Genomic DNA, 115,343 nt, shown 5'->3' with positions numbered 1-115,343 from the left:
GCCCAGGTTCGTGAATTTGAGCCGATGTTGCATGCAGGGGACATACGCATGGTCGGCGTATCCAACTACTCGCTTGGAGCATGGCGTCGGACGCAATCAGAGGTTGGCTTCCCGTTGGTGACTAATCAGGTGCATCTTTCGTTATTCTCAAGAGGTCCCGTTCGGGAGATGGTGCCGTGGGCTACAGCGAACGATCGGCTCGTTGTTGCATACTCGCCGCTTGAACAGGGTTTGCTGTCTGGTCGGTACGATATAGACACCAAGCCGACGAATTCGCGCCGATTCAAGCGTCAGTTTAGTGATCGAACGCTAGTGGCGTATGGCCGTGTCCGTGAGGTGATGGATAGAGTGGCACGCAGTCACGACGCGACAGTCTCTCAAGTTGCGTTGGCATGGGTGCTTGCACACGAGTCTGTGATAGCTATCCCGGGTGCCTCTTCGATAGAGCAGCTCCGGTCCAACGTACTTGCGGCTGATCTCGAACTATCTGACGATGAATACCTCGACCTTTCTGAAGTATCGCAACGGATGTGGCCATAAGGGATCATCGCGAGCGGCTTTCAATTTATTAAGTAGGTGTGATCTCTACTAAAACTGGTAGGGGGGCGGTGCAAGGAAGGAACGGTGTTGGGCGAAGAGCAAGCATTTGATGTTGTAGTCTTGGGTGCAGGGCCGGCTGGGTATGCCGCGGCACTATATGGTGCGTCGGCAGGTCTTAAGGTTGGTATCGTGGAGCGCGATCGTGTGGGAGGTACATGTCTCCAGCGCGGTTGCGTGCCTGCCAAGGAGTATCTTGAGACGGCGGCTGTGTATCGCAACATCCGGAGTTCATCTGAATTTGGCATAACGACTGGCGAGCCTGGGCTGGATTTCGCGGTGTCTCAGAAGCGCAAGCAATCAGTGGTTGACAAGCTGACCAGTGGGCTTTCTGGTCTCATGAAGAGTCGCGGTATTGTGACCTTTCTAGGCGACGGTGTTTACCAGGGTAACGGCCGTATAACAGTATCGACTGGTGAAACATTAGTCGGAGATAAGGTTATTATCTCGACTGGATCGCGTCCGCGCAGCATTCCTGGATTTGAGGTGGATGGCAGATATGTGCTCACCTCTGACGAGGTCCTGTTGTTGGAGGAGCTACCAAAGACCGTCGCCATTGTGGGTGGCGGAGTCATTGGTTGTGAGTTTGCTTCTCTGATGGCTGACTTGGGAAGTAAAGTCACCATAGTCGAAGCTTTGCCAAGGTTATTGCCCGGGGTGGATCAGGATCTTGTCGATGTTATGGTGCGGTCCTTCAAGAAGAGAGGGATTGGGATTCGGACTGGAGTAGGTGTTACCGGTCACAGCCCGAACGGTGAAGGGACGACGCTTACGTTAGCAGACGGTAGTTCGCTGGCAGTTGACCAGATTATTGTAGCTATCGGTAGAAGGCCCAATTCGGAGGCTATCTTTGGTGATAAGGCTTCGGTGGTGGTCTCCGATAGGGGTTTTGTCAATGTAGACGTGAACTATGAGACTTCGGAGCCTGGCGTCTATGCGATTGGCGATCTGATCGACACTGCCCAGCTGGCGCACGTCGGCTTCGCGGAAGGAGTAGCGGTTATCAAAACCATACTTGGCGAAGGTTCGTTGCCTGTTGACTATTCACGGGTACCTTGGTGTATCTATACGCATCCTGAGATCGCTTTTGCAGGTTTGACCGAAGAGCAAGCTAGAGACCGTGGATACGACCCGGTCGTGAAGAAAGACCCGCTAGGTGGAAATTCGCGCGCACGCATCATTGGAGAAGTTGACGGTTTCGTGAAGGTAGTAGCCGATAGGAACACTCATCAAATTCTAGGCGTACATATTGTTGGTCCTTGGGCTACTGAATTGCTCTCGCCAGGTTACCTCGCGGTGAACTGGGAAGCAAGTGCCGAGGAACTTGCACAGTTTATTCAACCACATCCGACACTCTCCGAGGCCTTTGGAGAGACAGTTTTCGCACTTACTGGAAGGAGTTTGCACGTTGGCTGATGTAGTTATGCCACAACTAGGGGAGACCGTCACTGAAGGGACCATCACAAAATGGTTGGTTCAGGTGGGTGACACTGTAGAGATCGATCAGCCCTTATTCGAGGTTTCGACAGACAAGGTCGACTCGGAAGTTCCTGCCACTGCTTCTGGTGTTGTTAGCGAATTAGTGGTGCCGGAAGGCGAAACCGTAGCGGTAGGCGTAGTAGTGGCAAGGGTTGGGGATGCCTCATCAGCTCCAGCCCCACAACCGGCCCCAGCTCCAGCCCCACAACCGGCTCCAGCTCCAGCCCCACAACCGGCTCCAGCTCCAGCCCCACAACCGGCTCCAGCTCCAGCAACACCGGCGAGACGAGATGAGAGTCCCGCGTCGTACAGTGGTACTGATATTGAGCCAGGTTCGCGGGATTATGTCGTGCCGTTCACCAATATTCGTCGTCGAACAGCAGAGCACATGATCCACTCAAAGGCGGTATCAGCGCATACGTTGATGTCGATTGAGGTAGATTTCGAACGGGTAGAACGTGTTCGTCGCGCAGCTGGGGCTGAGTTCAAAGCTGAAGAAGGATTCACTCTCACTTATTTGCCGTTCATAGCCCGAGCTGTAGTTGAATCGGTGCGAGCATATCCGAATGTCAATGCGTCGGTGATGGGAGACAGTTTGGTTGTCCATCGTGATATCAATCTGTCAATTGCCGTCGATCTCAATCTTGAAGGATTGATTGCTCCCGTAGTTCATGGCGCGGACGGTAAACGTTTGGCAGGTATCGCTAGGGAAGTGCACGATTTGGCCACTCGAGCGCGCACACGCCGCCTCGCAGCTGACGATATCGCTGGTGGCACCTTTACCATCACGAATCCAGGACCATTCGGAACCTTCATGACTGGTGCCATCATCAATCAGCCGCAGGTCGCGATTCTAGCAACAGATGGAATTGCACGTAAGCCTGTTGTGATAGTCGATGGTGATGGAAATGAATCCATTGGAATACACTCAGTAGGAATGTTGACACTGAACTTCGACCACCGGGCCATTGATGGCGCTTATGCTGCTGCATTTCTAGCGAAGTTGAAACAAGTGCTTGAAACCAGAAATTGGGAGCAGGAGCTGTGATCGCGGAGAAGCGACCTGAATTAGGTGCTCGCTGGCTTGGACGTGTGGGATACGAGGACGCGTTGGTTCTGCAGCAACGCCTTCGCGAAGGCGTATCCTCTCATCTCTTGCTACTTGAACATCCTCATGTCTATACGATGGGAGTAAGGACCGATCCGGCGCATCTGTTGGTCGATCCTGCCACCGTCAATGCCACCGTTTGTTGGACGGATCGAGGGGGAGACATCACCTATCATGGCCCGGGTCAATTGGTGGGTTACCCGATCATAGATGTTCCCGTTGGACCAGATTCCACGCCACGATACGTACATACGCTTGAAGCGTCGTTGATCGCGCTTCTTGCGTCCTATAGGATCGAGGCATACACCTTGGACGACTTTCCAGGGGTGTGGGTTGGACCGCGAGATGCACCTCGCAAGATTGCGGCGATTGGAGTCAAGCTGTCGCGTGGGCGATCTATGCATGGTTTTGCGTTGAACGTACACACCGACCTTTCGATGTTCAGCAATATCGTGCCTTGCGGAATTGCTGACAAGGCGGTTACGTCCATGGAGGCTGAAGGAATTCATGCGTCGGTGGCTGAGGTGGCTCGGAGCTATGCGAAGCATTTTGCGAGTGGATTTGGTTTCGATCAGCTCGATTATCAGGGAGTGGATGACGCTTCCCAAATTGCTGTTAGCACAAGTCGTGAAAAGTCTGAGGATGCTGTCGCATCTCGACTGAACCAGCGTTTGGCCAAGGCAGGATTCTCCTTTGATACTGCCGTTCCGTATGTGTCGCGAAAGCCAGAATGGGTACGGAGTGAGGTCAATCTTGGCGTGGAGTATCGTTCGCTGAAGCATCTTGTGAGAGATTTAAATCTGGTTACTGTGTGCGAAGAGGCGGGTTGCCCGAATATCTATGAGTGCTGGAAAGATGGGACAGCTACATTCATGATCAACGGTGAGCGTTGCACTCGTGCTTGTGGATTCTGTCTCGTCGACACCTCCAAACCCCTACCTCTTGATCCATCGGAGCCCAAACGAGTAGCCGAAGCCGTGGCGGCTTTGAACTTATCATTTGCTGTTGTCACTGCTGTAGCTCGCGACGATCTAGAGGATGGAGGTTCCGAAGCTTTTGCTGCCACCATTCACGAAATACGTGAGTTGAATCCGTCGTGTTCGGTGGAGGTCTTGATACCCGATTTTAAGGGTGACCAAGTTTCTTTAGAGAGGGTCTTGCAGGCACGACCTGATGTTTTGAATCACAACCTGGAGACGGTGTTGCGGCTACACCGCGCTGTTCGTCCATCTGCCAACTATGTACGCTCGTTGACGGTTTTGGCCCGCGCGAAAGAGTTTGGTTTGACGACAAAGTCCGGTCTCATCGTCGGGATGGGTGAGTCTATCCCGGAGCTTAAGTCTGTGATGAGGGACATCCGTTCGGTTGGGGTCGATATCCTAACTGTTGGACAGTATCTGCGACCCACCCGTGATCATCTGCCTGTATCGCGATACTATCATCCAGACGAGTTCGCTGCGTTGCGCGAATACGCCATGAGCATAGGTTTTCGCTACGTCGAGGCCTCTCCCCTAGCCAGATCTTCGTACCATGCGCGCCAAGGGTCTGATGCGGCAGCTGGAGCGATGGCGTGATCGAGCGATCGCAATTCGAGATGGCATATTTGAGTCGACAGGAGCGCGCACGTCAGCGACTCCAGGAGGACGGCGTTGATGCGCTCCTGGTGACTTTGGGGCGCGAATTGCCATGGTTGATTGGCTATGAGGCGATGCCACTCGAACGCATTACATGTCTCTACATGGATGCTAACGGTGCTGTACGCTTGATTATCCCGAAGCTGGAGGCGCCGAGGGTTAGACCGCTGCCCGGGCTCGAACTTGTTCCGTGGACCGACGGTGAGGATCCGTTTGTACTGCTTGGCTCGATGATCAGCGATGCAAAGGTAATTGCTATCGATGACCGTTGTATGGCTGGGTGGCTTCTTCCGCTGATGGGACACGCCACTCGGGCGAGTTTTAGGTCAGGCACATCGTTGCTGAATCCATTGCGGAGACAAAAGGACGCTCTGGAGATCGAGATGCTAGAGCTGGCAGCGAGTGCTGCGGATAGGGTTGCAGAGCGGCTGAATCGTGGAGAGATACCGGTCGCACTCCGTCAGGAGCGCGATGTGGCAAGAGAAATTGGTGAGGCTCTTTGCGAAGAGGGGCACGCCAAGGTGAACTTTACAATCGTCGGAAGTGGTCCAAATTCAGCGTCGCCACATCACGATCCCACCACCCGGATAATCAGTCATGGAGATGCACTGGTTTTGGACTTTGGCGGGACGTATTCTGTTGGCGAGGAGCCAGGATACTGCTCCGACATGACTCGTACCTTTGTCGTTGGCGAAGCTCCAGAGGGTTTTGATGGGCTATACGAAGTCCTCCTTAATGCTCAGACGTACGCCCGTGAGAACATTCGTGTTGGGATGTCTGGTAACGAGGCGGATCAGGTTGCACGCAAAGTGATTGTTGATTCCGGGTTTGGAGAATACTTCGTCCATCGCCTTGGGCATGGGATTGGCTTGGATGAACATGAGGATCCGTACCTTTCCAGTGACAATCCGGCTTTGTTGGAGGCAGGAACCACGTTTTCTATTGAACCAGGAATTTATATTCCAGGGCGTTACGGGGCGCGCATAGAGGACATCGTCTACCTAGACGACGATGGAGTTCGCTCCCTCAATCAGGCGGAGCGAGAGCTCATCGTTCTGTAGAGCCGACAAGAACACTTCACCATCGTGGTAGGCGATGGTGAAGTGTTCAATATTGTTCTTGTCGATCCTGCCCCTCGACTGCTGGCATATGCTGATACGGAGATCCGGAGGAGAGCGAAGACAAGACAAGTTTATATAGGTGTGTATGTATTTTGGATTGGGTAAGTTTTACTGCACCGGCGAGGATGTTCTCCAGGCTGACACTTCAACGCTGTTTTGAACCTGCAACACAGATAGTCTGACCAAGAGATCACTCTCTATACTCCACACAAGGAAGTCCGGTTTATCTTACTAGCGCGTTCTCCGGCGCAACTGAGCGTCAAGGGGCATGAGTTGCAAGAGACCAAAACCTCTTATGAACCGCGTGCCGATCGGCCTAAGGGCTCTGAGTAATTATGCTCAGGTTTTTAGGAGCAGACAGATAGGACTTTGGACCACCTATGAGGACAGTTGCGTGAGGCGAAGTAGCAGGAACGATTAAAAACCAGCGATTTGGTCTCGTCGAGCAGACTAGTTCTGGAATCATCGTCCTGTAATGGGGGAGTTCCTCAAGCAATGAAATACTTCGCCATTGGATGGTGTGCAATGATCGCAGTTGTAGTCTGCTCGGGTTCGAGTTGGAAGTTATCTGTGACTTGGACACCGATTCGTCCCGCCTCCAGAAGGTCGACGAGCTTCTCATTGTCCTCCAGGGAGGGGCATGCAGGGTACCCCCAAGAATAACGCCCTCCACGATAGGCTTGTTTGAAGAGGCCAGCCAAGGTAGGTCCGTCCTCGTCTCCGAACCCCCACTCTTGACGGATTCGAGCATGCCATAACTCTGCTAGCGCTTCGGTCATTTCAACGCCTAGACCGTGCAGATGGAGGTAGTCCTGGTAACGGTTCTCGCGGAAATAGTCTTGGGCCAGTTCGCTCACATGTCTACCCATGGTAGCAACATGAAAGGCTACATAATCCAGCTCCTGGCTGCTTCGAGAGCGATAAAAGTCAGCTATGCATAGATGCGGTGGCTTGGATTGCCGTGGAAACTGAAATCGCGTGAGTTCTCTGGCACTGTCGTTAGGGTCCAGGATGATGAGGTCGTTATTCTCGGAGATGCACGGAAAGTATCCATACACTATCTGTGGGGTAAGTGCCTGACTGGTCTTCGCATGATCAAGTTCGATGGCAAGTTGTGCGCGGATGCGTTCCTTGAATTCTGCATCGGTCTCCCCATTCTGTGGCCGGTAACCCCATTGATGACGAAAGAGTGCTGTCTCGTTCAAGTAGACAGCTATCTCCTCGAGAGCGATACCTTTTACTACTCTGGTGCCTAAGAATGGAGGTATGAAGACAGGATTGTCCATGGGAACGTGTTCAGACCGAGTGGTGCGTTGTTCGGTGTGTTCGTCCAATGCTGTCCGCATGCGTTTTACAGAAGATGCCTTTATTTGGCGACCGAATTCATCGTCAGTAAGTTCCCCATGTGAGATTCGAACTAGCTTATCCAGGACATCTAATCCCTCGAATGCATCCTTTCCGTAGAACACCCGCCCCTGGTAAATTTCACGCAGGTCCCGCTCCACGAAGGATCGCGTGAGCGCGGCTCCTCCTAGGATTACTGGGATGTGGGAAAGACCTCGCTGGTTTAGCTCGAGCAAGTTATCGCGCATCACCAGTGTGGATTTAACCAGGAGGCCGCTCATGCCTATTGCGTCGGCTCGAGTCTCTAATGCTTTGTCAATCAGTTCATTGATCGCGATTTTGATGCCGAGGTTGTGAACGCTAAACCCGTTGTTGGTTAGAATGATGTCTACAAGGTTTTTCCCAATGTCGTGAACATCACCTTTCACGGTTGCGAGAACGATTGTGCCACGGTTACTGGTCTCTGCTCGATCCATGAATGGCTCGAGAAAGGCAACTGCCTGTTTCATCGTCTCGGCTGAAGCTAACACGAAAGGTAGTTGCATCTGTCCCGAACCAAAGAGATCTCCTACCTCGGCCATGGCGGATAGTAGTATATCGTTCACTATCATGAGCGCTGGGGAGCCAGTATCGAGTGCTTCCTGTAGATCGGCTTCCAGGCCAACGCGATTCCCATCGACAATCCTGCGATATAGTCTTGCGTCGACCGGCAGTGATTCCAAGGCGGGACCAGTCTCTTTGAGACTGTCAGATGATTCGAACAGTTCGATGAGGCGGGAGAGTGGGTCGTAATCTCCATTTCTACGATCGTAAATCAGATCAAGACACACCTCTTGGATTTCCTTAGGTATTTTCGTAAGTGGGATAATCTTCGATGGATGGAGTATCGCCATAGTCAGGCCATTAACTCGGCACTCCTCGAGGAATACCGAATTAAGTACCTCGCGAGCTGCTGGTTTGAGACCAAACGAAATGTTGGATAGTCCAATAATGATGTGTGATTCAGGGAAGGCCTCATGGATCAGTCGAATACCTTCGATTGTTGCTTTGGCATCCTGGCGCGACTCTTCCATGCCGGTGGTGATCGGTAGCACAAGCGGATCAAAAATCAAGTCGGCTGGATCTAAGCCATAGCGGGTTGTGGCGATATTAGCGATCGCGGTGGCTGCACTTAGCTTCCATTCTGGTGTCCTAGCTTGCCCTTCTTCGTCGATGCATGTTGCCACTACGGCAGTACCAAAGCGTTCGGCAAGAGTTAGAAACTTGTCAAGCCGCGAGCCGCGAGCGTCACCTTCCTCAAGATTAACGGAGTTGAGGATCGTTCGTCCCCCAAGATGCAGCAATGCAACTTCGATAACTTCGGCCTCTGTTGAGTCGAGCATGATGGGTAGCGTTGATGCAGTAGCCAACCGTGAGGCGAGTTCGCGCATATTCTCTACACCATTTTCGCCCGTGTAGTCCACGCAGAGGTCTATGAGATGGGCTCCGTCTCTGACCTGTTCCTGGGCCATTGCCACACAGGTATCGTAATCGCGGGCGAGCAGCGCCTCACGGAAACGCTTCGAGCCGTTTGCGTTCGTTCGCTCGCCGACGTTGAGAAGTGAGGTCTCTTGACGAAGCGAGACAGAGGAGTAGAGTGATGCAACCTCAGGCTCAAAGTGTGAAGCGCGTGGTTGAGGGCTGAGATCGCGACAGGCGTCTACGACTGCTTGCAGATGGTCTGGAGTTGTGCCACAGCATCCACCGATGACGCTAACGCCGAAGTCTTCAACAAAGCGCTTAAGCGAGGAGGCTAGTTGATCAGGAGTGAGGTCGTAGTGCATCTTACCTTCTTGCACCGATGGCAATCCTGCATTTGGAAGGCAGGATATCGGCAGCGGACTGTGTTCGGCGAGGTAGCGCAGATGTTCACTCATCTCGGTTGGGCCGGTGGCACAGTTGATGCCAAAGACTGTAGGTTTCATCGCCGTCAACGATGCCACAGCTGCTCCGATCTCGGTGCCAGGTAACATCCGACCGGTGAGCTCGATGGTCACCTGCAGCTGTAGCGGTACTGATCTACCCTCACTCCCCATCGCTTGGCGAGCCCCAAGTATTGCGGCTTTTGCCGAGAGAATATCGTACACAGTCTCGATAACCAAGAGATCTACTCCGCCGGCGATGAGTCCCGAAGCCTGGTCGCGGTACGCATCGACCAGCGTAGTGAACTCGATCTGATTGAGGGTGGGGAGTTTTGTTCCTGGCCCCATGCTGCCGGCGACAAAGCGTGGGTGATTGGGGGTCGAGTAATCTCTGGCTACCCCAACGGCAAGTCGAGCAGCAACTTCGTTAAGTGTGCGAGCCTCCGACGCCAGGCCGTATTCGGCTAAGACTGGCGCAAGGGCTCCGAAGGTGTCGGTCTCAATTACGTCGACTCCTACACCCAAAAATGAAGCGTGTAGTTGCTCAATGACCTCTGGCTTCGTACGCACCAGGATTTCGTTGCAACCTTCGAGATGTTCTCCGCCGAAGTCGTCAGCGGTGAGCTCGCGGAGCTGCAGGTTGGTGCCAGTCGCCCCATCAAAGATGACGATCTGTTCTTGGATTAGCCGGGCGTAGTCGAGCATGCTGAATAGGCTAGTAGCTGGTGAACAGCGTTTTCTAGGAGTGATGTTGTGAAGATCTATACAAAGACAGGTGATGGTGGAACAACTGGATTGCTCTATGGCGGTAGGGTTCCAAAGGATTCGGTGCAAGTAGAGCTCAATGGCGCAGTTGACGAGGCACAAGCACATGTTGGAGTCGTGCGTGCACATGCCTCCGGGGAACTTGCAGAGATCTGTCGTGAACTAGAACTTGATCTTTGGATATTGATGGCGGAGGTTGCTACTCAAACTGGGAAACGCGACCATCTCGTACCTGGCAAGACGTTGGTGACTGAGTCGATGGTGGCCCACTTGGAGGAGTTGATCGACCAGTTTTCGGCGCGTTTTGCACCTCCAAAGGAGTTTGTGGTCCCAGGGGAAGAGGTTGCCGCTGCCTTTCTTGATGTCTCTCGAACGGTGGTGAGGAGGGCTGAACGCTGCAGTCTCGGTTTCGTCCGAGAGGCTCCGGATTCATTCGTGCAGGTGTATCTCAATCGATTGTCGGATCTCTTGTGGACGTTGGCTCGTTGGAGTGAGGGCGCTTCATTGACCGCTCGACAGGCAAAGCACGCCTAAGGTGCAAAGTGAAGTAATCGTTGCCAATAGTTAACTCAAGAAGGAGAATAGAGTGACTTTAAAGACTTCGGTATCGACCGCACCTGAGGTGGGCGTTGATGCTACCAGGGTTCGCGTCACCCAGGGAGAACACTCGACCCGCGTTCAAGCGACGCTGATTGACGGTGTTGTAGGTTACGAGTTTGGCATTGCGCCGGAACCGACGACAGAACAACTCCGTAGTCTCGGAGCGGCAGTTGTCGACGAGGCCTCGCGTGCCCATCTTTCTGAAGTGGCAGTCTCGTTGCCGGAGCTTGACGAGGAACAGCTAGAGGAGTTCGTGATTGGGCTATTGCTTGCTGGCTATAGGTTCGACACCTATCGGACGAACGAAGATGCTGATTCCTTTGTGTGCACTCAAGTAGTGTTGCGCGATCAGCAGACCAAGAGCGCAGCGCTTGGGCGCGCACAGATATTGGCTGAAGCGGTAGCGTTGGCTCGGGATCTCATTAATGAGCCGCCATCTAGATTGACACCAACCGATTTTGCACGTATTGCCAGTGATGTGGCAGCACGTTCTGGTCTAGAGATACGGATCTGGGACGAGAACGACTGTGCACATGAACGCCTAGGTGGCCTTTTGGGCGTGGCTCGTGGATCGGTTGAGCCCCCTCGAGCCATCAAACTCACATATCGTCCCCAACACTCGACTACCAAGAAGGTGGGACTCGTAGGCAAAGGTATCACTTTTGACTCAGGCGGACTGTCGTTGAAGTCGGGCGAAGGAATGATGACCATGAAGACCGACATGGGTGGTGCCGCTGCCGTGCTGGCTGCTATGTCGACATTGCGAGCTCTCAACGTCTCCCACGAGGTCAATGGCTATCTCATGATGACAGAGAACATGCCCTCGGGCAGTGCACAAAAGCCGGGCGACGTCCTGATTACTCGCTCTGGTCGCACCATCGAGGTGTTGAACACGGATGCCGAGGGTCGGCTGGTCTTGGCGGATGGCCTTACTCTCGCTCTAGAGGACGGTAATGAGGAGATCGTCGACATCGCGACACTCACCGGGGCCTGCGTCGTTGCTCTTGGTGATGAGGTAGCTGGCGTTATGGGAAACGATGACGACTTGATTTCTGCCCTGCATGCTGCTGGAAGTCAGGCAGTTGAGCCCAATTGGCAGCTTCCTCTTCCGAAGAGTTACGAGAAGTTGATCGCCTCAGAAGTAGCGGACATGAAAAATATTGGGAAGCGCGGTGGGGGCGCGATCACCGCCGCTCTTCTCTTGCAGCGGTTCGTACCGGATGCGCGATGGGCACATCTCGATATCGCGGGCCCGTCGCGTGCCGAAGGTGACCGCGGTTGGATACGTGCTGGTGCTACTGGCTTCGGAGTTTTGACCTTTATCCGCTGGTTGCAGCAGACGAACTCCTAGCCCGGGGAACCGAACCCGGAGCGTAGCCGAGCCGAACGAGTTGATCACAGATCTCGTCGTTGCTTGCGCCCAGATTGGCAAGCGTAGCGGTGAGTTGGTGTAGCCGGCCGTCGCGGTCTGTGATCGTTCGATACTGGCGTAGGTCAGGTCGGTTCGAAGCTAGGGCCTGGAGACTCTCCGGAAGACGCTTGAGCTGTCGGGCGCTGAGGGGTGGTAGCTCGCGTGGGACCTCTATGAGCCCCGGTATGAGCTCTCTGAGGAGATGGAAATCTCGACAACGATCGATGCTCCGATCAAGAAGCGAACCGCGGCTTGGGGTGTGGCCAAGGCCGAGCGAACGCGCTAACTCATGAGCCGGGATGCTGATGCGAGCCGTGCGCCCAATCAGAAGATCGAGGCGCTGAAGCAGAACGATGCTTGATGGACCGAGTATTGGCAACCAGAGAAGCTGGACGTAATCCGAAGCAATTGGCCACCACTGCTCACGGTTGTGCGGAACCTCCCAACGAGAGATAGAGAGTAACTCTGGACGCGAACCTTCCTGAACCATATGAGCCCTCCTTGGCTTTTAGATGGTATCAGTATAGCATAGAAAAGTATAGAATCAAGTAGGTGCGTAGGTACCGAATACGCCGCGAAGGGTGTCAGCGACTTCGCCTAGAGTCGCGCGCGCCGCTAGGGCGCGCTTCATCGGGTAGCAGACGTTATCGGTGCCTTCTGCGGCTGTGCGAAGTTCTGCGAGTGCTAGGTCTACGGAGTGCTGGTCTCGCCGCCGTCTTAACTCCTGTACTCGATCGGCTTGTTGACGTTGCAAGGCTGGGTCGATTGGGAATACCTCTGGGCTGATCTCCTGTTCATCTACGAAGCGGTTTACTCCGACAATGACCTTCTCTCCTGCGTCAACGGCCCTCGTGTAGGCGTAAGCGGCGCGCTCTATCTCCTGTTGAATGAAGCCACGCTCTATGGCTGCGACGGCACCGCCCTGTCCATCAATTTCGTCAAGATAGTGCTGAGCCTTCTCTTCTATTGCGGTTGTGAGGGATTCCACATAGTAGGACCCGGCCAGCGGGTCTACTGTGTCGGTTACACCAGTTTCATAGGCAATAACCTGTTGAGTGCGCAGGGCAAGCCTGGCTGCCTTCTCGGTGGGTAGGCCAAGCGCTTCATCGTAGCCGTTGGTATGGAGCGATTGTGTCCCTCCGAGCGCTGCGGCCAAGGCTTGCACAGATACGCGGACCAGATTTACCTCTGGCTGTTGGGCGGTTAAGGTTGAGCCACCTGTTTGGGTGTGAAAGCGCATGAGTTGTGATCTTGGATCATCGGTATGAAAGCGATCTCTCATAAGATGTGCCCATATTCGACGGGCAGCTCTGAATTTGGCAACCTCTTCGAACAGGTTGTTGTGTGCGTTCCAGAAGAAGCTAAGCCGGGGTGCGAAGTCATCGATGGCAAGTCCAGCCGCGAGCGCAGCCTCGACGTAGGCAATGCCGTTCGCGATGGTGAAAGCGAGCTCTTGGGCGGCGGTCGAACCTGCTTCACGTATGTGATATCCGGAGATTGAGATCGTGTTGAAATGAGGCAACTCTCGTTGGCAATAGGCGAAGATGTCGGTGATAATTCGCATACTGGGACGTGGTGGGTAGATGTAGGTACCGCGAGCGGCGTACTCCTTCAGGATGTCGTTCTGGATGGTTCCACCGATCTTGGATGGGTCGACATTGGTCTCCTCGGCGACTAGTTGGTACAGTAGCAATAGGGTGGCCGCAGTCGCATTGATGGTCATCGAGGTGGTGACTTGGTCGAGCGGAATTCCTTTTAGCAGTCGGTGCATATCTTCAACTGACGAGATTGCAACTCCAACCCGACCCACCTCTCCATCGGCACGTGGATGGTCTGCGTCGTAACCCATCTGCGTCGGAAGATCGAATGCGCATGAGAGGCCAGTTTGACCGTTCGCTAGAAGAAAGTGGAAACGTTCGTTGGTAGACTCGGCGGTCCCGAAGCCTGCGTATTGGCGCATTGTCCAGCTACGCCGACGGTACATCTCTGGGTAGATGCCTCGGGTGAACGGGAAGACGCCTGGATCACCGAGGTCTTTGGCATAGTCGACCGAGGTTGTCTCCGGAGAGTACACGGGTTCGATTGGGATCTCTGAATCGGTTTGTCTTGCGCTCACCCTTGTCATACTACTTGTATTGTGGGAGGTCGCGCTTTTTGCATCCGAACCATGCCTAGAGTGTCGTAGAGGGTCAGGCGGTCCTGGTGTGAGTGTGATCGACGAGGTCGTGTGTCTGAACGCTACAGGTTTCACAGCCGGGGTTGCGTTCAAGGTTATAGGTGCTGAACGACTCGGATAACGCGTCGTAGGTGAGGATGCGTCCAACGAGGGTCTCGCCGATCCCAAGGATTAGCTTTATAGCTTCCATCGCCTGAAGCGAGCCAATAATGCCAGGCAGAACTCCTAAGACTCCAGCTTGCGCACAGGATGGTGCGAGTTCAGGAGGTGGAGGTGCTGGGAGAAAACATCGATAGCATGGTCCCTTGGGCGGGTCAAAGATGGTGACTAGACCTTCAAATCGATATATCGATCCATGGACTACAGGAATACGAGCTGCCGTCGCTGCATCGTTTATGAGGTAGCGAGTGTTGAAGTTGTCGGTGCCATCAACGATAAGATCGAAGTCAGCGATGATCGTGGCCACGTTGGTTTCGTCGAGACGACAATCGTAGGTCAACACATCAACCTCTGGATTTAGTGCGTTAATCGCTGATTTGGCGGAGTCAACTTTGCGTTGACCGACCGCGTCTGTCGAGTGGATGATCTGTCTTTGGAGGTTGGAGAGATCCACTTCGTCCATGTCGAGTATCCCAAGACTGCCTATACCTGCCGCTGCTAGGTAGAGAGCAGCTGGAGAACCGAGTCCACCTGCCCCAAGGAGGAGGACTTTGGAGTTGAGTAACCTGCGTTGCCCCTCCTCGCCGACCTCTGGTAGGAGGAGGTGGCGATGGTAGCGACGGCGTTGATCGTCGCCGAGGCGGTTCGGGACGGACCAGACACCCCCTTGCTCCTTCCAGGCCTCGAAGCCTCCCATTAGTGATGCTACTTGGGTATAACCGAGCTGGCCAAGGGTCGCCGCTGCGAAGGCGCTACGTACACCGGCTGCACAGTAGACCAGGACGGGGGTTTGCTTGTCGGGAATCATGCTCTCGACTTGGAGTTCAAGGTTGCCTCGGGGGAGCAGGACACTGCCGGGGATGGTCCCTTGAGCGAACTCTTCTGGTTCGCGAACATCAAGAAAAACCCAGTCGACATCCGAATGCGCCTGCACCTCGGCGACTTCAAGCTCATTGATTTGTGTCTTTGCGTTCGCAAGCAGATTACGGAAGTTGGACATGAACTTTAAAAGCCTCCCTTCATCATGTTACCAGTGCTCATGGTGGATAAGCGTGGCTGGTCCTCTGCGCTTACGTCGACTCGGCGAACCTGTTGCCAGCGTGCTTGCTGGGTGTCCAATACAGACGATCCCCAAGGGTTCGAGGCCACGAGGCAGAGCCAACAGATCCTGCAGCCGGTCCGCACCATGGTAGATGCCCATGAAGGTAGCACCGAGACCTAGATCGACGACCTTCAGCAGGAGTTGCATCGTAGCGAAGCTAGCGTCCACCGTCCAATACGGCTGTGGCCAGGCATCTTCAAAAGCCATGCCGGTATCGGCTTTATCTGGCTCTCCGTAACGTGCTAGATACGCCGGCTTGTTGACAATTGGGAATATGAGCGCTTGCGTATTGAGGAGACCGCTATGGGTGGGCGAGTTGCGCAGCCAGCCCTCGGTTGTGATGAGTTCGAGTATGTTGCCTATTCGTCCTGGATCCGTGACCACGATAAGCTCGGTACCCTGGGTGAAACCTGCTGATGGTGCCCTAATTGCGGCTTCACAAAGCGCAAGAACCTGTTCGATTTTGACAGGTTCGTCCGTGAACGAACGATGCATGCGCCTGCGGCGCAGGGTCCTATCGAACTCCATTATCAATCTTCGATCGATGAATAGAGGAGATGATCACCTTATCGGCAGGGGCAGGCGATGAGTCGCTGTCGAATCTCATTGTCGGTGGCGGCCACAACCGCAGTCATAGCGAGCGCCATCCCCCCTTCGAACATCGCTCGGTCTGCCTCTGGCGATTTTGCAGCCTCTGTGAACCCTGGTTGATGGTTGACTGCTGGCCAGGAGTTGATGTTGACAAGCGGGTGAATTGTTGCCACCTCTAGTGAGATATTTCCCATGTCGGTAGAGGCTGACAATGGTCGATCATCGACAGGAAAGGTGCGGCCAATATGTGTCGCTTCACGAACATAGATCGCGGCGAGGTCCTCGTCGGTAACAAGTTGGGAATAGATGGGTCCGCGATCACTGATGGTACAGCTAGCGCCCGTTGCTAGTGCTCCTGCCTCGAAACACCGGTCGACGCGCGGTGCGAGATTTTCGAGTTCCGCAAGCGTTGCGGAGCGGGTAAGAAACTCGCCCTCAACTAGCGAGGGGATGATGTTCGGAGCATCCCCTCCCTTGGTTATGATCCCATGGATGCGGTCGTCAGCAAGAATATGTTGACGCAAGAGCCCAATCGAAGTTAGAGAGATCGTCATGGCGTCGAGCGCGTTGACGCCTAGTTGTGGCGCCGCGGCTGCATGCGAGTCCTTCCCCTCAAATGAGACGAGGAAGTGGCGTGCTGCTTGCACATGCATCCTATCAGCCTCCATTGGGGCTGGATGGAGCATCATTGCGACGTTTGTACCGGTGAAGACTCCCTCCTCAAGCAGGATGATTTTTCCACCACCACCCTCTTCTGCTGGAGTTCCGATGACGCGCAGGGTAATGCCAAGCTCATCGACGAGATCGATGAGCGACGCTGCACCGAGCAAGGCACTTGCGGCGATGATGTTGTGACCACATGCATGTCCAACCTTTGGCAGTGCATCGTACTCTGCGCAGAGTGTGACCACTAGTTCACCAGATCCAGCTTCACCGAGCACAGCGGTATCTAGACCCCCAACCCCCTTGGTTGTCGTGAAACCCACCGCCTCGAGCTCACTGGCCAGCCATGTAGCGGCCTTGACCTCTTCAAAAGCGAGTTCAGGATTTGCATGAATCCGATGAGAAAGGTCGTAGGCACGACCATAGTTTCGCTCTGCCGCTGACCGTATTGCCCTCCGTTCTCCATCAACTTGTGGCATCTTTCTCCTTCGGCCCAGTTCTTAGGCGATGACCGCGACGACGTCACCTGTGCCGACCGTGTCGCCTGGTTTGACTCTGATCTCGCTTACTGTACCAGAACGCTCAGCGAGGATGGAGTTCTCCATCTTCATGGCCTCCAATACGATGACGGTGTCGCCAACGCTGACCTCTTGACCTACCTCGACTGAGATCTTGACGACTGTACCTTGCATTGGTACAGTTACGGTTCCTGATCCGGAAGCTGCACTTGGCTTACCCCCTTGGGCCCGTGCGGATCGAGGTGTTGGTACTTCTGAACGTGTTGGATTTGGGCGGGTTGGGGTGACTTGGGTCATCTCGGGAAGATAGAGTTTGACCGCGACTCGTTTCCCATTGACCTCTGCGACAACTTCGGTTGGGACGCTTGGGCTCTCACTTGTTCCAGTAGTTGGCGCGGCTGTCAATGTACTCAGGTCGAGACGATCCTCTACCCATTTGGTCGAGTGTTCAACGGCGTGGAAGTCCGGGTGTTCGAGTATGGCGAGATCTGCCGGGATTGTTGTCGTAACCCCTTCGAGCTTGGTCTCTCGTAGCGCGCGGATCGCCTTAGCGATGGCACGCTCGCGATCAGGTGCCCATACGATGAGTTTTGCAATCAGGTTGTCATAATACTGACTGATAGTGTCACCCGCCTCGTACCCGGCGTCTGTGCGAACTCCAGGGCCGTCAGCGCGGTCGAAGCGCACGATTGGTCCGGGAGACGGTATGAATCGCCCCCCCGAAGGATCTTCGGCATTGAGACGGATCTCTATTGCATGCCCGGTGCGGACAATCTGATCTTGCGAGAGAGGTAGGGGTTCGCCTGCAGCGACACGAAGTTGGAGTTCAACCAGGTCAAGACCGGTTATCGCCTCAGTGATAGGGTGCTCGACCTGGAGACGGGTGTTCATCTCCAAGAAGTAGAACTGTCCATCTTGGTAGAGAAACTCGACTGTCCCGGCGTTGCGGTAGCCACACGCTCGGGCGACTTTGACGGCAGCCTCGCCCATTTGCACTCGTACTTCATCGGGAAAATCTGGAGCAGGAGACTCTTCTATCAGTTTTTGATGTCGCCGCTGACAGGAGCAGTCTCGTTCTCCTAGCCAGAGGAGGTTGTCGTGCGCATCGCCGATGATCTGCATCTCTACATGTCGCGGCCAAGTGAGGTATCGTTCTAGGTAACACTCATCACGACCGAATGATGCAAGTGCTTCTCGTTGAGCCGACGCAAGGGCTTCAGCTGCATCGGCGGCTGAATTTACCACTCGCATGCCGCGTCCCCCTCCGCCATAGGCTGCCTTTATGGCGACTGGCCAGCCGTACTGTTCACCAAAGGCTACGATCTCGTCGGCACTTTGCAGCACCTCAGTAGTACCAGGCACGCCAGCAACGCCGGCTGCAGTTGCCGCGATGCGCGAGGAGATCTTGTCGCCCATCACCTCGATGGCTTCTGGGGGTGGGCCAACAAAGACTACTCCGGTGCTCTCAATAGCTCGGGCAAAGTCTGTGTTCTCGCTGAAGAAGCCGTAACCTGGGTGCACGGCTTGGGTTCCAGTTCGTTCAATGATCTCGAGGATTCGCTCAGTATTGAGATAGCTGCCCCTGGCTGAGGTCCCTGGCAGATTGTAAGCTTCGTCGGCATAACGGACATGCATGGCATCTCGGTCGGCGTCGGAGTATACGGCAATTGTGGTAATACCCATCTCTCGTGCTGTCCGGATCACACGAACCGCAATCTCTCCTCGGTTCGCTACTAGTAGCCGTTCAAACACCTGTGCCGCCTTTCTCGTTTGGTTCGACTCGAATTCTTTATACCCAGCTAAGCCTGGAATAACCTGCCTGTCAAAGATGGCTGGCTCACACCCATCCCCTAGGGTTGCTGAGTGATGGACAGTACTACCCCATGGCGGATAATCCTACTTGATGAGACCGAGTCAACGAATCGTACCATGATAGACCGTTTTGCCAGAATTAGTCTGGAGCGATTGGTGGTTGTTGCTGACCATCAGGTCGCGGGGCGAGGCAGGAGGGGTCGTAGTTTCTACGACATCCCTAGAAGTGGCTTGGCCTGTTCCGTCTTGGTCCATCTTCCAAGACAAGCGGCTATCAACTTGTTGCCACTCGCAGTTGCCAATGCCGCAGTCCTAGCAGTGAGGGCTCTTGGTGCCTCTGGAATCGTACTGAAATGGCCCAATGACCTTATGGTGGGTGGAGGAAAGTTAGGCGGCATTCTCGTCGATGGGAGTTTCGATGGCACGACCTACCAGGGAGTACTCGGACTAGGTCTTAACCTCACTGCAACACCAACACTTGTCGATGGGCGTACTCTTAGCCGTCTCATCGACACGCTTGATGGCTATACCGGCGAGGACTTCTTTTTATTACGTGACACTCTTTTGCTAAACTACCTTAGGGAGCTCAATGACCAGATTCTAAGGCTGCTGGAGGGGCGAACAGAGTCAGTGCTGGCAAGCTATAGAGAGTTCTCCTCAACACTGGGACGCCAAGTGCGGATTCTGCGTCCGGAAGGCGAGGTGATAGGATTGGCGGAGGATGTCGATCAGGAAGGCTGTTTGGTTGTCAAGACCGTCAGTGGTCGAATTGCACTTCATGTTGGTGATGTAGAACATCTTGGCGTAGTGGGTGACCTATAGGATCGCTGTTAACCAACAATCGCTTGATGCGCGAGCTGCTCTAGCGCTATTCACGCGGATATCTATGGAGTAGCCGACAGCAGAAAGGTGCGGATTTGATCGTTGAGTGGTAGTTATAAAGGGGTGTCGCAACACCCTTGTAGCTACCTCTTTGGAATCTATGATTCCGAGGTGATCGATGGCGATGGACACTGGTTGGCCGTGGAGTACTCCCAAACGGCGTAGTTCCGAACAGAAGGTATGTAGCGGGGCGGTTCAGCGGGGCCGCCCCGCAGGTAGTGTAACGATTGAGCGAGGAGGGCAGTATGTCGGTTGAGTTCAGCGAAGAGCATGAAGCACTTCGTAAAGTAGTGGCTGATTTCGTTGGCGCTGAGGTGTTGCCTAACGCTCTTGGATGGGATGAGCGGGGTGAGTTCCCGCTCCCGCAGGTGCTAGAACTCGGTCAACTTGGACTGTTTGGGATGATATTTCCCGAGGCCTACGGAGGGGGTGGTGGTGACTTTACCTCTTTGTGTATTGCAGTCGAGGAGTTGGCCAAGGGCGACTCCTCATTGGCGATAACCTTGTCTGCTGGTGTGGGGCTCGGTGCCAATCCTATCTATCAGTTCGGTAACGAGGAGCAGAAGCAGCGGTGGCTTCCTGATCTTTGTGCCGGTCGCGCGCTTGGTGGTTTTGGGCTGACGGAACCCGATGGAGGTTCCGATGCAGGAGCTACTCGCACCCGGGTGGATCGCCACGGGGAACGCTTCCTCTTGAACGGTACAAAGGCGTACATTACGAACTCTGGAACTCCAATTACGTCACTTGTGACGGTCACCGCGCGAGGAGATGAAGGGGTGTCAAGTTTCATCGTGCCATCAGGTACGCCAGGATTTACCGTGGAGCCAGCGTATAAGAAGTTAGGCTGGCATGCCTCTGACACCCATCCACTCAGTCTCGTTGACGTTGAATTGGGTCAAGAAGCTCTACTTGGTGATCCTGGTAGGGGGTTTGCGCAGTTCCTTGCAATCCTCGATGATGGTCGTATCTCGATTGCAGCACTTGCACTTGGTTTGGCAGAGGCGTGCCTACGCGAGTCACTTGCCTACGCTGCAAATCGGAACGCTTTTGGAGGTCCAATCGCTCGTTATCAGGCGATTTCTTTCAAGTGTGCCGACATGGAGGTTGCTATTCAAGCATCGCGTCTGTTAGTCTATCGGGCAGCTTGGCTGAAAGATCACGGACGTCCATTTAAGAGGGAGGCAGCTGTAGCGAAACTTTATGCGACCGAGGCAGCGGTTTCGATAGCTCGCGACGCAACTCAGATTTTTGGAGGTGCAGGTTTCATTGAAGAGTCTCCAGTTGCGCGCTACTATCGAGACGCCAAGATACTTGAGATTGGCGAGGGGACGTCAGAGGTGCAACGCTTGGTCATTGCACGCTCCCTTGGCCTCCCTACCTCTTAGGAGAACTACATGAAGGCACTTATTCTTGCTGGAGGGTCCGGAACTCGACTTCGCCCGCTGACCCATACTGCATCGAAACAGCTCGTGCCTATTGCGAATAAACCCATTCTTTTTTATGGACTTGAAGCAATTGCTGAGTGCGGGATCACTGAGGTGGGCATTGTGGTCGGGCATACGGCTGTCGAGGTTAAGGCGGCGGTCGGCGACGGTTCGAATTTCGGGCTGAAGGTGACCTACCTCCCCCAGGATGCACCTCGTGGGTTGGCTCACGCCGTGCTGATCGCCAGAGAATTTCTTGGCGATGAGGACTTTGTTATGTATCTCGGCGATAACTTTCTGGTAGGTGGGGTTTCTGATATTGTCCAAGGATTCATCGAGCGTGATGCTTCCACAGCTGCAAGGATTCTTTTGGCACGGGTTCCTGATCCTAGGAAGTTTGGTGTTGCCGAGATCGCAGGTGATGGCTCCGTCCTGCGTCTCGTTGAGAAGCCTGATAACCCTCCGTCTGACTTGGCCTTGGTAGGTGTTTACCTTTTTGACCACCACATCCACGAGGCAGTTGCCGACATCGAGCCATCCGCCAGGGGAGAGCTTGAGATAACCGATGCTATCAGTTGGCTCATCGAGCACGGGTTTGGAGTGAACTCGTCGATGGTCGACGGGTACTGGAAGGATCTTGGAGATCCTGAGGCGTTGCTCGAAGGGAACAGGATTGCGTTAATGGCTATCCGTCCACTGATCATGGGGGAGGTGATCGATTCGCAGGTGGATGGGCCAGTTCTCATAGAGGCCGGTGCGAGGATCGTTGATTCAATCATCCGAGGTCCAGCTGTTATTGGTCGTGATGCTTCGCTGCAGTCGTGTTATGTTGGCCCATTTTCGGCGATCGGCGATCGTTGTTCGATCTCAGCTTCTGAAGTAGTGAATTCGATTATCTTGAGTGACTCTATCGTTGACGATGTAGGTGCGATCGAAGGATCGGTGATTGGGAAATTTGCCACGATTTGCCATCGAAACGAGCGACCCCGAGCTACCAAGCTCGTGGTAGGCGATCATGCTCGGGTAGAGTTGCTATAGTCTGTGCTCGCAATGTTTCGCTAACATGAAAGGCGAGGGCCGTGAAACTACTGGTAACCGGAGGAGCTGGCTTTATTGGCTCGAATTTCACACGGTACTGGTCTAAGACCCATCCTGAAGACGTGGTGGTGGTGTTAGATGCACTTACATACGCGGGCTGCAAGGAATCGCTAGTCGATCTTGATGATCGGATCCGATTTGTCCAGGCGGATATTGGCAACACTGGACATGTTCATGAGGTACTTGACCGTCATTCGATCGATGTTGTCGTTAATTTTGCCGCTGAGTCGCATAACTCCCTGGCCATAATCGATCCGGAACGCTTCTTTCGTACGAATGTGACAGGTACTGTTGGACTTCTTGAGGCTGCTCGGGCCTATGGAGGTTTGACACGATTTCACCATGTTTCGACGTGTGAGGTGTATGGTGATCTTGACCTCGATGCCGATGAGGCCTTCACGGAGACGTCTCCGTATCGACCACGCACTCCGTACAATGCATCGAAGGCAGCAGCCGATCATGCGGTCAGGGCATATTCGCTGACCTACGGACTCCCGATTAGTATTACTAACTGCGCGAACAACTATGGACCGTATCAATTTCCCGAGAAGCTGATTCCGCTTTTCGCCGCCTTGGCCTTACAGGATCAACCCCTTCCGTTGTATGCCTCCAAGGACAACCGCCGAGAGTGGATTCACGTACTTGATCATGCGAGAGCTATTGATCTGGTTATTCATCAGGGGAAAGCTGGCGAAACCTACCATGTGGGCACGGGTTCGGAGTATTCGATCGAAGAGATCGCCGATCGCATACTCGCGGAATTGGGGAAACCGGCAACGCTTAAGACCACGGTTCCTGATCGACCATCGCATGATCGCCGGTACCTCCTGGACTCATCCAAGATTAGGACTGAACTCGGATTCACACCCTCGATAACGTTTGATGAAGGAATGCGCGAGACGATACGCTGGTATCGAGATAACGAGGCGTGGTGGCGGCCGTTGTTAGGTAGGGCGCCGGTTCAGGAATCGGCAGCCTGGCAGCTTCGATCGTGAGCCAGCTTCGGTTCGTCGTTCTGGGAGCTCATGGTCAGCTTGGCCAACGGCTCGCTAGGCGACTCGGTGAACTCGATCTTCCGGTTGAGGTGTTCGCTTTTTCCTCGGAGGACATAGATGTTCGGCAACGTGGTGCCGTCCACGAAGTGATCCGTTCGCTTCGGCCGGATTGGGTAGTCAACGCAGCGGCCTTCACTGCGGTCGATCGGTGCGAACGTGAGCCAGAGCGAGCCTTTTTGGTCAATGCACTTGCTGTGCGATGGATGGTTGAGGCAGCTGAGGCTGTCGGCGGTAGGGTTTGCAACTTCTCCACCGATTATGTCTTCAATGGTGAATCAGCACAGCCCTATCGTGAGTGGGATCCGGTTGACCCTCTGGGAGTCTATGGCCGAAGTAAACTCGGAGGCGAGCAGGAGCTTCGCGTGGGGCGCGATCTCAATATTCGAACCGCATGGTTAATGAGTTCATCAGGTGGAAATATCGCCTCCACGGTCGTGCGTCTAGCCAAGGAGGGTTCGACGCTTAGATTCGTAGGCGACCAGATAGGCTCGCCTACGATTGCTGATGATCTGAGTGAGGCGAGCATCCAGTTGATGTTGAGTAGCTGTAGCGGTTGCTTTCACGTTGTCAACGGCGGTAGTGCGTCCTGGTTCGAGGTGGTTCGTTGGATTCTGACTCTGCTCGGTCGTGATCCTGGGCAGGTAGTAGAGGTTACCGCTGCCTCGGTTGCTGATCGTTATCCGGCACCTCGCCCAAGGCATTCGGTACTCGCCACCTCTGCGTATAGTGCCGCGCTGGGCCGGACTACTGATGATTGGCATGATGCGATAGAGCGAGTCGTGAGAGACTTGGAGCGGCTGTGAACTGTAGTGTTGCTGTGATCATCGTGCAGTATAGGTCCGGACCAATTGAGCAGCTTATTGAGCAGCTCCGACAACAAGGGGTGGACAGGATTGTCGTCATCGACAACGGAGTTGAGGAATCTTACGATCGGACCAGCTGCATAGGTGACGTCGTTGTGCATCAACTCGCCTTTGGAATGAATCTCGGTTACGGAGCAGCGATCAATCGTGGATTGGCAATGGTGCAGGAGTCCATAGTTGTGATCTCGAATCCTGACATTGAGGTTCACCCGGGAGCTATCGATGCTCTTGCGGCCGTTCTGGAGGCAGACGGAAATGTCGGTGCAGTTGGTCCAAAGGTGGTCAATAGCGACGGCAGCCGGTATCCATCCTTTCGGCGTTTTCCCTCGTTGTGGCAGTCGATGTGGCATGGTGCCATTGGGTGGCTTGCTCCGTCCAGCCCAGCGACGCGTTCCTATCGCATGAGCGATGTAGATCCTGAACTTGCTGTCGTCGTTCCGTGGATCTCAGGTGCTTTTCTTGCATGCCCCACTTCAGCGCTACGTCGAGTAGCTGGATTCGATACAAAGTACCGCCTGTATCTAGAGGACGTCGACTTATGTCGCCGACTTACCCTGTTTGGTTACCAGATTGTCTATCAGCCGTTGGCGGTAGTTACCCATTACGGCGGTAGATCAAGTGATCAGCGACGTTCGCGAGCTTTGCTCGAGCACCATAGGTCGATGGCCGTCTACGCTGCAGCGGAGCGACGATCAACTCTTAGCCTGCTTGTTGTCGAGTTTGGTATTGCGCTTCGATGCGGTTTGAGCTTGTTGCGCGCCAGTATTTCGGGTTCAGTTCGCAACTAGGAGAGATGCGCATACCCGGATGGCGACAGTGACGGTCTTTTGCTAATGCAGTTGCCGAGGTCGGACCAATTTTGTTTGGCCGATGACTCCTACATCAACTGGTCGGCATGGGGAGGTTTTCTTCAGGCTTGTCGTGTGCAATCCCCGATAAGGTAAGCCGATTAAGTCCTGCTGTGAATCGATACAACGACTGAACCAGGTAAGTCGCGACCATCCGCCCTAGCGAGCTCAAAAAGACGGTAGCCTTAACCTGTTATGGCAAGTAAAGAGAGCGCTCGTAGAGTCGCAAGGGCACAGGCATCTGGTCGTGGAGCGAAAGTTCGACGGCAGATCCCTTTAGGGTTTTATTCTGCGTTGGCGATCATAGTTGTTGCTGGGGTGGCGGTTATCGGCTACTCGAAGTACGAGATTGATCATCCGACGTCGGCGACCACGGCGGCGGATCAGCCTGTTATCGGTACAACATGGCATACCGCCATCGGCTTTGATGCATGCGGCAAGTACTTGCCGGTTCTCGCGAAGACATCAGCGGTCAAGAGTGGTGTAACCTCTCTGGGCAATGGTGTTCTAGCGGTAGCGCCAAAGTCAAAGTCTGAAGAAGGGGCGAACGCTACACTCGCGTTGGTTCCCAAGGGCATAGCCGGGTTGACTATCACGAAAAATGGATTCACGCTCCCAGGTGGCAAGGCTGTACTTGCCTCAGCAGGCTGTAACGGTAAGCCAGCTAAGTTTGGCATCTATGTGTGGTCTTCGCTTTTGGCAACCAAGCCAACGGTTTACGTCAACCCTTCTCAGGTTCGGCTACAGAATGACCAGATCGTCACTGTGGGTGTCCTGGCTAAAGGTGTGACACCATCACAGCCTCCGACGGCGGCGAATCTTGCTACTGTTGGCTCGACGAGTACGTCAACAGGCACAGCCAAGTCAACAGGCACAGCCAAGTCAACAGGCACAGCCAAGTCAACAGGCACAGCCAAGTCAACAGGCACAGCCAAGTCGAAGAGTAGTACCAAGAAGTAGGAGGGGAGATGCGAGCAGTCGTTCTCGTCGGAGGGGAGGGCACTCGCCTTCGACCGCTGACGTTCCACACTCCAAAGCAGATGCTGAGGGTTATAGGCTTCCCGATGCTTGAGCGAGTTTTGCATCGGTTGAGTGGGTTTGGCGTTGATGAGGTTGTTCTGTCGCTTGGGTATCAGCCGGATGCTTTCCGATTGGCTTACCCTGATGGGGAGGCGGCGGGGGTACGCCTTACCTATGCGATTGAAGAGGAGCCCCTTGATACGGCTGGTGCAATACGCTTTGCAGCGGAGAGCGCCGGTATTAATGAGACTTTTCTGGTGGTAAATGGCGATATTATGACCGATCTTGATGTCAAAGATCTGATGGATTTCCACCTGGACCGTCGAAGCCAAGCCACCATCGGATTAGTTAAGGTTGAGGATCCTAGTCAGTTCGGCGTTGTTGTCAAAGACGACAGAGGACGCGCACTCAGGTTTGTTGAAAAGCCGCCGATTGAGTCTGCTCCGTCCCACGACATCAACGCGGGGATCTACATACTTGAACCCAGTGCTTTGGAGCTGATCCCCCAAGGTGGAAGAATGTCGATTGAGCGCGAGCTGTTTCCACACCTTGTAGAACAAGGGAGCCTCTTTGCGAGGGCTTACGAGTGTTACTGGCTGGATGCAGGTACTCCCAAGAATTATTACCGGGCTATTCGCGACATTCTCTTCGGGGCGCGATTGGGTGAGCTTGTCCCTCCTCGCGCATGGTATCCAGCTCCTAATCAACCTGACGACGACTCCGATGGCCATTGTTACATCGGTGCGTCGGTCGAGCTTAGTTCCGTGTCGAGGGTCATCGGATCGGTGATCGAGGATGGAGTTGAGATCTCTGATGGGGCCACGATTGTCGACTCGATTGTTCTCGAGGGAGCTCGGGTGGGTCCGGGCTCGGTGGTTCGTGGGTCTATCGTTGGTGCGCGGACGGTGATACCTGAGAACGTTCACCTTGACGCTTTGGCTATTGTTGCGGAAAGCACAGAACTACACCCCGGGGATTCGCTAGTTGGGGCTGGACATCCATAGATGACGGCTCCGATTCTGGTAACCGGAGGGGCCGGTTTTATAGGTTCCCACCTGGTTGAAAGATTGATCGATGCTGGCTATGAGGTAGACGTTGTAGATAATCTTTCCGCTGGTTCGCTCGCAAATCTCCGAGTTGCAAGGGGCAAAGGCGATCGGGGGCTGCATTTCCACAAACTTGATATCGTTGATGGCGATCTTTTGGCCTTGATGACCCGCCGCAAGCCTCTGGCTGTAATTCACCTTGCTGCCAAGGTGAATGTCAGGGAATCCATGATCGACCCACTCGGAGATTTATCAGCGAATGTCGTTGGTTCCCTTCGAGTGCTCGAGGCAGCGAGGCATTCAGGGGTCGCGAAGGTGATCTTTGCCACGAGTGCGGGTGTTTACGGCGCAGTGCCGTCGTCCGAGCTTCCCATTCGTGAAGACGTTGCCCACTTGCCGGATTCGTTTTATGGTCTTTCTAAAGATGTAGTGCTGGACTATTTACGCCTCTATCGCAACAACTTTGACCTGGAATATACCGCCCTAGTTTTGGCCAACGTCTACGGACCGAGACAGGGTTTGCTCGGCGAGGGAGGTGTTGTCGCCAAGTTTGCACAGGCGATCGCGGCTGGAGAGCAGGCCACCATCATTGGAGATGGCAGCCAGACTAGAGATCTTGTCTATGTTGAGGATGTCGTCGATGCGTTCTACAGGTCGCTCGACCAGGGTGGAGGGCTAGTGCTAAATATCGCCACTGGTGTCGAGACCTCGATCGATACCCTACATAAGGAGATGTATCGAATCTCAGGCTGCGATTATCGCCAGCCGAACCATAAAGAGGCAATCACCGGGGAGATCCTGCGATCGAGCCTTGATGCAAGGCGAGCAGGATGGTATTTGAGGTGGCACGCTAGCACCACGCTTGAGCGGGGTCTAGAGCAGGTTTTGCAGTGGTATGGTGCCATGCGGAGTGGCACAGTCGCTCGTTAGCGGAAAAGGTCGAACCCGTAGCCACGGACGACGTCTGTGCCGATGCTTCCGAGTCCAAAGTGCGCTGTATCTACTCCCCTTACAAGGACAAATGGTGTACGGCCGTCTTTTCGCTTGATAAGATCTGCTGCAGCCGCTATCTCGTCAGCGATGCACACCTCGGTAGCTTGAAGGGGAACGCCGTTGTGATCACGGGTTCCCCTTAGGTCGGCAATTGGAGTTAGGCCCGCGACCCCTATAGCGACGTCGGTCACACCTGACCTCCATGTTCGGCCAAAGGTATCCGTGATAAGTACCGCGAGCCGAACGCCAGAGCGGTATTGTAGCTGGTGCAAAAGGCGACGAGCACTCCGATCTGGATCTTTTGGAAGAAGAGTGACCGTTCCGGCGTCGGTATTCGATCGATCGATACCGGCATTTGCACAGATGAAGCCGTGATGAGTCTCGGTGATTGCGAGCGTACCCCTCCGACGGAGAATACGACGGCTTTCGGAGCGTACGAGCGCATCGAAGCTCTCCTGGTCATCGTCGACAACCTCTAGCACTTGCCCTTCTGCCTTGGATACGACCTTTTGGGTGACCACCATAATGTCGCCATCGTTTAGGTCAAAGTGATGCAGGATAAGATCGGCCAGATCCGTTCCCACATCGACATCCTCTTCGATTTGGCTCGTGAACAGCTGTAGCCCTGCGCGGTTCATGGGACAGTAACCGCGAAACGGGCAAGTTTGACTGCTGAGTCGAGATCGGTCATAAGAGTCTGTGTCGTTAGAGCGGTGAGGCCCATGTCATTGATCGAGTCGACTAGAGCGACATCTGCGGTATCCACGACAAACTGGCTGGTTACTTCACGATATAGCTCAGCAACGATGCGGGCATCGTGCTGCGTCATAAGAGAGTCCAGTATCTGGGCTAGCGGCCCCTTCACGGCCTCCCCGGCGATGATCGGCGAGATCGCGACTACGTCGCCGTTGGCAGCTCGTTGTCGAAGTTGGTCGCCTACACCTCCCAAGGCGAGGATAGGCCCGATTGAGAGGATCGGGTTGGATGGGGCGATTACGATGCGTCGAGCGTTCAGGAGGGCTTGCTCCACCTCCATCGTTGGGCGCGCGACCTCGATCCCTTGGTAACGAACTCTGATAACCCTCGGTTGGTGGCTGTAGCGCACGAAGTATTCTTGAAAGTCGAGTTCAACTAGCTGGTCACCTTCGTTGTCAGTAGAAGGGATCTGAACAAGCACCTTGGTGCCTACTTCGTCGTTTGTCATCGGCAGTAGGGTAACTGAGAGGTCGAGCTTTTGCGAGATCTTGGCGGTGACCTGAGTCAAGTTCGCACCTTCGGCGAGAAGTTTGGTGCGATACATATGCAGCCCTATGTCACGATCACCAAGGGTGAACCATGGGTCATCTCCTAGGCTCAGCAGAGTCTCGCGTGAGCGATAGGTCTCGTCACGTACACCCCAACCTGTCTTTGGATTTACGAGATCGGCAAGGGTATAGGTGATAGTATCAAGGTCTGGACAGATCTTGAGGCCATACTGTGTCCAGTCGTCGCCCGTGTTGACGATAGCAACTATCTCTTCGTCAAGTCCGGCGTTAGTTAGACCTCGAAGAAATTTGGCCGCTCCAACCCCGCCCGCGAGTACCGCAATCACACTCTTTGGCCTCCCTGTAACTTCCCCAGCGCCTGATGAGCTCGGCGTGCTTGCTTCCAACTCCAGTCTACTCAGGCATCCATGCGCAGGGTTGGCGGGACCCTGGGCCAAGGCGGTGCCGATCGTGCCTGAGGGCACAGACTCCTCCAGCAGCCAACCTTTCGGGGGGCAGCCAGGGGGCGATTTTGCACTGCTCTGGCCTTGAATTTAGAGTGCTGGGAGCGATTCGGATCGGTGATAACCGGGATGTGGTAAAGGCTTACATCGCCGGATCGGCCGGCTCACTCCGCATAGAGAGGTGAAGAAGTTTCATGATGCGAGGTCCCGACGCGCAAATGGCGAGCCGAACATCCTATTGACTAGATGGTTCGGCTGTCGCTCAACGATTAGGGCTTAAGGCCCACTACGACAACCTGGGTTGGATGCGTGAGGAGACAACGCCGACTTGTCGAGTCTCGGTCCATTGGATACAACAAGAGAGAATCAACGCTCGGAGAGCGAAAGAAACAGGAGTCCCCAGGTGTGGCTGGGTATTCTGGAGCGGAGACGAGGCTTTGGTGAATCGACCATAGACAATCTCCGCTAGCGTTGTTGTTCGGTATGACTAGGTTGCGCTGGCGTATCCTTCGGGCTACAGATGCATGGCCGTGTTGGTAGGAGCATGGAGGTAGATCGTCCGAGTAGCAATTGAGCTTACAGCCATAGTCGGACAGCGGAGCGGTGTCGGAGAGTTTGCCTACTGCATGTCGGAGTCAGTTTCGGCACACGTGCGTGCGGCCGGCTTCATGATCTCCCTGCGTGGGCATGCTCAGCTGCATCGAGCGCTGCCGAAGGGAGTTGACTACCTTAACCTGGCTCTGCCGGCACGTCCCCTCCTTGCCTCCTGGCAGCGGTGGTATCAGCCGGATCTTCGTTGGCTCCTCCGTGGGTACGACGTCGTGCATGGTACGAACTTTGTCGTCCCTCCAGTGAAAGGCACCGCAACAGTGGTGACCGTGCATGACTTGACTCCTCTCCTCTACCCTCACTTTTGTCGACCTGAGGTTCTGGGTTTCCCAACATTGGTACGCCACGCCATAAGTGCCGGCGCGATCGTTCATACTCCATCGGAGTTCGTGCGTGCTCAAGTGCTGGACTACTTCGGTATAGAGCCGTCGAGGGTGGTGGCGATCGCGCACGGAGTTACACCACTGGTCTCCAACCCATCTCTACCGGCTATCGCTCGCCAGCTAGATGGGCGACCTTATATCCTTGCGGTGTCAACCCTTGAGCCTCGCAAGGGACTGGTTTATTTGGTTCGTGCCTTTGAACGGATTGCCTCTCGCCATCCTGATGTTCGTCTAGTTCTGACCGGGCAACCTGGGTGGGGGATGGATGAGTTGCTAGCCGAGTTTCGTGGTCCAGCGGTAGCAGAACGTATCCTGTTACCGGGTTACGTCTCTGACCAAGAGCGTTCCTGGCTCCTTCGTAATGCTCACGTCTTTGCCTACCCGAGCCTTTATGAAGGTTTTGGGCTACCACTGTTGGAGGCGATGAGTGTGGGCACGCCAGTGGTAACCACGAATATTGGAGCGATTTGTGAGGTAGTTGCCGAGGCTGCGATGATGGTGCCCCCACGTGCAGTAGAGGAGCTTGCTCAAGCACTTGAGGTCCTGATCGATGAGAGTGAGACTCGTGCTGTGATGATCGAGCGGGGCTACGCTAGAGCCGCCCAGTTCTCCTGGAAGACGAATGGAGAGCAGATGGCAGCTTTGTATGCGCGGGCGGCGCAAGGATGAGGCACGGGTTACTCTTCGTTGATCAGCTTGCTCGGCCAGTACCTGGCGGTATTGGCGTCTATATTGGCGGTATTTTGCAAGGGATCAGCCAGCTACGGTTAGAACTAAACCTAGATCTTCTAACCTCCAAAACGGACGTTTCGATTGTTCCAAGCCGGTGGCAAGGCAGACACGTCCAGGCTCGTTTTGAGCATCGTATACAGCAGCGATTGTGGGATAAGGGGATGCACCTTGCGAGCGGACCTTGGACGTTCTACCATGCGTTTTCGCTTGGCGGGCCTCCGCTCCGCATGGATATTCCGAAGGCAGTAGCGGTCTATGACCTCCTGTTTCGGACTGCTCAGGAGACGTTCCCGTCTCGAGCAAGAAGTTGGCATGAACGTCGCCTTGCTCAGGTAGTCGAGAGCGATTCTCGCATCGTGACCTTGGCGACCGAGACGGTTCCCCAGCTCATGGACGCTGGTATCGCGCCAGAACGAATTGTGGTCATCCCACCCGGGGTAGATCACGTCGCGCCAGCGGATCTCGCAGCCACCAGCAGTTTGCTAGCCAACCTTGGCATAGTAGATAGATATCTAATGGTGTTAGGCACGATAGAGCCACGCAAAAACCTGATACGCATTCTCCAGGCCTACCAGCATTATCGAGCTACCACCTTTGATCCTCTACCCCTTGTGATCGTTGGCCCGAAGGGATGGGGACCAGAGATCACTCCACCTCGGGGGGTCTACATGGTGGGCAAGGTCACGGCTGGAGTTGTTTCAGGCCTGCTTGCACGTGCACAGGCACTCCTGTACGTTCCACTCCAGGAGGGCTTTGGTCTGCCAGTCATCGAGGCGCTTGCCGGGGCGGTCCCTGTGGTGACATCGGCTAACATCCCTGCGGCTCGCTTTGGTGGCCTCAGGGTGGAGCCTACTGATGTGGATGCGATCGCCGAAGCAATTGAACGTATAGTTCATGATGATCCCTTGCGGTCTCGCTTGGTTGCTCATGGTTTGCTCGCTGTTGAGGGGCTAACCTGGATAGAGGCTGCCCGACGACATGTAAAACTATGGGAGGAGCTGACGGAGTGAACCCTGTAGCTATCGATGCAACGTCCATCCCTGGTGACCCCACTGGCGTGGGGCGTTACGCCAAGGAGCTCGTTGCTGCCATCTACCATCTTGAAGATCGTCCTCCAATCTCACTGTTGACGACACGGACATCGCTTCGACTTTTTGCCCTCCCACCGCGGGGAAACTACGAAAATCTTATCGCTGCTCCCAACAGTCGACCGCTTCGACTGCTCTATCAAGAGAGGAGTCTTGGAAGTATCGCCATCAAGGGTGGTGCGCAGGTGTTCCATGGGCTCCACTATCAGGTTCCAGCTGCTCGCCACAGACTTCGGGTCGTCTCAACTATCCACGATCTAACCTTTTTCGATAACCCCGAATGGCATGAACCCGCGAAGGTGCGCTACTTCCAGCGTGCTACCCGATTGGCGGTGAAGCGCTCAGATGCGCTGATTGTGCCCTCGCAGGCAACCGCAGATCGTCTGCGTGAACATTTTCCAGTGACGCCGCCGATACACGTGATCTATCATGGCGTTGATCCCTTGCTCGTCCCAGAGCATGGTGGTGATGAGGATGATGGCGTCGAGCTCTGCTCGCTTGGAACAATCGAACCACGCAAGAACTTGCCTAGGGTTCTACAAGCTTTTGACAAGGTAGCCGATCGACATCCGGATTGGAGGTTGCGGATCATCGGCAAGCGAGGTTGGAAAACCAGCGACTTCGATGACGCTTTGGATGCAATGCACAATCGGGGACGTGTGAGCATCGAGGGCTATCTCAACGAGAAGGAGTTACGGCATGCGCTGCGCCGGGCACGAGCGATGATCTACGTGTCTAACGCGGAGGGATTCGGATTGCCGGTTCTAGAGGCATTAGCCTCGGGTCTGAATGTCGTTACCAGCAATAAGTCGGCTATGGCCGAGGTGGGCGGGGAGTATGCATGGTTGGCAGATCCAGACGATGTGGATTCGATTGCTCAAGGGATTGAGACCGCAGCACTGACTTCGCGTACGCCTGATGAGATTGAACGTCAAGTGCAGTGGGCGAGGAGTTTTACATGGGAGCGCGCCGCACGCGAGACTGTCGTGTTGTATCGGCAGCTCTTAGAGGGATAGGTCTACGTTGCGCGCTCTCGTTACTGGCAGCCATGGATTCGTTGGGAGATGGCTGTGTCGTCACCTTCGTGACCAGGGTGACGAGGTGGTGGAGTTTGGACAGGATCTCAATCTTTGTGATCGTGGATCTCTTGAGCACGCGTTGGGTGTCATGGAGGTCGAGGTCTGTTATCACCTCGCCGCGCTATCTCACGTCGGCACATCATGGTCGGATCCCCCGCTGTACTATCACAACAACGTTGTGAGTACTGCGAACTTGGTGTTGGGGCTCGCAAATCTTCCACGACCACCACGATTTGTGTACGTATCTTCGTCTGAGGTCTACGGGCGAGTCGATCCCAGCCATCTACCCATCTCCGAGTCTCAGCAGCTCTGCCCTGTATCTCCCTATGCCGCTTCAAAGGCCGCCTCTGAGATTGCTGCGTTACAAGGATGGTACGGACACGGTATGCCTGTTGTCGTTGTACGACCGTTCAATCATACCGGGCCGGGTCAGTCGTCCGACTATCTCATACCAGCTCTTGCTGCTCGACTTATCGAGGCGAAAGCGAAACGTCACTTACGTTTAACTGTAGGTAATGTAGCTGCTCGTCGTGATTTTATGGATGTCAGAGACGTTGTACGAGCCTATCGATTGCTTGCCTTGGAGGGCGAGGCCGGTGGTGTCTATAACGTTTGCTCTGGACGGGCTGTTAGTGTGAACGACTTGATCACGATACTGACAGATCTCCTGGACTACCCGATTCAACTAGAGGTAGACCCTCAGCTTTTACGCCCCAACGATGTGGAGCTGGTGGTGGGGGATCCGAGTCGAATGCAGGCGGCAACCGGGTTCCAACCCCAGCTATCGCTCCGTCAGACTCTTGCGAAGGTTGTTGAAGAACTGCTTGGTGATGGTGGACCACACTCGGGCGACTAGCGTGTAGCTTCTGATGCAAGCACCCCCCAAAGTGGCAGTGGTTGTTGTTGCCCACGATCCGGGCGACTACTTCGAGGAGTGTCTGGCGAGTATCTCCTCGCTCGGATACCCCGATCTCGACATCGTAGTAGTTAATGTTGACCAATCTGGTCGGGTTGATGACCTGACCCACCGCCTGCTCCCGAATGCTCAAGTACTTGAGTTACCAGGCAACCCGGGCTTTGGGGCCGCGGTCAACGCAGGCGTCGAACTGGTGAACGACGCTAAGTTCTTTTTGTTCTGTCATGACGATGTTGCACTCGCCCCAAATGCGCTAGCGGCAATGATGGAGGTGGCTTATGCAACCAACTCAGGTCTCGTCACCCCAAAAATTGTCGCCTATGATTCCCCGCGTCAGATTCTCGAACTCGGTAGTGACCTTGATTTTTTGATGGGAACGGCAACAAGGGTTGAGGTTGGTGACCTTGACCAGGGCCAGTATGACGAGATCAACGAGGTGGCCGTTGGTGCCGGTTGTGCCATGCTGGTGCGTGCCGACCTATTCAGTTCGCTCGGAGGCTTTGATGCAAGTTTTGGTAGCGTCTATCAAGAGGTTGATCTGTCTTGTCGAGTTCGGATGGCAGGCGCACGAATCTCAACCGCACCGCATGCGCGCGTGCGCCATAGGTCAGTTTCGACCTCGGGGCGTCGTTCGCCACGATTGCGGGCAGTACGACGCGGAGTTGTTGCTGATGAACGGGTGGCGCTATCTCACGCAGAGCGTATAGAACTCAAGCGTCGTCATCAGGCTCGGTGTATTAGTAAGCTCGAACAGGGTCGGATGCGATCGATTGCGTTGTTGGTGTTCTTCGTAGAGCGAATCGCGGAGGCATTGTTCCTGACGCTCACCGCACGTCCTAGGGTGGCCTGGGGTAGCTTGAAGGCCATTGGGATCATAACCGAGCGTGATGCACTGCGTCGAGAACGGGAGGCGATGCTTGCACGCGGGCTTGACCCACGTCTACTCACGTTTTCAGGTTCCTGGCTCACATTGCGGCGTTTCTTGTCTCACAATCGGACGAGACCGAGTCACGATGCATCTCGAGACGATCCTGATGCAGATTCCCCGACGACTCGAGTTGAGCGAAGTTCACTTGGGCGTTGGGCTCTTTGGGTCTCGATAGCCCTGAGCATTGTGCTCGCGCGCTCAGTGCTCTTCGCACCGACCCCTCTAAAGGGTTCTTTCACACTTTATTCCTCTCCGGTGCAACTGTTGGGCGCGTATTTCTCAGGCCACGGAGCGAGCCACCTCCTCGGGGTCGCTATCTTGCCCACCTCCGACTTGATCATAGGCCTGCTGGGATTTGTGTTGATCGGACATACCGCACTCGGCGTCTGGTTGCTCGTTTTCAGCTCCTTGATAATTGGGCCGATAGGAGCCTATCGAGTCGCTCGCCGCCGACTCCCTGATGGATACGCACGAGCATCAGGGATACTGTATGCACTCTCGCCAATAGTGGCGATAGCGTTGGTAAGAGGCTCAATTTACGCCATATTTGGCTACGCCATTGCCCCATTGTTACTCGCTGCTACCATCGACGCCATCGCTGCGCAACGCAAGTCGCGCCGGGTTATGCGGAGGTCTAACTTGCGGGTAGCCGCGTTGTTTGCCTTGGCTGTGGCATTGGCCCCTCAACTTGCCATCGTATGGCTGCTAGCTGCCGTCGTGCAGGTTCTTGTCTATCTAGTGACCGTTGGCCCCGAGAGGGCACGAAGGCTCTTTGTCGTGGTTTGCTACGCCTCGGTGGTTGGATTCTTAACTAATCTTCCATGGATTGGTGGACTTATTGTTGTCCATCCAGGAGTTGATTACCTCTTTACAGGATTTGTGAACCCGACCAGCTCTGCGATAAGTTCCGCTTTTGGAGCCTCGGTCGTCGGGGGTCTCTCCTCCTGGTTGTTAGCAGCGATGGTGCTAACGCTCGTTGTGGTGGTACTCGGATTTGGTGAGGGTCGCGATTCTTCTCTCCTGGTCGCGACGATCGCAACGGTAAGCTACACAGTCTTCGCAGTGATGGCTGGAAGAGGATTTCTAGGAGGGTCTCCCATTGCTCCGGTCTATCCGACAATCATGGCGACGCTGATTGCTTCGGTGGCTCTTCCCGGTGCGATGCGTCTCATGTTGAGACGGCTGCGTTCGTTCGGTTTAGGAGTCCATCATGTCACTGCTGGGCTGGTGACGCTTGCTTTGGTGGTAGCTGCCCTCGGTTCCGCCTTGGGAGCCATTGGGGGTCAACCTGGCCCCGCAAGTACCACTCGCGATACCCTTCCTCTTGTCGAAGGGCTTGTTCGACATCCTCAATCGGTGCTCTGGGTAGAGCTTGGCACGGGTCCACGCATCGTCACTGGTGAGAAGTTGACTAACGGCGTCTACGTAGGTTTGACCGAAGGAGTCGCGCCGACTGTGCTCACCGCAGGTGCCCCTGCGGTGACTCGAGGCCAGGGTGCCCTAGATCATCTAGTGGCCCTTGCGCTAGCTGGAAGAACGGTTCGGCTTGGTGACGAGCTTGCAGCTGTTGGCGTCGATGAGGTGGTGGTAGTAGGTGCGCCAAGAACCGTGGCTGCTGATGCATTTACAACGGCGTTTGGTCGCCAACTCGATATGGCTCAAATATTCTCTCAAGGTGGTATCTCGGTGTATAGATTAACCGCACGCCCGGCTTCCCTTGCTAGGGCAGCAACGCCGTTCGACCCCTGGTTGACGGTTGGTATCGTAATCCAGTTAGTCATGATGCTAATTTTGCTGCTTGGGTTATTTGGTCGACGTTCTTGGTTGCGAGCTAGAACGAGAGGGCAAACTGTCGGACTAGGCAATGCGCCGGCCTCAGCAGTGCCGGTGCCCGTGGGGCCACGATCTTGATAAAGTGGCCGAAGATAGTTCTGATCTGCCTTGTTGTGGTACTGGTTGCGGCGGTGACGATGACGAACTCGTTTGCAGCCCGCAGGGCGCAGTTTGCGGTGGCCAATGTCCCCTTTGGTATTGGCAGCTTGGCGGTGCCGACTGCTGTACCTACGGCAACGTCAGTGAGTTGGTACTGTGTAGTGCCTCGATTGCTGGGTGCGATCCATTCGGATGGCGTGATTCTGGAAAACCCGACCAGCCATGAGCGAAAATTGCTGATCACCTCCAAGGTTGGTCATCACCGCCAACACCGCGTCATGCTTCCACACTCATCGATGCACTTGCATGTGACGCCAGGTCATGGGCGGGTTATAGTCTCCTCCGGAGGTATGGTTGCGTTTGTGGAGACGCAAACCACGTCGACTGCGTTGCCCCAGATCAGTCCTTGCAGTTCGTCTCCTAGCAGTCACTGGACAGTAGAGGGCCTGTCCACTACCACTGGAACAGGCTCCACTGTTTCGGTCTATAATCCTTTCAAAGTTCAGGCTGTCGTCGATCTGAGTTACTACTCCACGCAAGGGGAGGTGTCGGTTCCGTCCGTGGAGGGCCTAATAGTCCGCCCTGGTGCAGTCATGACTATCAACGCAGAGCGTTTTGCCCCTAATGCTGCTGATATCTCAGCCAGCGTCACTGCCCGTTCGGGAAGTGTAGTTGTGGTCTCAAGCGTAGCTTCACCTAATACTCAAGAAACACTCGGTTATGCCACACCCTCAACGCACCTGTACCTTCCCTATGTTCCAACGGCTGGCACTAAGTCACTGACCCTGGAGCTACTCAACACCTCGTCGAAGCCGGTTCCTGTGGCGATTGAGATGGCCGGTTTCAATGGGACACTTCAGGTGGCAGACATGGGACCCATGCACATCGTCGAACGGGTAACCGTGCCGGCCAACTCTCCACTCCCGGTCGATCTGACCTCAGTAGCTAACACGACCGGCACTCAAGCCGTGGCTGTGAAGGTTATTTCACGTGGTGCACCACTCTTTGGACTTGGTGCGGTGCAATCTTCAAGTCCATCAGTACCTTTTTACCAGTTGACACCGACGTTTTTTCGCGCAGCACAATGGTGGATGAGTTGCATCGCAAATCCGACTACCCATGATCCTGAGGTAGTCTTTAGCCGGAGCAGTCTAATTTCTATCACTGGAGACAGCCTGGCGGGCGGAGTGCTTCCACACTCGACGTCGTCTAACATATTACGGCCTTCTGTCGAACCTATCGGTCTAGCAGCCTCAACTCCATCCTTGTTCAAGCTGCGATTGGCTCATGCTATGACGGTGGCAAGCGTGCCTCTTACTGAGGGTTGCGTCGCCATACCAGCCGCTTGATCGGCGTCTCTTGGCGACGATGGACCAGTTGTAGCCAAACTCTAATGGAGCTCCGAAAACCCTATAGACCAGAGGTGCTCGTAACCCGTCTTGACGATTGCCTTGATGATCATGCCGGCGTCGGCGTCCAGATCCGGGTATTCCACAAGCAGGGCGGTGGCCATGGCGCTTGGAATTGGATAGGTGCCTCCCTGTTCGGCCACGCTCACTAGCAGTTCGGGTAGGTTAACGGCGTCGGCTGCTATTGGGCCATTCGCTCCCCAACACCGGAGGACGGTTTCGATCATTCGATGGCGCGAGAGTCTTCGCATGACCCTGATGGTTGCGCTTCTACGGTTGGGATTGAGTGAGTAGGGTGCACCCAAGTAATTTAGTTGTTCGATCGTGATAGACCCGAGCACCTCCGACAGATGCGTTGATAGATCCAAGAGTGAAGGGCCATCCCCCCACGCAAGTACCTGTTGGTCTGTCTGTACAACCTCGCTCCTGCTGCTGAGGAAGGCTAACGCCTCCTGGTAGGCGCGGTCATAGTCTCGCACGATGCGGCCAAGCTGCATGTGACCATGCTAGCTGGAACGTGATAGGCGAAGGAAGGTTGCCTCTCGAGTGGAGAGGCTAGCGACCGATTTGAAATCCACTGGTGCCGTTAGCGTGTCGGTGACTACCGGTTGAGAGGCGTTTCCAGCAATCAGGTGTCGGATCGTAAGGCAGAACTCATCGACGAGGCTCTGCTCGAGTAGGTCTGACAGCAGTGTCGGTCCGCCTTCGCAGAGGATTCCACCTGGGTGCTGATTATCGATCGCGAGCAATTGCTCCAGTTCACCACGTCGAGGTGTTGCAGGTAAGTTACGATACTCTATTGCAGATGATGATCCACCTCCTGAGGCTGCCCCACTCAGGTGGTTTGGGGTATTCGGCGGTCGGGAGTGTCGCGAGGCGACGACTATGCGTAACGGTCGCACTAGTCCGAGCCGGTGACGAAGTTTGGCCAAGTCTGGATCCAGTTGCGGAGGTTGGTAGTTTTCTATTCGTGCAGTACCAGCGCCTACAAGGATAACTTGTGAGGTCGCACGTAGAAAGTGGAAAATTCTGCGGTCGAGATCGGTGGAGAGACCCTTAGAGCGACCATCAATGGCTATTTTGCCGTCTAACGACATCACCATGTTCGCACGCAACACATTCGGTTCTGATACCGGATAGAGGGCGAGAAGCTGCTCTAGACTTGGATCTTCGTTATCGGTGACGTACACGACCCACCGACAACTGTGCTAGCTCTATTGTTTCGGAGATGTGAGTATGTATCTCTGCACTCTAGTAGGCGCTGCTTTATTTGGGTAGTTCTGTTTAGGTAGTTCTGGTGCTCACTCTCCATCCCTTCCTCATTTTGGCAAGGAGCGGCCCGCCGGTTGTTGCCTCTAGCGTGTTATGCATGGACGAACTTCTCGGACGACCTGCGCTTGTCCCTACGCATGAAGAGCTAATCGCGTCGTTAATACCCCCTCGCAACTTCTGCGAGGCTAGTTTCGAGTCCTACCATCCTGATCCGGAATTCAGCTCCCAGCAGGAGGCCAAGGAGACCTTGATGAGATTTACGCGAGAAGGGCAGCAAGAGCGTTCACGTCGATCTTGGCGGCGGATCAAGCCCAAGCAGCCGATCGGTTGGTATCTAGACGGCGGGTTTGGAGTTGGTAAGACTCATCTCTTGGCTGCAACTTTTTTCGCCTGGCAAGGAGCCAAGTTTTACGCTTCGTTCGCAGGTCTCACCAGCCTTGTTGGAGCGCTCTCGTTTTCTGGAGCTTTGAAGTTATTGCAAGGCGCCAGCTTGCTTGCAATCGATGAGTTTGAACTTGATGATCCCGGAGATACTGTACTTATCAGTCGACTCGCCAACGAGTTGCTCGCCACAGGTACAAACTTGGTGGTGACCTCTAACACCTTGCCAACTCGGCTGGGCGAAGGCCGTTTTGGTGCCCAGGACTTTTTGCGTGAAATTCAAGGGTTGGCCGATGCATTCCAAGTCCTGCCGATAGAGGGAGGAGATTTCCGCCGACGTAGTTTTGTCTTCGATCGAGGAGAGAGCACGTTTGAACCACTGCCAGAGGACGCAGTTCGAATTGAGTTGAAGACGTTGCTCGACCAATTAAATCGGGTTCATCCGATTCGCTATCGGGGAGTGGTGCAGGAGATCTCCGGCGTTGAGATCGATAACGCGTCTTCGATTGAACTCCAAAGCGACGCATTGCGTTTCTGCAGTCTTGTCGATGTACTTTATGATTTCGGAGTACCTGTTAGGGTTCGTGGATGTGATCTCGGAGAGCTATTCCCAGCTGGCTTCTTGAGTGGAGGCTTCCGGCAGAAGTATGGCCGTTGCCTGTCGAGGCTTTACGAACTTGAGACCCTAGAGGATCCGCTATTACAACGGAACGATGAAGGTGGCACGCGACCCTCCTAACGGTCCAGCAGCGATAGAAAATGAGCCGCCGTGATCGGTCGCCTTGGCATGAAGATTTACAATTCCATGACCAATATGAGGATCGTCGCTGATCCCGATTCCGTCATCAACGACCAAGATCTTGAGATTATCTGAGACCTGGATCTCTACCCGAAGTTCATTGGCGTCTGCATGTTTTATGACATTTGTTATGAGCTCTCGCAGTACAGTGAGAGCGAGCGATTTCGTTGAGTTGGTGAGCAGAGTATCGATCGGGCCCGAGAAGACAACGTGCTCCCGGAGGCCGGCAATCATACAGAGACGCGATGTCAGATCTAGGATCTCTGCGCGGGGAGAGTCGCCACGGCTCGCTTCGAGTTCAAAAATCGTGGTTCTGATCTCTCCGATTGCGGCGTCAAGATCCTCGATCGCTTGTCGTACAAATCGTGCACCGTCTGTTCGTTGGAGCGATGGTAGTGCGGCTTGAAGTTGAAGACCAACGGCAAAAAGACGCTGAATTATGTCGTCGTGGAGGTCGCGGGCAATGCGAGTTCGATCATCCTCTACCTGGGCGCGCATGAGCGCCTGACGTAGGAGCAAATTGCCGATTACCGCGGACGCGCCAGTGGCTAAGGTCTCGAGGATGGCTACGTCGATCTGATCGAATGGCTGATCATCGAGCCTATCGGTTACGTAGATATTGCCAAAAACCCTTTCGCCGGTGATGATTGGGACTCCGAGAAAGTGCTTCATGGTGGGGTGATTCGGTGGGAAACCTATGGCTCTCTTGTCGTCGGCGATCGAGTTTGAGATGACGGCACTGCGAGAGGTTATGACCGTGCCGAGCAGACCATCGCCGGAAGGAGGTTTGCCAATGAGTTCGCGTTCCCTGGAGTCGATCCCCGAGGTCACAAAGTCCAAAAGTTGATGCTCGTGCTCAGGGTCGAGCACGCCAATCGCTGCGTAGCGCGAACGCGTGAGGGATCGCGTGTGATCGGCCAAGAGCGTGAGGGTCTCGTCTATGTCGAGCTTGCTCACTACCTCGATAAGCGCCTCGAAAATGTCTTTCAGTCGAGGTTCGTTCACGAGTCGCTCCACCTCGACTAGGTTAGTCCATATGCAAGGGTTCGGGTTCGAGGGGAGAGATCGATGATTTTGTTCCAGGAGCATGAGCTCGAAGCCGAGGTTCCCGATTTTGAGCATGGTGGCTTCAAGCCGGCCCGACTCATCCATCGCGTGGACTCGTTGTTCGGCCACGGTGCGCGCTTGATCGAAGGCGCAAAGCTCACTCATGGTCCGGTCGAGCTAGGCTCCGCAGTCGAGCGTGATGGGTTCTGCCCGTTTTGTATCGATACCATTGGTGATGCAACGTCACCTTTTCCAGAAGAGATAGCTCGGAATGGGAGGATCATTGTTGGGAACTCATGGGTAGTACCCAATGTTATCGCCTACTCTACTGTCTCAGCGGTTGGCATTTACGATGTGAGTCGGCACTTTCTGCCCCTAACGGAGATGACTCGAGAAATTGTATACGATGCGCTGCTGGCGATTCTCCAACATGGGAAAGCCGTACGGGCTCAGCATCCTGACCTGATTTATTCATCGGTCAACGCGAACTATCTACCGCCGTCCGGGAGCTCCTTGATACACCCACATATTCAGTCTTCGCATGACTCTGTTCCGCTAGGCTCGCAGGCGAAGTTGTTGACCGCCTCTAGAGAGCATTTTGCCGCCTACGGTCAGCCATATTTTGAGGAGCTTATCGCGTTAGAGGACGCACAGAGCCAACGCATGGTGGCGCATATGGATCCTTTTGTATGGCTTGTTCCATTTGCTCCTTCTGGTTTCTATGAGGCGTGGGCACTCGCGCCTAGTATCGGTGATCTAGTAGAGTTGAGCGATCCCGACATTTATCAGTTGGCATCGGGTCTAGCGCTGGTCTTGGCTACATATGAGGAGATGGGAATCCAGTCATTCAACTTCTCCTTGATTGGTGCGACTCCAGAAAGCAAAGACTATGGCGCTAGCATGTTGTTTCGCATCGTGGCTCGAGCACCCATGGAGCCATACTACCGAAGTGATGTGACTTATTTCGAGCGTCTCTGTCTAGAGACGATGATCGACTATTCCCCTGAAGAGTGGGCCCAGACGCTCCGAAGTAACTTTGGGACTACCATGACCGGCTGATGATATCGTGGTTGTGGCAAGGTCTACCACGTCTTCATGGAACCCAATGGGAGTAAACCTTCAGAGACCAGGTTGTGCGTCGGCCGACATCGCGCCGACCTTCGAACTCCAGTGGCAGTTGTGGATGATGTCCGTCCTTGGCGATGTCGGAGCGAGCAGAGCTTGATAGGTCCATCTAGAGACAAGGATGAGTCCGCTTCGCTGCTTAGCGATTATTTAGCACGTGTGCAAACTTTGGACTGTTCGAAAGCAGATATACATTTTAAGGCGCCTCGTCTCGCTCTTCAGTCGCGTGTCTCTCTCTCAGTTGTTGGGGACTCCAGAGTTTTGACATCGTGGCATCTGCAGCTGTACGTGCCTGTCTAAGCCAATATTCACTGCAGCGGTCGGTGGTGAGTTTAGCGAGGTATTGAGGTGTACTTGAACTCGTTGAACTCCGGGTAGTTGACCATGGTGTCAAGTACGCGATCGATGGTTGATCGAGCGACCTTGGCATCTCCATTGGGTCGGTGCATGACTCTGACAAAGGCGGCTCGGTCGTTGATCATAAAGGTGGGCACGCCGAAGACATGGTGCTCTTCGACAGAGGCGAGATGCTGCCTCTTGAAGTCGTCGAGGATGCCTTCGGATTCAATGAGCTGCAGTACCTTCTCTGGTTCTAGACCATGACTCTCAAGGATAGACGCCAAAACAGACCAATCGGTGATGTCGAGGGCGCGATCATGTCGGGCCGCAAAGAGCGCGAGGTGAAGTTGTGGGAAACTTTCTGGGAAGAACCGTTGTACCGTCATGCCAGTCATTACTGCTAAAAGCTCGTTATAGCGTGACGGGTTAGACCAGACGTCTGGCTCTCCCTCTTCGACGTGAACTTGGCCGAGAGAGAAGGGTATAAAATCGACTTGATAGTCTCCACCGTCCTCCATCGCAGTGATCAAGTGCTCGTGCATGTTGCGAGCGAATGGACAGCGATAATCCCAGTTAATAGCGAATTCCATACAAAATCTCCTTGTTGGTTGCTTTTACAACCAGTCTAGTGGATCGCTCGGTAAAACTAGTGATTCCGCTGTCTACTCAGCGGTTAAGTCGGCGTACCTTGTCAAGAATTAGCATTCAAGAGATTGAGGGTCTTCGATCATACCGGAGCGCAAGCCTCGTCTGGAAGGGCGGACTCAAGGGGCCGTGTGGAATTACCTGTTCTCGTGGGTCGCTGTTCCGACGCTCGCTATCTATGAAACCTAGCCCTCGAATAACGTGACTCATGGAGACACGAACGATCACAACAGATCAGCTACAAGCTCCAAGCCCATGAACTAACCGAGGTTCGCAAGCAGACATGACTCAAGGAAGGCTCTTCAGCGATTCAACGACGAGCCCTTGGAGACTTAGACAAGGCGTTTTGGAAACTGGTGGAGGAGGCCAGACCACTTTGGACGACCCACTTGGTACGCAGCCGGCATCAATGAGAGTTGCGCTATCCGAGATCTGTCTGGTTAGGAACATCAACCGTATATGAGGCTAGCTGGGTGTAGTTGGCACTAATTCTGCGTCACTCGTGAGCCAGGAGACATAGAGACAGCATCGTCTGCCCGAATCACACTAGAGCATTCAGGTTTGCGAGCTCACCCGGCCAGCTCCGGAGCTAGGACGCAAAGCAACAGGGATCGTTGTAGTTATTGGCATGTTTATCACGCAGACAGCCGCTAGATCTAAGCCCAAGTTTCTCGACGTGCCAGAACTACTCACCAAAGCAGAGCGGCAACCAAAGACGGTTGCAACCCAAACTCACCAGACAGCCCAAAGCCTCTAACCGTTACAGAGCCACTCGACTAGCCAAGTCGTCGGCCAAAGAGCCAGACCTAGTAAGGACTGGATCGACAAAACCATAACCAATCTGGTGCGCAACTACGATCAGATCGCACTAGAGGCTCTTGTCAAGGGAGACAAAGATGGAAACGCTTGACTCATCTGGCCCCAACGAGTCTCTTCTCGAAGCGGGCTCAGGAATATTCGATCAACGGCTTACCGACAGGGCACCAGTGCTACAGCAGCAGTAGAAGTCGCCGCTATCAATCCCGCATAGGCGAGCCTATGTTGTCATCGGCGTGGTTACACCGATTACAAGAACCAGTAAGAACAAAGCTATCCTCTGTTATCTATCGTGTGGCTATACCGATAACGCAGACGTGAGTGTGGTCCAGAACATCAATGCCGTGGGGCTTGCGGTCGGGATGTGTAAAGAAACATCGCAGGTTAGCTCCCACAAGACAGAACGCCGCTGACCTAGTGACGCACCATGACGCCTCAAGTTGCGTGAGCGGCCTAGGAAGCCCCGTCTGTAGACGGGGAGGATGACACCGGCAATAGGTACTTGATGAGCTTGGCGAAACAGAGACCGATGATTGCGCCACCGAGAACGTCCGAGGCATGGTGAATACGCACGTGAATCCGTGATAGGGCGACGAGTGTAGCAAGCGGATACAGGAGCCATCTAAGCCAAGTGCGATCAGATAGTAACGTTGCCGCTGCAAAGGCAGCAGTTGCGTGACCGCTCGGGAAGCTTGATGTCAGAGGATAGCGCAGGTGATGTGGATGTTCATAAGATTGATCTATTGGGCGTTCTCGTGAAAACAGCGACTTCACTATAACATTAATCACAACGGATTCGGCGGCCAGGGCAGCTGCTGCACGCATTGCTAAGGGACGCCTGCGTGGAGAGATCGCGAGCGTGGCTGCCATAAGTTCCCAGAGTAGTGAGTGATCTGCCAGTGCAGAAAGTATATAGAACAGGCGATCGTACATTATCCGACCCCTGAGGGGGGCGAAAGCATGATCAACAGCAGTATCAAAGCGGTCGAGTTGCCTCAAGCCGGTGGCGTCCTTCTGGTTTGGAGCGTATGTGTGCGATCCGACGATGTGAACGATGGGCATTGACACTGATAGGCACAAAAATTGCAGAGCCTCGATGGACGCGGACGGAAGTTGCCTGTTTCGCATGCCATTCGCACAGCTGCCCATATCGCAGCAGTTTTTCCTTCGACTGCCTGTAAACGGTGAGAGGTAGCCTCAGACTCAATTACCATGCGGTCTCGAAGATACATTAACTTGACACTCTTTGGTCTGACCCCAAGAACTCGTTCGACCAAGAGGGCATAGAAGAGCACACCCGCCAGTTTGTCCTGTTCGTGAGTGTGTGAAGGTGGCCGACCAGTCTTGTAATCTACAACCACCAGCTCGCCGTCGGGATCACGATCTAGGCGATCAATAACTCCTCGAGCGAGGACATCGCCTACTTGAAACTCGAGCATCAACTCAGTTCCAAGTACGTTAGTGGTAGTCGGATCTTCAAGGCTGAAGACGTTCATAACCAGCTGCTCGACCTCCTCAGCTAGGCGCACGCGAGCGGCCTCAGACAGGTTCGCTAGAAATGATGCAGCATAGCCCTGGTTCAGTCCATAATTGAGCTCATCCTGGACGATGATACGTGCCTTGTGAGGAGTGCGCTCAAGCGCTGGGATCGTAAAATAGAAGCGTTCGAGGGCGCGGTGAGCTAGAACCCCCTTAACTGTCCAGATAGAAAGAGGCTGAGGTACTTTGTCGATAACTGAAAGCCGGAACGCGTAGGCACAATCCTTGAAGGCGGTGACCTTGGTTGGCGTCAGCGAACAAGGAAGTGGTAACCCCATTCCTTCAGGCTACCACCGTCGCTGGAGTATCTACCGGTTGTTGTGTTGCACAGGTCGACTGTTAGTCGCTCCTGGTGGGCTGGACGGCTGAGAAGGATCTTAGGACGTGGGTAATAAATGCTGAAGATTGGGGTGCACTTTGTCACGGATGAGTACTATTGCAGGAATGAACTCGTTTGTCGACACCTACGTGGTGAGCTACGGTCTGGCGGCCATCCTGGTGTTGATGACCCTCGAGTCGGCTCTAATCCCTATACCCTCTGAGCTAGTTATGACGCTAGCGGGCGTCCTGGCAGCGTCTGGGAAGCTCAGTCTGGTCGGTGCTATAGCTGTTGGCATCCTCGGCAACCTTATTGGTAGCGTGATTTTGTGGGCGATTGGTCGTACGGGCGGCAGAGTGCTGGTGGAACGTTTTGGTCGGTTCGTGCTTGTTAAGCCAAAGGATCTGGACAGGGCGGAGCGCTGGTTCCAGCGCCACGGAGAGGCGGCGGTTATTGTATCCAGGCTTCTTCCCGTTGTGCGTTCGGTCATTAGCCTACCGGCGGGTGTTGCCGAGATGCCTGTTGGCAAGTTTTCGCTGTACACGCTTATAGGCAGCATCCCGTTTGTCGCCCTTTTGACGCTCGCTGGCTATTGGTTGGGCTCGAACTACACCGTGGTAGTGAAAGTAATCCAGGATCTGGGTTACGGTCTTGGTGCGGTTTTGGCGCTACTTATCATCGGTTTTCTTTGGTTTCGTTACCGTCGCCGTTCCAACCTAGAGGCAATTGGCGAATGATCAGCTAAACTCAGCGTGTCGCGGGAAGTGGCGCAGCTTGGTAGCGCACCTGCTTTGGGAGCAGGGGGCCGCGGGTTCAAATCCCGCCTTCCCGACGGGAAGTATTCTTCCTATGCGGGTGTAGCTCAATGGTAGAGCTCCAGCCTTCCAAGCTGGCCATGCGGGTTCGATTCCCGTCACCCGCTCTCTTGTGCAGGGGCAGGGCTAGTCGGTTTTTTAGTCCTGGTGTCTTCGATGGCGAAAATAACATCATCAACATCTTCGCCACATCGTCTTCCGCGTTTTTGATCGGAGAACCCCCTATGGTATTGATGAAAACCATAGCTAGACTGGCGTTGGGGTAGGTGAGAGTGGCTGCGGTCTTTGGTGCCGTGGTTGACAGGGTGCTTTTTCCAGATAGGTGTTGTTCATGCAAAGTATCGATGAGCCGGAGAGGCAGGCAGTTACGGATGTTGTAGACGCCGACGGTAGTCATCCTGATTTGACGCAAGAGGAGGCCGATCTCGATCGTAGACTTTCCAGGATCGAGGGTCAGGTGCGAGGCATCCGGCGCATGGTCGCTGAGGGTCGCGATTGCAAGGAGCTGACTACTCAGTTTGCTGCAGTGGCGAAGGCGCTGGATAGGGCTGCAATAAACTATTTGACGGCCCACCTCATCTACTGTATCGAGAATCCGGAAGTGGCACGCATGGAGGGCACCTCGATCGAAGAAGTGCGTCGTTTGTTGGGCCGACTTCTTTGACACCTTCATGACCTTGTGCCTAGAGCTTGTATGCTTTGGTTGCTATGCGCTCATCTGCTGAACTTCATCAAGAGTCCAATTCTGCCATTGTTACGATCGAACTCCGCGACGAGGAGCTTCGGCCGTATCTTGATCAAGCGGTGCGAAAGCTCCGTTCCCAGGTAAGGATCCCTGGATTTCGAAAGGGTCATGTGCCGACCTCGGTGCTAGTGGCGCGACTGGGCCAGGAGGCCGTTCGCCGTGAAGCGGTCGAGGACGCGGTTCAGGAGAATTACGAGGGGGTGATAGTCGAGAATGGTCTCGATGTTATCCAGTCTCCTAATCTCCGTATCGTGGACGGGGCCGAGGAGGGTGATGTCAAGGTCGAACTTGACGTTGCACTTCGCCCGGTAGTCAAGGTGGAGGGTATCGGGTCCATTGAGATCGAGGTGCCACGCGTCGAGCTCACTAATGCTGATGTTGATACCGTTATCGATAGCATTCGCGAGCAGATGGCTACCCTCAATGAGGTGGAGCGAGCTGCCGAGGAGGGCGATCAGGTTACTTTCAACGTGATCACCGTCGACGGTGAAAGGGAGGATGTAGTCACCCCGTACCTCACTGCGCGACTTGGGAAGGGCGAGGTGTCTTCCGAGTTTGAGGCCGCACTCGTAGGTTCTCAAGTTGGTGACAAGGTTCCTGTAGCGACCACCGGTGAGTCGGAGTCGGCAGAGGACGGAGAGGCTCAACCCGATACCAAGAGCACCGTACTCGAGGTTCTTGCGGTTCGTGAGTTAGTACTACCCGAACTAGATGCCGAATTCGTCGGTCAAGTTTCTGAATTCTCTACCGTCGAAGAGTTGCGGGAAGACGTTCGCTCGAGTATGACCACAAGAAGAGTCACAGAGGCGAGGTCACTTTTCGAGCAGCAGCTGTACCAGAAGGTCCTTGAGCTCACCGAGCCTAAGACTGTCCCTGAGGCACTTTTGAACTCTGCATACCAACAAGAACTGCACGAATTTGGTCACGCTCTCGATGGTTCTGGCATCTCACTTCGCCGCTACTTGGAGATGAGCCAGCAGGATGAGAATGCACTTGCCGGGCAACTTAGCTCGAAAGCAGCTCAGTCAGTTCTTTGGGATTTGGCATTACGAGCGATTGCTATCGACGAGGCTGTCAGCGTTGAACCAGCTGAGGTGCAGGCCGAGATCGAGAGGCTTACTGCATCAGGAGCGATCGAGAGCCGTCCCGGAGGCATCTCGCCACTTCAGGAGTTTCAGGTTCGCACGACGCTGATCAAGCAGAAGGCCTACCAACGGCTCGCAAACGTTGTGACGATCAAGGATGTGGACGGCAACGAAGTGACGCTGTCGCAGCTCGGACTTGACCAGCTCGTGGAGGCTGAAACTGATGTCGACGCTGAGCCCGCTGCGGTTCCAGAACAATAAAAGCGGCAGCGCTACTAGAATGAAACGGTTGCTCGCTTAGGCGCAGGCCGAGGAGCGGATTATGGAGATCGAGAGGTTGCATGCAAGCGTATAATTATCTGGTTCCGACCGTCATTGAGACGTCCTCAAGGGGTGAGCGAGCTTATGATCTTTACTCTCGGCTTCTGCGTGAGCGAATTATCGTACTTGGAACGCCGATCGACGACGCGGTAGCTAATCTCGTCTGTTCTCAGCTGCTCTACTTGGAGTATGAGGATCCGGATCGTGATATCAATCTTTATATCAACTCTCCTGGAGGTGAAATCACTGGCCTGTTTGCCATCTACGACACAATGCGATATATCCGTCCCGATGTCTCTACGCTCTGCTTCGGGCAAGCTGCTTCAGCTGCTGCAGTGGTTTTGTCGGCAGGTGCTAAGGGAAAGCGCTATGCGCTCCCTCATGCTCGGATCCTTTTGCATCAGCCCTATGGTGGGGTAGGCGGGCAGGCCACCGATATCGAGCTTCAGGCTAAGGAGATCCTTCGCATGCGTGATCTTCTCAATCAGATGCTTTCGGAGTCGACCGGTCAAACAGTTGAGAAGATCGCCCATGATACCGATAGGGACTTTATTCTTGAGGCAGATCAGGCACTTGAGTACGGGGTCATCGATGAGGTGTTTTCGTCGCGTGACAACGTTGGAAAATAGGAACTCTCGCTGAAACACGCAATCGTTGCCACGATTGCGATATGGTGGCGGTAGAGGACAAGGAGAGGGTTGGCCATGGCGAAGATTGGTGAAGGCCAAGAGATGGTGAAGTGCAGTTTTTGCGGCATGTCGCAGAAACAGGTGCGTAAACTGATCGCGGGTCCAGGAGTATATATTTGCGATAAGTGTATAGAGCTCTGCAACGACATCATCTCGGAGGAGCTGGGCGCTAAGCCTGAGCCACAGTCTGATGATAAACTTCCGAAGCCTAAAGAGATCATGGAGTTTCTGAATAACTACGTGATTGGCCAGGAGGGGGCTAAGAAGATCCTCTCTGTGGCTGTCTATAACCATTACAAGCGGATTCGTAGCGGCTTGAAGGATGATGTAGAGCTCGCCAAGTCGAATGTCCTCTTGCTTGGGCCTACTGGTTGTGGCAAGACTTTGCTTGCACAGACTCTCGCACGCATGCTTAACGTTCCATTTGCTATAGCTGATGCGACTGCACTGACGGAGGCTGGTTACGTCGGTGAGGATGTGGAGAACATTCTCTTGAAGCTCATTCAAGCTGCAGATTTCGATGTGAAACGCGCGGAGATGGGGATCATTTACATCGATGAGATCGATAAAATCGCACGCAAGAGCGAGAACCCGTCGATCACTCGCGATGTCTCTGGAGAGGGTGTGCAACAGGCACTGCTCAAGATTTTGGAGGGAACTGTAGCTTCAGTTCCTCCACAGGGTGGGAGAAAGCATCCGCATCAAGAGTTCATTCAGATCGACACGACCAATGTGCTCTTTATCTGCGGTGGCGCCTTTGTTGGATTAGAGGAGATAGTCGGGAGTCGTCTAGGCAGACGCGGTATCGGTTTCGCAGGGGCAGTGGCGCAGTCTCGCAGGGAGACTGAAGTACTGCGCGAAGTCCAGCCAGAGGATCTGCTGAAGTTCGGACTCTTGCCTGAGTTTATCGGACGGTTGCCGATCGTTGGCACCATAGACAACCTGGATCGTCCTGCGTTGATTGAGATTTTGACCGAGCCTAAGAATGCGCTCGTCAAGCAGTACAAGAAGGTTCTTGATCTCGATGGAGTTGAACTTGAAATCACCGACAGTGCGCTCGTCGCGATAGCCGATCAGGCGATGCTTCGGGGTACCGGAGCGCGTGGTCTCAAGGCCATTCTCGAAGAGGTACTTCTTGATGTGATGTATGAGGTGCCATCGCGCGATGACATCACCAAGTGTGTCATTGACGAGCAGGTGGTGCTAGAACACGTTGCACCTACGCTGATTCCTTCCGCCCCAGATCAGGATGGATCGACTACCAGGCAAGCATCGTAGTTGCTCGGAATCGAGTGGTTAGAGAGCCTCGCCAATTTCGAGGCTGATCGTTCGGTTGTGCTGTCGTCGCTTGAGTCGGTCAGATCCGCCGCATCAGTTCTCGGAGGAACCGAGTCGGGGCTTAGATTTATCCATGTGGCTGGGACCAACGGGAAGGGAAGCGTTGCAGCTGCGGCTGCAGTCCTCTTGGGTGACATGGGATTCCGGGTCGGGCTTTTCCGATCTCCTCATCTTTGCAGATTGGAGGAACGGGTCATGATCGACGCAGTTCCTGTTGCCGCGGAGCGACTAGATCAGGAGTTATGCCAGCTAGCGGCGATGACAGAGCAGAAGCTTGTGCCACAGCTCACGCATTTTGAGGCGCTCTTTGTTGCAGCGCTCTCGGTGTTTTCGTTAGAAGGGTGTGAAATTGCTGTAGTCGAAGTCGGAATGGGCGGCCGCGACGATGCCACCAATATCATCGACGCGGAGGTCGCGGTGATCACCTCTATCGGCCACGATCACTTGCCACAACTTGGCCCGGAGCTGACGGACGTCTTAGATCATAAATTGGGTATCGTCCATGATGGGGCGACTGTGTGTATCGGAGCTCTCCTCCCCGAGTTGCGATCCATCGCAATGCAACGTTTGGCGCTGAATCCAACTATCTGGATAGAGGATCTCGCTATCGAGCGTTTTCCGGGCGTGGGTGGACAGGAGATAGTCGAACACTCTCCACTCGGAGACCGATCCTTTTTTGTTCCTCTCTTTGGTTTGGCGGCGGCTTGGAACGTGGTGCTGGCGGTGCTGGCGGTAGAGGCACTGCTTGGTCAGCGCCTGTCTAGCGAGCGCATCGAGAGTGGACTGGCACGATTGCATCTGCCAGGATGTTTCGAGGTGTTGCGAGGGGAACACATTTTGGTAGTGGATACAGCCCACAACCCGGAGGCGGCGGCTTCGCTTGGTCTAACGCTGGTTGAGACCTTCGGCAGCGAGAACTCTGTTGGAGTTGTTTTTGGGATGAGTCATGATCGAGACCCCTCCGAATTCTTGAGATCGCTCGCTATCGTTGACGTTGAGGCTTTTGGTCTTTTGGATTGTGGAGTCTCTGTTCCCGTACTTTGGAAGGCGGCAACGGAGGTGTATCCAGAGGCAAGGATCCTTGATTGGTCGCATGAGTTGCGCTCCGTGGGTGAACTCATCGGCTCGTTGGGAACTGAAGTAGTCCTCATCACCGGCTCACACTGTGCCTGCGGCACAGTTCTTTGCAAAGATCCACCAAAGCTGCTGCTAGACGAGAGCTGATGCGGTAGCCTGTAACACTCGTATGGCTACAACATTTATCATTCTAAAACCCGATGCAGTAGAGCGTGGATTAATTGGTGAGATAACGACGCGGTTTGAGCGTCGTGGACTTCGATTTTTGGCGTTTGAATTGAGACAGCTCGAGGCTTCGCTCGTCCAACAGCACTATGCCGAGCATCGAGGCAAGCCCTTCTATGACGACCTGGTCGCATTCTTGACCAGAGGGCCGGTTGTCGTTGGCATCATTGAGGGTCCAGCGCAAGTTGTGGAGATGGTGAGAACGATGATGGGTGCTACGGACTCAGCTAAGGCTGCGCCGGGCACTATACGTGGCGACCTTGCTATGCTCGTTGATGAGAACTTGATTCATGGTTCAGATTCGCCTGCGTCGGCAGAACGCGAAATAGGTTTGTTTTTTCCAGAGTTTCGGCCAGTGTAGGCCAAGCTGCAACATTAGGAGGTAACGTGGCAAAGAGTGGCAGCGGTCTTTTCGGAAGAGACATTGCAGTGGATCTCGGTACGGCAAACACCTTGGTCTACGTAAGAGGCAAAGGTATCGTACTCAACGAACCCTCGGTGGTTGCTATCAATATCAAGGACGGTCGTCCGTTGGCAGTAGGTGCCGAAGCAAAGCGAATGATCGGACGTACCCCCTCCAATATCCAGGCAATTAGGCCGCTCAAGGATGGAGTGATAGCAGATTTCGAGATATGTGAAAAGATGCTTCGCTACTTCATTCACAAGGTGAGTCAGTCCAAGATGGGCAAGCCTCGTATGGTTATTTGTGTGCCTAGCGGTATTACTGGCGTTGAGCGTCGAGCGGTTCAAGAGGCCGCAGAGTATGCCGGAGCACGCAAGCCTGCTTACATCATCGAAGAGCCGATGGCTGCTGCGATTGGTGCTGGTCTCCCGGTTCACGAGCCAGCCGGAAACATGGTTGTTGATATCGGTGGAGGCACCACCGAAGTTGCGGTGATCTCGCTTGGTGGGATAGTGACATCTCGTTCCATTCGAGTCGGTGGCGATGAGATGGACGAAGCTATCATTGCCTACATCAAGAAGCAGTACTCGGTTGCTCTTGGTGAGCGAACCTCTGAGTCGATCAAGATGACTTTGGCCTCAGCGTTTCCTTTAGAGGAGGAGCTCCGTGCTGAGATAAAGGGTCGTGATCTGGTCACCGGGCTTCCCAAGACTATCTCCGTGACTACAGAGGAGATCCGGAGTGCCATCGCGGAACCTATCAACGCCATTGTCGATGCCGTTAAGGTTACGCTTGACAATACTCCCCCGGAGTTGGCTGCCGATATCATGGACCAGGGGATTGTGCTCACCGGTGGTGGGGCGCTGTTGGCTGGTCTCGATCGACGCCTCCATGAAGAGACTGGAATGCCGATCGTTGTAGCCAAGAATCCGCTGCAGTGCGTGGCCCTAGGTTCTGGTCAGTGCTTGGAGGAGTTCGAGGCATTGAAACAAGTTTTGATTACCTCGTCACGCTAGGTCTGCTAACGACTTGTCACGACTACTCGAGCGACCCAGGGTAACACTTGCTGTTCTGATTCTGCTCTCGGTGTCGCTGATCACCATTAACTTCAATGCGACACGGCTCCATGTCGGCTCGTTCAAGGCGGTAGTGGCAGATGTGGTGAACCCGACCAGGTCGGCGCTCGATACCGTGTTTCGACCGCTGGCCAATGCCTACCATGGCGTGGTCCAGTACCCGGCGGATCAGCGCGAGATCGCACAATTGAGGTCGAAGTTAGGTGCTATCCAGCGGTCTCACCTTGAAAATGTAGGCGCATTGAACGCGTTGACTCAGCTCAGCCGTCTCACAAAGCTTCCTTTCGCAACAACACTGGCGTCTGTGCCTGCTGAGGTTATACAGATGACGCCGACAAATCTTCAGCTCACTTTCGTCATTGATAAGGGTTCGGCTAATGGCGTGGCGGTTGGCAACCCCGTCGTAGGTGATGCCGGCCTTGTTGGGCGAGTCGTGCAGGTGACGTCGACGACCTCTACAGTCTTGATGTTGACTGATCCTTCTTCAACCGTGGGTGTGCGAATTCCAAACTCAGGTCAGGTAGGTGCAGCAGTAGGGCAAGGTACTGGACGATCGTTGGCTGTCAACCTTGTGATTCCGGGAACCCATATTAGGCGAGGCGCTGTTTTGGTCACCTCCGGTCTTCAGGGAGAGCTCTTCCCACCTGGGCTACCTGTGGCACGAGTCACCCAAGTCTCGAACCCTTCGGGTGATCTGCAGGAGAGTATTCGGGCGGTGCCGTTGGTCAACTATGCCGCCTTGCAGTATGTATCGGTACTTAAGTGGACTCCGGGGTCGGCTTCATGAGATGGGTGAGGGCGTTTGGTCTGCCGCTCTTGGTCTTTACCGCAGTCGTCGTACAGCGGTCGGGTGCTGGCGACTTTTCTCTGCTTGGCGTGCATCCTGATTTTGTGATGTTGATGGTCGCGGCGGTCGGTGTCTATCGCGGGCGCGAGGTGGGAGCATTGACCGGTTTTTTTGCTGGTTTAGTCGTCGATTCGTTTTTAACGACTCCATTTGGGATATCTGCACTGGTGTTGTGTGTTGTCGGATACGTCGCTGGCGAGGTCGAGCGAGTTGGAGCAACGACTCCTCTCGCTCTCAAAATTCTCATAGTTGGTGCAGCTAGCGTTCTTGGTGAGGTATTGAGTTCGCTGGTCCTATATTTGCTTGGAATCGGCAACCCGCTGCAATCACGGACGCTTGACGAGGTGATCATCGTAGGTGGTATCAATCTCGTGCTTGCGCCGTTAGCGCTCGGACTGTGTCGATTGGTCTTTGGGCCGCAGGAGCGAACTCCGATGCTCGAACGGAGGTAGAGATGCCAATGCAATCGAAGAAGGTCTCATTGAGCTTTCGGGCTCGATTACTTGGGCTGACTGGGCTGGCGTTGTTGGGTGGACTCGTGGCTCGCCTGTATGCCCTGCAGGTGTTGGAGGCCCCGAGCTTTCAACAGGCGGCGGTTCAGAATTCGACGCGCACTGTAGCGGTTCCCGCTCCTCGGGGTCTCATATTGTCACGCGAAGAGAACGTGCTCGCAGGCAATAAGGTAGTTGACGTCCTGGGGTTGTCGCAGTATGAGGCGACGTTGCACCCGAAAGTCGAGGGTCGCGTGGCTCGCCTGTTAGGTATTCCAGTATCTCAAGTAAAAGCCGACCTTCGCAATTCGGTGTATTCGACCTATGTCCCAACACCGATCGGATCCAATATTTCCCAGGTTACCGCGCTCTATGTAGCCGAGCACTCGAGTGAGTTTCCAGGCGTCACCACCACGTTCGAGACGCAGAGAACCTATCCCTACGGCTCGACGGCCGCACACGTGCTTGGTTATGTCGGTGCGATTAGCCCTCAGCAGCTGGCCAAGCTTGCCTCGAAGGGCTACGCTCCTGGTGATCAGATCGGGCTAGCCGGTGTAGAGGCTAGCTATCAAAACTATCTGCATGGAACTCCTGGTTCGGAAAAATTGGTTGTGAATTCATTCGGTCAAGAGGTCGGAGTTGCCTCGAGGTCAAGTGCGAAGCCAGGTGGAGATCTTCAATTGACGATCTCGTTGCCGCTTCAGCAGTATGTCGATAAGGTGTTGGCGCAGCGAGTTAACCAACTGCAAGGTAGCTATAACAGCTATTTCGGCAAGTATTCGAATGACGTCACTGGTGCTGCGGTGGTCGAGAATGTGAATAGCGGATCGGTGTTGGCCATGGCCTCGTACCCAACTTATAAGCCGAGCCAATGGGTGGGCGGTATCTCGTACGCCAACTACGCGAAACTCACCGCGCCTGCTGCACACAATCCACTCTTGAACCGGGCCATTTCGGGTGTCTATACTCCTGGATCGACCTTCAAGCTCGCTACCTCCTCTGCTGCGCTTCAGGATGGGCTGCTTACTCCGACGACCATCATCAACGACACCGGAAAGTTCGTCATTCCTAACTGCTCGGGTTCGTTCTGTAGCTTGCACAACTCTGGTGGTGAGACGCTCGGACCCATCGATATTAGCACGGCGATTAGCGCCTCCGACGACGTCTTCTTCTATACCTTGGGGTATCGTTTTTACACCCAGCAGTCTAAGTTTGGTGCTACCCCGATCCAGAATATGGCGGCAAAGTATGGTTGGGGATCCCCAACCGGGATAGCGCTACCGGGCGAGGCGGCTGGAATGGTTGACTCCCCTGCACTGCGCAAGAAGCTGCATGCACTAAACCCGAAGGCGTATCCGTACAATACCTGGTACGTGGCTGATCAGCTTGAGATGTCTTTCGGCCAGGGGCTTACTGAGATCAGTCCGCTGCAGATGGCTAATGCCTACGCAACCTTTGCGAACGGCGGAACACGGTATGTGCCAAGAATCGCCGAAGGGGTAGTGAACGGTAGCGGTAAGCTCGTCAAGCGCTTTGCTCCCAAGGTTGCAGGACATGTTCCTTTGAGCCCTTCGGTGCGAGCTGCTATTCTCGCCGGTTTCGAGGGTGTTATCTCGAATCCGTTAGGCACTGCCCACGGGATATTCGCGGGATGGCCAGAGAGTAGCTACACACTTGCGGGTAAGACTGGTACTGCGTCGGTGCAGGGCCAAGTCCCTAATGCTTGGTTTGTCGCGTTTGGCCCAGAGCCGAATCCGAAGTACGTGGTGGTGGTGGTAATTAAAGAGGGTGGATTCGGCGATACCGGTTCAGCGCCTGTCGTGAGACAGATATTTCAATACCTAAAGACTCATCCTGTTGGCGCCCCCACCTATGGTTTGAAGCATCTGGCAGCCGGATCTACGGTTGCTCTTAATGCGCCGGCTAAGTCGGGTAACAAGCAGGGGACGTCTTCTAATACGAAGACGACCAAGAAGACGAGTGTCTCCGGATCCGCGACTACCTCACCCACGAAGACAACCATCACCTCGGGTGGTTAGCGATGACGCTGCCGGCGCTCGTCTAGGTGGAGGCTCCCGAGCGATCCCTCGCCTTTGGCCTACTACACTGGCGAGTGAGATGTTGCAGTGCGTTCCAATCGAGTTGACGGTCGTTAAACAGCCGTCGGTAGCCAACGGGGTCGAATCCGTAGGCACTAGGGACCACGCTCAGTCTGTTTTGAGTCATGCGATCAGTGCTCGTCTGCATTGGTACTATCGGCATCTTCCACACTATGAATTGCGCCGTGGTGCCCGCATGAGTGATTTTGAAAGGTTTTTGAATGGAAGATACGAACCCGGTGGGGTCCGGTACCGATGGGGTTGCGAACGAAAGTAAGTCAGCCCAAAACCCACGAACGTCGAGTCGGCGATCGAATTCACGATCTCGCCAAGCGCCAAAGAGTGGAGATGCAGCAGTAGCTAATACGCGCCGTAGCCAATCACGGAGGCGCCCAGCAAAGCCTCAGGCCCCGGTTGAGATGGAGGTTCAGGGTCAGGTGGCCGAGTCTCTCGATGCTGGCGCAAAGATTAAAAGGCGTTTTGCTCAACGTGCACCACGTGAGCGCCATGGCAGACCTGTTGGTCGTTATCAGATGGTGGTTCATGTCGCGGGCGATGTCACTCAAGTCGCCATTCTTGAGGGCAGAACACTTATTCAGCATTTTGTCTCTAGGGCGTCGGATTCACAATCGAATATCAGCGGCAATATCTATCTTGGGAGAGTGGCGAATGTGCTCCCGGGGATGGAGGCTGCCTTTGTGGATATTGGCACCAACAAGAATGCCGTTCTCTATCGGGGTGATGTTCGCTATGATCGAGAGGACTTAGAGTCGTTCGATCGTAACGTCCGGATCGAGCAGTTGCTACGGCCTAAGCAAGTGGTCATCTGCCAGGTGGTGAAGAATCCGATTGCTCAAAAGGGTGCAAGGCTTACCCAGGAGGTGTCGTTGCCGGGACGCTTCGCCGTTTTGCTTCCGGGCGGTGGAAGCTTTGGTATCTCCAAGCGTCTGCCCGATGATGAGCGTCGCCGCCTTCGACGTATCCTCGACGACGTAGCGCCAGAGGGTTTTGGTGTGATTCTACGTACTGCGGCAGAGGGTTCCACGAAGGAGGAGCTCAAGCGTGACGTCGATAGCCTGATGGAGTCGTGGAAAAAGATTGAGGAGATGGCCAAGTCGGCCCATGCTCCAGCCCTCCTCTATCGAGAGCCGCCATCAGCAGTCCGTGTCATTCGTGAGGAGTTCAATCGTGAGTTCCGTAGCGTTACCATCGATGATATGTCCCTATATCAAGAGATAGCTGGCTATGTGTCTGCGATCTCTCCTGAGTTGGCTGATCGGGTGGAGTATTTTGATTCAGCCGCCGAGAAGCTGGCGATTTTTGATCAGTTTCACGTCCGCGAGCAGCTTCAGAAGGTTCTTGAGCATAAGGTATGGCTCCCCTCTGGTGGATCTATCGTGATCGATCGAACGGAGGCGTTGACGGTTATTGACGTCAATACCTCGCGTAATGTTGGTACCGTCTCGCTCGAAGAGACTATCCACAAGAACAATCTCGAGGCGGTCGAGGAGATAGCTCGGCAACTGAGGCTTCGCGACATAGGCGGTATTATAGTGATCGACGTAGTCGACATGATAGAGGCACAGAATCGTGAAGACGTCATGCGTGCGTTTAGGGCGGCGCTGGCGCGTGATAAGACCAAGACTCATGTCTACGAGATGTCGCAGTTAGGCTTGGTGCAGATGACTCGGCATCGGATCGCCGAGGGACTGGTAGAGGCGTTATCGGAGATCTGTCCAAGCTGCGGTGGAAGTGGCTACGTTATCGACCCGATGATCACTCAGTAGGGCCTATACTGATCCCGATATGTATGCAGTTGTTGATGTAGGCTCTAAGCAAGCCAAGGTTTTTGAGGGCAGGACAGTTCTCGTCGAGCGTATTCATGCGCTCGCTGGAGACGAGGTGTCCCTTCGTCCGGTTTTGTTCGTTGACGACGATCGTGTTCTAGCGCGATCTGATGAACTCGCTCGGGTAACGGTTCGTGGCGAGATTGTTGACGAGGTCAAGGGTACTAAGGTTATCGGATTTCGATACAAATCGAAGGCCAACGAGCGCAAGCATTTCGGACATCGTCAGAAGTACACCCGGGTCAAGATTACATCGATCGTGGCCGAGTAACTGATCGGCTAGCGGTGTCGAGTGCTTCCTGACGCTCACGGTTAGTGTGGGTTGGGTGTATGCTCTGATACTGAGTATGGTCAGGTCCACGAGAGTGGACGGTGGACTAGCAGGGCATCTGGGTCTTGGGTTCTGTGTTGTATGATGACATGAATCAAGAGGCGAGTTTAATGCCGACAAAACAGAGTTAATGTTGTAGCAGAATTGAGGAGACTATGTCTAAGACTAAGGGTGGTGGATCGACTAAGAACGGTCGCGATTCAAATGCGCAGCGGCTAGGAGTCAAAGTCTATGGCGGCCAGACTGTTCAGGCTGGTTCCATTATTGTGCGCCAGCGCGGCACCAAGTTTTATCCTGGTGTCAATGTTGGACGAGGCAGCGATGATACTTTGTTTGCGAAGGACTGCGGCCAGGTCGTCTACGGTCTGCATCGAGGTCGTAAGGTCGTCTCGGTCATCTCGATGGAACAGGACGCACACAAGTCATAGCGCTCGCTTTTGCAAGGGTGAGCGGATCTCAGGCTTTCCACGCGATTAGACAAACGGGCCCTATGGCAGTGTCGAATCAATCAGGATTTGCGCGGCGATCTTGGTGGATGATCGTGTGGAGCTTGTTGAACATCAGGATTCCATAATGGATATAGAAGGCGGGGTCTCGGGACTCCGCCTTCGTTGGTTTGAGCGAGGTGAGGATGGCGGAGTTCGTAGATGCTGCGCAGATCCATGTGAAGGCTGGTAATGGGGGGGCTGGAGCGGTCTCATTTCGACGAGAGGCCCATGTGGATCGTGGTGGTCCAGATGGTGGCGATGGTGGGAAGGGCGGCGATGTAGTACTTGTGGTCGACCCACAGCTGGCGTCGTTGATTGTATTTCGGGACCAACCGTTTCGCCGTGCGGGCGATGGCGCGCACGGACAAGGGAAAAAGATGCACGGAGCAGGAGGACGCGACCAGGTGGTAGGTGTGCCTCTTGGAACGGTGGTGCGTGACTTCGATGGAACCCTGATTGCTGATCTTGCCGAGACCGGCTCGAAAATTGTGATCGCTAGAGGCGGGAGAGGCGGTGCTGGTAATGCTCGATTCCTCTCAAACCGTCGCCGTGCCCCTGGTTTTGGAGAACAAGGAGAGGTGGGGGAGGAGTTTTGGTTCAACTTAGAGCTCAAGCTCAAGGCTGATGTCTGCTTGATTGGGGAGCCGAATGTTGGCAAGTCTTCACTGATCGCCAACATATCCAGAGCTCGTCCGAAGATAGCAGATTATGCGTTCACGACCTTGGTCCCAAACCTGGGTGTAGTGCGCCCTCCAGATGCCACCGAGTACATCGTGGCCGACATCCCGGGTCTGATCGAGGGGGCCAGCGAGGGCCGTGGTTTGGGGCATGCGTTTTTGCGTCATGTGGAGCGAGCGGTAGCATTGGCATTGGTAGTGCCGGCGGATCTGGAGGAGGTTGTGATGCATGAGCGTGTCAACCAGCTGCTCCACGAACTGACCAACTATCAAGAGTCTCTTGGCCATCGCCCACGGGTGCTCGTTGGTACTCGACTTGATCTTGTCGATGACGAGGAGCAGGCGAGGGAACGCATGTCGCGGGTAGCCGAGGATTTCTCGATGCCCTTGGTAGGGGTGGTATCTAATCTAGATCGCCAAGGGATGTCGAGTGTGGTCTATGGATTTGCCAAAATCGTGGAGTCAGCAAGGGCCTCTGCGCCGGCGACTGTAGAGAAGATGATCTATCGACCTCGCCCTAACTTTGAGGTCAATGTGACTCGTACAGGCGACGCTAGCTTTGTTGTCGAGGGGCGGGATGCCTTGCACGCCGTGGGGTTGAGTGATCTCGGTCAGGCTGACGCACTCGCAATTGTGCACACGCGGCTAGAGCGTATGGGAGTCTTTCGTATGTTGCGACGCCTGGGCTGCCGAGAGGGAGATAGTGTCAGAATAGGAAGCTTTGAGTTCACCTTCGAGGAGGACTGATGTCCGTATCTCGTCTGGTGGTGAAGGTAGGGACGACATCTTTGACCACCGAGGCCGGTGAGTTTCGCAGCGATGTAGCCTTAGCCCTAATCGAGGGCATAGATGCAGTGCGAAGGATTGGGGTCGAAGTCGTCCTGGTCGTATCTGGAGCGATAGCGCTTGGTGTCCGTAGACTAGGGATTGAGCGACCGACCGAGCCTGCAGTACTGCAGGCTATTAGTGCGGTTGGGCAGGTTGAACTGCTCGCGCAACTCTCTCAACTCTTTCGGGGTCGAGGGTTAGAGATCGGGCAGATACTTCTGGCTCCACAGGATTTTGGTGACCGTCGTCAGTACCTGCATGCGCGATCGACGCTCGAAGGGCTTCTGCGTATGAACGTAGTTCCAGTGATCAACGAGAACGATGCGGTAGCCAATGAGGAGATACGTTTTGGAGACAACGATCGCCTAGCCGCTCTTGTGTCTCATCTGGTCCATGCTGACCTTTTACTCTTGCTTACCGATCTTCCAGGCGTCTATGATGCTGATCCGAATTTGGTCAGCGATGCTCGACTGATCGAGCGGCTAGAGGTCGATGCATTCGATTCTGTCGAGGCACGTGGATCAGTGTCCGGTAGAGGAAGTGGTGGAATGTCTTCAAAGCTGGCGGCGGCCAGCATCGCCGCTCGTTCAGGGGTGGACTGCCTGATTGCATCTGCACAGACCGAGTCGGTTGTGCTGACTGCAGTGTGTTCACGCCCGTACCCGTCCACGCTCATTCCCTCCCTCGGGGTGCGCGAACCTGCTCGTCGGCTGTGGATAGCCTATGCCACTGATCCGGAGGGTCTACTCGTCGTGGATGAAGGGGCTCAAGCTGCCCTGCGGACCGGTTCTGCCTCGTTGTTGGCGGTTGGCGTTAGCGAGGTGAGAGGTCGATTCATAGCAGGGAACGTCGTTGAGATTGCGACCGCTGAGAGTGGAGTGTTCGCGCGCGGTATAGCTCGGGTTGATGCATCAGCGATTCTTGGAACTCGAGGAGTCATTGTCCACCGAGACGATCTCGCTCTTGTGGTGCCAGGTGTAGGCAGTCGCGGTGCTCAACCGTTACGCTAGGAGAATGGAGAGATCGACTGTAGATACGCCGCCACCGGGGAGATCTCCGAGTGCTGGCACCGCCGAGCCAGTTCCCAATCAGGTTGGCCTTGAGACTATGGCCAAGGAGGCGAGGGCGGCACAACGCTGGCTGGCGGCTAGCTCAGGCGCACTCCGCGGTCAGCTACTCGAAGCAATGGCGACAGCGCTCGAGAACGATATCACCGAGATCCTACTCGCTAACCGCCGAGATCTCGATGGTTCAGCGGCACTGACGGTTGCTCAGCGTGACCGACTGACGCTCAATGCGGCACGTGTCGAGGCGATGGCTGCCTCGGTTAGAGAGGTGGGTCGCCAACGTGACGTGGTGGGTGAGGTCGTCGACGGCTGGGTGCTGCCCAATGGTCTCCGTGTGCGTAGGATTCGAGTTCCGCTTGGCGTGGTAGGGGTAATCTACGAGAACCGCCCGAACGTCACCTCGGATGCGAGCGCATTGGCCCTGTACTCGGGCAACGCTATTCTGTTGCGTGGCTCGTCGCAGGCGTTCTACTCAAATAGGGCCATCGTGGAGTCGCTCAGGAGCGCCATTTCAGAGGTTGGCTTACCGGAGGGACTTGTTGGTATGGCGACCGAGACGAGCCGCGAAGGTGCACTCGCATTTATGCAGCTTGGTGCGGCCATGGATGTGCTAATACCACGAGGTGGGCCAGAGCTGATTGCCACGGTTAGATCGCAAGCTACGGTGCCGACGATCATAGACGGAGATGGCAACTGTCATGTCTATGTAGATGCAAGCGCAGATCTTGGGATGGCGGTGGATATCATCAAGAACGCTAAAACGCAACGGCCTGGGGTGTGTAATGCTATGGAGACGCTGTTGATCCACGTGGATGTGGCGGAGCCGTTGTTGCGCCTACTCGATGAGGAGTTGGCGGCTGTCGAGCTTCGCGGCGATGAGCGTACAAGGCAAATCTGTGAACGTGCATTGGAGGCGACCGAGGAGGACTACGCTCGTGAATTTTTGGACCTCATTCTGGCGGTGCGGGTCGTTGACAGCTTGAATGAGGCGATAGATCATATTCGGCGGTTTAGCTCTGGCCATTCAGAGGCGATCATCACTGAAAGCTTTGCTAACGCACAATGCTTTGAGCGTGAGGTTGATGCAGCGTGTGTCTTGGTCAACGCTTCAACTCGGTTCGTTGACGGTGGCCAGCTTGGAATGGGCGCTGAGATCGGGATCAGCACTCAGAAGCTGCACGCGCGGGGTCCGATGGGTATTGAGCAGCTTACCACCACCAAGATAGTGATCGAAGGGGAGGGGCAGGTTCGTCACTAGCCTGGAGTGGTGTTGTTTCTTCAAAGTCAAGAGGAGGTCTCTGATGCACTCTCGCAGGTTGGCTACCTGCCGAGTACAGAGATCGCCACGACCGTCTTCCTCGCTACCAAGCTTTCGAAACCCATCTTGGTTGAAGGACCTGCTGGAACCGGTAAAACCGAGCTCGCCAAGGCTTTGGCACGGGCGTTTTCGCTAGAGTTGATTCGACTTCAGTGCTATGAGGGTCTGGATGAGTCGCGCGCATTGTACGAATGGGATTACCGCAAGCAACTGCTCGCCCTTCAGGCGCATGCTGAGCAGGAGGTACAGTCGATTTTTTCATCGGAGTTCCTCTTGGAGCGACCCTTGCTGGCAGCGCTACGTGGAACGACTGAGAAGATATTGTTGATAGACGAGGTAGACCGGCTCGAGATCGAGACTGAGGCGCTGCTCCTCGAGGTCCTGGCGGAGTTTCAGGTAACTGTTCCTGAGTTGGGGACGGTGACGGCGACCTCCAAGCCTATCGTTATTTTGACCTCCAATGGTATGCGCGAACTCTCGGAGGCACTGAAGCGAAGAGCGCTCTACCTATACCTCGACTATCCTAGTCAAGCTCGCGAGCGGGATATAGTATGTGCTGCCATTCCTGAGATCGAGGAGGAGCTTGCAGATCGGCTAGTCTCGGTCGTTGCACGGCTGCGTTCTTTGGATCTCAAAAAGAGTCCCTCTATTTCAGAGACGCTAGATTGGGCTCGTTCACTGCTGGCTCTCTCGGTCCAGGCCCTTGATGACGAGGTGATGGCGTCGACACTCCCCATCTTGTTGAAAAATCGCGCCGATATCGAGAGAGCCGCCAAGGAACTCTTGACACGGAGCTAATGTGCTGCTGACAACTCTGCTCGCTTTCGTCTACGCCTTGCGGTCTGCGGGGGTTTCCCTTGGCCCGTCTTCGGTCATCGACGCTGCTTCAGCGTTGATGACTATAGATCTCCTAGACAGGGATGTGGTGCGAGCAGCATTGGCAGTCACCTTGATCAAGGAGCAGTCGTCGCTGACTATATTTAATCGGCTCTTCGATGTATTCTTCGCTGCTGGGTCGCATCTGGACTCGTCGGTGGAGGACGACGATCTGGGAGCTGCGATTCGGGATGCATTGTTGTCCGAGGATTATCAGCGACTCAACGAGCTGGTAGGTCAGGCTGTCGAGCGTTTTGCTGGTGTCTCACCGGAGCGGCCAGTCTCGGGCGTCTATTATGCGTATCGAACCTCTAGAGCTCTTGACCTCGATCGTCTGCGTTTTGAGCTTCTGGCAGGTCTGGCGACTCGTCAAGAGGGGGAGGCGACCTCCGTCTTTGATGACCCCGACTTTCAAGCCTCTCAGCGGCTCAAGGAGCTGAGTCAGACTATAGATCGGGAGGTGTTGTCGCGTATTGTCGAGGCCAGAGGAGCTGCAGAGGTGGCACGCACGCTTGGCCTCCACTTGCCGGAGGATGTGGAGATCATGCACGCCTCACGAGAGGAACTTCGGGAGTTGCGGCGTATAGTCACGCCACTGGCTGTCAAACTTACTGCAAAGCTTGAACGCCGTCACCGAGCTCGGAATGTGGGCCGACTCGACTTTAGGGCGACTATTCGGCGGTCGTTATCTACTGGTGGCATTCCGCTTGATCCGATTACTCGTGATGATCGACCTATGCGTCCGGAGGTGGTGCTGTTGGCTGATGTCTCCGGGTCGGTGGCATCATTCGCGCGCTTTACCATGCAGCTTTTGTTCGCACTCTCGCATGAGTTGCGGCGGCTCAGAAGTTTTGCATTTATAGATGAGGTAGATGAGGTTACCGAGCTTCTCGCTGGAGATCAGGATATCGAAGCCGCGCTGCGCGGCGTGGCGCAGTCCGCCAAGGTGGTCGGTTTAGTAGGACACTCAGATTATGGAGCGACATTTCGTCACTTCGATGAGCGCTACGGGTCAGCTATTTCGCCATCGACTACCGTGGTGATCTGTGGTGATGCACGGTCTAACTATCATGAACCAGAGGCAGATCACTTTCGAGCCTTCGCCGAGCGAGCGAAGGCGACCTATTGGTTGAATCCCGAGCCGCAGGGCTACTGGAATACCGGTGACTCAGCTTTGGGCCACTACTCCCCTTGGTGTAGCGCGGTGGTCGAGTGTCGCACCCTGCGCCAACTAGAGCACTTTGTCGAACAGGTCCTCTAGCAACTAGCGTCCTCATCCACTGCTCCACCAAACTGGCTCGTGGTACCGTACTGGACGTAGCGGATAGTGCCCCCACCGAAGGGTGCATAGCTATAGCCTGCAGTTCCAGAGCAGACAGATGCGGGGCTGGCTCCTGGATCGGGCACCCATAGCGGGGAGCCCGAGGGCAGTGCTGCTCCGTTGGGCGCACCGGCAGTGATCTGTGACCATTGGTAGTTCGTTGAGTAGAAGCCGACATTAGCGACTCCGAGCGACTCTAGCGCGGCTATCGAACCCAGGATGGCGTCGTAGTTGTGAGCGCCGTTGCCGGTCCAGCTTCCGCCGCTCTCTATATCTAGCCACCAGGTATTGCGAACGATGGAGGGAAGGTTGGCAGCGTTGGCATTGAGTGTTGCGGTGTCGTAGGCAAAGATCGCCTGTTGCCAACCAAAGTTGAAGTTCGCACCTGGAGCCGCGCATGAGTGTCCAGCATCCACGTAGAGTTGGCAGCCTTGGGTAGTTACTGGAGTGTTGGCGAAGGTACCGGTTGCGGTGGGTTCGTCGTACTGGCAAGTAGTTGAGTTCCAACCGGGCAGCGAGGTGCCAACCGCTGCGAGACCCACGTCGGTGCTGTTGTTCGCACACCCACTCGGAACGAAGTCGGTGACAGCAGGGTTAGCGTTGCTTGGGCTCGGGTTGTCACCGAGGTACACGAAGGGTTGGGTGGCGTTCCCTGCGATCTGGAGGGCGGCCATGAGGCCTTGAGAGATACCACCCGAAGGTACTCCACATGATGGGCTGTTCGGGGGTGCGTAGTCGAAGCTGAAGGGGTAGCCGTTGGTCTCTACGAACATGAGCCCCTGTGGCGAGTTAGGAAGATCTTGGCAGTTCCAGTTGGAGACGTCATACCCATGTATTTGTGGAACCATCACCATCGCCACGATCGGGGCCGGTATCTTCTGGCTTCCGAGCGAATTTAAGAATGGGGCAGACCCGAAGTTAAAGACCCCACCGTCAGCGGCGACGAGCCAGTAGCCGTGGCCTCCAGGGGTGACCGTCATGCCAACCACCGGTTTATTCAAGGGGTGCGATCCACTCAAACCCGTAAGTCCGTCTGAGTAGGTGGAGCCGTAGAATCCTGCGTTCCCAAAGTCGAAGACCCCACCGTCGGCCGCGACCATCCAGTAACCGCCACCGTTGGAGGTAGCAGCCATGCCAACGATAGGGGCGTTGAGTGGATGAGATCCAGAGAGACCGGTGATGCCATAGGTATAGGTGGAGCCGTAGAATCCTGCGTTCCCAAAGTCGAAGACCCCACCGTCAGCCGCGATTAACCAGTAACCCTGCCCGTTAGCTGTCGGAACGATGCCAACGATAGGGGCGTTGAGTGGATGGGATCCAGAGAGACCGGTGATGCCATAGGTATAGGTTGATCCATAGAAGCGAGCATTCCCAAAGTTAAAAACCCCACCGTCAGCGGACACGAGCCAGTAGCCCTTGCCATTTGGGGTAGCAGCCATGCCAACGATAGGAGCGTTGAGTGGATGGGATCCAGAGAGACCGGTGATGCCATAGGTATAGGTTGATCCATAGTTGGTGGCATTCCCAAAGTTAAAAACCCCGCCATCTTTACCGACCATCCAGTAACCGCCACCGTTGGAGGTAGCAGCCATGCCAACGATAGGGGCGTTGAGCGGATGGGATCCAGAGAGACCGGTGATGCCATCTGAGTAGGTGGATCCATAGGTTTGTGTACCAAAACCATAGACCGAGCCATCGGCACCTGCGAGCAGATAACCAGCACTCGCGGTAGTCGTGCTGGTGAGGTGGGAGGGCGGAAGCGATGTGCTAGTTGTCCTCCCCTGTGCTTGTGGGATCGCGATAGCGGCGAGAACGAGTATGAGGCTTATGGCCAACGAGCGTAGGCTAGTTTTAAGGCCGTGTCTGAACATGATACCCCCAGGCAACGGTGAATCGACGGTAGTTATGTTACCCTCTATCGTCAGTCGCGGTCCAACTATTAAGCGAATACATCCAACAAATGTTCAATAAAAAAATTCGTGACCATGAACATTGTGTAAAGATCGATGCTGACTTGCCGAGAGATCGACTAGGAGGTGGCAATGGGACCGTTACAACCACAAAGCGTTCGTCGTTTTCTGGATAGACGTATGGATGTGCTCATGGTCGGCGAGCAGCATCTGTTGGGGAGGCTGTTGAGTGTTGCAGGTGGGGTCCACCCCACCATGTGGTTGACAGAGGTTGACGGCGACGAGACTGATGTCGTGCTTGGGCTCGACAGCATCGTCTCCTGTCAGCTTGTAGACGACCCAGTGGAGATGATGCGGTTGGTCAATACGCCGATGCCTTCAACACTCGATTCCATAACCTCACCGGGGACAAGAAATCTCTGAGGGGTACGGCCGGCGCCGACTCCTGAGGGAGTTCCCATGCTAAGCAAGTCGCCGGGTTCTAGTGTGAGAATCCGCGAGAGATATACAATCGTCTCTGCGATGCCAAAGATCATCTGCGAGCTTCGTCCGCTTTGCATGAGCTCACCATTTACTGTCAGCGTCATGGCGAGGTCATTGGCGTCATCGACCTCGTCACGAGTCACTAGCCATGGTCCAACTGGGGTAGTCCGTTCGAATATTTTCCCTTGAAGAAACTGGCTGGTTCGGTTCTGGAAATCACGGAAGGAGACGTCATTGACTACCGTGTAACCAGCCACATGGTCAAGAGCATGCTCGAGTGATACATCTCTTGCCGGCTTGCCAATGACCACTCCGATCTCGACCTCCCAATCCATGGCGTTAGAGGCTTCAGGTTTTACGATTGCTGCGTACGGGTCGGTCAGCGTGAGTGCGTATTTGGCAAACAATGTAGGAAACGCGGGTCGGTCATGGAGCATCTCTGCCACGTGGTCTGTGAAATTCAGCCCAAGGCAGATGATCTTGTGTGGGGTTTTGGTTGTGGCATACAGAATGGCTTCGCCTGCGTCGATGGTCTCGAACTCGCTGATATCTGCTAGCGCTGCGATGTCTCCATCTAGTTCACGGAGAGCCTCGGAGAGATCCTGAAATGGAGTTACACGGTAGTGGCTTCCAAAATCTATCGCCGCTCGTGGTGAACCTTGGAAATCGACGGTGGCAAAGCGCATATTGGCTCCCTTCAGCGGATAAATCTGGGACGAATCGAAGGCGCACCAAAATAGAGAGCCAACGTTCGAACTGGTCGGCAGTTAGTCTATAGGGACACATGGCGATCCGAAACCTGATACCGGCTAGCCTGAGCTGGTGGCCAGCTACGGTTATCCCAATGACGTGTTTGCGGGTTGCATGATAGAACTGATGACGGGAGCAAGCTTTGACTGACCAATTGACCGAAGAGGAGCTCGACGCTCTTGCTGAGTTTCTTGATGATCCAGAGGCTCCTCCTGAGCGATTGACGCTTACCGCCTTCGACGGCTTTGTCGCAGGCCTCGCTGTGGCTCCTATTGGAGTAGAGCAGGATGAGTGGCTTGAACTCGCACTTGGAGTGATACGCGAAGACGAGATCATAGACCCAGTCATAGTTGACTTCATGGCGCGCCATGCTCAGGTTGCGCGAGAGGTGATTCGCACACGCCCAGAGGAGTTTTTACCGATCTTTGACTCTATCGTTGAGATGGATGGCGACGAGGAACTCGAAGAGATATCGCCTGTTGAGTGGTGTGCCGGGTTTTTGCTAGCCACTGATCTGTTCCCTGAGGCGTTCTCGACGCTAGCCGATGACGATGAGGCCGTCAATCTCATGTTACCGTTCGTCGTCTTTGGCACCGAGGAGGGGCTCGATGCTCTCGAGGAGAACCAGGACGGTTTCGCCGAGGAGTTGATCGACTCGATTCAACCTTCGGTAATCGGCTTATACCGCTACCTTGCGAAGCTTGAGACGGTTGGTTCCGATATCACTGATCTCTCCCCTGAAGAACAAGACGACTAAATGCTACTCAGCCTCAGATGAGGTGGGATCTACTCACTATTGGCAATGAGTGGGTGGAGCAGTGAGGATCTAAGCTGGTCAAACTTGACCACTACTTACCCAGGCTCAACTAGATCACTACTTATCTCACCTGCTTCGATGCATGGGGTTAATGGCGGAGCCCAACTCGCTAACTGCAGTGCGTGCTAGGAACGCTGGCGTTCCACATTGAGCTAGATCATCGGTTAGCGATCGGGTTAGAGACTGCTGAGACGAACACCCTCATTCGTTGCTAGCAATCCGCTTGATTCTCACTTTGGCAATGTTGACCTGATGTAAGGCAGCGCTTCCGATTCTGTACCGCCGCATTGACCCTCGCGATCGGAATGCGCTCGCGCGCAGAGGCGCCAGGACACAGCGATAATACCAGTCAACCTAGAGCTAGGGTCCAGTCGCCGTGTGGTTATTTAGGAGCACCTGTTGGAGCTGGTATGTCAAGGTGAGCTGCATCAGACCAGAGGCGTTCAAGTTGATAAAACTCGCGAGCCTCAGCGGAGAAGCAGTGGACGATCAGCGATCCAAAATCTAGCAGTATCCACTCTTCACTCCGATCGCCCTCGACTCGGACGTGCAGTCCATATTCGTCGCGTGCTCGATCTCGAAGCTCATCGACGACCGAGTGCAGCAGTCTTACGTTTGAGGCAGTCAAGATGAGGAAGTAGCTAGCAAAGCTAGAGATATTCCCGATATCGATCGCTAGAACATCACTTGCTGATTTGTCTGTGGCCACCTGGGCAAGAAACATAGTCAACTCAAGTGGGTCGACATCGATGCTTTTGCGTTCGGTGTGGGGGTTGGGGCCGGGGTAGATCTCTATCCCTAATTTTTGCCCTGGTCGTAGATCATGCTTCACGGTAACTTCATCCTACCCGCAGCACGCTGGCCAAGGGGTAGATCAGCTGAACAGATTTTCTCACTATGCATCGGGTTCTAAAGACGTGCCGTCTAGAAGAGATAGTTCGATGGTCCCGATCTCGCGAGTTACGGAGAGGTCGACCTCTGCAGAGCAGATTGGACAGGGTTGCTTGTGTCGCTGTGATCGCAACACTCGCGAACCGTCAGCTGTGAGGCGGACGATGAACTCGCCGGATACGGGGTCGAGCGTGAGCGACTCATAGTGCTCCCATGCCGATTCAGGCAGCAGTGAATACGAGCTAGGGAGGGGGTGTGTCCGCGGCAGCCGCAAAAACCTTCTTTCTTGTGCCTCGAAAACCCACAGACTGTTGCAGGTTTCTATAGTCTCGTAGCGATCATTTGATTCGTGGATGCGTGCGGCCATGCGTAGTGTTCCAATCTGCAAGGACATTACCGTCCCGATCGTGCTTTCGATCCCAGGCACAATCCATTTTAGTGGATAATGAGGGAGGACCCGTTCAGTGCATCAGTTGATGACTTCATCACCGCGGTAGAGCGAGTGGACCTCGATGGCGTCTATAGCGGTCTCCGGTAGTAGAAATTGGAGTGGTCGATGATCGCGCACCCTCTCGCGCAAGTCGGTTGAGGAGATGTCGAGCCATGGCATCTCGGCAAGGATGGGTTCGTCAAAATCTAGGACGTTGTCGATGGTGGGATAACCATAACGATTGACGATTACTAGGCGTGCTAGTCTCGAGAGTTCTTCAGCTCGCTCCCAGGTCGGCATCTGCAGAGCAGCGTCTGCTCCTACGACTAGAAAGAGTTCATAATCAGGGTGGGCGGTGTTGAGCTCAATAAGTGTATCTACCGAATACGACAGTCCCCCACGTCTAATCTCGATATCGCTAGCGTCAAGTCCTGGAATGGACTCTAGAACTTGAGTCACCACCAAATAACGTAAGTGGGCGTCGGTAACCTCTCTCGTGCCTTCTTTTTGCCATGGCTGGTTTGCGACGATAAACAGCACCCGGTCTAGTTTGGCGGCATGCATCGCATTTTGGGCGGCAACAAGGTGCCCGATATGGATCGGATCGAACGTTCCACCGAATACTCCTAGCCGCATGGCTGGTCCATCATTAACTGGTGAGCGACCTGGTCTCGCTTCATTCTGGTACGCTCCTCCACTGCGCGAATGCGTTGCTATGCAATCTTACTGGTGAGTACGTGCAGAGGGCGAACCGTCGGGTGGGTTCCTGTCACTTAGACTGACCATAGGAGGTTGAAATGTCGCTGCAGTGGGATCCGTGGGATTGGCAGAACTACCCGATAGCTCAGCAACCAACATGGCACAGTCGGGACGAGCTTGATGCTGTTCGACGAGAGCTAAGCTTGCGCGCCCCCTTGGTTTTTCCCCGAGAGATCGACTCGCTCAAGCGTGGACTCGCGAGAGCCGCCCATGGTAAAGCGTTTGTGCTTCAGGCAGGTGACTGTGCTGAGTCATTTAATGATCATTCGGCAGCCACCATTCGGGCCAAGCTACGTGTCATTCTTCAGATGGCGGTGGTGCTCACCTACTCTTCTGGTGTGTCGGTCGTTAAGATCGGTCGCATCGCTGGACAGTACGCAAAACCGAGATCCTCGGAGACCGAAGTCCATCACGGAGTGCAGATACCGGTCTTTCGAGGTCATATCGTCCATGACGATAGACCAACCCTCGAGGCCCGTCGTCCCGATCCGCAGCGTATGTTAACCGCTTACGACCTCTCGCGCGCCACTGTTTCTACGGTTAAGGCGCTGACTGAAGGTGGATTTTCTGACCTCTCTCGCGCGCATAGCTGGAATCAGGATTTTGTTGCATCCTCGCCGGAGGGCGAACGTTACGAGAGCATAGCGGCGGAGATAGAGCGCGCCCTACACTTTATGGCCGCTTGCGGTATCGATCTTTCTAAGGAGGAGGTTCTGCACCAGATCACGCTCTGGACCTCGCATGAAGCGTTGTTGCTTGGCTATGAGGCAGCTCTAACCCGATTGGATCCGGCGTCACAACGTTTCTACGACCTCTCCGCTCATCAACTCTGGATTGGCGATCGGACTCGTGATCCGAAAGGTGCCCATGTGCGGTTCGCGAGTGGCGTAGCCAATCCTATTGGAGTCAAGGTTGGGCCTTCGATGGGCATTAGCGATCTACTCGACGTGTGTAGGGAGCTGGATCCAGATCGGGAACCAGGCAGGTTGATGCTGGTGGCTCGGATGGGACGCGGTGCGGTTCGGGACAAGCTGGGTGATTTGGTCACCGCTGTCAGGGATGCGGGCCATCCCGTTGTCTGGCTCTGTGACCCCATGCATGGGAATACCTTCCTGTCCGAGGCTGGGTACAAGACACGCGACTTTGAAGACATCATGGATGAGATCTCTGGTTTTTTTGAGGTGCACCGGCGCCTTGGCACCTGGCCAGGAGGGATTCATATAGAACTAACCGGCCAGGATGTCACCGAGTGTCTAGGCGGTGGAGAAGAGGTGCTGGAGGAGGAGCTTTCCCGCGCTTACGACACCATCTGTGACCCGCGGTTGAATGCACGCCAATCCCTCGATCTTGCATACCGAGTCGCAGAGCTTCTGATTCGCTGAGGTCGGCTGACGGAGACCATGTTCCGAACATGGCCTGGCATGAACAAGTCGCTCCACACTGTTCGCGATGATCTAGTAGTCTCCTTGATCCGGTGGCAACTAATAGGTCTCGATGTGCAGACGACCCTCTGCCGTGAGCCTCAGTTCGCGTGCGCCCCAGTCTTCAATCGTTTCAGCTAGCACCGAGCGAACCGAGTTCTCCATCCCCTTAACCCCGCACAGATAAAGATAGGTTTGGTCTTGATTCAGGAGTTCGCATAGATCTTCAATGCGATCACGAAGACCATCTTGAACGTGGCGACTAGGTAGCTCGGGCTCTCGAGAAAGGCATAGCTCGATGTCGATGAGGGAGGGTTTTAGCTGCATGAGAGGTCCAAAATAGGGTAGTTCGGCGCGAGTGCGAGCACCAAAGAAGAGCATTAGTCTGCCGGGTCCAGCTGGAAGGTGTCGGCGGTGGTATTCAGTCATAGCGCGGAAGGGTGCGGAGCCAGTCCCCGTGCAGATCATGATTAGATTGCTTGCTGGGTCGGTGGGCATCAAGAAGGAGTCGCCAAAGGGTCCTACCAACACGACCTCATCGCCTTTGCTGAGATCACAGAGGTAGTTTGAGACCAGTCCCGGCTGACCATGCCCATTGTCTGCCACCCTCTTGACGGTGAGAGCAAGATTGTTGTGGGCTGGGCGTTCACCATCACGTGGTGAACAGACAGAATACAGTCGAATGACCGAGTTCTGTGAGGTATCGGTGGATGCAGGTGGGATGACCCCCACGCTCTGCCCCTCGAGGATTGGGAAGGCCTGAGCTCCGAGATCGAGAACTATATGATGCACGTCGGACTCGGTGTTAGCCGCCGTGATTCGGTAGTTCCCAGTCACGGTGGCGGTCATCGGTGAGCGCCGAGTGGCGATGTTAAGGTGTGGTGCACTTGCGCTCGCCGGGGCGACGGCTCTAGGTGCGGATTGATGAGCGACATCGAGGAGTGCCTGCACGTCGTTGTCGGTTAAGGAGAACTCGTGCTCTTGGTCAACCACCTCCTCGGCGTCGTCGGGCAGCAGATCCCAACCCAACTGCGCTTCGATTGGGTGAGGAGTGGTTACGATCCGCCATGAATCAATGGCACCCGTTGGGCACGGTCCCAAACAGTCACCGCAGGATGCGCAGATGTTGGGATCAACGACGTAGTTGTCGTCGTTGTGAGTGATCGCATCGATAGGACAGGTCTCTTCGCAGGTATTGCAGCGAATACAGACCTCGGGGTCGATCAGATGTTGCCTTAGGAGGCCAGAGGTGATGGTCATGCGTGCAGGCGAACGAACTCAAAATCCCCGGGCTTGTTGTCGATGGCGACCTTGGGTGCTGCGATCCAACTCGCATAAGTTCCGCGATCATAGACTGGTTGCATTAGTGAGTTGATGTAGCTACGGTCTGCGGCGGTTGGTAGGTATTCCGCAGTAAAGTCGTCGAAGCTGGCTGTTGATGGCGCAATATGGCCATCGGGGTCGATGGGCATCATCTGAAACTCGCCGACACGACGGTGGAAGCCGAGGTGGGGCAAGCTGAGTTGGAATTGAATGCTCGACCTCTCGATTGCTTTATTCCATCTCTTTACACCGTTGGTACAGTCATTGGCGTAGTCATCTCTGAGGCGCGCGTTTAAGACCGTGAGGGCTGGCTCATCGCGAGCCACGATGTTATCACCGTCGCGGCGAAGCACGGGGTAGGTAGCCGAGGCAAGCTGGTGGTCGTCGTCGATTTTGTGCTCATTGAACCGGCCTTTTAGCCCTGCAGCGAAGGCGTTCGCGGCGTTGGACGAGGCCTCTGCTCCAAAGAGATCCAGGCTAACCGAGAAGTGGAAGTTTAGGTAGCGCTGCAACGTTGGTAGGTCGATCACCCCGAGTGCACGGATTCGGTCGGTGTCATAGGGGTCCTCGATTGCGGATGCCTTCATCGCATTGACGGTTGCTTCGATGACACGACCGATGCCGCTTTCGCCGACAAACATATGGTGGGCCTCTTCGGTAAGCATGAATCGAGTCGTACGCGCCAGAGGGTCGAACCCGGATTGTGCTAGGGCTTCGAGCTGATACTTGCCATCGCGGTCGGTGAAGAAGGTGAACATAAAAAACGATAGCCAGTCGGGGGTATCTTCATTGAAAGCGCCGAGCATTCTAGGGCGATCTTCGTCACCGGAGCGCCGGGTCAGGAGGGCTTCAGCCTCTTCCCTGCCATCTCGTCCGAAGTAACGCTGGAGGAGGTAGACCATCGCCCAGAGATGACGTCCCTCCTCTACGTTGACTTGAAAGAGGTTGCGAAGGTCATAGAGTGAGGGAGCGGTGGCACCTAGATGGCGTTGCTGCTCGACACTGGCGGGCTCGGTGTCGCCTTGCACTACCAGCAGGCGACGGAGCATTGCGCGGTATTCACCTGGCACCTCTTGCCATACCGGTTCACCGAGATGTTCACCAAAACCGATACGACGTTCGGGATCACCTGGGGCAAGAAAAATACCCCAACGGTACTCTGGCATCTTCACGTACTGGAACTGTGCCCAACCTTTGGGGTCGACACCCGTAGCGGTACGCAGGTAGACCTCTGACTCGGAAAAGCCGTTCGGCCCCATCTGATTCCACCAGTTGAGGTAGCCTGGATACCACTGTTCGAGTGCTCGTTTGAGGCGTTCGTCGCTCGCTAGCGAGACGTTGTTGGGTATTTGTGCGTCGTAATCGATGAGTTCCATTTCAGATCCTTTCTCGTTGGAAGCTTGCCGTGAGCCCCGTGCCGTAACGCTGCAGTGCTCCTTCTGGGCCTACCGCATTGGGTCGGTTGAAGACCCAGTTTTGCCACGCGCTCAGGCGGCCGAAGATCTTTGTGGCCATGGTCTCGGGGCCGACAAATCGGAGGTTCGCCTCCATAGCGCTGAGAGCATCAGGTGAGAAGGAGTTGCGTCCAGCGAGGGCAAGTCGAAGCTCATCATCCCAGTCGAATGCATCTGGGATGAATGTGACAAGACCGAGATGCTCCGCCGTTTGGGCATCAAGCGCCTGATTCAACACCGCCGTCAGCTCCTCCAAGCGGGTTGGCTCTCCCCAGAAGCGTGAAGCTAAGCGCGAAATCCCATTCATCATTGGAAAGGCGTCAAGGTTGATTCGACTAACCGTCAGCCTTGCGTCTCCATCGTCAAGATAGAACGAACGGTCGGCACCAAAAACGAGCTCGGCGAGTGGTCCCACAAAACAGCTGTTGGAGTCGACAGCGGTGATGAGCGATCGCGATGTTAGATCGAGTCTTGCAAGCGTGCGACTCCAAAGGGCAAGCCCTTCATCAACTATCCACTCGTCGCGCCAGAGTTCGATGGCCTCGATATAGTGCTGCGCGACCGTGTGGTCTCCTTGGGTAGTCAAGAGTAGGGTTCCAAGCGTTGGCTCGTTGAAGCGTAGATGACAAATGAGATCATTGAATTCACGGGCGGTAGCGATCAACCAGGAAGCGTCACCTTCGGCAAGGAGTTCAGCTGGTGTTTCTGGGGTGACATCCGGTCCCTGGATGGTTATATTCGCGACACCGTTGGCGCGGTCGAAGTGCGCGTGAATATGTGTGTAGTCGATCGAGTCTGCGGTGAGTTCTCGGGTGAGCTCATTGAGGACGATGCCTGTCACATGACGTTGGTGGGGTTCATCGATGGAGGGCGTTAGTGAATCGAGAAGACTCGGGAGACCGGAGCGAGGGACCACATAGTCGACCAGATTCCACTCTTTGGCACGATGGCCGCGCACTCCCTCCTCTAGTGTGCAAAAATAGTCGGCTCTATCTCGACGGACTTTGCGCTTGTCGGTGAGCCGAGTTAGTCCGCCCGTTCCGGGTAGGACGGCGAGCAGCGGAACCTCAGGAAGTGAAACCGAGGCGGAGCCGTCGTCGACTAGAACGATGGTGTCGCAGCTCAAGGCAAGTTCGTACCCACCGCCTGCTGCCGTTCCCTCTACGATGGCGATGAAGTGAGCCGGTGTATCTTCTAGAAAGAGCCTTGTTTCGTTGGTGAATTTGCAGAAGTTCACCTTGTGCTGATGAGAGGCGCCGGCGAGCATTCCGATGTTAGCTCCTGCACAGAAGACACGATCCTTGGCTGACCTGACCAGCACTGTGGTGATCTCCGGGTGTGAGAACCGTAGCCGCTCTAAGGCATCTGCGAGTTCGATATCTACCCCCAGGTCATAGGAGTTCATTTTGAGCTCGTACCCATCGCCTATCGTCTCATGCTCATCGACATTCAAGACCAGCTCCGCTTGTCGACCGCCGATTTTGAGTGTCCAATGGTGGTAGCGGTCTGGGTGGGTGCGTAGGTCAATCATCGCTTCTCCTTGAGTGCAGTATAATTACCGATAAGATAGTTTGAACTGCAATATATTGCATGTCCAAGGTGGTCACTGGCTGGTGTCATTGCTCGTTCCTCTCGCTCGTTGAGGAGGGTACGCAGATCTCACGCTCGAAAAAGTTTTCAAGTCGGCTCATGACATAGTTTGGATGGCTGAGATGAGGGGAGTGGTTTGCTCCATCGATGGGGGCGATGACCGCCGACGGAACCCTTGATTGGATCAGCTCTAGCTGGGTCATGCTTCCATAGTTATCCTCGGTACCCTGTATGACGAGCAGTGGAATATCGATGTTGTCAAGCCGGTCGAGGATAGAGAAGGTACGGAAGTCAGGGTCGAGCCAAACGTCGTTCCAACCCCAAAAAGCGGTGGATAGATTAGCACCGTGGTAGCGTGCCAGTCTTTGGGCGAGATCACCTTGCAGGAAGTCATATTTAGCGCGTTCGATCGATGCGATCGTGACGTCCTCTGTGATCACGTGGGGAGCGATCGCGACGACACCAGCTAGGAGCTCATCTCGATGCGAACCGGCATAGGCTAACGCAATAGTGGCCCCGTCTGAGTGGCCAACGATAACCCTGGGCCTAGGAGAGAGTTTGGCTAACAAACTTGGCAGTACCTCGTCAGCCTCGCGCTGCATGTAGTCGAGAGGTCGTGGCAGTTCGACGCTACTTGAACCACCGTAACCTGCCCGTGAATAGGCAACGACTCGAACTCCGATGCGGTCAGCCAATTGTTGTGGGAACTGTTTCCACATCGCGACGCACCCTAACCCCTCGTGTAGAAGAACAATCTCGAGATCCCCACGCAGCTCACCGCTGGGCATCCAACCGGCAACTTCGAGGGTTGCGGTATCGTGATGAAGCGTCGATAGCGTGCTCACGATTCTCGAAGTTTGAAGCGCTGGATTTTGCCGGTAGCGGTTTTTGGGAGTTCCTCGACGAACTCAATCCATCGTGGATACTTCCAAGGTGAAACTTGTTCCTTGACAAAGGCCTGGAGTTCGACGGTTAGCTCGGTGGTGGCGACAACCTTAGGTTGAAGCACGACATAAGCCTTGGGTTTTATCAGTGTGTCAGTGTCCTTCCACGGGACGACGGCGGCCTCGAGAACCTTTGGATGAGCTATGAGCGCAGACTCAACCTCAAATGGTGAAACCCAGTTCCCACTGACCTTCATCATGTCGTCGGAACGACCGGCGTAGTAGTAGAAACCGTCGTCGTCTCTTAGATACTTGTCGCCGGTGTGTGTCCAGTGTCCCCTAAAGGTGGCTAGCGATTTGTCACGCTGATTCCAATAACCATCGGCAGCTGAGTACCCACGCACTACGAGTTCACCGATGGTATCTGGAAGGGTCACAACCGAGCCATTCTCGTCTAGTAGCTGGGCCTCGTAACCTGGCACTGGTACGCCACTCGATCCGTAGCGTATCTGACCAGGACGATTAGCCAGAAAAATGTGGAGCATCTCGGTTGAGCCAAGACCATCGATGATGGGAGCGCCAGTCAGGTCTTCGAAGCGGCGTCCGATCTCGGGAGGTAGCGCCTCGCCGGCTGAAGTGCAGATTCGAAGCCCAAGATCTGCAAGTTCCGCGGCTCTAGGACTGGCGAGCAAAGAGGCGAAGAGGGTCGGGACACCGCAGAAAACCGTCGGGTGCGTGGTTTCCATGAGGTCTATGACCGAGTCGGGTGTTGGACGTTCATTGAGATATATAGCACTGGCTCCAACCCCGAATGGGAAGGTAAGCCCGTTGCCGAGTCCGTAGGCGAAGAAGAGCTTGGCGGCAGAGAAGACTGCGTCGGTCGATCGGAGGCCAAGGACGCGTTCTGCAAAGCACTCGATGGTGACGGCGACGTTGCGATGGAGATGGCGAACTCCTTTCGGCCGACCCGTCGATCCCGACGAGTAGAGCCAGAAGGCTATCTCGTCGGCGACGGTCGCCACAGGTAGCTGATACGGGGAGGCCGCCAGGATGCGAGCACCAATCCCAGGGCCGTTCAGGCCATTGTCATACTCGATCCATTTGATACGCGCCGCCGTGCTCGCCGCGTGGTTGATCTTATCCGTATCGTGGCTAGCGGCGATGATAGCTTTGACGCGCGAGTCCTCGATGATGTACCTGAAGTCCTCCTCGGACAGCAGAGGGTTGAGTGGGATAGGGACAATGCCAGCGCGTATCGCGCCCAGAAAAAGTGTTGGGAAAAGTATCGTATCCCCGATGATGAGGAGCAGGCGGTCTTCTGGTTCAAGTCCTAATTCTCTGAGGGCGGTTGCCGCTCGGAGAACTAGATCTTGAACCTCCAGATATGAGTAGGACCCATCGGCATCTATAACTGCCCTCTTGGTGGCGGGAAGCAGTTGTGAGTTGGCTAGGAGTCTATCGGCAATGTTGTAAACCTTTGGCAAGGCTGCCAACCAGTCCTCGATTGGCATCGCTTCTCGCTCTTCGATACGCATGTCGCATCCCCCTTTTACGATGACACCTTCCTTAGGGCAAGTTATGGTTCCCTGTCAGGAGCATCAGTCTTCCACTCTCCCGAGTGACTTGGCACACTTGCACTATACTGCAAAACGAGCTCGAGGTTGTCTTGCATTACATGCATTATTGTGCAGATTAAGTCAACATTAACTGAGGTGAGTCTCCTCCGTTCCGTCCGCGCGTCCGAATGACGTAGGCGGGTGTTGATATCGGCCGTCTGCGGCCAAATGTTGACGTACTAGTTGTTCGAGCGCGTTCAACGAGGCTTCTAACTGCTGGTTGGAGGTGGATAGGTGGAGCTCGGCTGCTTCATAGAAGGGGGTCCGCTCGTTTAGAATGGCGCGTAATTCATCCATTGCGCGGGCATTGCCATGCATTGGGCGTACATCGCCCTGGGCAATGACTCGTTCCATGTGCTCCTCGGGCGATGTTGATAGCCATATGGTAATCCAGTGGCGACGCAGGAGCTCGTAGGCTGGCCGGTTGGTGACAAGTCCGCCGCCGATCTCGATAACGAACTGGTCATCGCTAGTGTCGATGAGTTGTTGTAGAGTTTCGAGTTCCAGCCGCCTGAAGGCAGCGTCGCCACCGAGTGAGAAGAGCTCGTCGAGCGGTATCTGGGTGCGCTCGGTGATCAGTTCGGTGAGGCGAAAGAATTTCCAATCGAGCCGATCTGCTAACAGTCGACCAAGGGTTGTCTTGCCCGCTCCGCGAAGTCCAACAAGGGCGATACCAAGATGGCGAGTAGCAACGCGAGACTGTAGTCGTTCGATGAGGTACTCTGCCTGCGTCGGGGTAACAAGCGCGGCTATATCGAGCAGCTGCAACAGGCTGAGGTTGAGGGCCTCCGCGAGACGAGTGAGGACAGTCAACGACGGATTAGCAACTCCGGACTCGAGCTGGGCAAGGTAGCGCTCGGAGAGCTGGGCTCGTTGGGCTAGCTCGTAGCGAGATAACCTTCTGTTAGCTCTTTCAGACCGGAGCGTCCGGGAGAGTTGCGCAACGATGCGCTCGTACTCAGTGGGTAGAGGTTGACTAGTGTGCATGTTTATCCTCGGTGAGATCGCAGGCGGCAGTCGTGGAAAGCTGTTGCACGGGTCCTACCTTAGTAGACGCAACCTAACCGGGTTTGCGCTGCCCGAGTGCGTTCGGTAGTACTACGGAGGATTGCAGGCGTGAAGGAGTGTACCCAAAGCTTGAGTTATCGCCCACGTGGTCTAGCGGAGGCAACCTCAGGGAGCTGATTGGGTGACCGGTCGGTGTTGCGTGCGCATCAATCCAACTATTACGACGAAGATCACGAAGACCAGGACCACGGGTATGAGGACCGTTCCCATCATGAAACGATAGGAGGTGGCAGCCGCGACGACTCCGAGGATGAACGGAGCGATGATGCCTACTATGTTGCTTGAACCCATGAGCAGCGAATTTGCCCGCGGTAGTTGATCAGCCGGCAGTGAACTAGACAGCGCCGATAGCACGAGAGGAAAGATAACCCCGTGCGGGATGCCGAGGATGACCATGCCAACGAGAAAGAGCATGAAGGAGTGGCCGACAACTATAAAGGTGAGTCCCGTGATCGTCAAAAGACCGGAAATTGCATAGATGACCCCTTTGTGAAAGATCGGAGATCGCCAGGCGACGAGCCCACGACAGCTGAGTGAAAACACAAAGAAAACGGTGAAGGCGAGTTGAGCTTGAGCGGCAGTGGCCTGATCGGTAACCCGAGCAACCTCGGCACCAAAGACGGTAAGGGCAGCGAATGGAACCGCGTACATGAGTTGTGCGAGGATCGCCTTTACGACCTCTGGGGTCCGAAGCAGTCGCACTCGCTCGGTAGCCGGTGGATGAGGCGGTTCAACCTCCCCGTTGGCATCCATGCGGGCAGCTAAAGCTAGCGCCTCTCTGCGGCGTGCAAACATGATGGCAAGCGCAAGCAGTGGGAGGACGGCGAAAGCGATGAATGGCCAGCGGACGTCCTGGTGGGTAGCGTTAAGGAGACCGGCCTCAAGGAGTGGCCCAATCGCCAGCGAGATGCTCAAAACTAACGTGTAGATGGCAAGAATTCGTTGTGGATTCGCAGAGCCTTTGCCCGCCGCAAGCTGAACTGACCCAGCTAGTCCGGGCATACCTAATCCTCCGCCAATGCCTAGGAGGATTGAAGCAAATGCTGTCAAGTAGATCGAATTGCTAATCCCAATAATCAGTAAGCCGATTGCTAAGGCGATGAGCGAGATCGAGACTGCGCGTTCCAGCTGAGCTGGCTTGAGTCGCGCGCTGATGAATAAGGTGACCAACACCAAAACGATGCCTGAGAGCGCGGAGATCACTCCTATGGTCCCAGCTCCGTAGCCTAGATCTTCCTTGATAATCAGCGCAAGTGTCGTGAGCGCCATGTTTTGGGCACCGCGATAGAACCCGGCCACGGTGTAGAGTCCAAAGACGCTATGGGGAAACGATCGTAGTCGCGACCGCTGTTGCATACGAGCCACCCTCTGCCTCCACGTCGGAAAGCGAGAGTTTGATCGCGGAGGACTTCTCTTACCAATCTAGCCGCCAGAACTGGCCTAGATTGCCGCCCAATGCGTTGCTGGCTTTACACTTTATGGGGTGCCCCTGTAGCTCAGCGGATAGAGCAGCTGCCTTCTAAGCAGTCGGTCGTAGGTTCGAGTCCTACCGGGGGCGCCAGGTGACAAGCAAGGACTTGCTGAGTCTAAACCAGCTGTGACATCTAATCCTATCCCAGAAGTCCAGGTCAATAACTGCATGGCTTTATGCGAGGCAGTCTGACACCTCACAAAGGATAACCCAACGTCTGGGGCTCAGATTGTACCTTGGTCGTGATCCAGCCACTGGCAAGAAGCGGTAACAATGCAACATTGTGCGCGGACCTAAACTTCAGGCAGAGCAGATCTTAAACCAGATGGTGCAAGAGGCGAACCTGGTGCCCCCTACCAGTTCGGTCGCAGTCGAGCACATGCTCGCCGATTGGCTTCGGTTCTACGAGACTTAGAAATTGGCACCCAAGACGTTACAGAACTACCGGTGTGAATAAACCCGTGTTCCTTGCCAAACTCGAAGAGGTCATCCTCTTAACCAACCAAGCCCTCGTCTCAATCGAGGCCCGTCTGGGCGGGCTTGAGGCGCGATCCCAGAGCTCCACACGCTGAACCTCTGGCGAATCCATCTCCTATGTCCTCCGAAAGGATGACATGCCAACAGTAGCTGTCGAAAACTCGTTGCAATCGTTGGTGGTATGCGCTACAGTAAGAACTAGTAGCCGACCATAGATGCGTTAACTGCAGATATGGGAGGGAAGATTAGAGTATGGAACATGGTTCGAGGTGGGGCGATTGTAGCCGTCAGTCTTGGAATCACCAGCATGGGGTTGACTGTTAGTCATTGAATCATGGGGTCATCGTATCAATCTAGCGCTGCTCGTGGATCAGAATCGCCGCTTCGGCACCCGCGGGGTATCGAGCGAAGTTTCATGACGATAGAACAAGCCGCCAAATTCGGTATCCATCCTGGGATGCCAGGACTCAACGGAACCATACCGATTGTAAAACCCAGCACGTTGAAGATCCAGCCCACAGACGCGTATGAATGCAATCAATCTGTTTGCATCACAGTCACTGGTCAGGGACTTTTCGTTCAAGCGTGGGACACAAAGGCATATTTCGCCAATTACACCGAGACGTTCGAGACCTACTGGCTCAACGGTAAGGTCGAGACAACCTCTCGTAGCTTTTATGCCGCTCCGGGTGATTGGGCCTATGTAGACTTTTCGCCTGAGGAATACTTCCCTAACAACAGTCAGGTGTGCAATACATGGTTTGCGAACTCCGGCAAACCCTGTGAGACAATTTACAGCTAGCGAGGGGTGGTATAGAGATGTGGAGCAGGCGAAAAAAGAGGAAGACAGAACGAGTCAAGCGGGAAGAGAGCGATCGGCGAGCAGCGCTTGAGGCTGGCCCTGGGAAGCTAGGTCCACACGGTACTGCTATCCCGAAGAGGGTGTTCAACAAAACAGTTCCTCGACGCGAGAGGGTCATAATGGAAATCTCGCGACGCTGGGGACGGAGATGGGGCTGATGGCCAGCCACACCAGCGAAGCCAAGCGATCAAGTCCCGGCGGCACAACTAGAGTCGGACCAACAAGTCCAAATTTGTCAGTGAATCCTAAACTGTTATGCTCTCCTGCCTGGGGAGTTGGGACGAAAGAACCTAAACATCCGACGATGCGAAACTGGTCCAGTCTGGAGTTCGGAGTCTTAAAGCTCGTCGGATCTCAAGGTTGTCCCAGACATAGACATTCGGAGGTGTTAGTATGCGTTTGGTTCCCCTGATGGTTCTTGAATTGATTTCGTCGGCTATCGGGTTTATTGTGTTCCATCCGGTACTCGAGGCACTCGGTGTTGCGAGTACCGTGTCGTTCATCGCGCTTATCATCCTGATTGCGTTGAGGAGAGTGGATGGTCACTTCTCGATGCTTGATGCCTGCTTTGTTGACCCTGCCGATGCTCTTTACTTTGGCGTCTTCCCGGTCCCGCTCTGGTTGGTAGCCGTTGCAGGCGCTAGTGTCTCCTTTGCATTCGCGTCAGTCGTGGGGGTCCAAGGATTGTCCGTGCTAGCAAAGATGGGGGTTGTGGTCTCGACGTTCATGCTCTTCGTTGACATTGGGTCCTTACGCCTTTCCATGAAAGCGAAGGTCCGCTAGCGAGCAAGCTGAGGAGCCTTGCAGGAGCTGCACCGTCGTAGGTCTGCATGTGCCCAAATTTGTGCCCAGGAAATCACTCACGATATGGTACACACCTCTTCGAGATCGAGGGGAATAGGAATAGCGGAAAACGTCAAGAAGAGTCAATGATCCGTCACGCCGCCAAAAAGGTGTTTGATTACCACAACTGGTATGCGCCTAGTGTTTATATGTTCCCTGTCGGACTGATTGGTGGAGTATTCGTACCTCGCAACGGGTGGGCAAACGTCACGCTGACCGTTGTTTCGGTGTGGACAGGATTCTTGATCGTGGCTGGCCTCCGTAGACTTGAGAAACATAGACACCGCGTTCGCTGACAAAGGTGCTTACCCTGATGATCTGCTGGAGTTGCAGCTACACATTTTGAAACAGGGGGTCTTCAACAGATTTCGGCGCAGAGTTCGCCCCTTTGAGTACGATTATTAAACTATTTCACCGGGGAGCTTCAGCCGATGATAACGTCCCCTAAGGCGCCAAGTGCTGTCATCAAGAGGTCGGTGACTGGTTCGGTGATGTCCGGACGACCGGGCATCAATACTTCAGGGGATGGAATGCTGATGCGAGTTCCTGTATCTGTCTCGTCAAGTACAACGTTGCAGGGGAGCAACAGTGCGACCGATCTATCAGTGCTTAAGGCCTCATAGGCGAATTGCGGGTTACAAGCGCCGAGAATTTTCATATTGCCAACGGATTTGTTGAGCTTGGCGGTCAAGGTGGCACCTAGGTCGATCTCGCTCAAGATGCCAAAACCAACGGCACTGAGTTGAGTCCGGATCATCTCCTCAGCTTCGGATAGTGGTTTGGTAGTCTCAACTGATAGCGATTGCATTGGTTCTCTCCCTTGCGTCTTCGCTTGCATTCTAGTTGCTGACTTGGAACTTCAATGGGGGGCTCTTACGATGGAGAGCGACGTCGCCACCGGAGCCACGACACACCCGCAATTCTCCAGCCGAGTTCGGTAAGCGCAAAGTAGCCAAGTGAGACGAAGATGAAGGGTATTGCAATTCCTTGATTCGTCACTACCCGCAGGGTCATTCCAACTGCAACTGTAGCTAGCCACACAATCACTGCTGACCAGCCAAGTGGACTCCGCCAGTGACGAGTGACCAACCAACCAACGACCACTCCGGTTGCAAAAGGCCAAGCGGTTGAGGCGATACCTGCCAGGTTGTCTACATGGCCGTGTACATCGCGGCCTACGGACACGAAGATCAAGACTGCCAAAAGATCGAGCAGGATCATCCATGCACCCTGGGCACGACTTCCTGCCCGGTTCCTATTTACTTGGTTCAACGCTACGACCTCAAATCATGTGGGATACTGTCGTCGTCGTTGTCTTGTTCCAAAAGTACAACCGATGCGGTTACGTCGGCCTGTGAAAGGCGAAGGGTTGTTGATCGCGAGTCGTGCCATACTTGCCAGTCGGCTGGTTCAGGTAGTTGGAGAGCATCGTGGAACTCGACGGTAACACGGTTGTAAGGGGTGATCTGTGAGGCCGTACCTCGTACTGTGGGGGCGAGCACCTCCTCCGCTAACGCGAGATGGATCGCGTTGTTGACATGATCGACGATGTCGAGATCGCTATAGCGTAAGGGAATACTCCCAGTCGCGGAAGACGCACTCTTGGGGACCGATAGCTCGAAGCGTGGCTTCACATTCCGTCCGTTGGCTGATGGGCCAAACACTTCTAGGAATCCATCTGGTAGCGAGCGGGGAAAGCCAGTAGCGGGGGCCACGTTGACCCAGAGAGCTTTCGCTTTAGTGACTCGGTCTCCGTTGTGATAGAGGTCGGTACGTCGCTCAGCCCAAGCTCTTCCGAGTCCAGAGCACCAAGTGCGTGTCTCAATGGCGTCGAGATAACGCGGCCACGCACCGAGACGAGTGACGACCCTGCGAAGGATCCACAGCCCTTTGTCAGCGGCGGGTGAGCTTTCGTTGTCTAGTGTCGCGGCGTTATGCAGAATCCGGGCAAGTCCATCGAGGCGTAACCTGCCCAATGGATCGCAGTCCGACAGCAGATTCCAGTGCTCGCTGACGAAGATCCGACCGTCTTCGGGTTCCGGAGTAAATTCCACCCCTTTTACCCTAATGTGGCGCAGAGGTTGCGCTGGACGGGTTCGCTTGTGGACAAATCGAGAGAGTATTAAAAGGTACGCCTGTTTCTACTCACTAAAACGTGCTCTGAGGACCTTCTTGTCAAATTTGCCAACGGAGGTCCTCGGAACCTCGTCGATGACTTCGACTCGATCTGGGAGCTGCCACTTGGGGAATCCCAGCCCGAGTAAATAGTCGTGTATCTCTTCAAGTTCGATTGTCTCTCCCGGCTTTGGCACGACGGTAGCAAGTGGGCGCTCCTGCCATTTGGGATCGGGAACAGCGATGACAGCAGCCTCGAGGACCTTAGGGTGTCCCATAAGCGCTCCTTCAAGCGCTACTGACGATATCCACTCTCCACCAGATTTGATCAGATCTTTGGTGCGGTCGACCAGCTCAATAACCCCTGAAGGGTACATGACCCCAACGTCTCCAGTGCGGAACCATCCATCAACCTCAAAAGACTCGGCACCATGGCCGCCCATGTAGGAGTCGAGGACCCACGGACCGCGTACATAGATATTGCCCATGCTTTTGCCATCGTTCGGCACTGGCTGGTGGTCGTCACCAAGGAGTGAGGTAAAGACTCCCGTTACCGGCACTCCGGCTTTGGCGATGTAATCGACTTGAACATCGATAGGCTTGTCGAGCAGTGCATTAGGTAGGCGAGTTGTGGTGGCAATCGGAGATGTTTCGGTCATGCCCCAGGCCTGTAGAAGGCCAACTCCGTACTCCTCCCTATAGGACTTGATCATGGCATAGGGTGGCTGCGAACCGCCGCAGAGCAGCTCCTTCAAGCCCCCGAGCCGTGCGCCGCTCCGATGGAGTTCATCGAGGACTGCGATCCAAATAGTCGGCACTCCGGCAGCTTTGGTCACCCCCTCTTGATTGATCAGCTCTATAACCACCTTGGGATCGAATGAGGGTGTCGGAAAGACGATTTTTGATCCTGAGGCAATGGCACCAAAGGGGAGCCCCCAGGCATAGACGTGAAACATTGGAACGATTGGTAGCACACATTCACTCGCTGAGAGGGCAGGACCGTTGCCAGCGCAGACCGTGAGTGCGTGAAGATAGGTTGATCGGTGGGTAGCAAGCACCCCCTTGGGCCGACCGGTGGTGCCTGAGGTGTAACAGATGCCAAAAGGGGCGCGTTCTGGTATCGCCCTTTCGCCGAGAAACGGCTCTGCGTCATTGATCAGGGATTCATAGGAGAGCATGTCATCGCGAGGACTCTTGCCGAAGACTACCAGGTGACGGAGGCTAGGGCACTTGGCGCGGAGTCTCTCAGCGGTCTCGGCGAGATCTGCAGGGACGAAGAGCGCCTCATCTTGGGCGTCGTTAATTATGAACACGAGGTCGTCGAAGCTTAGACGAGCATTGACGGTATGGAGAACACGCCCGGAGCAGGGAATAGCGAAGTAGCACTCCAGATGTTCGAAGCTGTTCCATGCCATGGTGGCGACGCGAGCGTGCTCAGATAGATCAAGCCCATCGAGTACCGTGATGAGCCTTCGTACCCGGTTGGCGAATTCTGCATAGGTGTATCGGTGCTGTGAGTCAGCACTGGTCTGGGTCACGATTGGCGTATCGCCATAGGATTGCTCAGCATTACGGAATAGCATCCAGCTGTTGAGATCAACATCCATCATTGCGACTTCCCCCTCATTCGATGGTACCTTGTCTACCTTAGCAAAACAAGGACGATGCCGAAAGCCATATCAGCATCTAGGTTTCGCGAATAGCTTGATCGATGTGTCTAGCTCACAATGCGAACTGGACCCGTGCTATCTCCTCGATCATCGGTGCTAATTCGGCGCGTATTTGGTTATGTTCATGATCGCTATCGTATCCACGATAGGCTTCAACGTCGACGAAGTCTGAGACGATCGCTAGTGTCCAGTTACCTTCTCGGAGGCCGGCGTCAAGATCGGCAGTATATGAAATGGTGCCGGGACAGTTCATCCGCCTAAGGCGTGCCAACAGCTCCTCGAGTAGAGAAGCGTCAAAGTCAGGCTTCATTTTCATCATGACGACATTGCGAATCATGACTTGACATTAGTTGCCGGGGATAGCCGCCGTGCTGGATGTGGGTTAACTGGGGCTGGAAGCCGAGTACAATCGCTGGTCTTGGGCCCTTCGGACCTGTCCATCTTCGCTACTGAAGCCAGGCCCGAGAGTGTTCGGCGGTACGACTGAAGCTGGTGTGCACAGGTGCGAATAAATTTGGCGTCTGCCACACCCGCACCGTGCCTCTAGAAAGCTGTGCCTCTAGAACACCATTGCTTCACCGGCGGTATTCTCGTCCGCTGGGTTCTTGAAACGTGTCACTACAACAGTCGCGATCAGGAAGGCAATCAAGCCAAAGAGAGAGGCGAGTCGGAAGCTCATAGCCCAGCCGTGAGTCTCTGCGATCAGAGTTACTGCCGTTGGTGTGAGCTGATGATGAAGCAGAGCTCCATGGAGTGCGCCTGCACGGCGTCGGGTGGCCGAGACCGCGATCGTAACGAGCACCGCAAGGCCAATCGTGCCACCGACCTGCTGGCCCACATTGACAAGGGCGGAGGCCATTCCCGCCTCCTTGGGGTCTACACCATGAGTGGCGGTTGGAAAGATCGACACGAATGATAGACCGGAACCGGCGGACATGATCAGGAGCGGTAGCAAGATCTCGAGGTAGCTGCTGTGTGGGCCAATGAAGGATAGCAGGAACATGGCAATAGTAATCGCCAGACCACCCAGCATCATGAATACCTTTGGACCGACACGGTGGAGCATTCGGGCAGCGACCTGTGCAAACAGGACGATACCAAGCGTCATTGGGAGGAAGGCGAAGCCGGTCTTTGTTGGCGAATACCCCATTACCTCTTGCATGTACTGGGTAAGGAAGAAGAAGATGCTATACATGCCGGCCATGACGAAGAGAATCATTCCTATAGCGCCGGCACGATCCCGACTCTTTAGAATGGCGAAGTTTATGATTGGAGCCGTGACTCTGAGTTCGAAGAGTACAAAGATGATAAGTAGGACGATGCCGATGATCCCTGGGAGCACGGTGGACGTGGTCGTCCATGAGTGTGACGACGCATTAATGATTCCATAGACCAAGCTCGCAAGTCCTGCGGTACCGATAAAAGCACCACCGAGGTCGATCTTCGTGCGAACCTTTGTGCTCTCCTGGAGGACTCTAGGAGCGGCAAAAGCAAGCAGAATTGCAATTGGCGCGTTGACAAAGAAAACCCATCTCCAAGATACGTATTGAGTTAGCACGCCACCCAAGAGAAGTCCAAGTGCGACACCTGCTACGGAGACGGCGGAATAGATTGCGAAGGCTCGTCCGCGTTCCTTCGGCTCCACGAAGTTCGTAGAGATCAACGCTAGCGCAGTTGGAGATGCAATCGCAGCTCCGATGCCCTGGAGGGCGCGACCTGTCAGGAGCCAGCTTGACGTTGTTGCGAAGCCACCAAACAGACTTGCTCCAGCGAAAAGAAGGGTGCCAATCGTGAACATTTTACGGCGGCCAAAGAGGTCCCCAGAGCGACCGCCAAGGAGGAGGAGGCCACCGAAGACTAACGTGTATGCGTTCACCACCCATGCAAGAGATGATGGCGAGAAGTGGAGAGCGGTATGGATCGAGGGTAGTGCGACGTTGACGATGGTCAGATCAAGCGTGATCATCAACTGGGCTCCAGCGACCACGGCGATGGCGAGGTTGGTGCTTCTTCGTGACATTGTACTCCTATAAAGATTGATCTACCTAGTTCTCTGTAAGAACAAGTAGCTACGAACTTTATTCCTGTAAATAGTTTACAATAAGGAACAAATACTTCGGCTCATGTCTTCAGGGTTTGACATGGGTGGCGGAGCGTTCGCCCTTGGTTACCGCTATGATCGTATATCGTCGAAAGACGATGGATGATTGGGTTGTTTAAGCGACTGTTTGTTGACAGCAGGTTTGCTCAGTGGCTGATCTTGGTCGTGATGATTATCCAAGGGCGTGGTGTGAAGACGGTCGAAATACTAGAGAGTGGCTAGGAGGTTACTGGGTGGCACTGCACGGCGATGTGTTGACACTGGCAGCTGTCTTCCTCTTTGTGGTCACGTTGGTTCTGGTGATCTGGCAACCCCGGGGTCTCTCGATTGGCATTTCGGCTCTTGGTGGCGCCATTGTAGCCCTGGCTGTCGGTGTCGATCAGCTCGCCAACGTGGCGATGGTCTGGGGGATTGTCTGGAATGCAACGATCACCTTCGTTGCGGTGATCATCATCTCACTCATTCTCGATCGGATTGGGTTCTTCGAATGGGCTGCGCTCTATGTTTTGCGTTTCGCACGAGGAAGTGCGCTTCGTGCATTTGTCTATCTGCTCATACTTGGTGCCCTAGTCGCTTCTGTCTTCGCCAACGATGGCGCTGCATTGATTCTCACCCCCATCGTCTACCAACAGACGCGTGCACTCGGCTTCGATCGTCGCCGTGCACTCCCGTTTGTAATGGCAGCTGGTTTCATCGCGGATACCACCAGTCTTCCCCTCGTCGTCTCGAATCTTGTGAATATCGTCACCGCCAGCTACTTCCATATCGGGTTCATTACATACGCCTCAAGGATGGCACCCATTGACTTGATATCCTTCTTGGCCAGCCTCGGCGTCTTGCTGGTCTACTATCGACGTTCGCTTCCACGCTCCTATGAACCCAGTTCTTTGGCGGAGCCTAGGTCTGCCCTGCGCGACTACAGGCTCTTCCAAATTGGTTGGATAGTCTTGGCGGTTTTGCTGGCCGGCTATCTACTTTCGGAGCCTTTGCGCTTCCCAGTCTCTGTGCCGGCTTCGATCGTCGCCTTAATCTTCCTCGCGGCAGCCAGTAGGTCTACTGCTCTGTCAAGCATGGCAGTCCTCCGCGAGGCGCCGTGGAGAATTGTCGTCTTCTCAGTAGGAATGTATCTTGTTGTCTACGGTCTCTATAACGCTGGATTGACGATCTATCTTTCGCACGGGCTCAGCGATGCGAGCCATCACGGAGCATTGATAACCTCGCTGGTCGGCGGGTTCGGCGCTGGCATACTGTCGGCCATCACGAACAACATGCCCACGACTCTGATCGGGGCGCTCGCCATCAAGGGATCTCATCTGGTCGGAGTTTCACATACTGTCGCAGTTTACGCTCTCGTAGTAGGAGCAGATATCGGACCGAAGTTCACACCGATTGGCTCGCTGGCAACCTTGTTGTGGCTTCATGTCCTCGATACCAAAGGTATTAAAATAAGTTGGGGTCAGTACTTCCGGCAGGGAATCGTATTGGCTGCGCCTGTGCTTGCTATCACCTTGCTTGCCCTGGCTGGTTGGGTCCTCTGGCTCCACTGATATGATTTGGCGAAGATTAGATTGAGCCCATAGGGGTTAAAGCGCCATTATCGAGCGCTTTAGCGCCGTCAGGATCCGCTGGTTGATGCAGTAAGAGGTTCTGGGTCCTTCAATCTCTCCTTGAATCAGATTCGCCTCACGCAGGATGCGCAGATGCTCGGAGACTGTTGACTGCGCAAGCGGTAACTCGGCGACGAGTTCTCCGGTTATGCAAGTATGGCGTTCAGCAATCAAGCGAAAAATCTTGATTCGAGTGGGATTGCCAAGCGCCTTCATGGCTTGGGCGAGCTCTGGATCTTCAAGCGGATCAACCTCATCGATTGGCTGGTCGGGTGCAGCGCATGCACTTCGCGAGCTAGCCTTGCCGACGGGAGGAGTTTCGTTTCCGACTTGCGCGGTGACGATAGACTTTGTTGGTGACATGGCCTGATTCTATCCCAGTGCCACTTCTCGACTTATCGACTCTTGCCTCTGAGAGACAAGCTGTAGCCACTCCGTTGCAGCGATCTGGAGGGCATCCCATGGGGTCCCGAGCGGTGGTGTGTAGGCGAGGTCTAGGTCTATCAGCTCTTCAATACTTGTACCGCTCTGGAGTGCTGTGGCGGCAACGTCGATCCGCTTGTGAACGGCGGCGGACGTTGGCCCCAGCATGTCGATTCCAAGCAGGCGGTGGGTGGAGACGTCCCCGGTGAGCCGTATGTTAATCGTCCGCGCCCCTGGATAGTAGCGCTTGTGATCATCTGCGTTGGTCGTGATCGTGAACGGCTCGAACCCAGCGGTGCTCGCTTCGAGTTCGGTTAGCCCGGTACGAGCAACCACTTGGTCGAAGACCTTGACAACTTGGGTGCCAACTACCCCTCGGAACTCTTCATCTGTCTTGCCCACCGCGGCCGCACCGGCGATTCGCCCTTGTTTATGCGCTGTCGTTCCAAGTGGGAGATAGGACTCACCGAGTAGTTGGTGATGGGTTATGACACAGTCACCTGCGGCGAAAATCCCGTCGATGCCAGTCTCCATACGCCGATTTACCCAGATAGCCCCAGCATGACCCAGCCTTGCTCCTGCCGCTACTGCTAGATCAGTCTCGGGTTGAACTCCTGCGACGACGATCGCGATGTCGCCGGTAGTGGTAGTTGTGTTGGTTGACAAATCTCTCGATAGGGTGACGGTCACATCATCGTTAGCGGTGAGAGAACTAACACGGGTGCCGGTGACAAGCTCAACGCCTTTGATTGCGAGCTCGGCCTCCAACTGACCTGCTAGCGTTGGGTCGATGGTTGCCAGAAGGTGTTCCCTGGCCTCGAACTGTGCTACGGTGACGCCACGGGTGGTGAGTGCCTCTGCTAATTCGAGTCCGATGTAGCCGGCACCGATTATAAGAGCTCGAGTTACTTGGACGCTGCTCAGCGCACTCATCAGGGCACGAGCATCCGCGATCGTGTGGACAAGGAAGACACGGTCCGTTTGTAGCCCAGCGCTGAGCCCTTCGATTGTGGGTATCACTGGGGTGGCACCGGTGGCGATAATCAAGCGATCCCATGAGATCTCTTGGGAGCCGCCATCGGGAGTACGACAGAGAAGCTGATGGCGGCTACGGTCTATCGCTAGCGCGCGCGTGTTCATGCGAATTGCAATCCCGTAGCTTGAGAGTTCTTCGAGAGTGCGATGGGCGAGCTTCGACCAGTCGACTACTTCGCCGGAGAGGTAGTATGGGATTCCACAGATCGAAAAATTCGGATAGGCGTCGTCAAGGACGACGGTAACATCGCATGAGGGGTCGAGTTCGCGGGCCCTTAGTGCTCCAGCAATACCAGCGTCGCTACCTCCGATGATTACGAGTCGCATGGTTAGCCTCCTTCGAGCTGGGTTGGTCTGCTCCCTCATCATCATTCATAAGATGATCAAGGTAGGAAACGTCTATCGTCGATACACGATAGATCATAGCCAGGTATCACAGACAACTCACACGTATGTGGTGCCGTCTGTGATACAGGTGACTCATTAGGCAAGTACCTCGTTAGGCTGAGCGTAATCATTGCGCGAGTGGTTGGAGGAGACGATGACCAAGATCGATACGCGAGCGCTGCTCGCAGAGGCCAAGGCCCTTGACCCACAGGTCATTGAGTTGCGTAGAGCGGTTCATGCCCACCCTGAACTTGGATTGGATCTTCCAGTAACGCAGGCACTGGTGCTAGCACATCTCGAGACTTTGGGTATCCCAGCGGTGCCAGGAGATTCGTTGTCATCGGTGGTGGCGACGATCGAGGGTGGCCAGCCAGGTCCGACGACACTCCTGAGAGCCGACATGGATGCACTTGCTTTGGTGGAGGAGACCGATTTGCCCTTCGCCTCAAAGATCCCTGGAGTCATGCATGCCTGTGGCCATGACGCGCACGTTGCGATGCTCTTGGGTGCTGCTCAGCTGCTGATGGCGCATCGTTCCGAGCTGCGAGGGTCGGTGATTCTTGCCTTCCAGCCAGGAGAGGAGGGCGCGGGGGGTGCTCGACGTATGATCGAGGAGGGTCTTGTCGATCCGAAGCCAGATCGGTGCTACGCCCAGCACGTGTTTAGCAATCTTCCGAGCGGTATAATTGCGACTCGCGGTGGGCCAATGATGGCGTCTGCCGATGAATTTCTGATCGTCCTCACCGGCCGCGGCGGCCATGCCTCAGCCCCACACGATACACTCGATCCAATTCCGGTCGCCGCAGAGCTCGTCATGGCACTTCAAGTTGCGCTCACCAGGCGCGTCAATGTCTTTGATCCAGCCGTCCTCACAGTGGGTCAGATCGAGGCAGGAACTACGTTTAACATCATTCCTGAGCTGGCTACCGTTCGGGGAACCTTCCGTGCACTGTCTGAGGAGACTCGCGCCGCCGTCGAGGAGCTGGTAAGTCGTGTTGCCCATGGGATTGCCGATGCCCATGGCGTCGAGGTTGCTGTCAGCTTTCCTATGGAGGGTTACCCGGTGACGCTCAACGATGCTGCCGGTGCGGAGCGCGCGCTTGGACTTGCTCGCACGCTGGTGGGCAAGGATAGTGTTCACGAGATGGAGACCCCGGTGATGGGTGCTGAGGACTTTTCGTATATGTTGCAGGCCTCGCCAGGCGCAATGATCTTCCTCGGCGTAGCACCCTCGGGCATCGAGCGGCCAGCACCAAACCACTCCAACAAGATGCTGGTTGATGAGGCTGCACTACACAGAGGCGTTGCACTCCATGCACTTTTAGCTCTAGCCGACTGAGGTGGATGTATAGACGCTGCCCCTTGCCTGATCAGACGCTTCGGCGGTAGTCTGATTGGCTGTTGGTTTTCGCTCTACACCTAACCGACCTATCTGTTTTGGTTAGGCTCTCCCAGCCGGCCCTGCGGCAACGATCTCTCTGATGGTCTCGAAATCGGGTCCGAAGGCGCCAAAGTTTTCGAGAATCCAGGTCACCCCAGCCTCTGCTAGCCGCGCCGCCTCTTCGATGGGTTCGTTAGCCGATGACATGGCGTAGCGTACTACGAGGTCGTAGACCGGTCCAGTGGGTGGGAGATGCTGGGTGATCGCTTCGATATCGTCTAGTTCAGGCATGGCTAGTGGCTCGGGAGCAGCGAAGATAGGGAAGAAGCCCTGGTAGCGAGATGCCCTCTCCATTGGACGCCGATTTGGCCACCGACCTGCAACCCAGATGGGGACTGGACGTTGCAGTGGTCTTGGAAGGAAGGGTGGCGCGTGAACTTGGTATTCAACTCCGTTGAAGTCGACTGCTTCACCGGTGGCGAAGAGTTGGAGAAGTTCGAGCGCCTCATCGAGTTGGGTAGCGCGATCCTTTGGGTTGACCTTTTCACCGAAGGAGCTGAACTCCCTCCACCCATCGTCCCCGAGGCCTACTCCGACGATGAGTCGGCCGGATGAGAGGTGGTCCAAGCTGGCAATTTGTCGTGCCAGAACCCAGGGCCGGCGTCGTGCCAGCGGTGTGACCATGGCGCCGATGCGTAAGACTTCGGTCTTACTCGCGATGGCGGCCATGGTGATCCAGGCGTCAGCGACGGCAAACCCTGGTTCGCTCAGCATGTGATCCCAAAGAAAGATGCCGTCCCAGCCAGCGCTCTCTGCGCTGCTGGCTAGTTCTACGACAGCCCGGGGATCAGCGAAGTCGTGAAATGGTGGTAGAAAGATCCCGAATCGCATAATTGTCCCTTCGTTTGGATATGAGGCGAAAGCAGATCACGGTTCGGCATGCGTCTCCTCGGCTCCCAGATTTGTTCTCTAAGTCCAGCCACTCCCTGACTTGTGCTCGTGAGTATAAACTGCCGGATCGCCTCTTGTTGGCAGAGAGTCTCTTCGCCAACGACGGTGGAGCAGACAGTCTTCATATGATGCGAAGCTTGATTGCTTCTCGTGTGCGATAGAGGCAGGTGTCGCAGTTCGTACGGACCTTGTCTCCTTGTGCCTCTTGAATACGCAGCCATAGCGTGTCGAGGACGAGAGGGTCAGGGCCGAGCTCATCGCTGATGACGACGGTGCTTTGATGGGCACTCGCCCATGTTCGTGCCTGATCCTCGATTCGATCAAGCAGGACGCCATGAAAGAGAAAATAGGGCGCAACTACTATCGATTGTGCTCCAAGTTGAGCCAAAGTCGTGAGGCCACTGACGACATCAGGCGGGGCTAAAGACACAAAGGCGGTATTGGTGGTGGGGAAGCCTCGCCGTTCTGCGATCAGCCGCGTGATTGCGTGAAGCTCGGCGTTGGCACTAGGGTCGCTCGATCCACGACCGACGACGAGGATGGCATCTGCTGGTGTATCGAGAGCTTCGATCCGCTGGTTGAAGCAGTCTAAGAGTTCAGTGGCAGTTCCGAGATCACTCGCCAAGCGAACGGTGAGCTCGGGCCAACGATCGCGTGCATAGATGGTCAGTTGAGCTGCGTCGTCTTTGAGGTGTCCTGCTGGCAGCAGGACAACAGGAGCGATGATGAGTTCATCGACTCCTTGCGCGGCGAGCTCATCGATGGCGGCATACATCGATGGTTGTGCAAGTTCAATGAAGCCTCCGCGAACGGGTCCATCGAATCGCTGTTCTGCAAGAGCGACTAGTTCAAAGAATTGGGCTTGCCCTCTTAGCGATGTTGTGCCATGCCCCATGAACATGAGTCCACTAGTAGTCAAGACGGTATTCTCCTTTGGATAGCAGCAGCAGCGCGTTGAGTGTCGCCGCTGCCATCGGCGATCCTCCGCGCCTGGACGAGTTGGTGATATGGGCGAGTCCGGAGTGCGCGAGCGCTTGTTTGGACTCCAGCGCGTCCACGAATCCAACCGGCATGCCGATTACGGCGAGTGGATGTTCGCCGGTGTACTCCAGGACTGCTCTCAGTGCCGTCGGCGCTGAGCCAACGACGATGATCGGCGCGCGTCCTGCGGTCGCATCAAGCAGCGCCGCCATACCGTTATGAGATCGGGTTTCGTTTGGGTCGCGAGGAGTCTGCACGGCATCGATCGCGATCAGTGGGGCGAGCTTGGTTACACCAGCCCCAACCATGCGGACATCGACGATGATCGGTACCTGATGGTCTAGTCCCCAGATAATTCGCTCAATGGCATCCTCGTTTATGATTAGATCGTCGATGAGTTCGATGTCTCCGGTCGCGTGGATGATGCGAGCTGCGATCTCGGCGGCCTGACGACCAAGATGCGCGAAGCTCACCTCTCTTTGAATCCGTGCAAAACTCTCTAACTCGATTGATGAGGTGGTCAATGTGCACCTAGACCTGGCTGGTGGACGGGAATAGGACTCCATCTGATAGCGCCGACTGGGCAGATCTCTACGCAGTCGCGGTGCTCGCCGCAACGTGAGGCCAACCAAGCCGGGGTGCCGGTATGAGGTCTGAGCGCGTGTGTTGGGCAGGTGGCGATGCATGCACCACAGCCGGTGCAGGCGTTAGTGATCGTAATCATGGGGTGCCTTGGTATCCACGCGGGGTGTAGAGATAGCCATGACGTAGGGCTGTAGTGGTGGCGCCGACGATCACGATCGTCTCCATGTCGACGGATTCTGGATCTAGGTCCTCAAGCGTGGTTACCGTGACTCGGGCACCGGCGCGTTCGACTCTAGAGGCTATAAGGACGGGTGTAGTGGGTCGTCGGTGCTCGCCAATGAGCGCCAGAGCCTTTTCCAGTTGCCAACTCCTTTGCTTCGAGCGTGGATTGTAGAACGCTATTACGAAGTCAGCCTCAGCGGCGGCAGCAATACGGTTTTCGATGATGCTCCACGGGGTGAGCAAGTCCGAAAGTGAGATCATCGCGTGGTCGTGACCGACGATCGCACCGGCGGTGGATGACGCCGCGTAAGCGGCAGTCACACCGGGTATGACGCGGATGGCAACGTCTGGGCTAAGTCGCTCTACGACGAGTTGGGCCATCGCATAGACTGCGGGATCTCCTGAGGTGACTAGGGCGACATGGTTACCCCTTGCCGCCAAGGCAAGAGATTCAGCGACGCGTTCAATCTCTTGACCAATCGGATAGCGGTGCAGCTCTTGACCCCGTTCAATTATTGGTTCTATGAGATCGAGGTAACGGCTAAAGCCAATCACATACTGCGCCGAGCGCAACGCCGCAAATGCCCTGGGCGTGAGCAGATCTAAAGATCCTGGTCCAATACCAACAACCGCTAATGATCCGCGCAGTGATCTCCGACGTGCGATAGCAACCGTTACCCGAGCAGTCTTCACCTTGTTGACGATGAGGCTTCCCCCTTCTCCACTTGCTAGGAGAGCTGCGGCTTCAGCGACCGAATGGGTACCGACTGATTGATGTACGATCGTCGATGGGCTCGGGGTCGTCATAACATCCAGCTGTGCCGCACCATAACCGACGAGTTCACGATGAAGACCGCGCAGGGCCGGATGATCAAGTCGTCGGTCGATGGTCGCGATGCGGTCGATCGCTGCGATATCGAGGCCGGCAGAATGAACTACCGTGTTGATGAGTTCGTTGACTTCATCAGCAGTAGCATCGCTTGAGCAGCCAACTCCAATCGTCAGCGTCTTTACGCTGCCCCGTACATCACCTAGCTGCTCATCGGCGAGGCGATCGCTGATCACGAGTTTGACGGGACTCGAGCCATCATGAACCAAATTCATGATGGCGTCGGAGAGGACAAGATCGGTGGGGTTGACGAGGGAGATCCCATCTCCGCGGTTAACTCGCGCCTGTATGCCAGCGTTCATCTGTCCAAAACAGAGCTGCGGTGTCTGATCGAGTGCGATTGTGTCTAGTGCCGAGGAGGCGGTGGTGATTACCGGTGTCGCGCCAAGGTAATCTGCCACCTGTCGCGCTAGTGGCTCACCTCCGTGATGGGCGCCGGCAAGGACGGTTACAAAGCTGGTGCTCTCGTCGATGGCGACGACTGCGGGATCATCACCCTTAGTTGAAAGAGTTTGGGCAAGTGCTCGCACCACGATGGGGTAGGCGGCAATAATGACCACCGCCCGATGGTGAGTCAGGGCGTCAACTAGATCTCCGAACTTGGCAAAAGCGATCTCGCGAAAGCCGAGCTGGGCTGCGAGACCATATGGTGGTGTAGCTAAAGACAGCACGATGCCGTTTGTGAACTGAGTGGATGTCATTAACGCCACACGAGGTAGATCGGGGTTTGTGGAACCAACCGGACCCCATCTCCACCAAGGGATCTCCCGTGGGCTACCTGAATTAGAGAGAGATTGCCTAACAGCCGCTCTGCGGATGCTGCACGACTGAGGTCAGCGTAGGTCGCGACCACTGGCGCTGACGGATCAATTAGATCTAGGGTATGAGTCAACGCTGAAAGTCCGCCTCCACCGACGATGGCGGCGTCAAAGTTCGTTGAGATAGTTTCTACTGGCTGCTCGGACACTGTGGTTCGATAGCCTAGCGTCTCCGCGTTGGCACGAGCCATGGTTGCTCTCTCGTGTCGGGGTTCGAGTTGAGTTAGTTCGATGTCGGGGCGAAGATACAAGAGAGTGAGCCCAATCATGCCACTACCCGCTCCAACCTCCATGACTCGGGCCCCGAGCGGCAGCTGGTCTGGATTGAGACGGGCAATTGCCGACATTCTCAGCTCGAGCTTGGTGAAGTTAGTACCGTCGGTTAAGAGTTGGCCATCGCGGAAGAGGCTGGCCGAGTGTCTATTGAAGTCGATGGTCGGCGAGGTTGGTATCGTGCCGACCTCTACTAATACCACCGCTGGCGATGATGACCTCCAGCTGGTCGCTTCGTCTAGCCTCATTGAGGTAATCGACTCCTCGGCGGTTGAAAGGTCGGTGGCGACGACGATTCTGACCTCATTGTGAAGGTTTGCCAAATGCTCAACGAGGCCAGTGATCGAGGTGTTTGGAGGTACAAGGAGAGCGACCGCCCCGGCTTGGCGCTCGGCGAGTCGGAGTCGAGCCCGGAGGAAGGCTGCGTCACTGTCTCTCCCTACGAGAGAGATAACGCTTAGATCATCCCATGGGCGTCCAAGTCGAGCGGCCAAGATGGCTATCGAGCTCGGAGCTGGCAGGACTTGGAAGTTGCGATCTGGGTGTGCACGCAGGAGTGTCTTGGTGATTCCAAAGAAGTTCGGATCTCCGCTGGCGATGACGGTGCAGTCCTCTTCGTACGCTCCGATGACATCGATTGTCGTGCGAAATGGAGAGCGGAAATCTATGATGTTCGATGACGGAGATAGTCTGTGGAGTGTGTCGTGAAGCTGTGGCCGCGCGAAGATGGTGCGAGATTTGGCAAGGGCTAGGAGCTGTTCGCCAGTCAGCGACTCCTCGCGGTTGCCTAGCCAGCCGATAATTGTGATCACGGTGTCAGTCTATGGTCGGCGATTACCTGGAGTGAATCAAAGTCGACCATGAAAACCTCTACAGGTACCCTATGCCCCACCGCCTCAAAACAGGTGGTGGTAGCCAGGCGCGTCAACTCAACTAGGGGGCGTAGATCTCCTTCGCTCCGGCAGCTCTCGTAGAAGTGGCGAGCAGTGGTGGTGGCTGTAGCCTCAAGCACCAGGCTCTCGTTAGATCCAACCGAGCGGGCAACGTCGGCAAGAAGTTCGGTGTCGACGTTAGCTCGATGAAAATGGGTCATCAGGAGTCCTTGCGCTAGTTTGGCTACCTTTCCGACCATGCCTATCCAGGTGATGACATCAGGCTGATGTGACGCGGCGCGTTTGATTGCGACCCCGGTGTAGTCTCCCACCTCCACAATGGCGACTGGGTCGAGGTTGGGAAAGAGCCCGATTGCGGCAGTTTCGGTGCGAGAGCCGGTGACGAGAACGAGATGGCGTTGCCCGTTGGCGGCGGCAACATCGATCTGTTGAACAATGCTGGCGCGGTAGGCGGCGGTGGAGAACGGCTTGACGATCCCAGTTGTACCAAGAATGGAGATACCTCCGAGGATCCCAAGACGATCGTTTGTGGTAGCTCGTGCCATCTCCTCTCCGCCGGGGACTGAGATGATGACCTCAACTCCGTGGTCAGTCACCTCGCGAATAGCATCGGTGATCATCCGGCGAGGAACCGGGTTGATCGCAGCATGGCCTACAGTAAGGCCGAGCCCCGCTTTCGTGACGACGCCTACCCCCTCTCCGCCGGAGATGCGAACCTCGTCGCCGTCGATCAGACTTACGGACGCCGTGACATGAGCTCCGTCGGTGCAGTCTGGGTCATCACCAGCGTCTTTGATCACCACCGCCCGTCCAAGTTCGTCTTGGCAGACCGGGAAGACAACCCGTTGACCCTTGGGAAGGGTGATCTCGACAGATTCTGGCATTTGACCATTGATGTGACCGATGATCGCAGCTTTAGCAGCACCAGCAGCGCAGGCGCCGGTGGTATACCCCGAACGTAGTCGTTCGGTCACGTCAGTGCACCGTTCGATTAGCGCGTCGCTTGGCTCGCCCGGAGGTGGTGCCAGGCTCCGATCGCGATCGGAAGCGATGCGAGAAGCTAGGAGAGTAAAGGTGCGATCGCCGTATGTCGGTCGTGGTGAGAACCTCTCCTATCAGCACTAAAAGAGTTCTTTTCGCACCGAGATCGGAGATCGTTGATACTAGTTCTCCGATGGTAGTCAGTGCCACCTGCTCATCGGGCCAGGAAGCGCGGACTACTACGGCTGCTGGCGTACTGGCGCTAAATTTTGATCCCTCAGAGAGGAGCTCATCGACGATCCGTTGTGGATGCGCGCCGGATAGCAGAACGGCGATGGTACCCCCCAATTGCGCATAGCCGGAGAGCGATTCGCCTTTTGGCATCGATGCCGAGGTCCGCCTGGCTACCCGAGTGGTTACTATAGATTGGGCAACCTCCGGTATCGTTAGTTCACGGCCTACAGCGGCGGCGGCTGCCGATATGGAGGTGACTCCAGGCACAATTTCGAATGGACGGTCATGGGCTTCGCACCAGCTGATCTGTTCTTGGATCGCACCATAGACTGACGGATCTCCAGAGTGCAGACGAACGATTCGGGCCCCAGGATTGTTCTCGAAAACTAGCAAGACATCCTCGAGAGTCATCTCTGCAGAGTCCATCAGCACAGCTTTGTCATCTGTCCAGCCCAACATCTCCTCTGGGATCAGTGAGGACGCCCAAATGACGATGTCGGCTTCGCGTAGCCGTGCTTGGCCACGAAGAGTGATAAGATCCGGCGCGCCTGGACCTGCCCCAACAAAACTTATGTGCTCCATGAGGTCATCCTACTCGCACGAGTAGCCCGTAGACGAGGCTGCCGACACTAGAGCGAAGGCGAGTCCAGGGTCGGCCCCAAGATGCCAATGGAGGTACGACGAGAGCAGCGAACAGCTAGCGTAACCTGCCCTCCATCGTGCGCGCGCGGTCTGCAGATCTATCCCGTCTCCTTGGGGTGTAGAGGTAGCGTAATGGAACTCATGAGCTGGGATTGTCCGGCGGTCGGATAGGAGGAGGGATGTTGAAGTGGTAGATCGCGCGTTTCGGTAACCAAGCGTAAGTCGAGGTGAGATAGTCGAGTTAAAGGGGAGAATGCCGGCCATCTGGCTGTCTTCGAGTCTGTCGCCCAACAGGAGGTGTCCGCCACATTCGGCGACCAATGGTCGTTGCATCGCCACGGATTTACGGAGTGTATCAAGTAGGGGTTGGTTGCTGGCTATCTCTTCGCGGTAGTTCTCTGGATATCCGCCGTGGAGCCAAATCAGCCCCGCCTCTGCTGGAATTGAATCGTAGCGTGGATCAAAGCCGACGGTATCACCTCCGGCTTCGCGAAGAAGCTCAAGGTTTTCAGGATAGATAAAACTGGCAGCAGGCCCCTTGGAGTAGGCGATGATCGGGTGCCCGGCGACGGTTGCTGCTTCTCCGGTGTCGGCAACGTCGATGTCGATACGTTCAGCTAGGGAGATGATGCGTTCGAGTTCAAGATGGGTACGGATCGCTGAGCCCAAGGCTGTGATCCATTCACGTGTACTAGTCGGCGCCTCCTCGGCAGTCAAGAGTCCGAGATGACGCGAGTCTCGCGTAGGCAGTCCGCCGTGCGGAATGACGCCAAGTACTTCGACGCCGATGGCGGCCATTGCTTCGCGGACGAATGCTTCGTGCGCTGCGCTTTTGAGGTGATTGAGAATGATCCCTACGACATGGACGTCGGGATCGAGTGAACGATAGCCAAGCGCAACGGCTGCGGCAGACTGCGAAAGATGGGCACAGTCCATAACCAGAACGACTGGTAGGCCGGTGAGTTGGGCCACCTGTGCTGTCGATCCTAGAGATGGCTGGGCAGGCGTACCATCAACGCTGGGCAGGTCCGTCCCGTCAAAGAGGCCCATAACCCCCTCGACTACTACGAGGTCCACCTGGCGTGCGGCTCGTGCGAGACTAGCCTTCACGCCTGAGGGTCCAGTCAGCACCGGGTCTAGGTTGTAGCTCGCTCGCTTGGTGGCGAACGCATGCAGATGCGGATCGATGTAGTCGGGGCCAACCTTAGCTGAGCCTATGCGAACTCGTTCGCCGAGGGCAGCTAAGAGTCCGAGAGTGACAGAGGTCTTGCCTACACCTGAGGCAGTGCCGGCGATAATGAGCCCACGGGTACTCAGTACTCGATTCCCTTCTTGGCCTTGATTCCCTGATCGTAGGCGTGCTTGACCTTACGCATCTCGGTCACGGTGTCAGCTATCTCAATAAGCCCTTCGGTTGCGCCACGGCCAGTGATGACGATGTTGGTGCGTGCGGGCCGTGTTCGCAGAGTCTCAACAACCGTAGTCTCCTCGATCCAGCCATAGGTGATGGCGTAGGTGAGTTCGTCGAGAATGACGAGATCGTAGTCGTTGGAGTCGATCTTGGCTTTGGCTAGGTCCCAGGCTTCTTGGCCGAGATGAGCGGTAGTGGTCAAGTCATCAGATTCCCAGGTAAAACCATCTCCGAGGGTATGGAACTCGATCTCGAGCTGATCGGCGAGTTTGCGTTCTCCCGTCTTCCACTTGCCCCCCTTGACGAACTGGATGACAACCACTCGCCATCCGCGAGCCCATCCTCTGCTCATGACGCCAAAGGCTGCCGATGACTTGCCCTTGCCCTCGCCGGTGTTGATTAAAAGCCTTGAGCTTCGTTCCATGGTTCTCTAGCCTAGGTCTCACGTTCACCAATGGCTTCCGGGGGCTGAGGCAGGACTAGTTCGAGCCTGTGGTAGTAGCGCGCACCTCACCAAGATGTTGCTGACCTCCGTTCATCGATGGAGCGCTTGCTCGGATTGTGATGCTGTCACCATCTTCTAAAAACCCGTACTCGGACCCATCTGCGAGTGTGAGTGGTCTGGTGGCTGTGCTCGGCAGCTCGACGAGAGGGCCAAATTGGTCGGGTTGGGTGCCAGAGATAGTGCCAGAGGCGAATGGATCACCGACGCAGGCATCGGCACCATTGAAGGGCTGGTGGGTACGAGTTGATCGAACCATTTAGTTCTATCGCTAGATTAAGGGCTAGATTCCAAGGGTCATTATCGATAAGATACGCGGCCGGAGTTGGATTCTGGTAGACGGCGCTGGTTCCAGCATTGAGAACGCCTCGTGCGGATTAACCCATGCGTTAACCCGACGACGATCGTCGAACTGTGTGCCTAGCAGCCGATAATCAGATGGCGCCAGTTGTGGGTGAGCGGATCGCCATCTAGCCGAAGAGTCGCCCGGGATAGGTCGTGTGCGGGAACGATGAGTAGACGCCGACGTAGTTGCTGATGGCGAATGTGGGTGCCATGCATACCTGTGGAACTGGGCTGGTTGCGGCACCCAGACGATCGTGGTGCGAGAGCTGGTCGTTATGGGCTCAACGATCCGCTCTCGCAGGGTGGTCATCGTTTCGCGCCCCAGCGAGACGGGGCACGCCACTGCTATCTCTAAGCTAAGCACTCTTGAGTGTTGTTTACTTTCAGTTTTTATGACTAGGTTGGTCCCCATTGTGGTAGCAGCACAGGAACTCTAAGTTCACCCCATGACGCTACGGAGATGGGAAACAGAGGGACGTATTGATCCTCCTGTGCACACTCAGGGAGGTAGAAGGCGTTATGACCTGGCTAAACTTCGTGCCATTGCGCCTCATAAGGCTCCATCTACCAGGACCACCATTGCTTATGCTCGCGTATCAACCAACGGTCAAAAAGACGACCTAGTGCGCCAGGTAGCTCTCTTGGAGAGCTACTGTGCTGTGAACGGGTGGACCTACGAGGTCATCTCTGATCTAGGGTCAGGACTCAACCATCACAAACGAGGACTAAAGGCGCTCGTATCGAGGATCTGTTCTGGCGAGGTTGGACGACTGGTGCTCAGTCATAAGGACAGACTGCTCCGGTTTGGATCGTAACTGGTGTTCTCCCTGTGTGAGCACTGAGGTAATCATTATCAACGCTAGTGAGGACTCGACCTTTGAAGAGGATCTTGCAAATGATGTTATCGAGATTGTGACCGTATTCTCGGCCAGGCTACATGGCTCCAGAAGCGATAAGAACAGACAGGTTATGGAACGGCTTCAAGAGATAGCCAAAGAGGTAAGTCCATGACCCGATGTCCGAGCCTTCGATGCCAGAGCCTTCGATGTCCAAGCCTCATCCTATGGTTAGATTCCCATGAAGCGCACGGTACGCCTAGCCACGTTGCCACTCAACAAGGGCAAGTACGACGAGCTGTGCTCGGTAATTAAGCGCTATACCGATGCAAAGCGCGTCTTTGTGGCTCATCTGCGCCAGACTAGCCTGTGGGGACTACTAGATCGAAGCAAGAGCTTCCGTGACTATGCCAAGGCACGAGGGCTATACCCAACGAGCATCAACGTTCATCTGATAGACCAAGCCGCCTTTGATGCCGTGGATACCTGCATTCGCCACATCGAGTCCTGTTTTGCCCGTGCTGACATCAAAGCAAAGACATGGCGGCGATTCACAGACAAGAACGAGAGGCATTATGCCTACGCCTGTCTCGCCCGATACTCGGCCATTGGGCAGATCATGGGTGGTGGCGTGCCAGAGATTCCAACGGTGGCTATCCCTCCTGACGCGAGAGCGAAGATAGCCTCGTACCTGCACCGTGTTATTCGAGATGCGCTCGGTAGTAGCTGGCCAACCGTCGTCAAGTCTCGCTCTATGTCTTTGGACTCTAGCTTGTACTCGGTGGTCGACAATGAGACTCGAACAGGCAAAACCAGACGCTACGTCAAAGTCATTAGCTCAACCCGCAACAAGCGCATCTCACTACCGCTGTCTGGCATCTCTCAGGTGTCAGGCAATATCAGGGTTGTACTAGACGAAGAACACAAGCGAGCCTTCGTCCACGTAAGCTACGACGTTGCACGCCAAGACCGGGCCACCGGCCCCGCCGTGGCTCTTGACTGGGGGATCACCGAGGTCTGTACTGATAGCTCGGGAGTCCATCATGGCAACGAGTATGGCCGAGCGCTTACATCCATGACTGAACGCCGGAACAAGACCGGCAAAGCAAGGAACAGACTTCACGCTCTATCAAAGAGAGATGCTGGCTCTAGGCGAACCAAGCACATCGCACGCAACAACTTGGGTACAAAGAAGCAGCAGGCTCGACTCCGGCGCACAAAGGCACAACTACAGACGATCTCTGGTGCCACAATCAAGGAGGTGGTCTATGGAGACGGGAACAGAACCAGAGCCAAGAAGCGAGTCCCCCAACTTCCATCACAGCGGCCAAGAGAGATCATCATCGAAGACCTCTCTCGCTTGCAAGGTAAGGCCAGGTCTAAGAACATCTCTCGACTCTGCTCATCATGGGCAAGGAACGAGAACCAAGAACGCATTACGGTACATGCCTATGTCGGAGGTTCCGGCATTAAAACGGTCAACGCGGCCTACAGCAGCCAAACATGTCCTGATCCAGGGTGTGGGTATGTCCATCATGACAACCGACACGGGGATGTGTTTCACTGTCGCAATCCCTATTGGGATTGTAACTGGCAGGGTGATGTAGATCACGTAGCTGCCATGAACCTACTCAACAGGATCAAAGATCGCCAGATCAGCCGGTTCACTCCCTATAGGGAAGTGAAGAAGATCCTAGAGGAGAGGTTCCTACGCCGACTGGAGAGCAGAGGAATCCCGACAGACGATGCTGCTACCGCTCAACGGCTGAGACTCCAAGCATACCACGACAACCCAAGTTGGACGTGGGAGGTGGTCAACCATCGACTCGCCCTAGTTCTGTCCCTGTGGATAGGGCAGAACACTCAAAGGCGGCTGGAGAGCGAAGACAAAAGAGGTGCATATGGATGTATATGTATTTCGGAGCGGGTTGTGAACATGTGGTCTGATGTACCTCCGTCTCTGCCTGTAGGGCGGAGGGCAATGGGTTTAGCTCTCAATCGATGGACAGGTTGAGCTACAACGTCTCCCGGTCGATCATTACCAACCGCCAAGGCGACGGTAGATGTCCATGGCTGACGAGTTTTTGGGTGGTGGTGATGGCTCGATACGATAGCTGCGTACCCCATCGCCCAATATTTCGGGTTCGAGGCTCAAGCCGCTGGTTGCAAGTTCACGTGCCAGGGTCGGGTAGTGAGTCACAACGATAACCGTCACACCTCGTTTGTCGAGATCACGGAACACAGCGGTGGCTATCTCCGATGCCTCGATCTCGTTCGTTGAAGTCAATGGCTCGTTTAGCAGGACTAACCCATCCTCTTGGAGTTCTGTTATTGTGGCTGCCAGTCGTATGAGCTCATCGTCGAGTCTGCCATGCTGAAGCTCACGATCCTCGTCGTCTGGGAAGAACGTGCGCAGGTTCGTCCGGATGGTTGCTCGGAATTCGTCTGCCGTGACAAAGAGCCCCGTCTGCATCATCAAGATGCCGAGTGCCACGCTCTGGAGCCATGTGGTCTTGCCTCCGGAGTTTGCTCCGCTCAGAACGATCGGAGAGCTGTCGTCTAGCGCCAGGTTGTTGGTTATCGGCCGTGCGCGAGTGCGTAAGCCGAGCGTTGGTTCACAGAGGCCGTGAAAGCCCAGATGCCAGCCATCAGCTGCTGGTTCTGGCATGCAGATGGGTAAATCTAGCTGCTCAAATTGACTCCGTAGGTTGATGGCGCCGACGAGCCAGGCGAGCTCATGATGTAGGGTGACGAAGAAGCTGATCACTGTGCCGAGTCCGTGAGCGACTATGGTGCCTATTTGACTGAGGGCCAGGTTCCGAAGTTCGCGGAGTGTCTCACCACCCGCTTGATCACGGGGAGCGATCTCGATCCTATTGTCATCGCCAAGCACTAGATGCAGCCGGTCTCTCCACCCGCGCCCTTGGAAAGGACTTTCAACTATAAGTTCATCGCTCGTCAAGTTCCCTGCGCCAAGGGTAGCTCGAGTAACCATGCCATTTTCGAACCGGAGTAGTTGAAGCTCTGCCTGGAGTGATTGTAGGTATTCATCATTAAAGTTGTCGTTGATCGTGGCGATCAGGAGTTTGAGTCCCTTCGAACTGACGTCGTTATCTGGCTCCCGAACACGCTTTGCAAGCGCCTCGAGATCACCGATGAGTAAACTCAAGAGTTCGCGAGAGCGAAGCAGTTGAGAAAAGGGTGCCTGTTGTCGGGTCGCATAAGAGCTTCGACGTTCTAGTACGGCGCTGTGGCGCGCTATGGAGTCAAGGTCGCGAATGAGTTGTGGATGAGCAAGGGCGTCGATCAAGACCTCTTGCCGCCAACGAATTACGGTCGAGTCCGTGGGAGCGTGGATAAACAGGTCATTGGCTACTGACGCTATGTCTGGATCCCCATCTGCCATAGCGTCGATTATCATCTCGATACCAATATCAGTTAGAGATCGCGCATCCGTGAAGATGGTCTTTGAGTCTGGACACCCAGGAGGCCAAAGTAGATGAACCCCGATCATGAGATTAGTCCGTGCTCTAGCGCTAGTTCGAGTGCCTGGGCGCGACCTTGCGGTGGTCTCCGTTCAAACTTGTAACTGCGTTGATGGGTAACCCTGTCACTTGATCCAACCAGCGACACCACTCCGGGGGTGGGTTTGGCGAGTTCGTCGACGAAGGTGACGATGATAGCTCGTAGTTGTCGATCCTGACACCGTTCGATGAGGAGACGGCCTAGAGCGATTGCATCGCTCACACTCGTCGAACTGAATATCTCATTTGCTATAAGGAACGACTCTGGCTCGGCTGTCTTAAAGAAGGACTGTATTCTAAGGACTTCATCCTCGAGTCGCCCGGTGGCACGATCAGCTGCTTCGCGTTCGGAGAAGATGGTGGTGACTGAGGGTGCAAGCGTAATTTGTGCGTCTGATGCTCCCACGGGGAGCCCGAGGGCGGCGACGATGTAGAGCTGACCAACGGAACGAGCATAGGTAGTTTTGCCTCCGTTGTTGGGGCCAGTGACAACGGTGATCGACTCGTTGCCATCGAGGTGCCATTGGTTGGTGACCGGTGGAGTGGGTACATGTTGAAGATCATGAGCGAGAGCGAGATCATACAGGGCCTCAGCATGCTGCACGCCAGGTCCATCGTTCAAGACCGGCAGGGTCCACGCTAACCCTCTAGCCTCAAAGCCGAGAATCTCTTCAATCCATGCAAGGTAGTAGATGAGCTCGCGCTCGAGCCGTGGAATCCAGGCTGCAACGAAAGCGTGATTCTCATGTGCAAATGCGGCCAAGTCAGAGAATTCCTCCGTAAAGATTCGTGCAAGGATGGTTAGAATCCGGTCATCAATGTGAGTTCTAGAGCGATAAGAAGAAGCAATAATCGGCGATTGTATATCGATGTCACCGAAGCGCTCGAATAAGACTTGGAGATGATCGCGATAATCCTGGTCTGTCGATTCACTCCGATCGACGGTGATTGTACTATCCTCCAAAATGAGCTTGTAGCGAATTTGGCTAAGCTCAGATGCTACACGTATAGATGATTGAGAGAGTTCTAGGAATCGTTCGCTGCTCTCGAGTTCGGTAAGCGCGTCCTGAAACGTCTGCAATCCCTCGGAACTCCAAGACACCAGCGCCATCTGTTCGCTCACGGTCTTGATCGTTTTCGTGTACGTTAGCACTGCGTCGAGGAGCCACCGCTCTTCACCGCTAGGTTGGCGCGCTCCAGCAGCTGCTCGTAGGTACTGCTCAACTTTTTCGATGCCGTCGATGAAGCTAAGGATCGGTACGCGCGCCTTGGCGTCGAGAAGATCTCGGGCGACGGCTTGACGGTACCGGGTGGTGGTCGCGTCCACCGGCATGGTTGTCCATAGTGAGTAAAGGTCGAATGATTCAAGCCTTGCCGTAGCCAGCGATGTGAACATACGGTCGAGAGCAAGGTCAGCCAAGACGTTAGAGGGAATGACGTGGTAGTTCTCAGAGGTCGGCCAAAGCAAGCTTGCAGGCGATAGGAGTGGATCTGGATTTTTCTGCTGATGATCAGATAGTTGACTAGTATCCCAACTCGTAGTCGGATCACGCCTGATCAACTCCCTAAGGTAAGCCTTTGACACGGAGCACCCCTTCCACTAGCCGTCGCTGCTTTAGTAGGAGTCATCAGTCTGAGACGCATCAGCGAACTCCATCGCCGCAAGCCATCTTAGTCTTGTCGGGAGTTGCGGGAGACTAACTGTCCGCGGTTGGGAACCCATGGTGCCATGTATCTGTGGATGCGAACTTAGACGTTGGGTCAGAGCCTCACAAGAGCTCGTCACTCTCTTCGTGAGTCGACGGCTCTCGCATCAGGTGGCGCGGTTGAGGTAAGTCCATCGCTTCCTCGAAGTTGACGAGCACCCAGTAGCCTGCAATTTGTGGCGCGAATGCGCCACAAATTGCATCCATAGCTGGTCGCTCGTAAGCCACTGCGTTCGCGCAGTGGGCTAGCGAAGTTATTTAATCGCCAGATGCTTGCCTCTGCCGTAACGCTGGCACAGCGGCCAACATGACCAAGGCGGCCGCAATAGCTAACAACGCGGCATAGCCATAGGCGAGGCCAACTGCAACTCCGTAGAGTAGGCCCATCGCTAGATTGGCAATAAAGGTGCCGGTGCTTCGTGCTGCAGACAATGAACCGAAACCACGTCCTGCCTGGCTCCCAGAGCGAAGGATCGACATCACGGTGGGTTCGAGTGTCTCCACGGCACCCAACGAGTAGCCGGTTATGACTACACCGAGCAAGAGCAGAATCAGGTTGTGATGCAGGCTATAACCGAGACCGATCAAGCCGTTTCCCAACCCCATTGCGAGGTATCCGAACCAGCCTAAGCTCCGCACCCTCCTCCAAAGTCTGGTATCGAGATAATGAGGGAGAAGGTAGCCAGTCAGTGCCGATGTTAGTTGTATCAACAAAAATGCGACGATCCCCAATGCAATACCATTGCCACGTTGGGCGAGTGTGAGGACTGGAAATCCAGCGCTGTAGAAGGTGAATCCGTACAGAGTCGCTGCGATCAAGAGTGAACGAGTTGTCTTCATTGGAGGTGCTGGGTAGGCGGGTTTGACTGGGTCGGATGCCGGTTGCGCCTCAGCAGCCTGGTTGGGTCGGGGAGTCGTCGTTAAAAGCAGGGTGGAGATGATAAGTGGCACCGCCGTTGCCAAGAACAGCCAACGGTAGTCGGAATGAGAGAGGACGGCGAGCAGAACAGCCACGCCAGCAAGGGCGCCGCCTCCGACATCTAGGGCATGCAGGAAGCCAAAGGCTCTGGCACGCTGCTCCTCATCTTGCACCGCCGTGACCAGTAGTACGCGACGCGATGGAGACCTAAGATTGCGTGCCCACCAGCCTCCGGTGAGGAATCCTACTGCCCAGATGGGATTGGCTACCATGGCAGAGAGCGAGAGTAACGGTATGAACGAGTTTCCTAGGATTGCCAACCTGCGATGTCCAATCCTGTCGCCTAACTTGGCTCCGTACCAAGAGAAGAGCGCTCCTCCTCCGTAACTCAGAGAGGCTGCCAGTCCGTACTCCCAGACTGGCTGATGAAGAGCAATAACAAGGAATAACGGAAAGGCTGCCAAGACGGCTTGGTAACCGAGGTCAGCAAAGAAGGCTGAAGCGGCGATTGCCCATACCTCTCCTGTTCGCCATGAGGAAGGCTGGCTCACTAGTCTTCTCCTTTCCGCTGGCTTCACGGTTCACCTGACCTTAGCACGGCTGCTGATCGATCCTGGACCACTATGTGCACCTGGTCGAGCTACTGCAGCACTCATGTGCCCACCCTGGTTCGAGGTCAAGGAAGGGGTGGAAGTGGTCATCACGGGAACAGTAGTCAAGAGCTGCTTCGGGTGGAATCAGCGGTTTTGATGACGTGCATGATTGCCATGCGATCTGGGGCTCGAAAGGATACTGAGCCGCGGCGGATTTTACCAGTGGTGCGGGTGGGTGACAGCAGCGCCCACTTCCACACTCAATTCGCCTTCGCTCGCATCCCTAGCGTGGTATTTAGTGCGTTGTACTATTGCTTGGCCGTGTCTGTTTGCACGCCTTGGTCGCTTCGGGTGCTTCTTAGCATCTAGACAACTCTCTGTGACCATCCACATGCCGACCGTTGCATCTGAATGATAAATGGTGAGTCACTCACTTAGATGCACCTTTTACAAGGTTCTTCCCACGGACTTCATTCTCACTCGTCCAAGAGTCGTTCTTGCCTCGCCAAGCACGGCCAGTATTGCTACCGGTCTTACATGCTCTCTCCAGGTGATGAGTCATCCCATCATCTGAACTGCCGCCTGTACCAAATGGCCTGGGAACGAACAGGGCGCTGGACTCAACTAGCCCAGGACTGATAACCGACCAGTCACGGATATTTAGCGAAGCATTCTCATCGCGATCTACCTCAACGTGGCAGGTATCACAGGTAAGCCTTTTAGCGAGCTTTGCACCCGTTAGTCTGCCTCCGCAGTTGTGGTGGATCTGTGATGACGGGAAGAAGCGATTTACAACGACTACCTTCACTCCCACACGTTCTGCCTTGTAGGTAAGCGTTGGTCGAAAGGCTCCGAGTCCGGCATCGGATACCGAACGGCGGAATGCCCGTCTTCCCATGCTCCGTTTCATGGCAGCGAGGTTAAGGTCTTCAATCTTAACTTCGCTGTAGTTATCCACCAGATAACGAGTCAACTGGTGGATGCTTTCACGACGGATGTATACGGCTTTACGGTCTAACTTGACAAGCTT

100 protein-coding genes, 3 tRNA genes, 1 pseudogene and 1 riboswitch (1 of these 105 running past the window's edge) are annotated in these 115,343 nt (G+C 55.0%); of the genes and pseudogenes, 54 read left to right on the top strand and 50 right to left on the bottom strand.

Annotated elements, in window-relative coordinates; translation table 11 throughout:
* The 5 genes from FEAC_RS00515 to FEAC_RS00495 form a co-directional block, all read left to right on the top strand.
* Window positions 1–540: the 3' portion of an aldo/keto reductase gene (locus FEAC_RS00515; protein ID WP_035388096.1), read on the top strand. It extends 375 nt beyond the left edge of the window; the window shows 540 of its 915 coding nt (coding positions 376–915); its start codon lies off the left edge, out of view; its stop codon occupies window positions 538–540.
* 84 nt (window positions 541–624) lie between these two features.
* Window positions 625–2,013 carry a dihydrolipoyl dehydrogenase gene (gene lpdA / locus FEAC_RS00510; protein WP_236684571.1) on the top strand — a complete coding sequence of 463 codons (1,389 nt, stop codon included), beginning with the start codon at window positions 625–627 and terminating at the stop codon, window positions 2,011–2,013.
* A complete protein-coding gene (locus tag FEAC_RS00505; protein ID WP_052565028.1) occupies window positions 2,006–3,124 on the top strand; it encodes a dihydrolipoamide acetyltransferase family protein in 1,119 nt (372 codons plus the stop codon). Before lpdA ends, FEAC_RS00505 begins: the two co-directional genes overlap by 8 nt.
* A complete protein-coding gene (lipA, locus tag FEAC_RS14415; protein WP_236684570.1) occupies window positions 3,121–4,758 on the top strand; it encodes a lipoyl synthase in 1,638 nt (545 codons plus the stop codon). The genes FEAC_RS00505 and lipA overlap by 4 nt, the downstream gene beginning before the upstream one ends.
* On the top strand, window positions 4,755–5,879 hold the full coding sequence (locus FEAC_RS00495; protein ID WP_081900909.1) for a M24 family metallopeptidase: 1,125 nt from the start codon (window positions 4,755–4,757) through the stop codon (window positions 5,877–5,879). Before lipA ends, FEAC_RS00495 begins: the two co-directional genes overlap by 4 nt.
* Before the next feature lie 548 nt (window positions 5,880–6,427).
* Here FEAC_RS00495 and metH read toward each other — a convergent pair.
* Complete coding sequence (gene metH / locus FEAC_RS00490; RefSeq protein ID WP_035388099.1) at window positions 6,428–9,889, bottom strand: methionine synthase; 3,462 nt, start codon at window positions 9,887–9,889, stop codon at window positions 6,428–6,430.
* 48 nt (window positions 9,890–9,937) lie between these two features.
* Between metH and FEAC_RS00485 the strand changes: the two genes are divergently transcribed.
* Both FEAC_RS00485 and FEAC_RS00480 read left to right on the top strand, forming a co-directional pair.
* On the top strand, window positions 9,938–10,483 hold the full coding sequence (locus FEAC_RS00485; protein WP_035388101.1) for a cob(I)yrinic acid a,c-diamide adenosyltransferase: 546 nt from the start codon (window positions 9,938–9,940) through the stop codon (window positions 10,481–10,483).
* Window positions 10,484–10,535: 52 nt separating this feature from the next.
* On the top strand, window positions 10,536–11,900 hold the full coding sequence (locus FEAC_RS00480) for a leucyl aminopeptidase (protein ID WP_052565026.1): 1,365 nt from the start codon (window positions 10,536–10,538) through the stop codon (window positions 11,898–11,900).
* On the opposite strand, the gene FEAC_RS00475 is transcribed toward FEAC_RS00480, so the two are convergent.
* From FEAC_RS00475 to FEAC_RS00450, 6 genes are all read right to left on the bottom strand, one after another.
* Complete coding sequence (locus FEAC_RS00475; protein WP_035388102.1) at window positions 11,869–12,450, bottom strand: hypothetical protein; 582 nt, start codon at window positions 12,448–12,450, stop codon at window positions 11,869–11,871. The two genes, FEAC_RS00480 and FEAC_RS00475, sit on opposite strands and share 32 nt — an antisense overlap.
* A gap of 54 nt (window positions 12,451–12,504) precedes the next feature.
* Window positions 12,505–14,085, bottom strand: a complete 1,581-nt coding sequence (locus tag FEAC_RS00470) for an acyl-CoA mutase large subunit family protein (RefSeq protein WP_035388104.1) — start codon at window positions 14,083–14,085, stop codon at window positions 12,505–12,507.
* A gap of 64 nt (window positions 14,086–14,149) precedes the next feature.
* A complete protein-coding gene (gene moeB, locus FEAC_RS00465; protein ID WP_035388105.1) occupies window positions 14,150–15,295 on the bottom strand; it encodes a molybdopterin-synthase adenylyltransferase MoeB in 1,146 nt (381 codons plus the stop codon).
* A 27-nt stretch (window positions 15,296–15,322) separates the two neighbouring features.
* Window positions 15,323–15,925, bottom strand: a complete 603-nt coding sequence (locus FEAC_RS00460; protein ID WP_081900910.1) for a nitroreductase family protein — start codon at window positions 15,923–15,925, stop codon at window positions 15,323–15,325.
* A gap of 38 nt (window positions 15,926–15,963) precedes the next feature.
* Entirely contained in the window at window positions 15,964–17,130 is a 1,167-nt protein-coding gene (locus FEAC_RS00455) for a M20 family metallopeptidase (protein WP_035388107.1), read from the bottom strand.
* Between the two features lie 21 nt (window positions 17,131–17,151).
* Window positions 17,152–18,921 (bottom strand): ATP-binding protein, encoded by a 1,770-nt coding sequence (locus tag FEAC_RS00450; RefSeq protein WP_035388108.1) that lies wholly within the window; start codon window positions 18,919–18,921, stop codon window positions 17,152–17,154.
* A gap of 114 nt (window positions 18,922–19,035) precedes the next feature.
* On the opposite strand from FEAC_RS00450, the gene FEAC_RS00445 reads away from it, so the two are divergent.
* From FEAC_RS00445 to FEAC_RS00405, 9 genes are all read left to right on the top strand, one after another.
* On the top strand, window positions 19,036–19,803 hold the full coding sequence (locus tag FEAC_RS00445) for a biotin--[acetyl-CoA-carboxylase] ligase (RefSeq protein WP_035388110.1): 768 nt from the start codon (window positions 19,036–19,038) through the stop codon (window positions 19,801–19,803).
* A gap of 305 nt (window positions 19,804–20,108) precedes the next feature.
* Window positions 20,109–21,248 carry an acyl-CoA dehydrogenase family protein gene (locus FEAC_RS00440; RefSeq protein ID WP_035388111.1) on the top strand — a complete coding sequence of 380 codons (1,140 nt, stop codon included), beginning with the start codon at window positions 20,109–20,111 and terminating at the stop codon, window positions 21,246–21,248.
* Window positions 21,249–21,257: 9 nt separating this feature from the next.
* Window positions 21,258–22,325, top strand: a complete 1,068-nt coding sequence (locus FEAC_RS00435) for a glucose-1-phosphate thymidylyltransferase (RefSeq protein WP_035388113.1) — start codon at window positions 21,258–21,260, stop codon at window positions 22,323–22,325.
* Window positions 22,326–22,366: 41 nt separating this feature from the next.
* A complete protein-coding gene (gene rfbB / locus FEAC_RS00430; RefSeq protein ID WP_035388114.1) occupies window positions 22,367–23,380 on the top strand; it encodes a dTDP-glucose 4,6-dehydratase in 1,014 nt (337 codons plus the stop codon).
* Window positions 23,377–24,243 carry a dTDP-4-dehydrorhamnose reductase gene (rfbD, locus tag FEAC_RS00425; RefSeq protein ID WP_052565022.1) on the top strand — a complete coding sequence of 289 codons (867 nt, stop codon included), beginning with the start codon at window positions 23,377–23,379 and terminating at the stop codon, window positions 24,241–24,243. The genes rfbB and rfbD overlap by 4 nt, the downstream gene beginning before the upstream one ends.
* On the top strand, window positions 24,240–25,091 hold the full coding sequence (locus FEAC_RS00420) for a glycosyltransferase (protein WP_052565020.1): 852 nt from the start codon (window positions 24,240–24,242) through the stop codon (window positions 25,089–25,091). Before rfbD ends, FEAC_RS00420 begins: the two co-directional genes overlap by 4 nt.
* A gap of 255 nt (window positions 25,092–25,346) precedes the next feature.
* The gene (locus tag FEAC_RS15405) at window positions 25,347–26,111 is read left to right on the top strand and encodes a hypothetical protein (protein ID WP_052565018.1); all 765 of its coding nucleotides are present in this window, start codon (window positions 25,347–25,349) and stop codon (window positions 26,109–26,111) included.
* An 8-nt stretch (window positions 26,112–26,119) separates the two neighbouring features.
* Window positions 26,120–27,175 (top strand): nucleotidyltransferase family protein, encoded by a 1,056-nt coding sequence (locus tag FEAC_RS00410; RefSeq protein WP_052565016.1) that lies wholly within the window; start codon window positions 26,120–26,122, stop codon window positions 27,173–27,175.
* On the top strand, window positions 27,176–28,147 hold the full coding sequence (locus tag FEAC_RS00405) for an NAD-dependent epimerase/dehydratase family protein (RefSeq protein ID WP_035388118.1): 972 nt from the start codon (window positions 27,176–27,178) through the stop codon (window positions 28,145–28,147).
* Here FEAC_RS00405 and cofE read toward each other — a convergent pair.
* Window positions 28,144–28,848 (bottom strand): coenzyme F420-0:L-glutamate ligase, encoded by a 705-nt coding sequence (gene cofE, locus FEAC_RS00400; protein WP_052574641.1) that lies wholly within the window; start codon window positions 28,846–28,848, stop codon window positions 28,144–28,146. The genes FEAC_RS00405 and cofE overlap by 4 nt on opposite strands.
* On the bottom strand, window positions 28,845–29,861 hold the full coding sequence (gene cofD, locus FEAC_RS00395) for a 2-phospho-L-lactate transferase (RefSeq protein WP_160290291.1): 1,017 nt from the start codon (window positions 29,859–29,861) through the stop codon (window positions 28,845–28,847). The genes cofE and cofD overlap by 4 nt, the downstream gene beginning before the upstream one ends.
* A 683-nt stretch (window positions 29,862–30,544) precedes the next feature.
* Between cofD and FEAC_RS00390 the strand changes: the two genes are divergently transcribed.
* The 6 genes from FEAC_RS00390 to FEAC_RS00365 are packed head-to-tail and all read left to right on the top strand — an operon-like array spanning window position 30,545 to window position 38,934.
* Window positions 30,545–31,579 carry a glycosyltransferase family 4 protein gene (locus FEAC_RS00390; protein ID WP_035388119.1) on the top strand — a complete coding sequence of 345 codons (1,035 nt, stop codon included), beginning with the start codon at window positions 30,545–30,547 and terminating at the stop codon, window positions 31,577–31,579.
* A complete protein-coding gene (locus FEAC_RS00385; RefSeq protein ID WP_035388121.1) occupies window positions 31,576–32,652 on the top strand; it encodes a glycosyltransferase family 4 protein in 1,077 nt (358 codons plus the stop codon). Before FEAC_RS00390 ends, FEAC_RS00385 begins: the two co-directional genes overlap by 4 nt.
* A complete protein-coding gene (locus FEAC_RS00380; RefSeq protein ID WP_052565012.1) occupies window positions 32,649–33,746 on the top strand; it encodes a glycosyltransferase family 4 protein in 1,098 nt (365 codons plus the stop codon). Before FEAC_RS00385 ends, FEAC_RS00380 begins: the two co-directional genes overlap by 4 nt.
* A gap of 7 nt (window positions 33,747–33,753) precedes the next feature.
* Window positions 33,754–34,665: a GDP-mannose 4,6-dehydratase gene (locus tag FEAC_RS00375; protein WP_052565011.1), complete on the top strand. Its 912-nt coding sequence runs from the start codon at window positions 33,754–33,756 to the stop codon at window positions 34,663–34,665.
* Between the two features lie 13 nt (window positions 34,666–34,678).
* Window positions 34,679–37,564 carry a glycosyltransferase family 2 protein gene (locus tag FEAC_RS00370; RefSeq protein WP_035388122.1) on the top strand — a complete coding sequence of 962 codons (2,886 nt, stop codon included), beginning with the start codon at window positions 34,679–34,681 and terminating at the stop codon, window positions 37,562–37,564.
* 59 nt (window positions 37,565–37,623) lie between these two features.
* Complete coding sequence (locus FEAC_RS00365) at window positions 37,624–38,934, top strand: DUF5719 family protein (RefSeq protein ID WP_152622994.1); 1,311 nt, start codon at window positions 37,624–37,626, stop codon at window positions 38,932–38,934.
* A gap of 41 nt (window positions 38,935–38,975) precedes the next feature.
* Here the strand turns inward: FEAC_RS00365 and FEAC_RS00360 are convergent, their stop codons facing one another.
* Entirely contained in the window at window positions 38,976–39,491 is a 516-nt protein-coding gene (locus FEAC_RS00360) for a hypothetical protein (protein ID WP_035388125.1), read from the bottom strand.
* A gap of 9 nt (window positions 39,492–39,500) precedes the next feature.
* The gene (locus FEAC_RS00355) at window positions 39,501–40,184 is read right to left on the bottom strand and encodes a dihydrofolate reductase family protein (protein WP_052565009.1); all 684 of its coding nucleotides are present in this window, start codon (window positions 40,182–40,184) and stop codon (window positions 39,501–39,503) included.
* A gap of 179 nt (window positions 40,185–40,363) precedes the next feature.
* On the opposite strand from FEAC_RS00355, the gene zapE reads away from it, so the two are divergent.
* Window positions 40,364–41,386: a cell division protein ZapE gene (zapE, locus tag FEAC_RS00350; protein ID WP_052565007.1), complete on the top strand. Its 1,023-nt coding sequence runs from the start codon at window positions 40,364–40,366 to the stop codon at window positions 41,384–41,386.
* Here the strand turns inward: zapE and FEAC_RS00345 are convergent.
* The gene (locus tag FEAC_RS00345; RefSeq protein WP_035388127.1) at window positions 41,348–42,451 is read right to left on the bottom strand and encodes a GAF domain-containing sensor histidine kinase; all 1,104 of its coding nucleotides are present in this window, start codon (window positions 42,449–42,451) and stop codon (window positions 41,348–41,350) included. The genes zapE and FEAC_RS00345 overlap by 39 nt on opposite strands.
* 63 nt (window positions 42,452–42,514) lie before the next feature.
* Between FEAC_RS00345 and FEAC_RS00340 the strand changes: the two genes are divergently transcribed.
* Window positions 42,515–43,552, top strand: a complete 1,038-nt coding sequence (locus FEAC_RS00340) for a hypothetical protein (RefSeq protein ID WP_035388129.1) — start codon at window positions 42,515–42,517, stop codon at window positions 43,550–43,552.
* 398 nt (window positions 43,553–43,950) lie between these two features.
* Here the strand turns inward: FEAC_RS00340 and FEAC_RS00335 are convergent, their stop codons facing one another.
* From FEAC_RS00335 to FEAC_RS00325, 3 genes are all read right to left on the bottom strand, one after another.
* Entirely contained in the window at window positions 43,951–44,547 is a 597-nt protein-coding gene (locus tag FEAC_RS00335) for a DsbA family oxidoreductase (protein ID WP_035388130.1), read from the bottom strand.
* A gap of 1,324 nt (window positions 44,548–45,871) precedes the next feature.
* Window positions 45,872–46,351: a phosphatase PAP2 family protein gene (locus tag FEAC_RS00330; protein ID WP_035388131.1), complete on the bottom strand. Its 480-nt coding sequence runs from the start codon at window positions 46,349–46,351 to the stop codon at window positions 45,872–45,874.
* Window positions 46,352–46,413: 62 nt separating this feature from the next.
* Complete coding sequence (locus FEAC_RS00325; RefSeq protein WP_052565005.1) at window positions 46,414–47,235, bottom strand: RecB family exonuclease; 822 nt, start codon at window positions 47,233–47,235, stop codon at window positions 46,414–46,416.
* Between the two features lie 148 nt (window positions 47,236–47,383).
* On the opposite strand from FEAC_RS00325, the gene FEAC_RS00320 reads away from it, so the two are divergent.
* The 21 genes from FEAC_RS00320 (at window position 47,384) to FEAC_RS00220 (ending at window position 67,180) form a co-directional block, all read left to right on the top strand.
* Window positions 47,384–48,013 carry a DedA family protein gene (locus tag FEAC_RS00320; protein WP_152622992.1) on the top strand — a complete coding sequence of 210 codons (630 nt, stop codon included), beginning with the start codon at window positions 47,384–47,386 and terminating at the stop codon, window positions 48,011–48,013.
* 21 nt (window positions 48,014–48,034) lie between these two features.
* Window positions 48,035–48,108 (top strand) — tRNA-Pro (locus FEAC_RS00315).
* Between the two features lie 19 nt (window positions 48,109–48,127).
* A tRNA-Gly gene (locus FEAC_RS00310) sits at window positions 48,128–48,198 on the top strand.
* A 224-nt stretch (window positions 48,199–48,422) separates the two neighbouring features.
* Entirely contained in the window at window positions 48,423–48,755 is a 333-nt protein-coding gene (locus FEAC_RS00305; RefSeq protein ID WP_052565004.1) for a metal-sensitive transcriptional regulator, read from the top strand.
* 44 nt (window positions 48,756–48,799) lie between these two features.
* Window positions 48,800–50,182 (top strand): trigger factor, encoded by a 1,383-nt coding sequence (tig, locus tag FEAC_RS00300; RefSeq protein WP_035388134.1) that lies wholly within the window; start codon window positions 48,800–48,802, stop codon window positions 50,180–50,182.
* Window positions 50,183–50,262: 80 nt separating this feature from the next.
* A complete protein-coding gene (locus tag FEAC_RS00295) occupies window positions 50,263–50,871 on the top strand; it encodes an ATP-dependent Clp protease proteolytic subunit (RefSeq protein WP_035388136.1) in 609 nt (202 codons plus the stop codon).
* Window positions 50,872–50,946: 75 nt separating this feature from the next.
* Window positions 50,947–52,209 (top strand): ATP-dependent Clp protease ATP-binding subunit ClpX, encoded by a 1,263-nt coding sequence (gene clpX / locus FEAC_RS00290; RefSeq protein ID WP_035388137.1) that lies wholly within the window; start codon window positions 50,947–50,949, stop codon window positions 52,207–52,209.
* On the top strand, window positions 52,210–53,493 hold the full coding sequence (locus FEAC_RS00285) for a bifunctional folylpolyglutamate synthase/dihydrofolate synthase (RefSeq protein ID WP_035388138.1): 1,284 nt from the start codon (window positions 52,210–52,212) through the stop codon (window positions 53,491–53,493).
* 22 nt (window positions 53,494–53,515) lie between these two features.
* Window positions 53,516–53,932, top strand: coding sequence for a nucleoside-diphosphate kinase (gene ndk / locus FEAC_RS00280; protein WP_035388139.1), 417 nt, complete (start codon window positions 53,516–53,518; stop codon window positions 53,930–53,932).
* A gap of 26 nt (window positions 53,933–53,958) precedes the next feature.
* Complete coding sequence (locus tag FEAC_RS00275; RefSeq protein WP_081900917.1) at window positions 53,959–54,990, top strand: rod shape-determining protein; 1,032 nt, start codon at window positions 53,959–53,961, stop codon at window positions 54,988–54,990.
* Between the two features lie 13 nt (window positions 54,991–55,003).
* Window positions 55,004–55,837, top strand: a complete 834-nt coding sequence (mreC, locus tag FEAC_RS00270; RefSeq protein WP_052565002.1) for a rod shape-determining protein MreC — start codon at window positions 55,004–55,006, stop codon at window positions 55,835–55,837.
* Complete coding sequence (mreD, locus tag FEAC_RS00265) at window positions 55,834–56,349, top strand: rod shape-determining protein MreD (protein WP_052565000.1); 516 nt, start codon at window positions 55,834–55,836, stop codon at window positions 56,347–56,349. Before mreC ends, mreD begins: the two co-directional genes overlap by 4 nt.
* A 2-nt stretch (window positions 56,350–56,351) precedes the next feature.
* Window positions 56,352–58,427, top strand: a complete 2,076-nt coding sequence (gene mrdA / locus FEAC_RS00260) for a penicillin-binding protein 2 (protein ID WP_035388141.1) — start codon at window positions 56,352–56,354, stop codon at window positions 58,425–58,427.
* Window positions 58,428–58,708: 281 nt separating this feature from the next.
* The gene (locus FEAC_RS00255; protein WP_052564998.1) at window positions 58,709–60,274 is read left to right on the top strand and encodes an Rne/Rng family ribonuclease; all 1,566 of its coding nucleotides are present in this window, start codon (window positions 58,709–58,711) and stop codon (window positions 60,272–60,274) included.
* A gap of 19 nt (window positions 60,275–60,293) precedes the next feature.
* Window positions 60,294–60,605, top strand: a complete 312-nt coding sequence (gene rplU / locus FEAC_RS00250; protein ID WP_035388142.1) for a 50S ribosomal protein L21 — start codon at window positions 60,294–60,296, stop codon at window positions 60,603–60,605.
* Between the two features lie 215 nt (window positions 60,606–60,820).
* Complete coding sequence (gene rpmA / locus FEAC_RS00245; RefSeq protein WP_035388143.1) at window positions 60,821–61,093, top strand: 50S ribosomal protein L27; 273 nt, start codon at window positions 60,821–60,823, stop codon at window positions 61,091–61,093.
* Window positions 61,094–61,296: 203 nt separating this feature from the next.
* Window positions 61,297–62,577 (top strand): GTPase ObgE, encoded by a 1,281-nt coding sequence (gene obgE / locus FEAC_RS00240; RefSeq protein WP_035388144.1) that lies wholly within the window; start codon window positions 61,297–61,299, stop codon window positions 62,575–62,577.
* A complete protein-coding gene (proB, locus tag FEAC_RS00235; RefSeq protein ID WP_035388145.1) occupies window positions 62,577–63,668 on the top strand; it encodes a glutamate 5-kinase in 1,092 nt (363 codons plus the stop codon). Before obgE ends, proB begins: the two co-directional genes overlap by 1 nt.
* 97 nt (window positions 63,669–63,765) lie before the next feature.
* Window positions 63,766–64,983, top strand: a complete 1,218-nt coding sequence (locus FEAC_RS00230; RefSeq protein ID WP_035388258.1) for a glutamate-5-semialdehyde dehydrogenase — start codon at window positions 63,766–63,768, stop codon at window positions 64,981–64,983.
* Between the two features lie 9 nt (window positions 64,984–64,992).
* Entirely contained in the window at window positions 64,993–65,841 is an 849-nt protein-coding gene (locus tag FEAC_RS00225; protein WP_035388259.1) for an AAA family ATPase, read from the top strand.
* Window position 65,842: 1 nt separating this feature from the next.
* Window positions 65,843–67,180 (top strand): vWA domain-containing protein, encoded by a 1,338-nt coding sequence (locus FEAC_RS00220; protein WP_052564996.1) that lies wholly within the window; start codon window positions 65,843–65,845, stop codon window positions 67,178–67,180.
* Here FEAC_RS00220 and FEAC_RS00215 read toward each other — a convergent pair.
* Both FEAC_RS00215 and FEAC_RS00210 read right to left on the bottom strand, forming a co-directional pair.
* Complete coding sequence (locus tag FEAC_RS00215; RefSeq protein WP_152622990.1) at window positions 67,177–69,075, bottom strand: glycoside hydrolase family 25 domain-containing protein; 1,899 nt, start codon at window positions 69,073–69,075, stop codon at window positions 67,177–67,179. The two genes, FEAC_RS00220 and FEAC_RS00215, sit on opposite strands and share 4 nt — an antisense overlap.
* A 398-nt stretch (window positions 69,076–69,473) precedes the next feature.
* Complete coding sequence (locus FEAC_RS00210) at window positions 69,474–70,319, bottom strand: fumarylacetoacetate hydrolase family protein (RefSeq protein WP_035388147.1); 846 nt, start codon at window positions 70,317–70,319, stop codon at window positions 69,474–69,476.
* A gap of 206 nt (window positions 70,320–70,525) precedes the next feature.
* Here FEAC_RS00210 and FEAC_RS00205 point away from each other — a divergent pair, with 206 nt between their 5' ends.
* Window positions 70,526–71,140 (top strand): UPF0149 family protein, encoded by a 615-nt coding sequence (locus FEAC_RS00205; RefSeq protein ID WP_035388148.1) that lies wholly within the window; start codon window positions 70,526–70,528, stop codon window positions 71,138–71,140.
* Between the two features lie 442 nt (window positions 71,141–71,582).
* On the opposite strand, the gene rsfS is transcribed toward FEAC_RS00205, so the two are convergent.
* From rsfS to nadD, 3 genes are all read right to left on the bottom strand, one after another.
* Window positions 71,583–72,032, bottom strand: a complete 450-nt coding sequence (gene rsfS / locus FEAC_RS00200; RefSeq protein WP_052564992.1) for a ribosome silencing factor — start codon at window positions 72,030–72,032, stop codon at window positions 71,583–71,585.
* A gap of 63 nt (window positions 72,033–72,095) precedes the next feature.
* Window positions 72,096–72,485 (bottom strand): hypothetical protein, encoded by a 390-nt coding sequence (locus tag FEAC_RS00195; RefSeq protein ID WP_035388150.1) that lies wholly within the window; start codon window positions 72,483–72,485, stop codon window positions 72,096–72,098.
* 75 nt (window positions 72,486–72,560) lie between these two features.
* Window positions 72,561–73,157: a nicotinate-nucleotide adenylyltransferase gene (gene nadD, locus FEAC_RS00190; protein WP_035388152.1), complete on the bottom strand. Its 597-nt coding sequence runs from the start codon at window positions 73,155–73,157 to the stop codon at window positions 72,561–72,563.
* Between the two features lie 161 nt (window positions 73,158–73,318).
* On the opposite strand from nadD, the gene FEAC_RS00185 reads away from it, so the two are divergent.
* A complete protein-coding gene (locus FEAC_RS00185; protein WP_035388153.1) occupies window positions 73,319–74,662 on the top strand; it encodes a class II 3-deoxy-7-phosphoheptulonate synthase in 1,344 nt (447 codons plus the stop codon).
* 99 nt (window positions 74,663–74,761) lie between these two features.
* Here the strand turns inward: FEAC_RS00185 and boxA are convergent, their stop codons facing one another.
* The 7 genes from boxA to FEAC_RS00150 form a co-directional block, all read right to left on the bottom strand.
* Window positions 74,762–75,961 carry a benzoyl-CoA 2,3-epoxidase subunit BoxA gene (gene boxA, locus FEAC_RS00180; RefSeq protein ID WP_035388154.1) on the bottom strand — a complete coding sequence of 400 codons (1,200 nt, stop codon included), beginning with the start codon at window positions 75,959–75,961 and terminating at the stop codon, window positions 74,762–74,764.
* Window positions 75,958–77,400, bottom strand: coding sequence for a benzoyl-CoA 2,3-epoxidase subunit BoxB (gene boxB, locus FEAC_RS00175; RefSeq protein ID WP_035388156.1), 1,443 nt, complete (start codon window positions 77,398–77,400; stop codon window positions 75,958–75,960). Before boxB ends, boxA begins: the two co-directional genes overlap by 4 nt.
* Window position 77,401: 1 nt before the next feature.
* Entirely contained in the window at window positions 77,402–79,009 is a 1,608-nt protein-coding gene (boxC, locus tag FEAC_RS00170) for a 2,3-epoxybenzoyl-CoA dihydrolase (protein ID WP_035388157.1), read from the bottom strand.
* An 85-nt stretch (window positions 79,010–79,094) separates the two neighbouring features.
* Complete coding sequence (locus FEAC_RS00165) at window positions 79,095–79,913, bottom strand: alpha/beta fold hydrolase (RefSeq protein ID WP_052564990.1); 819 nt, start codon at window positions 79,911–79,913, stop codon at window positions 79,095–79,097.
* Window positions 79,910–81,487 carry a benzoate-CoA ligase family protein gene (locus FEAC_RS00160; RefSeq protein ID WP_052564988.1) on the bottom strand — a complete coding sequence of 526 codons (1,578 nt, stop codon included), beginning with the start codon at window positions 81,485–81,487 and terminating at the stop codon, window positions 79,910–79,912. The genes FEAC_RS00165 and FEAC_RS00160 overlap by 4 nt, the downstream gene beginning before the upstream one ends.
* 168 nt (window positions 81,488–81,655) lie before the next feature.
* Window positions 81,656–82,555 (bottom strand): shikimate kinase, encoded by a 900-nt coding sequence (locus tag FEAC_RS00155; protein WP_052564987.1) that lies wholly within the window; start codon window positions 82,553–82,555, stop codon window positions 81,656–81,658.
* Between the two features lie 186 nt (window positions 82,556–82,741).
* On the bottom strand, window positions 82,742–83,992 hold the full coding sequence (locus FEAC_RS00150; RefSeq protein ID WP_152622989.1) for an MFS transporter: 1,251 nt from the start codon (window positions 83,990–83,992) through the stop codon (window positions 82,742–82,744).
* 129 nt (window positions 83,993–84,121) lie between these two features.
* Here FEAC_RS00150 and FEAC_RS00145 point away from each other — a divergent pair.
* The 3 genes from FEAC_RS00145 to FEAC_RS00135 all read left to right on the top strand — a co-directional run bounded on the left by FEAC_RS00145 (window position 84,122) and on the right by FEAC_RS00135 (window position 86,229).
* A tRNA-Arg gene (locus FEAC_RS00145) sits at window positions 84,122–84,197 on the top strand.
* Between the two features lie 802 nt (window positions 84,198–84,999).
* Window positions 85,000–85,386 (top strand): hypothetical protein, encoded by a 387-nt coding sequence (locus FEAC_RS00140; RefSeq protein WP_035388160.1) that lies wholly within the window; start codon window positions 85,000–85,002, stop codon window positions 85,384–85,386.
* A 471-nt stretch (window positions 85,387–85,857) separates the two neighbouring features.
* Window positions 85,858–86,229: a hypothetical protein gene (locus tag FEAC_RS00135; RefSeq protein WP_152622988.1), complete on the top strand. Its 372-nt coding sequence runs from the start codon at window positions 85,858–85,860 to the stop codon at window positions 86,227–86,229.
* 484 nt (window positions 86,230–86,713) lie between these two features.
* On the opposite strand, the gene FEAC_RS00130 is transcribed toward FEAC_RS00135, so the two are convergent.
* From FEAC_RS00130 to FEAC_RS00105, 6 genes are all read right to left on the bottom strand, one after another.
* Entirely contained in the window at window positions 86,714–87,097 is a 384-nt protein-coding gene (locus tag FEAC_RS00130; protein ID WP_035388163.1) for a DUF302 domain-containing protein, read from the bottom strand.
* 65 nt (window positions 87,098–87,162) lie between these two features.
* Window positions 87,163–87,561 (bottom strand): DUF3054 domain-containing protein, encoded by a 399-nt coding sequence (locus FEAC_RS00125; protein WP_201773809.1) that lies wholly within the window; start codon window positions 87,559–87,561, stop codon window positions 87,163–87,165.
* Between the two features lie 2 nt (window positions 87,562–87,563).
* Window positions 87,564–88,343, bottom strand: a complete 780-nt coding sequence (locus FEAC_RS00120) for an acyl-ACP thioesterase domain-containing protein (protein WP_035388165.1) — start codon at window positions 88,341–88,343, stop codon at window positions 87,564–87,566.
* An 87-nt stretch (window positions 88,344–88,430) separates the two neighbouring features.
* Window positions 88,431–90,014, bottom strand: a complete 1,584-nt coding sequence (locus FEAC_RS00115; RefSeq protein ID WP_035388167.1) for a long-chain fatty acid--CoA ligase — start codon at window positions 90,012–90,014, stop codon at window positions 88,431–88,433.
* 112 nt (window positions 90,015–90,126) lie between these two features.
* On the bottom strand, window positions 90,127–90,411 hold the full coding sequence (locus tag FEAC_RS00110; protein WP_035388168.1) for a Dabb family protein: 285 nt from the start codon (window positions 90,409–90,411) through the stop codon (window positions 90,127–90,129).
* A 222-nt stretch (window positions 90,412–90,633) separates the two neighbouring features.
* The gene (locus FEAC_RS00105; protein WP_035388170.1) at window positions 90,634–92,094 is read right to left on the bottom strand and encodes an MFS transporter; all 1,461 of its coding nucleotides are present in this window, start codon (window positions 92,092–92,094) and stop codon (window positions 90,634–90,636) included.
* 335 nt (window positions 92,095–92,429) lie between these two features.
* Here FEAC_RS00105 and FEAC_RS00100 point away from each other — a divergent pair, with 335 nt between their 5' ends.
* The gene (locus tag FEAC_RS00100) at window positions 92,430–93,722 is read left to right on the top strand and encodes an arsenic transporter (RefSeq protein WP_035388265.1); all 1,293 of its coding nucleotides are present in this window, start codon (window positions 92,430–92,432) and stop codon (window positions 93,720–93,722) included.
* A gap of 36 nt (window positions 93,723–93,758) precedes the next feature.
* On the opposite strand, the gene FEAC_RS15765 is transcribed toward FEAC_RS00100, so the two are convergent.
* On the bottom strand, window positions 93,759–94,145 hold the full coding sequence (locus FEAC_RS15765) for an ArsR/SmtB family transcription factor (protein ID WP_052564985.1): 387 nt from the start codon (window positions 94,143–94,145) through the stop codon (window positions 93,759–93,761).
* Between the two features lie 9 nt (window positions 94,146–94,154).
* Window positions 94,155–95,567: an FAD-dependent oxidoreductase gene (locus tag FEAC_RS00090; protein WP_035388171.1), complete on the bottom strand. Its 1,413-nt coding sequence runs from the start codon at window positions 95,565–95,567 to the stop codon at window positions 94,155–94,157.
* Between the two features lie 214 nt (window positions 95,568–95,781).
* Between FEAC_RS00090 and FEAC_RS00085 the strand changes: the two genes are divergently transcribed.
* Window positions 95,782–96,966 carry a M20 metallopeptidase family protein gene (locus FEAC_RS00085; RefSeq protein WP_035388174.1) on the top strand — a complete coding sequence of 395 codons (1,185 nt, stop codon included), beginning with the start codon at window positions 95,782–95,784 and terminating at the stop codon, window positions 96,964–96,966.
* A gap of 102 nt (window positions 96,967–97,068) precedes the next feature.
* Here FEAC_RS00085 and FEAC_RS00080 read toward each other — a convergent pair whose 3' ends face one another.
* The 11 genes from FEAC_RS00080 to FEAC_RS00035 form a co-directional block, all read right to left on the bottom strand.
* Window positions 97,069–97,899 (bottom strand): LLM class flavin-dependent oxidoreductase, encoded by an 831-nt coding sequence (locus tag FEAC_RS00080; RefSeq protein WP_035388175.1) that lies wholly within the window; start codon window positions 97,897–97,899, stop codon window positions 97,069–97,071.
* A 181-nt stretch (window positions 97,900–98,080) separates the two neighbouring features.
* Entirely contained in the window at window positions 98,081–98,878 is a 798-nt protein-coding gene (locus tag FEAC_RS00075) for a sirohydrochlorin chelatase (RefSeq protein ID WP_152622987.1), read from the bottom strand.
* Entirely contained in the window at window positions 98,868–99,464 is a 597-nt protein-coding gene (locus FEAC_RS15400) for a precorrin-8X methylmutase (protein WP_035388177.1), read from the bottom strand. Before FEAC_RS15400 ends, FEAC_RS00075 begins: the two co-directional genes overlap by 11 nt.
* Window positions 99,461–99,664: a 4Fe-4S binding protein gene (locus tag FEAC_RS16205; protein ID WP_081900921.1), complete on the bottom strand. Its 204-nt coding sequence runs from the start codon at window positions 99,662–99,664 to the stop codon at window positions 99,461–99,463. Before FEAC_RS16205 ends, FEAC_RS15400 begins: the two co-directional genes overlap by 4 nt.
* Complete coding sequence (cobJ, locus tag FEAC_RS00065) at window positions 99,661–101,337, bottom strand: precorrin-3B C(17)-methyltransferase (protein ID WP_052564982.1); 1,677 nt, start codon at window positions 101,335–101,337, stop codon at window positions 99,661–99,663. Before cobJ ends, FEAC_RS16205 begins: the two co-directional genes overlap by 4 nt.
* Entirely contained in the window at window positions 101,337–102,539 is a 1,203-nt protein-coding gene (gene cbiE, locus FEAC_RS00060) for a precorrin-6y C5,15-methyltransferase (decarboxylating) subunit CbiE (protein ID WP_035388179.1), read from the bottom strand. Before cbiE ends, cobJ begins: the two co-directional genes overlap by 1 nt.
* The gene (locus FEAC_RS00055; protein WP_371524487.1) at window positions 102,536–103,648 is read right to left on the bottom strand and encodes a cobalt-precorrin-5B (C(1))-methyltransferase; all 1,113 of its coding nucleotides are present in this window, start codon (window positions 103,646–103,648) and stop codon (window positions 102,536–102,538) included. The genes cbiE and FEAC_RS00055 overlap by 4 nt, the downstream gene beginning before the upstream one ends.
* A complete protein-coding gene (locus FEAC_RS00050; RefSeq protein ID WP_081900923.1) occupies window positions 103,596–104,417 on the bottom strand; it encodes a cobalt-precorrin-4/precorrin-4 C(11)-methyltransferase in 822 nt (273 codons plus the stop codon). The genes FEAC_RS00055 and FEAC_RS00050 overlap by 53 nt, the downstream gene beginning before the upstream one ends.
* A 9-nt stretch (window positions 104,418–104,426) precedes the next feature.
* Window positions 104,427–105,773: a cobyrinic acid a,c-diamide synthase CobB gene (locus FEAC_RS00045; protein ID WP_236684574.1), complete on the bottom strand. Its 1,347-nt coding sequence runs from the start codon at window positions 105,771–105,773 to the stop codon at window positions 104,427–104,429.
* Window positions 105,774–105,790: 17 nt separating this feature from the next.
* Window positions 105,791–106,312, bottom strand: coding sequence for a cob(I)yrinic acid a,c-diamide adenosyltransferase (cobO, locus tag FEAC_RS00040; RefSeq protein WP_052564974.1), 522 nt, complete (start codon window positions 106,310–106,312; stop codon window positions 105,791–105,793).
* 55 nt (window positions 106,313–106,367) lie between these two features.
* Window positions 106,368–106,649: a hypothetical protein gene (locus tag FEAC_RS00035; RefSeq protein ID WP_035388183.1), complete on the bottom strand. Its 282-nt coding sequence runs from the start codon at window positions 106,647–106,649 to the stop codon at window positions 106,368–106,370.
* A gap of 532 nt (window positions 106,650–107,181) precedes the next feature.
* Here FEAC_RS00035 and FEAC_RS00030 point away from each other — a divergent pair.
* Window positions 107,182–107,746, top strand: a pseudogene (locus FEAC_RS00030) (IS607 family transposase).
* Window positions 107,747–107,812: 66 nt separating this feature from the next.
* Window positions 107,813–109,585 carry a zinc ribbon domain-containing protein gene (locus tag FEAC_RS00025; RefSeq protein ID WP_052564972.1) on the top strand — a complete coding sequence of 591 codons (1,773 nt, stop codon included), beginning with the start codon at window positions 107,813–107,815 and terminating at the stop codon, window positions 109,583–109,585.
* 24 nt (window positions 109,586–109,609) lie between these two features.
* On the opposite strand, the gene FEAC_RS00020 is transcribed toward FEAC_RS00025, so the two are convergent.
* The 4 genes from FEAC_RS00020 to FEAC_RS00005 all read right to left on the bottom strand — a co-directional run.
* Window positions 109,610–110,992, bottom strand: coding sequence for a MutS-related protein (locus tag FEAC_RS00020; protein ID WP_160290290.1), 1,383 nt, complete (start codon window positions 110,990–110,992; stop codon window positions 109,610–109,612).
* 89 nt (window positions 110,993–111,081) lie between these two features.
* A complete protein-coding gene (locus FEAC_RS00015) occupies window positions 111,082–112,680 on the bottom strand; it encodes a MutS-related protein (RefSeq protein ID WP_035392158.1) in 1,599 nt (532 codons plus the stop codon).
* A 27-nt stretch (window positions 112,681–112,707) separates the two neighbouring features.
* A riboswitch (Fluoride riboswitch) is annotated at window positions 112,708–112,765 on the bottom strand.
* 294 nt (window positions 112,766–113,059) lie between these two features.
* Window positions 113,060–114,271 (bottom strand): MFS transporter, encoded by a 1,212-nt coding sequence (locus FEAC_RS00010; RefSeq protein ID WP_052564970.1) that lies wholly within the window; start codon window positions 114,269–114,271, stop codon window positions 113,060–113,062.
* 472 nt (window positions 114,272–114,743) lie between these two features.
* On the bottom strand, window positions 114,744–115,343 hold a 600-nt coding region (locus FEAC_RS00005), incomplete at its 5' end, for an RNA-guided endonuclease TnpB family protein (RefSeq protein WP_152622986.1).

The sequence above is a fragment of the Ferrimicrobium acidiphilum DSM 19497 genome (genome assembly GCF_000949255.1).
Lineage (GTDB): Bacteria > Actinomycetota > Acidimicrobiia > Acidimicrobiales > Acidimicrobiaceae > Ferrimicrobium > Ferrimicrobium acidiphilum.
This window is presented reverse-complemented; position numbering and strand designations above follow the sequence as displayed.

What these genes read in the sequence shown, in the direction of transcription:
- metH (WP_035388099.1), bottom strand. Translation starts at nt 9,889, where the DNA reads ATGCTCGACTACGCCCGGCTAATCCAAGAACAGATCGTCATCTTTGAT.
- FEAC_RS00475 (WP_035388102.1), bottom strand. Translation starts at nt 12,450, where the DNA reads ATGGTTCAGGAAGGTTCGCGTCCAGAGTTACTCTCTATCTCTCGTTGG.
- FEAC_RS00470 (WP_035388104.1), bottom strand. Translation starts at nt 14,085, where the DNA reads ATGACAAGGGTGAGCGCAAGACAAACCGATTCAGAGATCCCAATCGAA.
- moeB (WP_035388105.1), bottom strand. Translation starts at nt 15,295, where the DNA reads ATGTCCAACTTCCGTAATCTGCTTGCGAACGCAAAGACACAAATCAAT.
- FEAC_RS00460 (WP_081900910.1), bottom strand. Translation starts at nt 15,925, where the DNA reads ATGGAGTTCGATAGGACCCTGCGCCGCAGGCGCATGCATCGTTCGTTC.
- FEAC_RS00455 (WP_035388107.1), bottom strand. Translation starts at nt 17,130, where the DNA reads ATGCCACAAGTTGATGGAGAACGGAGGGCAATACGGTCAGCGGCAGAG.
- FEAC_RS00445 (WP_035388110.1), top strand. Translation starts at nt 19,036, where the DNA reads ATGGACAGTACTACCCCATGGCGGATAATCCTACTTGATGAGACCGAG.
- FEAC_RS00440 (WP_035388111.1), top strand. Translation starts at nt 20,109, where the DNA reads ATGTCGGTTGAGTTCAGCGAAGAGCATGAAGCACTTCGTAAAGTAGTG.
- FEAC_RS00435 (WP_035388113.1), top strand. Translation starts at nt 21,258, where the DNA reads ATGAAGGCACTTATTCTTGCTGGAGGGTCCGGAACTCGACTTCGCCCG.
- FEAC_RS15405 (WP_052565018.1), top strand. Translation starts at nt 25,347, where the DNA reads ATGGCAAGTAAAGAGAGCGCTCGTAGAGTCGCAAGGGCACAGGCATCT.
- FEAC_RS00410 (WP_052565016.1), top strand. Translation starts at nt 26,120, where the DNA reads ATGCGAGCAGTCGTTCTCGTCGGAGGGGAGGGCACTCGCCTTCGACCG.
- FEAC_RS00405 (WP_035388118.1), top strand. Translation starts at nt 27,176, where the DNA reads ATGACGGCTCCGATTCTGGTAACCGGAGGGGCCGGTTTTATAGGTTCC.
- cofE (WP_052574641.1), bottom strand. Translation starts at nt 28,848, where the DNA reads ATGAACCGCGCAGGGCTACAGCTGTTCACGAGCCAAATCGAAGAGGAT.
- FEAC_RS00390 (WP_035388119.1), top strand. Translation starts at nt 30,545, where the DNA reads ATGTCGGAGTCAGTTTCGGCACACGTGCGTGCGGCCGGCTTCATGATC.
- FEAC_RS00385 (WP_035388121.1), top strand. Translation starts at nt 31,576, where the DNA reads ATGAGGCACGGGTTACTCTTCGTTGATCAGCTTGCTCGGCCAGTACCT.
- FEAC_RS00370 (WP_035388122.1), top strand. Translation starts at nt 34,679, where the DNA reads ATGCAAGCACCCCCCAAAGTGGCAGTGGTTGTTGTTGCCCACGATCCG.
- FEAC_RS00365 (WP_152622994.1), top strand. Translation starts at nt 37,624, where the DNA reads ATGACGAACTCGTTTGCAGCCCGCAGGGCGCAGTTTGCGGTGGCCAAT.
- FEAC_RS00360 (WP_035388125.1), bottom strand. Translation starts at nt 39,491, where the DNA reads ATGCAGCTTGGCCGCATCGTGCGAGACTATGACCGCGCCTACCAGGAG.
- zapE (WP_052565007.1), top strand. Translation starts at nt 40,364, where the DNA reads ATGGACGAACTTCTCGGACGACCTGCGCTTGTCCCTACGCATGAAGAG.
- FEAC_RS00340 (WP_035388129.1), top strand. Translation starts at nt 42,515, where the DNA reads ATGATTTTGTTCCAGGAGCATGAGCTCGAAGCCGAGGTTCCCGATTTT.
- FEAC_RS00335 (WP_035388130.1), bottom strand. Translation starts at nt 44,547, where the DNA reads ATGGAATTCGCTATTAACTGGGATTATCGCTGTCCATTCGCTCGCAAC.
- FEAC_RS00330 (WP_035388131.1), bottom strand. Translation starts at nt 46,351, where the DNA reads ATGTACGATCGCCTGTTCTATATACTTTCTGCACTGGCAGATCACTCA.
- FEAC_RS00325 (WP_052565005.1), bottom strand. Translation starts at nt 47,235, where the DNA reads ATGGGGTTACCACTTCCTTGTTCGCTGACGCCAACCAAGGTCACCGCC.
- FEAC_RS00320 (WP_152622992.1), top strand. Translation starts at nt 47,384, where the DNA reads ATGAGTACTATTGCAGGAATGAACTCGTTTGTCGACACCTACGTGGTG.
- FEAC_RS00305 (WP_052565004.1), top strand. Translation starts at nt 48,423, where the DNA reads ATGCAAAGTATCGATGAGCCGGAGAGGCAGGCAGTTACGGATGTTGTA.
- tig (WP_035388134.1), top strand. Translation starts at nt 48,800, where the DNA reads ATGCGCTCATCTGCTGAACTTCATCAAGAGTCCAATTCTGCCATTGTT.
- FEAC_RS00295 (WP_035388136.1), top strand. Translation starts at nt 50,263, where the DNA reads ATGCAAGCGTATAATTATCTGGTTCCGACCGTCATTGAGACGTCCTCA.
- clpX (WP_035388137.1), top strand. Translation starts at nt 50,947, where the DNA reads ATGGCGAAGATTGGTGAAGGCCAAGAGATGGTGAAGTGCAGTTTTTGC.
- ndk (WP_035388139.1), top strand. Translation starts at nt 53,516, where the DNA reads ATGGCTACAACATTTATCATTCTAAAACCCGATGCAGTAGAGCGTGGA.
- mreD (WP_052565000.1), top strand. Translation starts at nt 55,834, where the DNA reads ATGAGATGGGTGAGGGCGTTTGGTCTGCCGCTCTTGGTCTTTACCGCA.
- mrdA (WP_035388141.1), top strand. Translation starts at nt 56,352, where the DNA reads ATGCCAATGCAATCGAAGAAGGTCTCATTGAGCTTTCGGGCTCGATTA.
- FEAC_RS00255 (WP_052564998.1), top strand. Translation starts at nt 58,709, where the DNA reads ATGGAAGATACGAACCCGGTGGGGTCCGGTACCGATGGGGTTGCGAAC.
- rplU (WP_035388142.1), top strand. Translation starts at nt 60,294, where the DNA reads ATGTATGCAGTTGTTGATGTAGGCTCTAAGCAAGCCAAGGTTTTTGAG.
- rpmA (WP_035388143.1), top strand. Translation starts at nt 60,821, where the DNA reads ATGTCTAAGACTAAGGGTGGTGGATCGACTAAGAACGGTCGCGATTCA.
- obgE (WP_035388144.1), top strand. Translation starts at nt 61,297, where the DNA reads ATGGCGGAGTTCGTAGATGCTGCGCAGATCCATGTGAAGGCTGGTAAT.
- proB (WP_035388145.1), top strand. Translation starts at nt 62,577, where the DNA reads ATGTCCGTATCTCGTCTGGTGGTGAAGGTAGGGACGACATCTTTGACC.
- FEAC_RS00230 (WP_035388258.1), top strand. Translation starts at nt 63,766, where the DNA reads ATGGCCAAGGAGGCGAGGGCGGCACAACGCTGGCTGGCGGCTAGCTCA.
- FEAC_RS00210 (WP_035388147.1), bottom strand. Translation starts at nt 70,319, where the DNA reads ATGCGCTTTGCCACCGTCGATTTCCAAGGTTCACCACGAGCGGCGATA.
- FEAC_RS00195 (WP_035388150.1), bottom strand. Translation starts at nt 72,485, where the DNA reads ATGTCCTTGCAGATTGGAACACTACGCATGGCCGCACGCATCCACGAA.
- nadD (WP_035388152.1), bottom strand. Translation starts at nt 73,157, where the DNA reads ATGCGGCTAGGAGTATTCGGTGGAACGTTCGATCCGATCCATATCGGG.
- FEAC_RS00185 (WP_035388153.1), top strand. Translation starts at nt 73,319, where the DNA reads ATGTCGCTGCAGTGGGATCCGTGGGATTGGCAGAACTACCCGATAGCT.
- boxA (WP_035388154.1), bottom strand. Translation starts at nt 75,961, where the DNA reads ATGACCATCACCTCTGGCCTCCTAAGGCAACATCTGATCGACCCCGAG.
- boxB (WP_035388156.1), bottom strand. Translation starts at nt 77,400, where the DNA reads ATGGAACTCATCGATTACGACGCACAAATACCCAACAACGTCTCGCTA.
- boxC (WP_035388157.1), bottom strand. Translation starts at nt 79,009, where the DNA reads ATGATTGACCTACGCACCCACCCAGACCGCTACCACCATTGGACACTC.
- FEAC_RS00160 (WP_052564988.1), bottom strand. Translation starts at nt 81,487, where the DNA reads ATGCGTATCGAAGAGCGAGAAGCGATGCCAATCGAGGACTGGTTGGCA.
- FEAC_RS00155 (WP_052564987.1), bottom strand. Translation starts at nt 82,555, where the DNA reads ATGCACACTAGTCAACCTCTACCCACTGAGTACGAGCGCATCGTTGCG.
- FEAC_RS00150 (WP_152622989.1), bottom strand. Translation starts at nt 83,992, where the DNA reads ATGCAACAGCGGTCGCGACTACGATCGTTTCCCCATAGCGTCTTTGGA.
- FEAC_RS00140 (WP_035388160.1), top strand. Translation starts at nt 85,000, where the DNA reads ATGACGATAGAACAAGCCGCCAAATTCGGTATCCATCCTGGGATGCCA.
- FEAC_RS00135 (WP_152622988.1), top strand. Translation starts at nt 85,858, where the DNA reads ATGGTTCTTGAATTGATTTCGTCGGCTATCGGGTTTATTGTGTTCCAT.
- FEAC_RS00130 (WP_035388163.1), bottom strand. Translation starts at nt 87,097, where the DNA reads ATGCAATCGCTATCAGTTGAGACTACCAAACCACTATCCGAAGCTGAG.
- FEAC_RS00115 (WP_035388167.1), bottom strand. Translation starts at nt 90,014, where the DNA reads ATGATGGATGTTGATCTCAACAGCTGGATGCTATTCCGTAATGCTGAG.
- FEAC_RS00110 (WP_035388168.1), bottom strand. Translation starts at nt 90,411, where the DNA reads ATGATTCGCAATGTCGTCATGATGAAAATGAAGCCTGACTTTGACGCT.
- FEAC_RS00105 (WP_035388170.1), bottom strand. Translation starts at nt 92,094, where the DNA reads ATGTCACGAAGAAGCACCAACCTCGCCATCGCCGTGGTCGCTGGAGCC.
- FEAC_RS15765 (WP_052564985.1), bottom strand. Translation starts at nt 94,145, where the DNA reads ATGTCACCAACAAAGTCTATCGTCACCGCGCAAGTCGGAAACGAAACT.
- FEAC_RS00090 (WP_035388171.1), bottom strand. Translation starts at nt 95,567, where the DNA reads ATGCGACTCGTAATCATCGGAGGTAGCGACGCTGGTATTGCTGGAGCA.
- FEAC_RS00085 (WP_035388174.1), top strand. Translation starts at nt 95,782, where the DNA reads ATGACCAAGATCGATACGCGAGCGCTGCTCGCAGAGGCCAAGGCCCTT.
- FEAC_RS00080 (WP_035388175.1), bottom strand. Translation starts at nt 97,899, where the DNA reads ATGCGATTCGGGATCTTTCTACCACCATTTCACGACTTCGCTGATCCC.
- FEAC_RS16205 (WP_081900921.1), bottom strand. Translation starts at nt 99,664, where the DNA reads ATGATTACGATCACTAACGCCTGCACCGGCTGTGGTGCATGCATCGCC.
- cobJ (WP_052564982.1), bottom strand. Translation starts at nt 101,337, where the DNA reads ATGACATCCACTCAGTTCACAAACGGCATCGTGCTGTCTTTAGCTACA.
- FEAC_RS00050 (WP_081900923.1), bottom strand. Translation starts at nt 104,417, where the DNA reads ATGGAGCACATAAGTTTTGTTGGGGCAGGTCCAGGCGCGCCGGATCTT.
- cobO (WP_052564974.1), bottom strand. Translation starts at nt 106,312, where the DNA reads ATGGAACGAAGCTCAAGGCTTTTAATCAACACCGGCGAGGGCAAGGGC.
- FEAC_RS00035 (WP_035388183.1), bottom strand. Translation starts at nt 106,649, where the DNA reads ATGGTTCGATCAACTCGTACCCACCAGCCCTTCAATGGTGCCGATGCC.
- FEAC_RS00025 (WP_052564972.1), top strand. Translation starts at nt 107,813, where the DNA reads ATGAAGCGCACGGTACGCCTAGCCACGTTGCCACTCAACAAGGGCAAG.
- FEAC_RS00020 (WP_160290290.1), bottom strand. Translation starts at nt 110,992, where the DNA reads ATGATAATCGACGCTATGGCAGATGGGGATCCAGACATAGCGTCAGTA.